Here is a 115,343-nt window from a genome sequence, read left to right on the forward strand (position 1 = left end):
GGGGCATAGCTCAGCTGGGAGAGCACCTGCTTTGCAAGCAGGGGGTCGTCGGTTCGATCCCGTCTGCCTCCACCAATCTTCAATGGGAAGCGTTTGGCTCACACGAAAGTGATGTGTGAGACGAGCATTTGCCATTGGCGATTGAGCCAGTCAGAGTGATACGTAGTAGGTATCGGCTGTCGTTCTTTAACAATCTGGAAGAAGTAAGTAATTTGGATAGCGGAAGCGTCTTGAGATGGACGTGGAAGTTATCCGGGTTGTGATTGTATCGATGTATCTCAAGATGATTCGAACTCTATGTTTGACTCAATTTGGAATACGGCACAACGCGAGAACTCAACCTGTAGCGACTGTCGACGAGACAGACTCGTTATAGGGTCAAGCGAACAAGTGCATGTGGTGGATGCCTTGGCGATCACAGGCGATGAAGGACGCGGTAGCCTGCGAAAAGCTACGGGGAGCTGGCAAACGAGCTTTGATCCGTAGATGTCCGAATGGGGAAACCCGGCCCTTTTGGGTCATCCTGGACTGAATACATAGGTCCAGTGAAGCGAACGCGGTGAACTGAAACATCTAAGTAACCGCAGGAAAAGAAATCAACCGAGATTCCCAAAGTAGTGGCGAGCGAAATGGGATGAGCCTTGCACTCTTTATTTGTATTGTTAGCCGAACGCTCTGGAAAGTGCGGCCATAGCAGGTGATAGCCCTGTAGGCGAAAACAGTATGAAAGAACTAGGTGTGCGACAAGTAGGGCGGGACACGTGAAATCCTGTCTGAAGATGGGGGGACCATCCTCCAAGGCTAAATACTCGTGATCGACCGATAGTGAACCAGTACCGTGAGGGAAAGGCGAAAAGAACCCCGGGAGGGGAGTGAAATAGATCCTGAAACCGCATGCATACAAACAGTCGGAGCCTCGTAAGGGGTGACGGCGTACCTTTTGTATAATGGGTCAGCGACTTACGTTCAGTAGCAAGCTTAACCGTATAGGGCAGGCGTAGCGAAAGCGAGTCCGAATAGGGCGTTCAGTTGCTGGGCGTAGACCCGAAACCAAGTGATCTATCCATGGCCAGGATGAAGGTGCGGTAACACGTACTGGAGGTCCGAACCCACTAACGTTGAAAAGTTAGGGGATGAGCTGTGGATAGGGGTGAAAGGCTAAACAAACTTGGAAATAGCTGGTTCTCTCCGAAAACTATTTAGGTAGTGCCTCGTGTCTCACCTTCGGGGGTAGAGCACTGTCATGGTTGGGGGGTCTATTGCAGATTACCCCGCCATAGCAAACTCCGAATACCGAAGAGTGCAATCACGGGAGACAGACATCGGGTGCTAACGTCCGGTGTCAAGAGGGAAACAACCCAGACCGCCAGCTAAGGTCCCCAAATATAGCTAAGTGGGAAACGAAGTGGGAAGGCTAAAACAGTCAGGAGGTTGGCTTAGAAGCAGCCACCCTTTAAAGAAAGCGTAATAGCTCACTGATCGAGTCGTCCTGCGCGGAAGATGTAACGGGGCTAAGCTATATACCGAAGCTGCGGATGCGTGCTTTGCACGCATGGTAGGAGAGCGTTCCGTAAGCCTGCGAAGGTGCGTTGAAAAGCGTGCTGGAGGTATCGGAAGTGCGAATGCTGACATGAGTAGCGATAAAGGGGGTGAAAGGCCCCCTCGCCGTAAGCCCAAGGTTTCCTACGCAACGTTCATCGGCGTAGGGTGAGTCGGCCCCTAAGGCGAGGCAGAAATGCGTAGCTGATGGGAAGCAGGTCAATATTCCTGCACCATTGTTAGATGCGATGGGGGGACGGATCGCGGAAGGTTGTCCGGGTGTTGGAAGTCCCGGTCGCTGCATTGGAGAAGGCGCTTAGGCAAATCCGGGCGCGTAATTCAAGGGTGTGGCGCGAGCTCCTTAGGGAGCGAAGCAATTGGAAGTGGTTCCAAGAAAAGCCTCTAAGCTTCAGTCTAACGATGACCGTACCGCAAACCGACACAGGTGGGCGAGATGAGTATTCTAAGGCGCTTGAGAGAACTCGGGAGAAGGAACTCGGCAAATTGGTACCGTAACTTCGGGATAAGGTACGCCCTTGTAGCTTGACTGGCCTGCGCCAGGAGGGTGAAGGGGTTGCAATAAACTGGTGGCTGCGACTGTTTAATAAAAACACAGCACTCTGCAAACACGAAAGTGGACGTATAGGGTGTGACGCCTGCCCGGTGCCGGAAGATTAAATGATGGGGTGCAAGCTCTTGATTGAAGTCCCGGTAAACGGCGGCCGTAACTATAACGGTCCTAAGGTAGCGAAATTCCTTGTCGGGTAAGTTCCGACCTGCACGAATGGCGTAACGATGGCCACACTGTCTCCTCCCGAGACTCAGCGAAGTTGAAGTGTTTGTGATGATGCAATCTACCCGCGGCTAGACGGAAAGACCCCATGAACCTTTACTGTAGCTTTGCATTGGACTTTGAACCGATCTGTGTAGGATAGGTGGGAGGCTATGAAACCGGAACGCTAGTTTCGGTGGAGCCGTCCTTGAAATACCACCCTGGTTTGTTTGAGGTTCTAACCTTGGCCCGTGATCCGGGTCGGGGACAGTGCATGGTAGGCAGTTTGACTGGGGCGGTCTCCTCCCAAAGCGTAACGGAGGAGTACGAAGGTACGCTAGGTACGGTCGGAAATCGTGCTGATAGTGCAATGGCATAAGCGTGCTTAACTGCGAGACCGACAAGTCGAGCAGGTGCGAAAGCAGGTCATAGTGATCCGGTGGTTCTGTATGGAAGGGCCATCGCTCAACGGATAAAAGGTACTCTGGGGATAACAGGCTGATACCGCCCAAGAGTTCATATCGACGGCGGTGTTTGGCACCTCGATGTCGGCTCATCTCATCCTGGGGCTGTAGCCGGTCCCAAGGGTATGGCTGTTCGCCATTTAAAGAGGTACGTGAGCTGGGTTTAAAACGTCGTGAGACAGTTTGGTCCCTATCTGCCGTGGGCGTTGGATATTTGAAGGGGGCTGCTCCTAGTACGAGAGGACCGGAGTGGACGAACCTCTGGTGTACCGGTTGTCACGCCAGTGGCATCGCCGGGTAGCTATGTTCGGAAGAGATAACCGCTGAAAGCATCTAAGCGGGAAACTCGCCTTAAGATGAGATATCCCTGGGGACTAGATCCCCTTGAAGGGTCGTTCGAGACCAGGACGTTGATAGGTCAGGTGTGTAAGCGCAGTAATGCGTTCAGCTAACTGATACTAATTGCCCGTAAGGCTTGATCCTATAACAAGTCTGCCTTGTAGATCGGCGCCGTGCGAAAGCACTGGCTGCAAGATCCAGAGCGACAAGTTGGATTCTCGTGTGTGATACACACAACCTAATTACTGCTTCTTCCCGATTGGTCGCGCTGCGAAGCAGCGCGACAACCCTCTTTGCCTGATGACCATAGCGAGTCGGTCCCACCCCTTCCCATCCCGAACAGGACCGTGAAACGACTCTACGCCGATGATAGTGCGGATTCCCGTGTGAAAGTAGGTAATCGTCAGGCTCCCTAAGCCAGAAACCCCCGCCCAAAAGGCGGGGGTTTTTGCATTGGCGCGGCGCAAATGCGTGCCGCGTCCCGCAGGGGGTAGCGCGCCCTTTTCGTCGCATCAACAGCAACTCACCCACGACCGTCGGTCGCCTCGGTTCTCTCGAGCGCGACACGGTGAGCCATATCGCTTCCCTCTCCCTCACCTATCTGGCGAGGGTTACATGATCTGCGATGCATGCCCGGCGACAATGCGCCAGCCGGCGCCCGATCGACGCCACAGGCGCGTATAGGCAAACGTGCCGTCGAACGCAGCGCCGTTAAAACGGCCGGCGAGCGTCGCCTTTGTCGTGGTCAGGATCATCTCGCCGATCGCGCGTGCATGCGTTTCATGGAAATCGAGTCCGTCGAGACGCAGCAGCTTCGCGCGATGCGTGGACAGATCGTGCTCCTTCGAGATGACCTGTCCGGTTGGAACGGTGAACACCAGATCGTCGTCCAGCAACGCATCGAGCGCGTCGACATCGTTGGCCAGCATCGCAGCCCGAAGCGCAGCTTCGTAGGGTTCGATGACTGTACGGATTGCATCCATATCGGGACCTCGCGTCATCTTTGAAGGTGTGTGGTTTCGCTCATCGGTTGTGACCTGTTGCGGCACGCAACGTGTTTCGAACACAGCGGCGACGGAACGGGCCTACCGCGCATTCGACAGCGATTGACGTCGAACCAGCATGATCAGGCAGATGCCGATCGACGCGATGATGTTGACGGCCGGATAGAACGCAACAGCGATACTCCACGTGCTCAGTGCCAGCAGCGCCAGCGCGTACTTGAGCACGCACAGCGCGAAATAGGCAAGGCTCTCGCTCCACGGATTGCGGATCGTCTTGCGGACGGTCGGCCCGAGACCGGCAAGCTCGATCAGCGTGACCAGGCAGATCGAGACCGTCGGATCGTCGGTCAGCATCCACAGCGGAATGGCCGAAAGGGCTGCGCACAGGAAAAACCAGTCGATGGCTGTCCAGCCGCGTTCGCCGCGAAAAATGCTGGCCACCAGCGTCAGGAAGCACGTAACGGCAATCGCCGCCGTGCACCACGCGGACGGCCCCGCACCCGCAACGAACTGGCCGGCCGCCGCGATCGCCGTGACGACCGACCACACGAGCCACGTGAACAGATGCGGGCGAACGGTGCGCCGGTAGATCGCGAGCGCGTACGGAATCGCTGCCAGCAAAGACACGGCAGTTCCGATAACGCCAAAGATCGAAGCGGCACCCTGATCGACACTCACCCTCGACGCAACCTTGTTCGTACAGGCCGACCAGTATGTGGTCGGAAGGGCCGCTGCGCAACGTCGCGTCGGGCAGCACCGCGGGCAGTCGCGCGGTGCATCGCACCGGAATGCCGATGCCGGCGATCGATGCGGTCAAACGCACACGAACGCAAACAAACGGCCCAGGGATCGTGAAGCAGCTGGAGCACCCACTGCACGACGGCCGAATGAATAGAAATGACCTTGCATCGGTACGGGAGCGGTGGTGGCTTGTCGGTCGTTTGCCGTTAGGCATCGGTCGCGGACAGCAGCTGGCGCTTCGCATCGTTATCAGCGTCGTGTGACGAGGGGCTCCGTATCCGCTATGTACGACCCGCATCATCCGCGCGCGATTCAGGGCTCCGGATTCGCCGCATGCACGTCGCGCCGGAACGCGCCGGGGCTCGTGCCCGTCCATTTGCGAAACGCGCGATGAAATGCGCTCGGCTCGGTGAAGCCGAGCTCGGCCGCGATCTCCGCGACGCTGAGCGCGCGCCCGCGCAGCAGCGACTGGGCCAGCGCGCCGCGTAACTCGTCCTTGATCGCAGCGAAGCTCTGCCCTTCGCTGCGCAAACGCCGCCGCAGTGTCGCGGGCGTCGTGCCGAGGCGGACGGCCAGCGAATCGAAGTCGGGCCACTCGGCGGCGGGCAGCGCCTTCAGGTGCGCGCGCGTCTTCGCGACCCAGCCCGTGTCATGCCGGTAGCGGACCAGCAGGTTGCCGGGCGCGCCGCGCAGGAAGGTCTTCAGCGCCTGTGCGGAGCGGATCGTCGGCAGCGCGAGATACGCGGCGTTGAATGCGAGCCGGCTGTCGGGGCGGTCGAAATGCACGGGCACGCCGAAGAACTGGTGATAGTCGCTGCGCTGGTCGGGGCTCGGGCACGCGAAATCGATGCGCTGCAGCGGGATGCGCCGGCCGGTCAGCCAGCATGCGACGCCGAGCAGGATCAGCCAGAACGTCCGGTACGCGAATGCCGGATATGGCGCGCCCGACTGCGTCAGCACGATCTGCGCCTGCCCGTCGGCCACGACGAGCTCGCCGTGCGGCTCGTCGAGCACCACGCGCAGGAACTGCAGCGCCCGCCGCAGCGCCTTGTCGAGCGTGCCGGCGTGCAGCACCGCGTGGCACAGCAGCTTGAAGCTGCCTTGCCGCATCGGGCGCGCGGCGAGCCCGAAGAATTCGTCGTCGATCGTACCGGCGATCGCGAGCCACAGGCGGCCGTACTGTTGCGGCGTGACGGGCTCGCGCACGATGGCTGGCAGGCCGGCGGCGCGCAGCACCGGCTCCGTGGCGATGCGCTGCCGGCGCAGGCACGCGAGCGCGTCGTCGACGAAATCCGGCGAAATCATCTGCGGCCCCATTTTCCTCCGTCCTCCCGACATGGCAAAAGCGATCACGATTCTAGATTCTGTTTGTCATTGATTGCAATGTGCCGGCTGTCTACTATCGATGTATCCCCGTCGCGCCGCTGGCCCGACGGCGGTCATAACGAACAGGAGACACGCATGCCTGATGGAGCAACCGCCCGGGCGGTGCCGGCCTACGCCGACGCCGTGGCCCGGTTCAGTATCGAGACCGCCGCCGCGCATCTGCACGGCGACCTGGAGCGCGGCCTGAACGCATGTGTCGAATGCTGCGACCGGCACGCATCGGCGGACGCGATCGCGCTCGACTGGATCGATGCGGGCGGGCAGCACCGCCGCTTCACGTTCGCGCAGCTGCAGGCGCTGTCGGCACGCGTGGCGAACCTGCTGGTCGCGCAGGGCGTGAAGCCAGGCGACGTGGTGGCCGGCCTGTTGCCGCGCACGCCCGAACTCGTCGCGACGATCCTCGGCACGTGGCGCGCGGGCGCCGTCTATCAGCCGCTGTTTACCGCGTTCGGCCCGAAGGCGATCGAGCACCGTCTGCGGATGAGCGATGCGCGCCTGGTCGTGACCAACGTCGCGAATCGCGCCAAGCTCGACGAGATCGCCGATTGCCCGCCGGTTGCGACGGTGCGCGCGCCGGGCGAGTCGCTGCCGGAGCGCGACATCGATTTCCGCGCGGCGCTCGACGCGCAGCCCGACACGTTCGAGCCGGTGCTGCGCAAGGGCACGGACCTGTTCATGATGATGTCGACGTCGGGCACGACGGGCTTGCCGAAGGGCGTGCCAGTGCCGCTGCGCGCGCTGCTCGCGTTCGGCACGTACATGCGCGACGCGGTCGACCTGCGCGAAGGCGACCGGTTCTGGAACATCGCCGATCCAGGCTGGGCGTACGGCCTCTATTACGCCATCACGGGCCCGCTGCTGCTGGGTCACGCGACGACGCTCTACGAGGGCGGCTTCACGGTCGACAGCACGTACGACGTGATCGAACGGCTCGGCATCACGAGCCTCGCCGGCTCGCCGACCGCATACCGGATGCTGATGGCGGCAGGTACGGAAGCGGCGGCGCGCGTGAAGGGCAAGCTGCGCGTGGTCAGCAGCGCGGGCGAGCCGCTGAATCCGGAAGTCGTGCGCTGGTTCGACGCGGCGCTCGGCGCGCCGATCTACGATCACTACGGCCAGACCGAACTCGGGATGGTCGTGAACAATCATCACGGCCTCGCGCACGTCGTGCACGCCGGCTCGGCCGGCTTCGCGATGCCCGGCTATCGCGTCGCGGTGCTCGACGAAGCGAGCCGCGAGCTCGGCCCCGGCGAGCCGGGCAACCTCGCGATCGACATCGCTCGCTCGCCGCTGCTGTGGTTCCACGGCTACTGGCAGCAGGACACGCCGGCGATCGCGGGCGGCTACTACCGGACCGGCGACAACGTCGAGCTGGAGCCGGACGGCACCGTGAGCTTCATCGGCCGCGCGGACGACGTGATCACGTCGTCCGGCTACCGGATCGGCCCGTTCGACGTGGAAAGCGCGCTGATCGAGCATCCGGCCGTCAGCGAAGCCGCCGTGATCGGCGTGCCGGATCCGGAGCGCACGGAGATCGTCAAGGCGTTCGTCGTGCTGTCGAAGGGCTTCGACGGCTCGCCGGCGCTGGCCGAGGAACTGAGCCAGCATGTGAAGCGGCGGCTGTCCGCCCACGCCTATCCTCGCGCGATCGACTTCGTCGACGCGCTGCCGAAAACCCCGAGCGGCAAGATCCAGCGCTTCGTGTTGCGCAAGATGGAAGCCGAGAAGGCCGCTCAACCCTGAATACGGATTGCTAATGAATATCAAGGATCGCGTTTTTCTGATTACGGGCGCCGGTTCGGGCCTCGGTGCCGCGGTGGCGCGCATGGTCGTCGCGCACGGCGGCAAGGCCGTGCTGCTGGATGTCAATGACGATGCCGGTGCGAGCCTCGCGCACGAACTCGGCGCGGCCGCGCGCTTCGTGAAGACCGACGTGACGAGCGAAGCCGACGGGCAGGCAGCCGTTGCGGCCGCGCGCGACGCGTTCGGCCGCATCGACGCGCTCGTCAACTGCGCGGGCGTCGCACCCGGCGAGAAGGTCGTCGGCCGCGACGGTCCGCACTCGCTGGACCGCTTCGCGCGCGCGGTGTCGATCAATCTCGTCGGCACGTTCAACATGATCCGGCTGGCTGCCGAAGCGATGTCGAAGCAGGATGCCGACGCGGAAGGCGAGCGCGGCGTGATCGTCAACACCGCGTCGGTCGCGGCGTTCGACGGGCAGATCGGGCAGGCCGCGTATGCGGCATCGAAGAGCGGCGTGGTGGGCATGACGCTGCCGATCGCGCGCGAACTCGCGCGGTTCGGCATTCGTGTCGTGACGATCGCGCCGGGCATCTTCGCGACGCCGATGATGGCCGGCATGCCGCAGGACGTGCAGGATGCGCTCGGCAAGAGCGTGCCGTTCCCGCCGCGGCTCGGCCGCCCGGAAGAATTTGCGGCGCTGGTGCGCCACATCGCCGAGAACACGATGCTGAACGGCGAAGTCATCCGTCTCGATGGCGCGTTGCGCATGGCACCGCGCTGACACTGGAGGAAGCGAATCATGACGACTCAGGATCCGATCGTAATCGTAGGTATGGCGCGCACGCCGATGGGCGGTTTTCAGGGCGACCTGGCCGCGGCCAGCGCGAGCGAGCTCGGCGCGGTGGCGATTCGCGCGGCGCTCGAGCGCGCGAACGTGCCGGCCGAGCGCATCGATGAAATCGTGTTCGGCTGCGTGCTGCCGGCCGGGCAGGGCCAGGCGCCGGCGCGGCAGGCCGCGCTGAAGGCCGGGCTGCCGCTCGCGGCGGGCGCGACCACGGTCAACAAGATGTGCGGCTCGGGGATGAAGGCCGCGATGTTCGTGCACGACCTGCTGCTTGCAGGTTCGGCGGGCGTGGCCGTCGCGGGCGGGATGGAAAGCATGACGAATGCGCCGTACCTGCTGCCGAAAGCGCGCGCGGGGATGCGGATGGGCCACGGCCAGGTGCTCGACCACATGTTCCTCGACGGGCTCGAGGACGCGTATGAAAAAGGCCGCCTGATGGGCACGTTCGCGGAGGATTGCGCGCAGGCGTATCAGTTCACGCGCGAAGCGCAGGATGCGTTTGCGATCGCGTCGCTGACGCGCGCGCAACGCGCGATCGCCGAAGGGCAATTCGTGTCGGAGATCGCACCGGTGACCGTGAAGGCCGGCAAGACCGAAGCCGTCGTGTCGATCGACGAGCAGCCGGGCAAGGCGAAGCTCGACAAGATCCCGACACTGAAGCCGGCATTCCGCGAAGGCGGCACGGTGACGGCAGCGAACGCGTCGTCGATCTCGGACGGTGCGGCCGCGTTGGTGATGATGCGCCGCTCGGAAGCGGAGAGCCTGGGCCTTACGCCGAAGGCCGTGATCGTCGGGCATTCGACTTATGCGGACAAGCCGGGCTTGTTCGCGACCGCGCCGGTCGGCGCGCTGCGCAAGCTGTCGGAGAAAACCGGCTGGAACCTGCGCGACGTCGATCTGTTCGAGATCAACGAAGCGTTCGCGGTGGTACCGATGGCCGCGATGCGCGATCTCGACCTGCCGCACGAGAAGGTCAACGTGCACGGCGGCGCGTGCGCGCTCGGGCACCCGATCGGCGCATCGGGCGCGCGCGTGATGGTAACGCTGCTGGCTGCGCTCGAAACGTATGGCCTGAAGCGCGGCGTCGCGTCGCTGTGCATCGGCGGCGGCGAGGCGACGGCGATCGCGATCGAACGCGTCGCGTAACGAGTAACGAGTAACGCGTGCGTCGTGTGCGCAGGCGATACGGCTCGCATGCCGTACCGCCTGCGTCATCGTCGGCGAAAAACGCGCGATGCGGTCGCGTGCCGACGCATTGCGGTCATTCGACCGTTTCGCCTCGCGCCTGCAGATCGGCGTGATAGGACGAGCGCACCATCGGCCCTGACGCGACCTGGCTGAACCCGAGCGCGAGCGCGCGTTGCCGCAACCGGGCAAATTCCGCCGGGGTGACGAAGCGCTTCACGGGCAGATGGTGGCGCGTCGGTTGCAGGTACTGGCCGAGTGTCAGCATATCCACGTCATGTGCGCGCAAGTCGAGCATCACCTGCTCGACTTCGTCGATCTGCTCGCCGAGACCCAGCATCAGGCCCGACTTGGTCGACACGTTCGGCAACGTGGATTTGAATGCCTTCAGCAGATCGAGCGAATGCCGATAGTCGGCGCCCGGACGCGCTTCGCGGTACAAGCGCGGCACGGTTTCCAGATTGTGGTTGAACACGTCCGGCGCAGAGGCGGTGAGCAGGTTCAATGCGACGTCGAGCCGCCCGCGGAAATCCGGCGTCAGCGCTTCTATCCTGAGTTGCGGATTGTCCCGTCGTGCCGCTCGAATACAGGCTGCGAAGTGCGCGGCGCCGCCATCGCGCAAGTCGTCGCGATCCACCGACGTGATCACGACGTACTTGAGCCGCATCGCAGCGATGGTTTCGGCTAGCCGCGCGGGCTCGTCCGGATCGAGCGGATTCGGGCGACCATGACCGACATCGCAGAACGGGCAGCGCCGCGTGCAGATGTCGCCCATGATCATGAAGGTTGCCGTCCCGTGACTGAAGCACTCGCCGAGGTTGGGACAACTGGCTTCTTCGCAAACCGTGTGGAGTTTCTGTTCGCGCAGGACCTTCTTGAGCGCCATGACCTCGGGCGAGCCGGGAAAGGCCGCACGAATCCATTCCGGCTTGCGCAACATGCCTGCGGGCTCGGTGGCGACGATCTTCACGGGGATGCGCGCCATCTTTTCGGCAGCGGAGAGCTTGGTTCCGGCGGCCATCGATGCAGGGCGGGTTGCCGTGTTTGTCATGGCTCAGCCCCGATAGTATCGTTGCGGAACGAACGGGGCCCTGGCCACTTCCATCCGGACCGGTTTGCCGCGAACGATCGCGTTCAGCGTCGTGCCGAGTGCCGCGCAACGGGTGGCGACATATCCTATGGCCACCGGGCCGCCGCAAGTCGGGCCGAACCCGCCGCTCGTGACCTTGCCGACCGTCCGGCCGTCGAGATCGGTGATCTCGGCACCTTCACGCACCGGCACCTTGTCGTTCACGACGAAGCCGACGCGCTTCCTTTGCACTCCGTCGGCGAGTTGCCGCGCGACGATGTCTGCGCCCGGGTACCCGCCGGCGCGCGCACCATCCGGGCGGCGCACTTTGGAGATGGCCCACAGCAGGCTGCCTTCGATCGGCGTGGTGCCGCTATCGATGTCGTGGCCGTAGAGGCACAGGCCGGCTTCGAGACGAAGCGAGTCGCGTGCGCCGAGGCCGATCGGCTCGACCTCGGGATCGGCGAGCAGCAGGCGCGCCAGCGCTTGCGCACGGTCGGCCGGTACCGAGATCTCGTAACCGTCCTCGCCCGTGTAGCCGGAGCGGCTGACATAACATTGCGCACCGGCCAGTTCGATACGGGTGCTTTGCATGAAGGTCAGTTCAGCCAGCGCGGGAGCGAGGCGGCCCAGCACCGATGCGGCGGCCGGCCCCTGCAGCGCCAGCAACGCCCGGTCGGTCAGTTCGGCGACGTCGCAACGATGGCCTATCCCGTTCTTCAGATGGCTGACGTCCTGCGCCTTGCAGGCGGCGTTGACGACCACGTACAACTCGTCGTGACCGAAGCGGGTGATCATCAGGTCGTCGAGAATGCCGCCTTGCTCGTTCGTGAACAGCGCGTAACGCTGCATGCCCGCCGGGAGATCGATGACGTCGATCGGTACGAGCGTTTCGAGCGCGGCAGCGGCATCCGCGCCAGACAGCCTGACCTGGCCCATGTGCGAGACGTCGAACAGGCCTGCCTTGTCGCGCGTATGCAGATGCTCTTTCAATACGCCGAGCGGATATTGCACGGGCATCTCGTAACCGGCGAACGGAACCATCTTCGCCCCGAGTTCGAGGTGCAGCGCGTGGAGTGGGGTACGGGAAAGTTGGGTGGTCATCGTCATTCCTGAACATTTGCTATGCCCCCGGGCCATCGATGTTGCCCGGGGGAGCGGCTACGCGATGGTTTCGGAGATCGCTACTTGCCGTATACCGGGAATGCACTACACAGTTCGGCGACTTGCCGCTTGACGCGCTCGACGACCGACGGGTTCTCCATGTCGGCCAGGATGTCGCAGATCCAGCCGGCTACCGCGCGGGATTCGGTTTCCCTGAAACCGCGGCTCGTGATGGCCGGTGTGCCGATGCGGATCCCGCTGGTGACGAACGGGCTCTGCGGATCGTTCGGCACCGCGTTCTTGTTCACGGTAATGTGCGCGCTGCCCAGCGCCGCATCGGCAGCCTTGCCCGTCAGCGCCTGACGAATCAGGCTCACGAGGAACAGGTGGTTGTCCGTCCCTCCGGAGATGATGTCGTAGCCGCGCTCGACGAACACGGCGGCCATCGCGCGGGCATTGGCCAGCACCTGCTGCTGATAAGCCTTGAATTCGGGCGACAGTGCTTCCTTGAACGCGACGGCCTTCGCGGCAATCACGTGCATCAGCGGGCCGCCCTGGATGCCGGGGAAAACGATCGAGTTGAGCTTTTTCTCTATCTCCGGGTTCGCGCGAGCGAGGATCAGGCCGCCGCGCGGGCCGCGCAGCGTCTTGTGGGTCGTCGTGGTCACCACGTCGGCGTGGGGCAGCGGGTTCGGATACAGGCCGGCCGCGACGAGGCCGGCCACGTGAGCCATGTCGACGAACAGGTACGCGCCCACCGCGTAGGCGATCTGGCGGAAGCGGGCCCAGTCCACCACGCGCGAGTACGCGGAGAAGCCGGCCATGATCAGCTTCGGCTTGTGCTCCCGGGCCAGTGCCTCGACCTGGTCGTAGTCGATCTCGCCGGTTTCGACGTTCAGTCCGTATTGCACGGCCCGGTAGAGCTTGCCCGAGAAGTTCACGTGCGCGCCATGCGTCAGGTGGCCGCCGTGCGCGAGGCTCATGCCGAGTATCGTGTCGTGCGGCTCGAGCAGCGCCATGTAGACGGCGGCGTTCGCCTGGCTGCCGGAGTGCGGCTGCACGTTCGCGTAGTCTGCGCCGAACAGTGCCTTCGCGCGGTCGATCGCCAGTTGCTCCGCGACGTCGACGAATTCGCAGCCGCCGAAGTACCGCTTGCCCGGATAACCTTCCGCGTACTTGTTGGTCAGCACCGAGCCCTGCGCCTGCATCACGCGCGGGCTCGTGTAGTTTTCCGAGGCGATGAGTTCGATATGGTCTTCCTGGCGAATGCGCTCGCGCTCCATCGCCGTCCACAGTTCATCGTCGTAACCTTCGATTTTCATGTCTTTGCCGAACATTCGTCTTTCTCCTGGCGCCGGAGCCGCGTGGCCGTGCGCAACACCCGGCCGGGTGTTGGCGCATGCGCGTCTCCTGCGCATCTGTATGGGTTGAGTGCGGTAGTCGCGGGCGTTGCTCGTTTTATGACTGATACGCGTCGATCGGCGGGCACGAGCACACCAGGTTGCGGTCGCCGTACACGTTGTCGACGCGCGAAACCGGCGGCCAGTACTTGGCCGAAGCCATCTTCGCGACGCCATGCGGATAGACCGCCTGCTCGCGCGAATACGCGTGACGCCAGTCGCCGACGAGTTCATCCGCCGTGTGCGGCGCGTGTTTCAGCGGATTGTCGTTCGCGTCCAGCGTGCCGGCTTCCACCGCCGCAATTTCGGCGCGGATCGCGATCATCGCGTCGATGAACCGGTCGAGTTCCGCCTTCGATTCCGACTCGGTCGGCTCGATCATCAGCGTGCCCGCCACCGGAAAGCTCATCGTCGGTGCGTGAAATCCGAAGTCGATCAGGCGTTTTGCGACGTCGTCGACGCTGATGCCGCTGCTGTCCTTCAGCGGCCGCAGGTCGATGATGCATTCGTGCGCGACGCGTCCGTTCGGGCCTGCATAGAGGATCGGATAGTGCGGCGCGAGGCGGCTGGCGATGTAGTTCGCGTTGAGGATCGCCGTCTCGGTCGCGCGCTTGAGCCCGCCGGACCCCATCAGCGTGATGTAGGTCCACGTGATCGGCAGGATGCCCGCGCTGCCGAGCGGGGCCGCGGACACCGCGCCGATGCCGGGCACGCGGCCTTCCCGGTGGCCGGGCAGGAACGGCTTCAGATGGGACTTCACGCCGATCGGGCCGACGCCCGGCCCGCCGCCGCCGTGCGGGATGCAGAAGGTCTTGTGCAGGTTCAGGTGGGACACGTCGCCGCCGAACGCGCCGGGCTGCGCGAGGCCGACCAGCGCGTTCATGTTCGCGCCGTCGATGTATACCTGGCCGCCGTGCGCGTGGACGATGTCGCATGCATCGCGCACGCGCGCCTCGAACACGCCGTGCGTCGACGGATAGGTGATCATGATCGCGGCCAGTCTGGTGCTGTACTGGACGGCCCTGGCGGCGAGGTCGTCGATGTCGACGTTGCCCGCGTCGTCGCATTTGACGACGATGACCTGCATGCCGACCATCTGCGCCGAGGCGGGGTTGGTGCCGTGCGCCGACGACGGAATCAGGCAGACGTCGCGCTGCGCTTCACCGCGGCTCGCGTGATACGCGCGGATTGCGAGCAGGCCCGCGTATTCGCCTTGCGAGCCGGCGTTCGGCTGCAGCGACACCGCGTCGTATCCGGTGATCGTGCACAGCATCGCTTCGAGTTCCTGCGCGAGCGCGCGATAGCCGTCGGCCTGTTCGGCCGGCGCGAACGGGTGCAGCTTCGCGAACGCGGGCCACGTGATCGGCATCATTTCCACGGTGGCGTTCAGCTTCATCGTGCAACTGCCGAGCGGAATCATCGTGCGGTCGAGCGCGAGATCCTGATCGGCGAGCCGGCGCAGGTAGCGCAACATCTGCGTTTCCGAATGGTGGCTGTTGAACGCAGGATGCGCGAGAAACGCGCTGCGGCGCAGCAGCGGAGCGGGCAGCGCGTCGGCGGTGGCCGCTTCCACGACCGCGAAATCGGGAACGGCCCTGCCGTTCGAGAAGATCGACCAGAGCATGACCACGTCGTCGGGCGTGGTCGTCTCGTCGAGTGCGATGCCGACCTGCCGGTCGCTGATCGCGCGCAGGTTGACGCGGTGCGCGTTCGCCGCCGCATGCACGGCATCCGTATGGCCGCCGCTGTTGACCGTGACGGTATCGAAGCAGTACTCGGTCGGCACGGCATGGCCGAGCTGACGCAGCCCCGCAGCCAGCGTCGCCGTGAGGCGGTGGACGCGGCGCGCGATCGTGGCCAGGCCAAGCGGGCCGTGGTAGGCCGCATAGAAGCCGGCGATATTGGCGAGCAGCACCTGCGCCGTGCAGATGTTGCTGGTGGCCTTCTCGCGCCGGATGTGCTGCTCGCGTGTCTGCATCGCGAGGCGCAGCGCCGGGCGGCCGTGCGAGTCGACCGATACGCCGACCAGCCGCCCCGGCATCGTGCGCTTGAACGCATCGCGTGTGGCGAAATAGCCGGCATGCGGGCCGCCGTAGCCGAGCGGCACGCCGAAGCGCTGCGTGGTGCCGATCGCGACGTCGGCGCCGAATTCGCCCGGCGGCACGAGCAGCGTCAGCGCGAGCAGGTCGGCGGCGACCACGGCCATCGCGCCGTTGGCGTGCAGGGTTTCGACGACGCTCCGGTAATCGTGGATGTCGCCGAAGGTGCCCGGGTATTGCAGAAGCGCGGCGAAACAGCCGACGCCGGCCAGATCGCGGCGCGGATCGCCGACGACGACCTCGATGCCGATCGGCTCCGCACGCGTGCGGATGATCTCGATCGTTTGCGGGTGACAGTCGCGTGCGACGAAGAACACGCGGCTGTCCGACTTCGCCAGGCGCTGGCAGAACGTCATCGCTTCGGCGGCGGCCGTGCCTTCGTCGAGCATCGACGCATTGGCGATTTCGAGGCCGGTCAGATCGGCGATCATCGTCTGGAAGTTGAGCAGCGCTTCCAGGCGGCCTTGCGAGATTTCCGGCTGGTACGGCGTGTAGGCCGTGTACCAGGCCGGATTTTCCAGCACGTTGCGCTGGATCACCGGCGGGGTGTGGGTGTCGTGGTATCCCATGCCGATGAAGGACCGGAACACCTGGTTGCGGCTCGCCAGCGCGGCCAGCCTGTTCAGGGCCTCGGCCTCGGTGCAGCTCGCGGGCAGCGCGAGCGGCGCATCGCTGCGGATCGTTGCCGGCACCACCTGCTTCATCAGTTCGTCGACGCAATCCACGCCGAGCTCGGCCAGCATCGCTGCCTGCTCGTCAGCGTCGGGGCCGATGTGGCGGCGGACGAACAGCTCGCGCTGCGCGACGGAATCGAAAGCGCTCATGGTCGTCTCCGTCATTCGCCGATATACGCGCGATACGCGGCGGCGTCCATCAACCCGGCCAGCTGGTCCGGGCGGTCGACACGCATCCTGAAGAACCAGCCGGCGCTTTCCGCCGATTCGTTTACGAGGCTCGGCGTGTCGCCAAGGGCGGCGTTCGTCGCCAGCACGGTGCCGGATACCGGCATCTTGATCTCGCCGGCGGCCTTGACCGACTCGACGGTGGCGGCCTCGTCGTGCTGCGCAAAGGCCGCGCCTTCGCCCGGCAGCGCGACATAGACCAGATCGCCCAGCTGCGACTGCGCATGATCGGTGATGCCGACCGTTGCGCTGCCATCGTCTTCCAGACGCAGCCATTCGTGGGATTCGGTGTACCTGACCTCGCTCATGTGCTCTCTTCCTGACAGGGTTGCGTTGAGTGAAACGGCAAACGCAAGCCGGAAGTGCAATGGCGGGGGGATGATCGATGTGTCGGCATCCGGACCTGACAGGGGCATTCCAGGCTGCGTGCCTGATGCCCCCTCTGTCCATTTGCCTGAGAGATTGCGCGACCCGACGGGACGCTTCTCCTTCGGCGAGGCTTGGTCGGCGACCAGAGGCCTACTCTCCAGAGCGCTAGTCGATGCGTCAGTCCTTTTGCCTGAGAGTTTCTGGGGCGATTCCCCTTCGGCGCCGCCGGGTGGCGGTCTCTCCTGACACATCCCTGTAGCTGGCGACAATCTAGTCGCACGCGTGCCGCGCTGTCAACACTCCATTCGAACCCGGCGCATGCGGCACACGGATGCCGATGCGCGGCGCGGGCATCACGACGACGATGAAATGCGTTGCGCGACAACGCTTTGCGGCGATCGCGGCGAGCCGATACTTCGGTGGAGTCCGAAATGAATATCCGATGCCGACTATCTGTCCGCTGACGGGGCGTGGCGCTTCACATGCGCCATCAGATCGTCGACGAATGCGCGCAGCACGGTCGGCTGCGCGGCGCCGCGCCGCGTAATCGACGAGAACGGCCAGGTCGACGTCAGCTGTTCCGATGCGATCTGGCGCATCTGGCCGGCGTCGACCCATTGCTTCGCGTAGTGCGTGGGCAGAAAGCCGAGATAGGCGCCCGTCAGGATCAGGATCGCTTGCGCTTCGACGTTGTCGACGGTCGCAGCGGCGCTGCCGCTTTCGAGCAGCTGCAGATCGCGCTGTTGCAGAAACGCGCGGGCGACCACCTGGCTTTGCCGGATGCGATCGATCAGCGCATCGCCGGTGGCGTCGCTCGAAAAGAGCGGGTGATAACGACTGCAGTAAAGCCCGTCGGGTTCCTCGTACAAATGCGTATAGGACAGGCCGGCGACGGTGAGCGGAAAGTGCCCGATCGCGATGTGCAACCGCCCGTCCAGCACGCGCTCCTCGAGTTCGGCCGGCGTGCCGATGTAGATGTCGAGCTGGACGTCGTGGCCGCGCGACACGAACTGGCGCAGCGCGCGCGGCAGCACGCTGTCGGTGTCGGTGACGGTGTTGTCGATGATGCCGAGATGGAGCTTGCCCGAGATGCGTTGCTTGAGCGCATGGGTGTCCATGCAGAACGCCTCGACCGCGAGCGACAGGCGCTGCGCGGATTCGTAGGTCGCGACGCCGTGTTCCGTCAGACGAAAGCCGCTGCGCCCGCGCTCGCACAACTTGACGCCCAGGCGCGTTTCGAGGCTCGTCATCTGCTCGCTGATGGTCGACTGGCTCACGTTCAGTGCCGCCTGCGCGGCGGAGAAGCCGCCGCATTTCACGATGGTCATGAAAATCCTGAGCAGCTTCAGGTCGACGTCCTGCAATTGTTTCATGTCTCGCTCCGTTCATTGCATCGGAAATGTCGATATGAACATCGGATGCTTTCTATTTTTCCGGTGAAAATTTTTGCCCATAGTGGCTGCAAAGGCAAGCGCACGGACCACCGTGCGGATGAAAACAGATCCATCGATTGGAGACGGAGACAATGCAGAGCAACAGCTATGAGCAAGGCAGGCTGAACCTGCCGTTCGTCGGTCACTGCACCTTCGCGAAAGCGCCGGTGTGCCTCGACTGGGAACACATCGACGCGGATGTCGCGATCCTCGGCGCACCGAACGACATGGGCACCCAGTGGCGTTCCGGCGCGCGTTTCGGCCCGCGCGGCATTCGCGAGGCGTCGACGCTGTTTTCGTTCGGGCACGCGGGCGCCTACGATCACGAGGACGACGCGCTGTACCTGACCGAGGATCAGGTTCGCATGGTGGACGTCGGCGATGCGGACATCGTGCATACCGACATGGTCTCGAGCAACGCCAACATCGAACTGGCCGTGCGCAAGATTCTCGCCGCCGGTGCGATGCCGGTGGTGCTCGGCGGAGATCACTCCGTGCATGCGCCGGTGATCAAGGCGTTCGAGGGCCGCGGGCCGATTCACATCGTGCATTTCGATGCGCACCTCGACTTCGTCGACGAGCGCCACGGCGTGCGATACGGCCACGGCAATCCGCTGCGCCGTGCGTCGGAGATGGATCATATCGCCGGCATGACGCAGCTCGGCATCCGCAACGTATCGTCGTCCAACCGCAGCGACTACGACGCGGCGCGTGCGGCGGGCTCCAACATCCTGTCGGTACGCGACGTCCGGCGCCTCGGCACCGAAGGCGTGCTCGAGCAGATTCCGCAGGGCTGCGCGTACTACATCACGATCGACATCGACGGATTCGATCCGTCGATCGCGCCGGGCACGGGCACCCCGAGTCACGGTGGCTTCCAGTACTACGAAGTGCTCGAGATCATCCAGGCGCTCGCGAAGCGCAGCCGCGGCAACATCATCGGCGTGGACCTGGTGGAAGTGGCGCCGGCTTACGACCCGACCGGCACGACGTCGATCCTCGCCGCGCAGTTGCTGTTGAACAGCATCGGCTTCATTTTCCACGCGCGCAGCCTCGCGAAGGGACGCTGAGCGTTCGTATCCGGAACCGGGGCCGACGTCCCGGAGCACGTCCGAAGTCATCACCGCACGGCCCGGCGAACCTCGTCGCGAGGGCCCGGCAGGCTATCAAGGAAGAGCAAAATGGATGCCGTAGTCGCGCAATATCTCGATCGCCATGGCGTTTCCCAGGCGACCCGCAGCTTTCTGGCCACGCCGATGAAGATGTTCATCGGCGGAGAATGGGTAGACGGCAGCGATGGCCAGTTCAGCAACGTGACCGAGCCCTCGACCGAAGGCGTCATCACGCAGATTCCGTTTGCGACCACGGCCGATCTCGACCGCGCCGTCGCGGCGGCGCGTCGTCAGTTCGACCACGGCGAATGGCGCCGTCTCAAGCCGCTGGAACGCGAACGCCTGCTGCACCGGCTGGCCGACCTGATCGAAACCCATGCCGACGAGCTGGCGGAGATCGAATCGATCGACATGGGGAAATCCGTCGCGCAGGCCCGTGCGATCGACATCCAGGGCACCGTCGACACGTTCCGCTATTTCGCCGGCTGGGCGTCCAAGCTGCATGGGCGCACGGTCGAGCCGTCGCTGCCCGGCAACTATCTGGCCTATACGCGCAAGGAGCCGATCGGCGTCGTGGGCGCGATCGTGCCGTGGAACTATCCGCTGCAGACGATGGCGTGGAAGCTGGCGGCTGCGCTGGCGGTCGGCTGCACGACCGTCGTCAAGCCGGCCGAACTCACGTCGCTGTCGACGCTGCGGTTTGCCGAACTGGTTCAGGAAGCGGGTATTCCGGACGGCGTGGTCAACATCGTGACCGGGCGCGGCAGCGTGATCGGCGCCGCGATGGCGAGCCACCCGGGCATCGACAAGCTGACTTTTACGGGCTCGACGCCGGTCGGCCGCACGGTCGGACAGAACGCGGTGCAGAGCATCAAGCGCGTGACGCTGGAGCTTGGCGGGAAATCGCCCGTGCTCGTGCTCGACGATGCCGATATCGGCGCCGCTGCGCAGGCCGTGGCCAACGGCGTGTTCTTCAACTCGGGGCAGGTTTGCGACGCGGGCACCCGCGCCTATATTCATCGCGACATCTACGACGATTTCCTCGCGGCGCTGGCCGACTACACGTCGACGCTGAAGATCGCGCCCGGCCTCGACCGCGACTGCTTCATCAGCCCGCTCGTGTCGGCCAGGCAGAAGGATACGGTGCTGTCGTATATCGAAGCCGGCATCCGGGAGGGCGCCGAGTGCTATTACGGCGGGCGTCCGCACGCGGGCCCCGGTCATTTCGTCGAACCGACGATCTTCGCGAATTGCCGTAACGACATGCGCATCGTCCGGGAGGAGATTTTCGGCCCGGTACTCGTGACCGCGCCGTTCGACACGCTCGACGAAGGCGTGGCGCTCGCGAACGATTCGGCGTTCGGCCTCGCTGCTGCGATCTATTCGAACGACCTGGGGCGCGTGCACAGCCTGATTCCGCAATTGCAGGCCGGCACGGTCTACGTGAACGCGCACAGCACCATCGATCCGGCGTTGCCGTTCGGCGGATTCAAGACGTCCGGATTCGGCAAGGACCTGGGACCGGAGCAGCTCGACTACCTGATGGAGACCAAGGCGGTCTGCATTACGCTACCCTGAGCCGTTGCGCGTGATGTGCCGCTGCGCCGGCATGCGTGGCAAGAACCCGCAGCCGGCCGCAGGCGGCATGATCCTGAAATGGAAACATCGGCCCGTTCGTCGGAACAGGTCTGATGAATTGATCCTGCTTTACCCTTTGCGATCATGGGGTACGACATGCAAGCAGAAACAAACGTATTGTAGGTGTCGCACGGCGACCCGAGCGCGATTGAAGCGCGTTCGATCGACTTCGTCCCGGAAAGCGAACGCACGGACAAGCTGTCCAGCCAGGGGCCGTTCTGGTTCGTCGGCAACTTCACGTTCTTCACGATGACCATCGGCTTCGTCGGGCCGAGCGTCGGACTCGATTCGTTCTGGACGACCGTTTCCGGCACGCTGGGCATCATGTTCGGCACGCTGTTCATGGCGTTCCACGGCTCGCAGGGCCCGCATCTCGGCCTGCCGCAGATGATCCAGTCGCGCGCGCAGTTCGGCTATCGCGGTGTGGTGCTCGTGCTGCTGGCGACGCTGTTCGTTTTCGCGGGCTTCAACATCGTCAACCTCGTGCTGATGATGCAGGGTCTCAAGACGCTGTTTCATTGGGACCCGATGCAGGTCGCGCTGGTCGTGACCGTGCCGGCGACGATCCTCGCCATCCTGGGCCACGACTGGATGCACCGGACGTTCAAATGGTCGCTCTATCTGTCACTGCCGCTTTACGGGCTCGTGACGCTGGCCGTGCTGACGGGATGGGTCCATGACGCGCCGGCGGCGGCAGGCGTGCCCGCCGCTCGACTGGGCTTCAACTGGACCGGCTTCATCGCCCAGTTCGCGGCGGCGGCCAGCTACAACATCGCGTACGCGCCGTACGTGTCGGACTATTCGCGCTATTTGCCGAAGAACACCCCGAGCGGCAGGCTGATTGCGGCGGTGTTCGTCGGCGCGTCGCTGTCCGGCGCGTGGATGATCGCAGTGGGCGGATGGCTCGGTGCGCACCTGCACGCGACCGACGTGCTCGTCGCGCTCCATACGGTCGGCGCCGGCGTCGCGCCGCAGTTGGGCGCCGTGGTCGTGGCCATCACCATCTTCGCGTTCCTCCCGGTGATCGCGATGAATATCTACAGCGCCAAGCTCACGGCCATCACCAGCGTGGATTCGTTCCGGAAGATCAAGCCGACCGCGAAGGTGCGGATCTTGGCGATCCTGTTCGTCGTGCTGCTGCAGTTCGGGGTGGCATTGCGCATCTACGAGTCGGGGTCCGGCCTGTCGGTGCTCAACATCTATCTGGTGGTGATGCTGTATTTCCTGGTGCCGTGGACGGCAGTCAACCTGACCGACTACTTCTTCGTGCGCAAGGGCCGTTACGCGGTGCCGCATTTCTTCCGCCCGCACGACAGCCTGTACGGGAACTGGGGCGGGCGCGGGCTGCTGTCGTACCTGATCGGATTCGTCGCGATGATCCCGTTCTTCTGCATCTTCGACGGCGATCGCGAGGTGTACGTCGGTCCGCTGGCGAAGGCGATGGGCAGTGTCGATCTGGCGTGGCTGGTGGGGTTGATCGTGTCGGCGCTCGCCTATTACATGCTCTGCCGCTCGCTCGACCTGCGGCCCGAGGAAGCGGAAATCGCGCATATCGAAGAGCTCATGCCGGAATACACGACCGGCGAGAAAAAGCGCGGCTGACGCGGCGCTCGCGGATCATTCATCGATCTGGATAATCAAGATGACTAAACACTACGATTACATCATTGTGGGCGCCGGGTCGGCGGGATGCGTGCTGGCGAACCGCCTGACCGAGGATTCGAACGTCAGCGTGCTGGTTCTGGAATACGGCGGGAGCGATCGCAGCGTCATCATCCAGATGCCGAGCGCGTTCTCGATGCCGATGAATACGAAGAAGTTCAACTGGCACTACGAGACCGCACCGGAGCCGCACCTGGACGGACGCCGCCTGCATTGCCCGCGCGGCAAGGTGCTGGGCGGATCGTCGTCGATCAACGGCCTCGTCTACATTCGCGGCCATGCGTGCGATTTCGACGAATGGGAATCGCTTGGCGCCCGCGACTGGGGATACCGCAATTGCCTGCCGTATTTCCGCAAGGCGGAGAGCTACAAGTTCGGCGGCGACGCATACCGCGGCGCGGACGGCCCGCTCAGCACCAACAACGGCAACAACATGCGGAATCCGTTGTACGGCGCGTGGGTGGAAGCGGGCGCCGATGCCGGCTACATCAAGACCGACGATTGCAACGGCTACATGCAGGAAGGGTTCGGCGCGATGCACATGACGGTCAAGAACGGCGTACGGTGGTCGACCGCCAACGCGTATCTGCGCCCGGCGATGCAACGTCCGAACCTGACGGTCGTCACGCACGCGATGACGCGTCAGATCCTGATGGAAGGCAAGCGCGCGGTCGGCGTGATCTATGAACAGGGCGGCGTCCGGCATACGGTTCGCTGTACGCGCGAGGTGCTGGTGTCGTCCGGGCCGATCGGCTCGCCGCATCTGCTGCAGCGCTCCGGCATCGGGCCGGCCGCCGCGTTGCGCAAGGCCGGGATCGAGGTCCTGCACGACCTGCCGGGCGTTGGCGAGAATCTGCAGGATCACTCGGAAATCTACATTCAGTACCAGTGCAAGGAACCGGTGTCGCTCAACGGCAAGATGGGATTGCTCGGCAAGGCGATGATCGGCCTGCGCTGGCTGCTGTTCAAGGACGGGCTGGGCGCCAGCAACCATTTCGAAGCGGGCGGTTTCATCCGGTCCGAAGCCGGCCTGCGCTGGCCGGACATCCAGTTCCACTTTCTGCCGGCAGCCATGCGTTACGACGGCGACAAGCCGTACAAGGGGCACGGCTTCATGGTGCTCACCGGGCCGAACAAGCCGAAGAGCCGTGGGCATGTGCGGGTCCGATCCGCCGATCCGTACGAGCATCCCGAGATCCGGTTCAACTATCTCGACCGGGAGGAAGACCGCGAGGGCTTCCGCCGTTGCGTGCGCCTGACCCGCGAGATCGTCGGGCAGCCGGCGATGGACCGCTTCCGAGGCGTGGAACTGGCGCCCGGCCCGGACGTGAAGACCGACGACGAAATCGATGCGTTCGTGCGCGCCAACATGGAAAGCACGATGCATCCGTGCGGTTCGTGCCGGATGGGCGAGGACGACATGGCGGTGGTGGATTCCGAATTGCGTGTACGCGGCGTTCAGGGCCTGCGCGTGATCGATTCGTCGGTGTTCCCGACCGAGCCGAACGGGAACCTGAATGCGCCGACCATCATGCTGGCCGAACGCGCCGCCGATCTCGTGCGCGGCCGCAAGACGCTCGAGCCGTCCGATGCAGCGGTCGGCTTCGTCGAGCGATGGGAGGCGCAGCAGCGCACCGGGATGCCCAAGCGCAAGGTTGCCGTGTAAGTGTGATGCAGCGTCGCGCGTCGGTCGGGCCGGCCGCGCGCGACCGGCGTGGTCGGTACGGTCGTGCCGGGCACCGGCCGCGCGCACGGGACATGCGACCCGGTCACGGCGCGTGCTTCGCGTTCGGCGACACCGCGCCGCACGCGCGTATCACGAGCTGCACGACCTGCTCGGTCTTCTCGTCGAACGCCTTTCGCGTGAACGCACGCTTGCCGCTCAGCGCGCGGATCTGCGCATCGAAATCCGCATAGTGCTGCGTGGTCGCCCAGATCAGGTACATCAGTGCATGTGCGTCGATCGGCGCGAGCAGCCCGCGCGCGATCCAGCCGTCGATCACCTTCACGCGCGTGTCGAACCACGGCTTCACGCGTTGCGACAGGATGTCCTGCATGTGCTCCGCGCCATGGATGATCTCGTTGGCCCAGACCTTCGAGCCGAGCGGGCGCCGCCGCGACAGATCCATCTTCGCGCGCACGTAGCCGCCGATCGCTTCCACCGGATCGTCGCTTGCTTCGAACGAGCCGGCCGCGCGATGCCAGTCCTCGAACAGGTCGTCGAGTACGCGGCGGTACAGTGCGAGCTTCGTCGGGAAGTAGTAATGCAGGTTCGCTTTCGGCAGGCCGGCGCGTTCCGCGATCATCGCGGTGCTCGCGCCGTCGAGCCCGCGCTCCGCGAATACGGCCTCCGCACAAGCGAGCAGATGCGCTTCGTTGGACTCGCGGATGTGCGCCTTGCGTCGCCGCAAAGGCACGGACGTTTCGTCGCTGTCGGTCGCTTCGGCTGCCGCCTCGTCATGTCTCATCGTTACCCTCGCGCGGCGGGCATGCCGCGTTGGGCTTCATTCTAGCCGCTGATTCGCGTCGAACGCACGCGCGCGGACACGATGCATCCGCGGCGATGCTGCGTTGCGATGGCACGTTTCTCGCTCTATCGAACCACGAAAGAAAGACATTGCTTTGGTCATTTTGATCGTCTAAAACCTGTCCAATCGGACAGGATTCGGCGAGCGGCGCAACGCGGTTCCGACGATTCGCCGGACGAACTTCACGCACGACCGGGGCATGCACCGCGCATGGGCGGGTTTGCCCCGAGACAGGCATTGCATGCACCGGCACAGACCGGGCTGACGACATCACCGACCCCACAGGAGCGATGCGAATGAACGCGGTATCGGAAGCAGTGAAGCAGCCGGTCTTCGACCCGTCGATCAAGGTCGACGGCAAGCGGTTATGGGACAGCCTGATGGAAGTCGCGAAGATCGGCGCGACGCCGAAAGGCGGTGTGTGCCGCCTCGCGCTGACCGATCTCGACAAGGCCGGGCGCGACCTGATCGTCGGCTGGGCGAAGGCGGCCGGCTGCACGGTGACGGTCGATACGATGGGCAACGTGTTCATGCGCCGCGCGGGCCGCGTGGCCGACGCGGCGCCGGTCGTCACGGGCTCGCACGCGGATTCGCAGCCGACGGGCGGCCGGTTCGACGGCATCTACGGCGTGCTCGGCGGCCTCGAGGTGATTCGCAGTCTCAACGATCACGGGATCGAAACCGAGCATCCGGTCGAGGTCGTGATCTGGACCAACGAGGAGGGCTCGCGCTTCGCGCCCGCGATGGTTGCGTCCGGTGTGTTCGCGGGCGTGTTCCCGCTCGAGTACGGGCTGTCGCGCAAGGACGTCGACGGCAAGACGATCGGCGAGGAGCTGGCGCGCATCGGCTACGCGGGCGACGTGCCGTGCGGCGGACGCAAGCTGCACGCGGCGTTCGAACTGCACATCGAGCAGGGGCCGATTCTCGAAGCGGAGTGCAAGACGATCGGTGTCGTGACCGATGCGCAGGGGCAGCGCTGGTACGAGATCACGTTCACCGGCCAGGAAGCGCATGCGGGGCCGACGCCGATGCCGCGCCGCCGCGATGCGCTGCTCGGTGCGTCGCGCGTGGTCGATCTCGTCAACCGGATCGGCCTCGATCACGCGCCGTCCGGCTGCGCGACGGTCGGCATGATGCAGGTCCATCCGAACTCGCGCAACGTGATTCCCGGCCGCGTGTTCTTCACCGTCGATTTCCGTCATCCGGACGACGCCGTGCTCGCGAAGATGGACGCCGCGCTGCGCGACGGCGTCGCGCGCATTGCGGCCGACATCGGGCTCGAAACGGAACTCGAGCAGATTTTCTACTACAAGCCCGTCGCGTTCGATCCGGCGTGCGTGGAGGCCGTGCGGGGCGCGGCCGATCGCTTCGGCTACTCGCACCGCGACATCGTGTCGGGCGCGGGGCACGACGCATGTTATCTGGCGCAGGTCGCACCGACGTCGATGGTGTTCGTGCCGTGCGTCGACGGCATCAGTCACAACGAGATCGAGGACGCGACGCCTGCGTGGATCGAGGCCGGCGCGAACGTGCTACTGCACGCGATGTTGTCGCGCGCATGCGAGCCGGCTTCATGACGAATCGACCGTAGCAGCCGGCAGGCTGAGCGTCGCCTGACCGCAGCATTCCTAAGCGTGACCGCCCCCGACTGTGCATCCGCAGCCGGCGGGGCGGCTTTGTCTCCACCCAGTCGAAGGAACGCGTATGACCACCAAGCCAACCGGCGACATCGCCGCGCATCGCCTGTCGTCCACGCAACTCTCGTGCGAATTCGCCGATATCGCGCCGCTGCTCGATCCGACTGCCGCGGCGGCCGCCGCGAGCCGCTGCCACTACTGCTACGACGCGCCGTGCGTGCACGCGTGCCCGACGCAGATCGACATCCCGAGCTTCATCCGCAAGATCGGCAACGGCAACCTGAAGGGTGCGGCGACCGACATCCTGTCCGCGAATCCGCTCGGCGGGATGTGTGCGCGCGTGTGCCCGACCGAAATCCTGTGCGAAGGCGCATGCGTGCGCAACCATCAGGATGCGCAGCCGGTCGCGATCGGCGCGCTGCAGCGGCACGCGACCGACTGGGCGATGGCAACCGGTGCGGTGCGTTTCACGCGCGCACCCGATACGGGCCGCCATGTCGCGGTGGTCGGCGCGGGGCCGGCCGGGCTCGCGTGCGCGCACCGGCTCGCGCTTGCCGGGCATCGCGTGACGCTGTTCGACGCGCGCCCGAAGGCCGGCGGTCTCAACGAATACGGGATCGCTGCGTACAAGACGGTCGACGATTTCGCGCAGCGTGAAGTCGAATGGCTGCTGTCGGTCGGCGGCATCACGCTGAAAACGGGTGTCGCGCTCGGACGCGACACGACGCTCGACACGCTGCGCGAGCAGCACGACGCGGTGTTTCTCGCGATGGGCCTCGGCGGCGTGCGCGCGCTCGCGATCGACGGCGAGCAACTGGCCGGCGTGATGAACGCGGTCGACTTCATCGAGCAGGTGCGGCAGGCCGATGCGCTGGAGAACGTGCCGGTCGGGCGGCGCGTGGTCGTGATCGGCGGCGGCAATACGGCCATCGATGCGGCCGTGCAGAGCCGCAAGCTCGGCGCCGAGCGCGTGACGATGGTTTACCGGCGTGGCGTGGATGCGATGAGCGCGACGTGGGCCGAACGCGAGTTCGCGCAGCAGAGCGGCGTCACGCTCGTCACGCACGCGAAGCCGGTGCGCATGGCGGGCGCGAACGGGCAGGTGACGGGCGTGGAGTTCGACGCGGCGTCGGGCGAGCGCTTCACCGTCGACGCGGACATGGTGCTGAAGGCGATCGGCCAGACGCTTGTGCCGGACGGTGTCGCGGCCGCGTTGCTGACGGCGGACGGCACGCGCATCGCGGTGGACGCGGACGGGCGCACGGCACTGCCCGACGTGTGGGCCGGCGGCGATTGCGCGGCGACGGACGGCATCGACCTCACGGTGCAGGCCGTGCAGGACGGCAAGCGCGCGGCCGCGTCGATCGACGCGGCGCTCGCGCAGCGCGACGCGAAGGCCGCATAAGCGCCCGCGCACGCGTCCACCGCGCACGCATCCACGCATCCACGATAGCGACCCCACTCTCACGGAGCCGAACATGGCCGACCTTCGCTGCACCATCGCGGGCATCACTTCGCCGAATCCCTTCTGGCTCGCGTCCGCACCGCCGACCGACAAGGCCTACAACGTCAACCGCGCGTTCGAGGCGGGCTGGGGCGGCGTCGTCTGGAAGACGCTCGGGCTCGATCCTCACGTCGTCAACGTCAGTTCGCGCTACGGCGCCGTGCAGTGGAACGGCCAGCGCATCGCGGGGCTGAACAACATCGAGCTGATCACCGACCGTCCGCTCGACGTGAACCTGAGAGAGATCGCGCAGGTCAAGCGCGACTGGCCGGACCGCGCGCTGATCGTGTCGCTGATGGTGCCGTGCAACGAGCGCGACTGGAAATGGATCCTGCCGCTCGTCGAGGATACGGGCGCCGATGCGGTCGAGCTGAACTTCGGCTGCCCGCACGGGATGAGCGAGCGCGGGATGGGCGCGGCCGTCGGGCAGGTGCCCGAATACGTCGAGATGGTCACGCGCTGGGTCAAGGAGGGCACGAAGCTGCCGTGCCTGGTGAAGCTCACGCCGAACATCAGCGACATCCGGATGGGGTCGCGCGCCGCGTACAAGGGCGGTGCGGACGGCGTGTCGCTGATCAACACGATCAACTCGATCGTCGCGGTCGATCTCGACCACATGGCGCCGATGCCGACCGTCGACGGCAAGGGCACGCACGGCGGCTATTGCGGCCCGGCGGTCAAGCCGATCGCGCTGAACATGGTCGCCGAGATCGCGCGCGATCCGGAAACGCCGAACCTGCCGATCTCGGGCATCGGCGGCATCTCGACGTGGCGCGACGCGGCCGAGTTCATGGTGCTCGGCGCCGGCAGCGTGCAGGTGTGCACCGCGGCGATGCATTACGGCTTCCGGATCGTGTCGGATCTCGCCGACGGGCTGTCGAACTGGATGGACGAAAAGGGCTACGCGACGCTCGACGACGTGCGCGGCCGCGCGGTGCCGAACGTGACCGACTGGAAATACCTGAACCTGAAATACGACATCAAGGCGCGCATCGACCAGGACCGCTGCATCCAGTGCGGGCTGTGCCATATCGCGTGCGAGGACACGTCGCATCAGGCGATCACGCGCGAGAAGGACGGCGTTCGGCACTTCGAAGTGATCGATTCGGAGTGCGTCGGGTGCAATCTTTGCATGCATGTGTGTCCGGTCGAGCAATGCATCACGATGGAGCGCGTCGACTCGGGCGAGTACGCGAACTGGACCACGCATCCGAACAATCCGGCGCGCACGGATGCGGGGGCGAGCCCGGCGGCGCCCGAGAAGCACGCGAAGGCGGCTTGACCTGCGTCCGGCGGTGCGGGAGATCCGGCGCCGCCGTTTTTCGTTTCCGTGGGCCGGCATCGCGCGATGCCGGCGCTGACGTTTACGTGGAGTGCCTTCGATGAAACCAGCAGCGACCCCCGCCGATCCCGCCAGCGCCGCGGCGCCGGGCGGCAGCCTGTACAACGACGACCTCGCGCCGACGACGCCGGCGCAGCGTACGTGGAAGTGGTATCACTTCGCGGCGCTGTGGGTCGGGATGGTGATGAACATCGCGTCGTACATGCTCGCGGCCGGGTTGATCCAGGAAGGTATGTCGCCGTGGCAGGCGGTGATGACCGTGCTGCTCGGCAACCTGATCGTGCTCGTGCCGATGCTGCTGATCGGCCATGCGGGCGCGAAGCACGGGATTCCGTACGCGGTGCTCGTGCGCGCGTCGTTCGGCACGCAGGGCGCGAAGCTGCCGGCGCTGCTGCGCGCGATCGTCGCGTGCGGCTGGTACGGCATCCAGACCTGGCTCGGCGGCAGCGCGATCTACACGCTGCTGAACATCCTGACCGGTAACGCGCTGCATGGCGCGGCGCTGCCGGTCGTCGGCATCTCGTTCGGGCAGCTCGCGTGCTTCCTCGTGTTCTGGGCGCTGCAGCTGTACTTCATCCTGCACGGCACCGATTCGATCCGCTGGCTCGAAAGCTGGTCAGCGCCGATCAAGGTCGTGATGTGCGTGGCGCTGGTGTGGTGGGCGACGTCGAAGGCGGGCGGCTTCGGTTCGATGCTGTCGGCGCCGTCGCAGTTCGCGGCGGGCGGCAAGAAGGCCGGGCTGTTCTGGGCGACCTTCTGGCCGGGCCTGACCGCGATGGTCGGCTTCTGGGCGACGCTCGCGCTGAACATTCCCGATTTCACGCGCTTCGCGCATTCGCAGCGCGACCAGATGATCGGGCAGTCGATCGGGTTGCCGCTGCCGATGGCGCTGCTGTCGGTGGTGTCGGTCGTCGTGACGTCGGCGACCGTCGTGATCTACGGCAACGCGATCTGGGACCCGATCGACCTGACGAGCCGGATGACGGGCATCGGCGTGGGCATCGCGCTCGTGATCCTCACGCTCGACACGATGTGCTGCAACCTCGCCGCGAATCTCGTCGGCCCCGCGTACGACTTCTCGAGCCTGTGGCCGAAGGCCATCTCGTACCGCGCGGGCGGGATGATCACCGCGACGATCGCGATCGTGATGATGCCGTGGAAGATCCTCGCGACGACGGACGGTTATATCTTCACCTGGCTCGTCGGCTATTCGGCGCTGCTCGGGCCTGTCGCGGGCATCCTGATGGTCGACTACTTCCTGATTCGCGGCACGCAGCTCGACACGCGCGCGCTGTTCGACGAGCGCGGCGGCTTCAGCTACGCGCACGGCTGGAACCCGGCCGCGCTGGCCGCGCTCGCGGTCGGCGTGCTGCCGAACCTGCCCGGTTTCCTGCACACGGCATTTCCGGCGTCGTTTCCGAACGTGCCGGCGTTCTTCAACACGCTTTACACGTACGCGTGGTTCGTCGGCCTCGTGCTGGCGTCGGGCGTGTACGACACCTGGATGAAGTGGCGCGCCGGACAGCGCGCGCAGATCGCGAGCGCATGACGGACGAAACCTGCCGCACACGGCACCCGACAGTCAACGAGGAGGCAACCAAATGGCAATCCTGATTCGCGGCGGCACCGTGGTCGATGCGGACCGCTCCTATCGCGCGGACGTGCTCTGCGCGGACCCGCAGGACGGCGGCACGATCCTGCAGATCGCCGAGAAGATCGACGCGCCGGCCGGCGCGAGCGTCGTCGACGCGCACGACCAGTACGTGATGCCGGGCGGCATCGATCCGCACACGCACATGGAACTGCCGTTCATGGGCACGACCGCGAGCGACGATTTCTACTCGGGCACGGCCGCCGGGCTGTCGGGCGGCACGACGAGCATCATCGACTTCGTGATCCCGAGCCCGAAGCAGCCGCTGATGGACGCGTTCCGCGAATGGCGCGGCTGGGCCGAGAAGGCGGCGGCCGACTACGGCTTCCACGTGGCGGTGACGTGGTGGGACGAGAGCGTGCACCGCGACATGGGCACGCTCGTGCGCGAGCACGGCGTGTCGAGCTTCAAGCACTTCATGGCGTACAAGAACGCGATCATGGCCGACGACGAGATCCTCGTGAACAGCTTCTCGCGTTCGCTCGAACTCGGCGCGCTGCCGACCGTGCACGCGGAGAACGGCGAGCTAGTGTTCCGGCTGCAGCAGGCGCTGCTCGCGCGCGGGATGACGGGGCCGGAGGCGCATCCGCTGTCGCGCCCGCCGGAGGTCGAAGGCGAGGCCGCTAACCGCGCGATCCGCATCGCGCAGGTGCTCGGCGTGCCCGTGTATATCGTGCACGTATCGTCGAAGGATGCGGTCGACGCGATCACGCGCGCGCGCAGCGAAGGGCTGCGCGTGTTCGGCGAAGTGCTGCCGGGCCACCTGGTGATCGACGAGGCCGTTTATCGCGACCCGGACTGGACGCGTGCGGCTGCGCACGTGATGAGCCCGCCGTTCCGCTCGGCCGAGCATCGCGAGGCGCTGTGGCGCGGGCTGCAGTCGGGGCAGCTGCATACGACGGCGACCGATCACTGCGTGTTCTGCGCATCGCAGAAGGCGATGGGCCGTGACGATTTCACGAGGATTCCGAACGGCTGCGGCGGCGTCGAGGATCGCATGTCGGTGCTGTGGCATCACGGCGTGAATCACGGCCGCATCACGCCGAACGAGTTCGTGCGGATCACGTCGACGAATGCCGCGCAGATCTTCAACCTGTATCCGCGCAAGGGTGCCGTACAGGTGGGCGCCGACGCCGACCTCGTCGTGTGGGACCCGGCCGCGACGAAGACGATCTCGGTGAAGACCCACCACCAGCAGGTCGATTTCAACGTGTTCGAGGGGATGACGGTGCAGGGCGTCGCGACGCACACGCTCACGCGCGGCGCGCTCGCCTGGGCCGACGGCGAGCTGCGCGCGGTGCGTGGCGCGGGCCGCTATCTGAAGCGGCCGCCGGCAGCCGGCTACTACGAGGCTGCGCGGATCGCGAACCGGCTGCGCGAACCGCATCCGGTCGAGCGCGCGGGCTGAACGGCGCGTGTCGCGCGGGGCGTGTCCGTTCGCACGGCACGCCCCGCACGCATTTGAGGGCGCCGACCGGGTAATATCCACCGACAATATTGCACGAGCGTTCCCGGCCGCGTGCTGGACAAATCAATAACATCGAGAGAAAGGAGCACAAGGTGGATATTCTGCGCAGTCTCCTGGGTATGTCGTTCCTGCTGCTGGTTGCCTATCTGCTGTCGAACAACCGGCGCGCGGTGAGCGGCCGGACCATGATCGCCGCGCTGTCCACGCAGCTCGCGATCGGCGCGCTGGTGCTGTTCGTGCCGTCCGGCCGCGCGGCATTGGCAGCGGCCGCGAACGGCGTCAATCGCGTGCTCGACATGGGCAATCACGGCATCGCGTTCGTGTTCGGCGGGCTGGTCGACAGCCGGATGTTCCAGTTGTTCGGCGACGGCGGGTTCGTATTCGGCCTGCGCGTGCTGCCGATGATCATCTTCGTCACCGCGCTGATCGCGGTGCTGTACTACCTCGGTGTGATGAAGTGGCTCGTCGCGATCCTCGGCGCCGGGCTGGCGAAAGTGCTCGGCGTGAGCCGTATCGAGGCGTGCTCGGCCGTCGCGACGATCTTTCTCGGGCAAAGCGAGATGCCCGCGCTCGTGAAGCCGTTCGTGCGGAACATGACGAGCGCCGAGATCTTCACGGTGATGGCGAGCGGCATGGCGTCGGTCGCGGGCTCGGTGCTGGTCGGCTACGCCGGCCTCGGCGTGAAGATGGAGTATCTGCTCGCCGCGTCGTTCATGGCGGTGCCGGGCGGGCTGCTGTTCGGCAAGCTGCTGTTTCCGACCGTCGAGCCGAGCCGTGTCGTGGTCGACGGCCTCGATTTCGACGACAAGCGGGCCGCCAACGTGATCGAGGCGGCGGCGTCCGGCGCGTCGGTCGGCCTGCGAATCGCGATCAACGTCGGCGCGATGCTGATCGCGTTCGTGGGGCTCATCGCGCTGATGAACCTCATCGTCGGCGGCGTGGCCGCGTTCGCGGGCTTTCCGCAGGTCACGCTGCTGGGCATTCTCGGCCACCTGTTCGCGCCGCTTGCGTGGATCATCGGCGTGCCGTGGCACGACGCGGCGCTGGCCGGCAACTTCATCGGCGAGAAACTGATCTTCAACGAGTTCGTCGCGTACGGCGACTTGTCGCCGTACCTGAAGGGCAGCGAGCACGTCGCGGCGGCCGGCTTGAAAGTGCTCGACCCGAAGACGCTCGCGATCGTGTCGTTCGCGCTGTGCGGCTTCGCGAACTTCTCGTCGATCGCCATTCTCGCGGGCGGCTTCAGCGCGGTCGCGCCGGAGCGTCGGTCGGAAGTCGCGCGGCACGGCTTGCGTGCGCTGACGGCCGCGACACTGTCGAACCTGATGAGCGCCGCGATTGCCGGCCTGTTCTTCTCCCTGCATTGAACCGTGCTGCGGCCACTGACCGATCGAGGAGATGCAACGATGTTTCTACCGCAGGAATTCATCCGCAAGAAGCGCGACCGGCAGCCGCTCGATCGCGGCGAGATTGCCGCGTTCGTGCGCGGCGTGACCGACGGCAGCGTGACCGAGGGCCAGGTGGCGGCATTCGCGATGGCCGTGTATTTCAACGACCTGAGCGTCGACGAGCGGGTTGCGCTGACGCTTGCGCAGCGCGACTCGGGCGATGTGCTCGACTGGCGCGCGCTCGATCTCGGCGGACCTGTGATCGACAAGCACTCGACCGGTGGCGTCGGCGATGTCGTGTCGCTGATGCTCGGGCCGATGGTGGCCGCGTGCGGCGGATACGTGCCGATGATCTCGGGGCGCGGGCTCGGCCACACCGGCGGAACGCTCGACAAGCTCAGCGCAATTCCCGGCTACGACGTGACGCCCGATACGGACGCGTTTCGCCGCACGGTGCGCGACGTCGGCGTCGCGATCATCGGGCAGACCGAGCGGCTGGCACCGGCCGACAAGCGCATCTATGCGATTCGCGACGTGACGGCGACCGTCGAGTCGGTCGCGATGATCACCGCGTCGATCCTGTCGAAGAAGCTCGCGGCAGGGCTCGACGGGCTCGTGATGGACGTCAAGGTGGGCTCCGGTGCGTTCATGCCGACCATCGAGCAATCGGCGGAACTGGCCCGCAGCATCGTCGACGTCGGCAACGGCGCCGGCATGAAGACGACCGCGATCCTCACCGACATGAACCAGTCGCTCGCACCGTGTGCGGGCAATGCGCTCGAAGTGGCGTGCGCGATCGACTACCTGACGGGCAAGTCGCGTCCGGCCCGGCTGCATGAAGTGACGATGGCACTCGCGGCACAGTTGCTCGTCACCGGCGGGCTGGCACGCGATGCCGCCCAGGCGCGCGCGATGCTGCAACAGGCGCTCGACTCGGGCGCGGCGGCGGAACGCTTCGCGAGAATGGTCGCCGCGCTCGGCGGCCCCGCGGACCTGATCGATGCGCCCGGGCGTCATCTTGCGCGGGCGGCGGTGATCGTGCCGGTTCCGGCGCGTGCGAGCGGCGTCGTGCAGCGGGTCGATTGCCGCGCGCTCGGGCTGGCGGTCGTTGCGCTGGGCGGTGGCCGCACGCGCGCGGCGGATGCGATCGACACCCGCGTCGGCCTGTCCGCGCTCGCGGAGATCGGGCAGTGCGTCGAGGCCGGCCAACCGCTCGGTTGCGTGCATGCCAGCGACGCCGCCGCGGCGGCGCGCGCTGTGGACGCGGTCCAGCGCAGCTACGTGCTGGGCGAGACGGGAGATGCGCCGCCGACCATTTACCAGCGGATCGGTTGACCGATCGTTTATACCCACACGGCGGGCGCGTGCGGGCATCGGCGGCCGCTTCACATCACTGGAGTATCGTGCGCGCCGGGATGCGGCTGCGTTGATGCTCCCGGCACACCACTGGAGGCACCATCGAGATGGAACGAGACGAATTGCTCGAACAGGCAAAGGCGGCGCGCGAACGCGCGTATGCGCCGTATTCGCGCTTCAAGGTCGGCGCGGCGCTGCAGGCGCGCGACGGGACGATCTTTCACGGCTGCAACGTCGAGAACGCGTCCTACGGACTGTGCAATTGCGCGGAGCGCACGGCGATGTTTTCGGCCATCGCCGCCGGCTATCGTCCGGGGGATTTCGCGCGGCTCGCGGTCGTCGGCGACACGGACGGCCCGATCGCGCCGTGCGGCGCGTGCCGTCAGGTGATCATCGAGATCGGCACACCGGACATCGAAGTGATCTTGGGCAACCTGAAAGGCGATATCGAGGTCACGACGGCACACGCGTTGCTGCCGGGCGCGTTCCGGTTGTAGCGGAGCGCGTCGCGGCGAACCTGCGCCGTCGTGCGGTGCGCCGCACGTATCACGCGCCGTCGCGCGCTTCTCGGATCGGAATCACGGTGCGCGCGCCGCACTGGCGCAGCAGGTCGCGCAGTTCGTTGATGACCGGAAACACCTCGTGGTTCCAGTCGGCACCCTGGCGATCATGAGCTTCCTGCTCGCGCTCGACGATCCAGCGGTCCTCGCGGAAGATGCGCTCGGTGAACCAGACGAGCAGCGGCCACGCGAGATCGAGCGCGAACGGGATGCCGGGCTTGTGGATCGACAGCAGTCCGAACGTGCGGTTCGTGCGTTGCTCGGCGTCGAGCGGCACGTAGACGATCCACAGGTCCATCACGAGCGTGCCTTCGCTCGAACGGATCCGCAGCGTCTGGTACGGGTAGCCGGTGCGCACCGTCATCACGCTCTTGTCGGACTGGTCGGCCGGCTTCTTGCTCGCGCCGAACACGAGTGCTTCGCCGACCGGCTGCTTGCCTTCCATCCGCGCGAACGTGTAGTCGACCTCGACCCAGTCGTCGCCGCGGCGCCGGCCCACCGAGCGAGCACGCATCTGCCCCATCTGCTTGCGATGCAGGAACTGATGGTTCATGTCCATCAGGTTCTCGTGCATGAACGAGTAGTGGCACTTGACCTCGCGGCCGAAGCGGCGGGTCTTGTACGCGGGGTTGTCCGCCGATTCGAGCGCCGGGAACGGCCGCGTGTCGGCGAGCGTCGCGTCGCCGGGGAAGACGAAGATCAGCCCGTGCGCCTCGCGGCACGGATACGCGCGCACGCCGTTCGGCAAGCGCTCGCGGCCGAGGTAGGGCACGTCGACGCAGCGGCCGCTGTCGCACGCGTAGGTCCAGCCGTGATAGCAGCAGCGCAGCGTTTCGCCGCTCACGACGCCCGCATGCAGCGGCACCTGGCGGTGCGCGCAACGATCTTCGAGCGCGTACACGGCGCCGGATTCGGTGCGCACGAGCACGATCGGATCGCCGGCGAAGCGCACGCCGAGCGTCTTGCCGCGCTTGAGCTCGCGTGACCACGCGAGCGGATACCAGTGATCGGGGTGAATGGGCACACGGCGCAGATCGCGCTCGAGCGCGCCGGAAGACGATTCTTCGAGGGTGCTGCTGTCAGGCAAAGGCACTGCGAGCATGCGTGACGTCTCCTGGCTGGGCAGAAAGTCCGGGCGCCGCAAGAAACGGCGGGAATCTGAAGAAGTCTACGCGAAGTTGCCCGACGTGGCGGACGCGATGCGGGTTTGCCCCGGCATGACGGCCGGGGTTTCGTTGATGCGGCGCAAACCGGGCCGCAGACGGTGCGCCGGCCCCGGCCGTGCGGCAGGCGGCAACCCGACCGCGCGGGGCCGGCTGCCGGTCACGAGCCGGCAGCGCGCCACAGCACCGCGTCCGTGCGGTACAGCGCCGGGAAGCGCTGCTTCAGCCCGGCGACCTTCGGCAGGTCGTTGAACGCGATATACGGCGCGTCGGGATGCAGTTCGAGGTAGTTCTGGTGATAGGCCTCGGCTGGATAAAACCCCTTGTATGCCTCGACGCGTGTGACGACGGGTGCCGGAAACACGTGCGCGCTGCCGAGCTGCGCGATATACGCGGTCGCGACCGCGCGTTGCTGCGCGTTGGTCGGGAAGATCGCGGACCGGTACTGCGGCCCTTCGTCGGGGCCCTGCCGGTTGAGTTCGGTCGGGTCGTGCGCGACCGAGAAGAACACCTGCAGCAGCCGGCCGTACGTGATCTGCGTCGGGTCGTAGACGATGCGGACCGATTCCGCATGCCCGGTCAACCCCGAGCCGACGAGCGCGTAGTGCGCGGTTTCGGATGCACCGCCTGCATAGCCGGCCGTGACCTGCTTCACGCCCTTCACGTGCTCGAACACGCCCTGCACGCCCCAGAAGCAGCCGCCGGCGAGCACGGCCGTCTCGTCGTGCGACGCGCCGGGCGTTTCGTCGAGCGTCGGCGCGGGCACGGTGCGCATCGGCTCGGCGGAATTGACGATGCGCTGGAAGCCGAACACGGCGGCGGCAGCGATGGCGATGGCGCCGATGCGGCGCAGCATCGCTGCGCGCCGTCGCGGCACGGAATCGCGGGTGGGTGTCGGGTTCATCGTTTGCTCCTTCGAAATGCGTTGTGGAAGACGGTGCTCGGGTGGCGGCGTTACCCGTGTGCGGCGCCCGCGTTCAACCGAATGTGAATGCGTACGCATCGACGCCGGGATCGAGAAATTCGATCGCGAACGTGCGGTCGGCGATCGCGCCGGGCTGCCGGACGAGCTGGTACAGGCGCTGCCCGGTGACGGTGCCGTAGCCCAGTGCGTCGACGTCGGCGCCGTGCGCGGCGCCGGGCGCCGCGCCGTCGAGCGTCACGCGAAAGCGCACGGGCTGGCCGTTCGCGCCCGGGCCGAGCACGAGGTGCAGGTCGCGCGCGTGGAAGCGGTAGACGATCCGGCCGGACGGTGCGGCGAGCGACGCGCGCTCGGCGCCGACCTGCCACGTGCCGGCGAGGCCCCAGTCGTTGAGACCGGGGCGAGCCGGCGCGTCGTAGCGGTGCGCCGCGTCGCGCACGACGCCGCCCGGCGACGAGAAATCTTCCGCACGCGCATAGCCGACATAGGTTTCGGGCGAGCGGACGTCCGCGGCGTCCGCTGCCGCGAGCGCGCCCTTCGCGGGCGCACCGGCCAGCCCGAGCGGCACGTTCAGCGCTTCCGGATGGCCGGCTTCGGCGAGCAGCGACTGGATCGCGCGTTCCGACTGCGCGTATTCGCCTTCGCCGAAGTGGTGATGGCGGATGCGCCCTTGCGCGTCGATGAAGTAGTGCGCGGGCCAGTATTCGTTGCCGAACGCGCGCCAGATCGAATAGCCGTTGTCGATCGCGACCGGGTAGTCGATGCCGAGGTCGTGCACGGCTTTCTTCACGTTGCCGATGTCGCGCTCGAACGCGAACTCCGGCGCGTGCACGCCGATCACGACGAGCCCGTACGGCGCGTACTTGCGCGCCCACGCGTTGGTGTACGGCAGCGTGCGCAGGCAGTTGATGCACGAATACGTCCAGAAATCGACGAGCACGACCTTGCCGCGCAGGCCGGCTGCCGTCAGCGGCGGCGAGTTCAGCCACTGCACGGCGCCGTCGAGCGACGGCAGCGTGCCTTCGATGGGCAGCGCGGACGGCTTCACGTCGGCCGCGCGCATCATCGCGCTGCCGGCCATCGCACCGCCGCCGGCCTGCGCGCCATCGGCAGTCGCGGCCATCATCGCGCCGCTGCTCGCGTCGCCTGCCGCGTTGCCCGTGGCAGCCGTGGTTGCGGGCGCACCGTTCGGGCGCCCGCCGAGCCGGTCGACGAGCTGCGTCTCGAGCCCGCCCGTCGTGACGGTCGACAGTTGTGCGAGTACGCCCGTATCGAGGCCGAGCGCGATCGCGCCGACGCCGGCCAGCAGCGCCGCGCCGATCCCGCGCCGGATCCATTCGCCGGCGCCGAGCGAGCGCTTCATCGCGGCGAATACCTTGCCGCCGATCACGAGCGCGACGGCGAGCGACGTCGCCGCGCCGGCCGCATAGGCGACGAGCAGCAGCGTCGTGCCGACACTCGCGCCGCGCAGCGCGGCGCCGGTCAGCACGAGCCCGAGGATCGGGCCCGCGCACGGCGCCCACAGCAGGCCGGTCGCGACGCCGAGCAGCAGCGACGACGCGGGGCCGGCCGGGCGGCCGTCGTGCTGCGCGAGCCCGGTGAGCCGGTTGCCGGCGGCGACGAGCGGGCGCGTCAGGTGTTCCGCGAAGCGCGGCATCAGCAGCGTCAGGCCGAACACCGCGAGCAGCACGATGGCGATCCAGCGGCCGGCCTGGTTGGCCTGCGCGACCCAGCCGCCGCCGACGGCGGCGAGCGTCGCCACGACGGCGAACGTGAGCGCCATGCCGGCCAGCAGCGGCAGGCCGGTGCGCACGAACGGCTGGTCGGCGCGCGCGAACACGAACGGCAGCACGGGCAGGATGCACGGGCTCAGGATCGTGAGCACGCCGCCGAGATAGGCAAGGACGATGAGCAGCATGGTGCGTTCTCCAGTCGGTCGGGATCGGGGCCGGATCAGGCGGCGGCCGGGTGGAAGGCGAGCGCGAGACCGTTCATGCAGTAGCGCAGGCCGGTCGGCGGCGGGCCGTCGTCGAACACGTGGCCGAGATGGCCGCCGCAGCGGCGGCAGTGCACTTCGGTGCGGACCATCCCGAACGATGCGTCGGCGTGGGTGCCGACCGCATGGTCGAGCGGTTTCCAGAAGCTCGGCCAGCCCGTATGGCTGTCGAACTTGGTGGCCGACGAGAACAGCGCGAGGTCGCAGCCGGCGCACGCGAACGTGCCGGGCCGGTGCTCGTCGTTCAGCGGGCTGCTGTACGGCCGCTCGGTGCCGGCCTCGCGCAGGATCGCGTACTGGGCGGGCGTGAGCCGGCGGTGCCATTCGGCGTCGCTGAGCGTGAGTTCGAACGGGGCGGCCATCCGCGGGGCGGCCATCCGCGGGGCGGCCGTCCGTGGGGAGGCCGGCGGCGGGGCGGCCGGCGGCGCGGCGAACGCGCGGCCGACCAGCGCGCGGCGGCCGGCGGACGACAGCGCCGCGAGCGCGGCGAGGCCGGTGGCGCCGGCGAACAGCAGATGTCTGCGGGTGGGCATGATGGGCTCCTGGAAGCAGGTCCTGAAAACATGCACCTATCGTAGGCAGCGGCCGGTGTCGAAGTCCTCACGGAAAGTTAAATGAATTGTGATTGTTTCTTGGGTGATCCTGCTAGGTCCGTTGAAATCCGTCAAAGCCCCGTCCGTCAAGGGGTTGCGGGAAGTTGGTGGTCCACCAAGTTCTGCGGAAATCCTCCACGAGCCGCAACTTCTTAGTGTTTTTTTAGTGTTCGCGATGTGGGGTAGGCTCTGCTTAGAGATGCACGGGCCGACCTGGTTGCGATATCAAAGGAGGGCGATCATGGGTGCTCTGACGGTTAAGCAAATCGAGGCCGCAAAGGCGATCGGGAAGCTGTATTTCCTCTCTGATGGGCGCGGGCTGTTCCTGCGCATCGGCCCGGATGGCTCGAAAACCTGGCTTGTTCGCGTCAGCATCAATGGCAAGCAACGGGACAAGCCGCTCGGCAAGGCGTGGGGGCGCACCATGACTGAAGGGCAGTTGTCGCTGGAGGATGCACGCGCAGCCGCGGCGACGATTCGTTCACAAGCGCGCGACGGTGTGGACTATCTCGATGCGAAGAAGCGTGAACGCCAGGCCAAGGTTGAAAAGGCGGCGACAGCGGAACTCACGTTCGGCGATTTGTTCGATACGTGGTTCGCGACCGTCAACAAGAAGCGCGGCAAGAAAGGACGCAAGGATGGCGGTAGGATGCTTCGAGGTGCGATGGAAAAACATGTGCTGCCGGCCCTCCGTACACACAGGATTACAGGCGTGTTTGCCTCGAACGTTCTGCCGCTGCTTACCACGATTTCCGACGCGGGATACAACCGGCGCGCAGTCGAGGTGTTGGGGGCCGTCCAGCAAATGATTCGATGGGGCGAGCGCAACCAGCCGTGGAAACGCTTGCTGATCGATTGTGATGTGCTCGCGCTCGCAAAAGAGGATGTCGTTGCAGGTGATTACGACCCGGTACGTGACAACGAACGCCATCGCACGCTGTCGGACGACGAAATTCGCGCGCTGGGTGAACTTATGCCGGCTGCACGGCTTCCGCGTTCCATTGAGTCAGCGGTATGGGTGATGCTTGCTTGCGGAACGCGTGTCGGTGAAACCCTTGTGACTCGATGGGCTGATCTTGATTTCAAGGCGCGGACGTGGACGATTCCAAAGGAACGCACGAAGTCAAGCACGGCGATTACGATTCATCTTTCCGATTTCGTCCTTGCGCAGTTTACGGCACAGCAGATTGTGCGCGCTGTATTGCCTGAGGGCGATGTGCGTCGCGAATACGTATTTCCGTCGCAACAGGGCAAGATTCCGCACGTCACTATCCATACAACGTGCAAGGCAATCCGTGACCGGCAACGCGGAAAGGGTGCATCGACCGAAGGTCGCACGACAGCAACGGATACGCTTATTGTCTCGGATGGTCAATGGAAATGCCATGACCTGCGTCGTACCTGCGGAACGATGATGCAGTCGCTTGGTATTGCTGAGAGCATCGTGCATCGATGTCTGAACCACGCGCGTAACGATCCGCTTGATCGAATCTATCTGCAGTTCAACTACGACGAGCAGATGCGCGACGCATGGCGGCTATGGGGCGACCGCCTGGCCGAATTGCTCGGCGAGGATACGGGAAACGTGCGCTTCCTGTTCAAGTCGTGATCCGTCGCAGCAAACGATCAGGTGCTGTTATGTTGCCGGTGACTGTCTTACCATCCAACGGTTGCACACCGGACATCGACAAGTGCATAACCGGAATGCGTTTGTACGGTAAATCGCTAACTGATATCGCAGTGTGCCTGACGGGCGGGTGACTCGGCAAGACAGGTATGAGTCGCATCCACCTCATCTTCACGGATTCGTAAGGAAGCGGTAACTTGGGGCGCTCAATGCGGTAGAGCGGATATCCGATGCATCGAACGAGGTCGACTCATGAACAAGCAGGAACTCATTGATGCTGTCGCAGCCGATACCGGTCTTAGCAAAACTGCCGCCGGCGAGGCAATTCAGGCCGTAATGGATGTGATTGCGCGTGCCGTCAGCGAAGGGGACAGCGTGCAACTCGTAGGCTTTGGCTCGTTCTCGCAAGGGCAACGTGCCGCTCGGACCGGTAGAAATCCGACGACGGGCGCAGAGATAGCAATCGCAGCTGCGAAGACGGTGAAGTTCAGTGCCGGCAAGGCGTTCAAAGATGCAGTGAACGCACCTTGAGTTGTAGCCGCGTCGGCGAGCCAGACGGGTAGAGGGGCACTCAATCGCGAGAGCTGAAGGGGAACATAGTAAGGGCTATGTTACCCTTCATTTCGGGACATAGACGACGCCCGCGTGGGCGCGGCCGCTCACACAACTAAATTTGTTACTAGTTTTCAACTAATTTTGTTACTACCGGGCATCGGTAGGGCGCGGAGCCGCCGTGGGCAGTCTTTCGGCTGGAGATGCGTGGCAAAACACTGTTGGAGTGGGGGAGGGGCTTTCTTCCGTGACGGGACCTATCCGTCATTTCGTGGGCGGGGCATATCATGAGGTATAAAAGTCATGGATATGCCGATGAAGAAGAAGAGGCAAACCGTAGCGCGTCAGGCAGCGGCCCGCGGGCCGCTGCCTGAGTTGCCCAAGGAACTGCTGGACCAGTTGGTCAAGGGGCCGATGACGCCGACCGAGGTTCAGGATCTGATGCTGGCGTTCAACAAGGCGATCATCGAACGGGCGATGGGCGCCGAGATGAATCTGCATCTGGGCTACCCGTCGGGCCAGTCCAAGCCGGCCGGACAAGCCAACGAGCGCAACGGCGCCAGCGGCAAGACGGTCATCACGGATCGCGGCCCGGTTCGTGTCGAAGTCCCTCGTGACCGTGACGGCAGCTTCGAGCCGATCCTGATTCCCAAGCACGAGCGCCGCTTCACCGGCTTCGACGAACGCATCATTGCGATGTACGCGCGTGGCATGAGCGTGCGCGAGATTCAAGGGTTTCTGGCCGAGCAATACGGCACCGAAGTGTCGCCCGACTTCATCAGCTCGGTCACCGACGAGGTGATGGCCGAAGCGCTGAGCTGGCAGAGCCGCCCACTCGAGGCGATGTATCCGGTCGTGTTCTTCGATGCGCTGCGGGTCAAGATCCGCGACGACGGGGTGGTCAGCAACAAGGCCGTCTATCTGGCCTTGGGCATCCAAGCCGATGGCCAGCGCGATGTGCTGGGCCTCTGGATCGAGCAGACCGAGGGCGCCAAGTTCTGGCTCAAGGTGTTCAATGAACTCAAGACGCGCGGCTGCCAGGACATCCTGATCGCCGTGGTCGATGGCCTGAAGGGGCTAACCGAAGCCATCAGCGCGGCCTATCCGCGGACCACCGTTCAGACCTGCATCGTGCATCTGATCCGCAATAGCCTCGAATACGCCAGCTACAAGGACCGCAAGGTACTCGCCACGGCGCTGCGCCCGATCTACGCGGCTGCCAGCGAAGAGGCAGCAAGGCAAGCGCTGCAAGACTTCGCCGACGGACCTTGGGGCGCGAAGTACCCGACGATCGTGCAGTCGTGGCAACGCGCGTGGGAGCACGTCGTGCCGTTCTACGTGTTCCCGCCGGAAATTCGGCGAGTCGTTTATACGACAAACGCCATCGAGAGCTTGAACATGCAATTGCGCAAGATCATCAAGACGCGCGGTCACTTCCCGAACGACGAGGCGGCCATCAAGCTGCTCTGGCTGGCGCTGCGCAACGTACTGGCCAAGACCGTGAGGGCCGCCTTCGACTGGAAATCAGCGATGAACCAGTTTGCTATTCTGTTCGGCGAACGGTTTACGCAGGCGCGTGGATAACCTGTTGTTCAACCGCCTCGCCCACAAAAATGCGGACAGGTTCCCGTGACGGTACAGGAGCCACTACGCATCACGGTTCAGCCCGAACTACCTGCGCCTGCGCGCGACGATAGCAACGTGCCGCCTCGGCTAGCTTGCTCGCGTCGTCCCAGAACCCTCGCGCGCCCCGCACACATGCCACGAAGAACCGATAGTCCGCCGCCGGTCGGGACGCGAGCGGCTCGGGTACAACAAGCGGCACCGACGTCGCGTGCGGCAACGCAACCTGGCAGACCCGGCGATAGTCCGTCGCACAACGTCGGAGCGTCATGATCGCTGCGGCCGGCGTGGCGGCCAGCACCTGCAACCGGGCACCATCCACGCGCGCGACAAAGCGGCCGTCGGCGGACCGATAGAGCCAGCACCAAGGCCGCCCAGCAGGCAGCCCCAATAGTCTGCGCCGCCGCAGATCGCAATCGGCTGGGGTGATCGCGTCGTTCACGTGCCATCCAGCGTCGTCGGACCAGGTCAGACACGCGCCCCGGCTTGCCGCCCACATCGTGTCTCGACGCCCTTGTCGACGGGCCGCATCGATCGCTTGGCGCGTCGCGTTGTCGACACGGTTGGTTGCCGCCCAGTTCGCCTGACTTGAGTAGACAAAGGTGAGCCCGGCGGGCGTCACGCGCGCAAGCCAAGCGCTGTCGCGCCAGGACGTGATGGATGCGGTGGCCGACCAGTCGGCCACACCGGATCGCGCAGTAGCCGTCGCGCGCGCTTGCGCGTCGCGCCAAGCGGCACCGAGGCTCACGCGCGCGGCATGGCAAGCGAGCCAGTGTCGGGCCTCGGCCTCGACATCCGCCGCGCCTCGGATTAGGCAATCGGCTGCCACCGGCTCGACGAAATTCGCTCTAACCCCCTCCGGCGGCGGCCGATCGGGCCAGCGCCGCTGTTCGATGCCGGACTCGGTCGCACGCCCCCAGAGCAACTCGACAAAGGCTTGACGCGCGTGGTGGCTACCGGCCACCTGCTCTGCAATCACCAGCGAATCGCAGGCGTCGATGAAACCAGCCACCCAACGCGCGCTGCCGGGTGCCAGATGTCGTCGGATGTGGCGGGCGAGCGCTCGGTAAACCGTGATGGCGGGCGTCGTCGGCCAATACGACGTCCGCTCATAGTTTCGCGCGACGGTTTCCTGCGACACGGGACGACGCAACGGTTCTGCGGGAACCCGAGTGCCGTACGCTACTGCCGCGGCACGGATCGAGGGAATCGTCCGGAAACACGCGGGAAACGGCACGCCGAGTGTGTCGGCAGCGGCGGCCAGCCATGCGATGCTGTCGGCCGTTGGTTGACGCAAGGCCTCCTCTAGTCGAGCGGGGCGGATCAGGCTCGACATCGCTTCCAGCCAAGCGGCAACTGGATCGAGACAGCGGGTCGCGGCCGGGGTGAGCACGGGCTGGCGGCAAGTGTCGCGGGTAAAAAAGTGCAGTCGACCGCATCGGCAACTGCCTGCCGTCCCGTAGTCGGTCAGCGAGCGCAACCTCGCAGGAAATGGCGCTCCACAGTGGCAGCGATCGACGAGTGGTACACCGTGAATCGGGCACGTATCGAGCAGCGCGATGGATAACAGCGCGGCATGGTAGCCAGCCGCCAGACAGGCCAGGCACAGTCGCGGCCGCGGCACCACGAGCGCGCAATCCAGCCAAGGTGGGAGCGCACCGAGGGACGACCACCGAAAGGCAGTCGGCGACTCGCCAAGTGCGAGCGCTAATGCCGTCTCGTCAACATGACCGCAGTTCTCGATCAACTCTACGTTAGCGGGCGGGCGAGCCAGGCACGACGGTAAGTCGCGCGGATGCAGCGCATTGAGTGCACAGGCGCGTAGCACCGTGTGCCAGAGCGACGCGTACGGCAGCACACTACCGATGTGCCACGTCAAGCGGACCTCAGGCATGGCCGGATTCTCGGCGACCTGCGCCGCGCAGTGCCGCGGTCGCAGACACTAGCGCCATCAGCGTGCGGTGGCCGCCATTCTCGACGGCGGCTTGCCAGGCCGTGGCCGATGTCTCTGAGTCAACGTTCGCGCCGCTGGCGACGCGCAGCAACACGTGCCGGCACGCGTGCGCGACGGTTTTCATCGGGAAATCGACCGGTCCCGCGTACCGCGGCGGCAAGGCGTCCTGCATCGCCAGCATCAGCGCCTCGGCCTGATCTGCCATCCGGAACCCGCCGGCCCACGGACGTGGCGCCAGGCCTGCTGTGAACGAGCAACCGGAACCGGCCGGCCATTCACTACCCTCGTCGTAGCCGCGCATTACATAGGCGAGTTCGTCTACCGTGCGCACGCCGTGAAACGGGGCGGACGCCAGCATGAAGCGCGCGGCAACATGAGCACCCCCAGCCAGTGCCATGCCAAGGGGTTCGTCGAAGAACTGCAGCGACGCGATCGAGAATACGCACAAGCGAATGCGTTGCTTTTCGAGCAGGCTATGCAGTTCGACGAGCCACAGCCATTCGCGCTGGCTCATGCCTTGCGCTTCGTCGATCACGAGCACGAGAAAGCGGCCACCGCCTTGCGCGGCAAGCTCGATCCAGCGCTCGACAAGCATGGTCTGGCGCTCGAGCGGGCTGCGCCGCGCCTGCGCCAGCCGGTGCCCGCTGGCCTCGAGCAGGTGCGCGTAAAAGCGTCCCACGGCCGTTGCGCTGCCTGAGTCCGTATGGCTCCAGACGACGAGCGGCACATAACCGCCGTAGCGCTCGGACAGCAGCCGCTGCAGCCAGTGGTCGACGGCGCTCGACTTGCCGAAGCGCGACGGCCCGAAAATAGTCGCGCCGTCGATCTGGTCGTCCAGCCAGGTGCCGATACGCTCGACCATGTCGTGAATCGCGACCGTGAACAACGAATAGTCGCGCGTGACGACCGGGTGATCGCGTGGCACATGGGCGGCTACGAGCGGTTCCGCAGGCCCGGGAAATGTCACCATTGCTGCGCTCTCCGCATCGGTGGCAAGGGCGCGGGAGGACGCGGCTCCTGCGCCACGGGTGCTGTGGCGACGGCAGCCTCCTCGGGGCGTTTGGCGAGGCTCACCATCGATTGCCCGGCGAGCCGCTCCGCGTGCTGCTGCAGGATGCGCCGCGCCTCAAGATAGGCGGGGTGTACCGGCAGTTTGCCCGCAGGCGCCGCTTCCGCGTACCGGATCAACGCCTCGACTGCGTCGCCGTGGTTCGCCAGATACAGCAGCCGGCGTTTTTCGAGCGCGCGAATTGCCTCGCGCACGTACAGCGAATGCGGCGTGCGGTGCCATGGGGGTGCAGCGCGCACCACGCCCACGAACTGCCCACGCTGGGTCGACACGGCGGCATAGCGCGCATCGTCCTCATTGTCGAGTTGCAACCAGAAAGCCTGGCCTAGCAGATCGGTACGCAGGCACAGCCACTCGGCCGAGTAGCGGGCGTTGGCGAAGTTGAAATGCGGGCGGCGGCCGGTCTTGACGCCGCCGAGCAGCGTACAGAGCTTGCGCACGCCGACTATGCGGCGGACCGCCTCCGGATCAGCCACGCGGGGCGTCCACGCGCGCTCGGCCATCAATCGTTCGAGCTGCTCGAGCGGGCTGCGGTATCCCAGTCCCGAATGCGGCGTGGCGTTGTAGTTGGCGATCAGCGTGTCGAGCAGTTCCTGCGCGTACTCGAGCTGGAACTGCGTGGCGAGTGCGGCCGCGTCGGGATCGGCGCCGCGTTTGTCGGCAGGCAAACTGCCGGTCGTGGTTGCGAGCCGGTGAAAGCCGCCGGCGGCCAGATGCCCGAAGAAAGATTCCACGAACGGACGGTCGTCCTTGCTGCGTCGGCGGCTGTAGCTCGCCGGATCTTGCGGCTTGACGAGCGTCGCGCCCACCACGTCGCGCAGCACGCCCTCGACGCGCGCGCAGATGTTGGCCAGCGCGCCGTCGACGCTGAATTCGTTCCAGCACGCGCCGGCTAGCGGAGGAAGACGATACGACGGCAAGCCAGCACCCGGCACATAGGCGTCGTCGCTGAACTGCAGGTCGCGCGGCATCCACGGTACGAGCGCGCAACGCACGGCGCGCAGCACGTCCTCGGCTGCGCACTCGCGCCGCAGACTCAGGTGGTAGCCTAGCACCGCGCGCGAGGCGACCTCGATCAGCACCACAACCCACAGGCGGTGGATCAGGCGCGGCTCGGTGCCGCCATGCGGTGACGGCACCAGTACTGTCATACGGGCGTCGAGCTTGTGCGCATCACACTCGACGCGTTCGAACGGCGCCAGCGGTGGCCGGCGCGTACCGTCGCCGGCGCGCGCCTTGCGCACCGCCTCGGCTCCGCCGGCCAATTGGCGCGCCCGAGAGGGATGCTCGGCAAGCACGCGATCAATGTAGCGGGCGAGCGTGACGTAGCCGCGTTTCTCGACATTGAACGGCCACTCGCCGCGACGCTCGAAACCGCGTGCACGCAGTTCGGCCAGAAACCAGCGGAACACCGCCATGCGCGGCCGACGCGAGGCTTCTAGGTCACTACGTTTGCCGAGTATCCGCTCACGCAGGCGGTCTTCGAGGCCACGCCCCGCAGGCGACTCGAACACCCACTGCAAGGCTCCCACGGCTCCGCCGCTCCAGGCGTTGAGCTTGAGCGGTGCAGTTCGTTCGTAGGATTTGACGCGGGTATATGGCAGGAGGCCTCGCCAGCCGTTGACGCGGCCATCCGGGTGCGTTTTGAGGCAGCGCTCGGTCAGCAGCCGGTACGTCTGGACGCGGCCCAGGCTGCAGGCCGCTTGGATTTGGCGGTCGGTCGCGCCGTTTAGGTACAGGCGGATCGCGCGCTCGCGTCGCCGATAGAGCGCGCGTCGCTCGGCGGAAAGCGCGAGCTCGTTGATCGACGGCCAAGCGGCAAGATCGACGTCGTTCAATCCCGTGCCGTCGTTCAAGGAACCGCCTGCCCGTAAGCGTGAGCGTCGTGCCATCGGTCGCCTCCGCCAGCGCGTCGACCATTACGACACAAGATTAGTTGAAATCGCGCAGTACGTTACAAATTTAGTTGACGTCGCGGACGCGATAGTTACAGATTTAGTTGAAATCGCATCCGGCTGCTTCGCCTTGTAGATCAAGGGATTGCCGGAAATGCTGCGCCGCACCGGATTGGTTACAGATTTAGTTGTGCAAGCGTCGTCGCTCACACAACTAATGTTGAGTCGAGGCCCGGCTGCCGGTGGCGGGCAGAGGGGAGGCAGGAGACGCGGCACGAACCGATGCCGTAGTCCGCGCAGGTCGGCCGGGCAGATTTGGCTGGAGAAACAGTCAGGTTGTGTGACACCGGAAGCCGGACCACGTAGTCTGCGCCAGTGATGGCGCCCGCACCGGCGCGCTGGTCGTGTGAGCGCGGGCCGGGCGGAAAACGTTCGCGATTGCTCTTGGCGAGCGTGGCTGCGACAGGTGTAAGCCGGAGTTCATTGGTAGGCTGCCCGCCGCAGGCAGTGGTGGGGCGGAGGCCAGCGATTTGCGTGTGTGCAGCGGGATGAGGTAGGGTGCAGCTTTGACTTTGTTGCCGAGGCTGTTCATGAACAAGCAGGAACTCATTGACGCGGTCGCAGCGGGCGCGGGCGTCAGCAAAACCGACGCGAGCAAAACCGTCCAGGCGGTCCTGGACGCGATCACGGACGCGGTGAGTCGCGGCGAATCGGTACAGCTGATCGGTTTCGGCGCGTTTTCGCAGGGGCAGCGCGCTGCCCGCACGGGACGTAATCCGACGACGGGCGCGGAGATTGCCATCCCGGCCGCGAATACTGTGAAGTTCACCGCCGGCAAGGCGTTCAAGGACGTGGTAAACGCACTGTGACGCAGCGTGATGTCGGGCAGGCCGCTTATGCGGGACTGCACCGTGAAATTGCTGATGTAGTCGCGTCGGCGCGCGAAGCGACGGCTCGCACGGTGAACGCCCTGATGACGGCGACCTATTGGGAGATCGGGCGACGAATCGTTGAGTTCGAGCAGGGCGGGGAGGGACGGGCCGCTTATGGCGAGGCGGTGATCCGCCGTTTGGGCGCCGATCTGTCAGAGCGATTCGGTCGCGGCTTCGGATGGCGCAATCTCGCACAGATGCGCGCCTTTTACTTGACGTGGCCTGCGGATCGGATTGTGCAGACACTGTCTGCACAATCCACGCCCGCCCGGATTGTCCCGACAGCGTCTGCAAAATCAACTAAGGCGGCGGTGAAGGCGCCGCCGGGCGTGGCGTTTGAGCTGAATGCTATCGCTCAGGCTTTTCCGTTGCCCTGGTCCGCCTATGTTCGCCTCCTCGCGGTGAAAGCGCAGGCTGCTCGCGACTTTTACGAGGCTGAAGCGTTGCGTGAGGGCTGGTCTGTGCGGCAGCTTGACCGTCAGATCAGTAGTCAGCTCTATGAGCGGCTGGTGCTGTCACGCAACAAGGCGTCCTTGCTCGGGAAGGCGGCTGTAGCGCAACCCGGCGATCTTCTATCGCCTGAGGAAGCGATCCGCGATCCGTTTGTCCTCGAATTTCTTGACATGAAGGACGAATATTCGGAGTCGGATCTCGAGGCGGCCTTGATCCAGCACTTGGCGGATTTCCTCCTCGAGCTCGGCGATGACTTTGCGTTCATAGGTCGGCAGCGGCGTCTACGGATCGATGACACCTGGTTTCGAGTCGATCTCGTGTTTTTTCACCGGCGCTTGCGATGCCTGCTCATTATCGATTTGAAGGTCGGGCGCTTCAGCTATGCGGACGCGGGGCAGATGCATCTCTACCTCAACTACGCGCGTGAACATTGGATGAAGCCCGGCGAAAACCCCCCGGTTGGCTTGATTCTGTGTGCAGAAAAAGGCGCGGCCGAGGCGCATTATGCACTCGACAACTTACCGAACAAGATACTCGCAGCGGAGTATCAGACGGTCCTCCCGGATGAGGCCACGTTCGCGCGAGAATTGGAACGTACCAGGATCGAACTGGAGCGCCGGGGCCGCAAGGCGTGACTTCCCGTCCGAGGTTCCGAGGTGCTCAAACACGCGCGGATCGGCGAATACGATGAAGCGGTCGCCCGGTTAAATTTGATGTTGCTGGCACGGCAATCAAGCTATGCGAAAACACTCAACCGTGCGCCGACGGCCACTGACGAAGGCGCAACTACTACCTCTTCCGGTTGACCAGGTCCGTTGTCTTTCTCTCAAACACCACCTCGCACTTGCACTGCTTTGCGGCGGCAGTGGTGATATTGAGTCGATCGCCACGCTGTCCAATATGCTCGCGCTCGCGCTCGCGTTCTATTTGCGTTCCGAAGGCGAAGCGGAACTTTATCGCTCCGCGGACTTCGCACTCAACCAATGCATTGCGCGGGCAGAGCCGGGTGGCAAGTGGACTTTTACAGACGCGGAACGGACTGCACTCGAAGCGTTGCTTCGTGTTCATGATAAGCAACTTGCTGCGGTGCCGGTCCATCGCTATCTTGAAGCGCTGGAGCAGGTGCAGCATGTTGGCACGCCTTCCTTTAACTTGCCGATCGAATCGGACTGATGCTGAACGTTTTCTGCCTGTCGTGGCGAATACGCCGGCGGTTGATGTGCACGGATAAATCTGCGAGTTGGCGCAGCCAATGCGTGATCCGTGTGTGGACCTCGTAGTCGACAGTTTCTACGTAGAAACTCTAGGAAGTGAGTCACGGCGTGTGTAGTTGTATCGTCAAAGTGACCTGCCCCCATCAATAGGGCCAATGGGCTTCTAGCAAAGTCCCTTTAAACCAACTCCTGGAAAGCGGCAGGAGTATCCGCGGTTGCCTGGCGTGCTCCCGTTCCGGGATCAATCGAGCGCTCTGAAACCCATTTCCGGTCTCGAACTGTGCGTGACCCGGCCTCAAGCGACGCTCGACAAAACGGAGGTACTTCAGTTCCTGCTCTGCACGGTCTGGCGTCCGACGATCGTGATGGGTGACCAGCGAAATTTACGCCCCATGGTCGATACGGAACTGGTCTTTCTTCCGTACTACATCCGTCCCCCATTGCGTAACCCCATGAACCTGACATGGGGCGGATTCTTGAACCGATCGAACCTTCCGGGCGCGCGAACGCCAGGGGGGCCGGGCGGCGTGGTCCCACATGTCCAGAAATCATTCATTAGTGTGAACCACACATTGTGCCGGACGTTTCGTGTGTCCGAGTGGCCGGTTGTTCGTCCCGACCTGACCGCGGTGATTGGTGATGCATTCGACACGTTCTGCGCCTATCTTCTGACGGGCGCTACAACCCTCGGGAATTGAGCGACTCGCGACCGCATCGTGCTCGCCTCCGCGGGGCTGGGCGTCGTTTTTTTTCGGGGAGTGTGGGGCCCATCTCGCCGTGCGGCTTGATCCCAAGATGTCAGCCCAAGAACGATGGTTGCTCGACAGCGCGTTGGCCCCAGGGTCTCGTTCCCGCCTAGGATCGCCGTTATTCGAGTGATCTCCCGAATCAACACTGCGTGAGTGATCCGGCCTGTCCGTAGCCACTTAATCAGGCCCTTAATATTGGCGGACGTCCCAGTCAATCCATATTTTTTGCAATTCCTCATAATCGTCTGAGGGTTTTCACCGTAAAATCGCGCGGGCAGTAAAAAATAATTGACTGAGAGGCGGTATGGGCGCGCGCGACATAATCGGTGTAATGGCCGGTGGATTATCTCAGCAGGACCGTCTTCTAAAACTGGACACGCCGGCAGGCCAGAATGTCCTGCTGCCGCATCGCGTGACTGGACGTTCAAGGATCGGTCGCGACTATCTCTTCCTGCTCGATTGCGTTTCCACGTCCAGCGACGTTCAACTCAAAACGCTGATTTCCCAAGCGGTGACCCTCTGGGTTCAGCAGGCCGATGGTTCCTACCGCCCGCATCACGGCTACGTGCACATGGCCCGCCGGCTGGGAGCGGACGGCGGTCTCACCAGCTATCAGCTCGGTTTTTCCTCGTGGATGCACTTTCTGAAGTTCCGTCGCGACCAACGGCATTGGCAGGACAAGACCGCGGAAGAAATCATTGCAGACGTATTCAATGAGCATCCGCAGGCGAAGGGCATGTACCGCTTTGCGCTCTCGAAGCCGTTGCCATCCCGTTCCTATTGTCGGCAGGACGAGGCCGATTGGAACTTCGTGCACCGGCTCCTGGAGTCGGAAGGTCTGTACGGGGTCTGGCAACAGGCCGCCGATGGTAAATCGCATACGCTGGTGATCACCGATCGCCTCGACACGCTCGAACCGCTGTCGCCGGCCACCGTTGAGTTCTATCGTGCGGGTATCCATAGCGAGGCCGACGCACTGACCCACTGGGCGGGGACCCGGACACTGCAATCCGTGTTGTTGTCGACGCGCACCTTCGACTACAAGAGTCCTTCGACGCCCTTCAATCCGAAGGCGACATCGGTGCCGACGATGGCGAACCAGGGCGCGTTGCCCGCGCAAGCGGAAGTCTATGAGTACACCGGTGGCTATACGTATCCGGAGCAGGATCGAGGCGACCATCTGTCGAAGATCCGGATGGAGGAGTGGGAGTCGCAGGCCAAGCGCTTTCATGGCATCGGTGGCCTGCGTGCCGTGGATGCGGGTCGGCGCTTCACGCTGACCGGACATCCGGAGCACGATCAGGACGCGGCGAGCCAGAACGAATTCGCGAGCATCGAGGTGGAGTGGACCATCGAGAACAACCTGCCGCTCTCCGGACATGAAACGAGCTTCCCCCACAGTCTGAGTCATGCGCTGGAGCAGGCACGTGCCCACGATCCTGCCCAGATGTTCGGGGTGAGTCATGCTGACGGATCGACGGGGTTTTACCGGATCGCCATCGAGGCGCAGCGCACGACCGTGCCGTACCGCAGTCCGTTCGACCATCGCAAGCCCGAGGCGAAGCTAGAATCGGCGATCGTGGCAGGTCCGAAAGGCCAAGAATGCTATACCGATGAACTGAACCGCGTGAAGGTGCTATTCATCTGGGATCGGCACAACGAGGGCGATGAGCGCGCGTCGTGCTGGGTACGGATCGCGCAGTCCGACACCGGCGAGGGCTATGGCAGCGTGCACATGCCGCGCGCAGGAGAGGAGCTCCTGATCGGCCATATCGGCAACGATATCGACCGCCCGATCGCGCTGCATCGCGTCTACAACGGCGCCACGAAACCGCAGTGGCATTCGAATGGCCTGCTATCCGGCTATCAGTCCCGGGAGTATGGCGGCGGTGGCGGCTACAACCAGCAGGTCATGGACGATTCGACCGGCCAGCCGCGGATGCGAGTGATGAGTAGCCACGGCATGAGCGGCCTGCATCTCGGTTACCAGATCGTCCAGAACGGCAATACCCGGGGCGCTTATGTGGGTAGTGGCTTCACGCTACGTACCGACAACGCCGGCGCGATTCATGCGGGCGAGGGGCTGTACTTCAGCACCCATTCCACCAGTGTCGACGGGCAGCCGCTCGATACCAGTCAGCCACGCGAGATTCTGGCGCGCGCCGATCTGCTGGTCGAGTCGCTGTCCTCCGCCAGTGCGACGGCCAGGGGTGAGGATCTGAAGCCCGGACGCGAGGCCCTCGCCGCGTTCGCGAAGGCGACCCAGCACAGCAAGGCAGGCGTTTCCAACGGCGGCAGTACGGCCGGCGGCGGGACCGGCAATGCGAACGCTTTCGCGAAGCCTGTCATGCTCGGTTCGAGCCAGGAAAGCATGGGCCTGACCACGCGCGCGTCGGCGCAGCTGGTGGCCGACGAGCACCTCAATCTGGTGAGCGGCAAGGACACCTACTGGGTGGTCGGCAAATCGCTGGTGGCGGGCGTCGCGGAAAAAATCAGTATCTTCGTCCAGCGCGCTGGCATGAAGCTGATCGCCGGAAAAGGCGCGGTCGACATCCAGGCCCTCAGCGACCAGCTGCGCCTGCTTTCCGAACTCGGTATGACGCTGAAGAGCAACAACGGCAGCATCGTGATCGACGCCAAGACCGAACTGATGCTGAAGTGCGGTGGCTCGTACATCCGGATTACCGCCGATGGCATCGAGGACGGCACCCGCGGTGCGCGTACCGTCAAGTCGGCAGCGTTCAGCCGGCAGGGACCCAGTTCGGTGGCCGAGCATATGAACAGCCTCCCGAAGCCGGCGTTCAACGACAAGTACGTACTGCGTGATCGCATCACGGGCGATCCGCTCAAGAACCATCCCTACGAGATCGTTCGTGGCGATGGCACCCGCCTGAGCGGCATCACCGACGAGCTGGGCCATACGACCGAGCAGAAGAACAACGACATCGAAACCGTGATGATCCGTGCGTTGCGACCCAGCGCCAACAAGGCGTAGGCGGTTTCACAGAACCACGATGAGGGAACATCCATGAACCAAAATCAGCCTGACCGGCCCGGTGCGCCGGGCCAAGGCCCCGGTGATGACGAGGCCGCACGGGACGTCGTCCATGCGGTAAAGCCGGCCTTCAACGACCGGTACCTGCTGCGCGATCGCGTCACCGGCAATCCGCTCACACATCATCCGTACGAGATCGTTCGTGGCGACGGCACGCGCGTGAGCGGCGTCACCGACGCGCTGGGCTACACGAGCGAGCAGGCGAGCGACGACGATGGTGAAACCGTGATGGTCCGTGCGCTGCGATCGGGCAAGCACCCGGCCTAGGCCCCTTCACGGAACCTCTTTAAGCGAGCATCCATGAGTGAAAATCAACCGGACCGCCCGGACGCACCGGGCCCGGGCTCCGGCGACGACGAGTCCGAACAGCAAGTCGTTCGCCTGGGATCGCACACCGACGAGAGCGGCGACTCGTATGCCCACGCCACCTTGACGCCGGCCGACGATACCCGCGCCAAGGAGACATTGCACGATTTGCGTCCCATCATCCCGGTGATCTTTATCCCCGGCGTCATGGGTTCGCCCGTGGTGGCCAGGGAGAGCGGCGAGGAGGTCTTCTCCGCGCCGAACCTGGACACGCTCGGTGCGAAGCTTGGCGGATTGCTGTCGGTCCTTTTTGGCTGGTTTCAAAGCGCATCGACGCGCGAGACCCGTTTCGATCCGCTCAACGTCTCGGCCACGCCGCTGGGGCCCGTCAATGTGGGCGATGGCAAGACGATCACAGAGAAGGAGGCGCGTCGGCGCGGCTGGGGCTCGGTGTATCGGACCGGCTATCAACCCGTGCTGCTGTGGCTCGAGCAACAGCTGAACAACCCCAAGCTGTGCGGCACGCTGCACGGAGCTTGGTGCGAGCCCGATCCCCAGGGCGAGACGTGGACACTGCATCCAGTGCTTGGCACGGCGCCCACACAATACGGTGCATACGGGAAAGGCGAGGCGATTACCGAGAATTCCCCGGAGTTCGAGCGTTTCATCAAGTTCCGCTATCGCGTCTACGCGATCGGCTACAACTGGCTGCAGTCGAACGACGATTCGGGGCGCGACATCGTCAGCGGTCTGGACTGTCCCGACCCGCAGACCAAGAAGAAGACGCGGCTGATGGGGATTACCGAAATCTGCAAGGAGAACGATACGGGCAAGGCCATCATCCTGACCCATTCGATGGGTGGCCTGGTGGCTCGCTTCGCCGTCGTGAACCATCACGCGGAAGACTTGATTCACGGGGTCTTTCACGGTGCGCAACCGGCCACCGGGGCGCCGCTGGCGGCCAAGCGTTACAAGACGGGCGGCGGTCCCGAAGGCGGCCTGAACGGGTTCATTAACGGCAGCCTGCTCGGGCGCGACGCGGACGAGTTCGTCGCGGTGATGGCGAATGCGCCGGGGCCGATGGAGCTGACGCCGATGCCGGACTATCACAACGGCGCGGCATGGTGGATTTTCGCTCGACCTGACGGAACAGTGCTGATGCAGTTCCCGGAGAATGGTGACGCCTACAACGAGCTGTATCTCAATGCCAACTGGTACGGTTTGTTGCCGAAGGAAGACCAACTTGATCCGGCCGGTCTGGTGAAAAAGCGGCTGGGCAAGGACGCGACCGGCGCCCATGTCCTGGTCGACCATTATCAGGCCACGTTGAAGCAGACGGTCATCCGGCAGAGCCAGTTGAAGAACCAGTACCATGGCAAGACGTATGTGGCGTATGGCAATGGGGGATTGGATACACGATCGCCCGCGTCCGGCACGGCGACCGAGGCCACCAGCAAGGACAAGCCCACCGTCGAACAGGGCGAACCGACGAAGAACCTGTTGGCTTGGGGCAATGCCATCTGGACGGGCGACGTGCCGGCCGATGTGCAGCCTGCCGAGCTCCGCGCCGCCAAGCTGCTGCACGATTCGGGCAAGGGCGAACTCCGCGTGCTGCTACAGCAACGCAACCTGAGTGTCACGTTCACGATGCAGAAGACCAACAAGGTCCCCGACGTGAGCGCCACGACGGACTGGGATCGCGTGGCGGACAAGACCGGCATCATTCGCGGCGATGGCACCGTGCCGGCGTGGTCGGCGGACGCGCAGGCGCGTGGCCTGAAGCCGGATGTGCCGGGCGATCCGGCCAAGGGCGTGCAGATGGCGTTTGTGCAAGCCGGATATGAGCACATGAAGAGTTACGCGCACCCCTGGACACGCTGGGCGCTTCTCTACAGCGTGGTGCAGATCGTGAAGGATATCGATGTGCCGGGAGGGGCGTGATGGCACGTTTCATTCGCACACTCTTTTTGCTGGCGGGTCTGTGTGCCTGCTCTCTAGCGTTTTCCGTGGAACCGACGATGAACAATCCTTTGCTGTCCAAAGCACGTCCGTGGTGCATCGGCCGACTTGTGTTCGACCGGCCCGTATCGAGCGAGATCTCGAATGAGAATTACAAGTACCGCGGGGAAAAGCTCGTCACGACCCATAATGTGCCGGTGGAGACCTACGACGCCAAGGTCGCGGCGCGGGAGAAGGAACTGCGCACGAAGCAGCGCGTGAATCCCGTCAATCTGGAGGAAAAGACGGGGCATGCGTGGCTGGAGAAGGCGTTTTCTCCAGTGCCGCACTCGCGGGTTTTCATCTTCAACAATGCGGTGGCAAAGGCGGCGACCTTACCGTTCGATACCGAAGGTTATCTGTTCGCGAACCGTACGCTCGTCCATACGACGGGCATGATCGGCGCGGATGTCCTGGAGCGGGCCGAGAGCATCTATAACGACACCTATCGCCGCATCAAGGTGCGCGATAATTGGACCGTGCCGACCGAATCGGGCTTCTGCTTTGATGGCGGCATCGTCACCGGTTCGTCGACCTACACGGAAGAGGTCAGCCAGTCGTTCGCGTTGATGCCGGGCCGGCCAGCGCTGCTGGTGATCAAGTTGCGCGACGCGGTGGATGGGGATCAGGCCCAGCCGCTGACCAGCAGCCTGTCCGCGTTGCGTGCGAAACTCGATCGCATGCCCGGCAGCTATCGTATCCTGCGGCAGGGCAAGCGGACGGTGGCTGGCATGGACGCCGAGGAAGTGCTGTTTGCGCTGAAAGACGGCGATGTCACGGTGTATCGCTTCTACCTGCTCGCGCCGGGGAATCCCGCGACGGTGGCGCAGCCGCATACCTCGGTCGAATTGCTGCTGGGCGCGCCGGCGCGTGATGACCTGCCGCCGGACCAGGCCACCTCGCCGGTCGACGAAGCGGGGGCACTGCAGACGTGGGACACGCTGGTGAACAGCCTGCGCGCGCGACCAGGTGCGGCCTGAGCGGGGTGAACGATGCGCCGCTACGATATTGTGAAAGGCGACCTGACGACGGTCGGCGGGGTCGTGCAGGGCGGCGACGCGCACGACCTGATCGGTGGCCGCGAGCAGGCGTACGAGACCGATCCGGTCTGGTGTCCCGTCTGCAAGACCATGGGACATATCCAGTGCGATGGGTCGCGCGTTTCCACGACGGGTCCCGACGGACGGCAAGCGGCACTGAGCGATGATCTGTGTGTCTGCCTGTGCACGCCGCCGCCGCGCCTGGTGCCGTCGCAGCAAACGTCCTATGTGGATGTGTAGCCCCGCGGTGGTTGGCCGACGCCGAGGGTCGGTGCGGTTCTTTTCAGAGAGGATCACGGAATGATCAGGACGTGGATGGGGATGATTTTACTGCTGGCGAGTGTCGTGGCCCTGTCGGGCTGCCAGTCGCTGTGGGATTGCATGCAGGCACTGGGCGGCGGTTGTCATTGAGGTCGCGCCGGCCCCTGTGGATCGGCGGGACGCCTAGAGATACTTTTTGAAGCTGCCGGCGGCGATATCCATGGCGAGCCCGAGTAAGGCCGCGGCCGGCAGCAACACCAGCAAGGGACTGAGACTGATCGGCAGAGCGAGATAGGTCACCCAGGGCAGCACGGCGAGCGGCATCAGGCTGGCCTTTGCCCGGTGATAGACGAACCCCGATTCGCGACCCGCACCGAAGCGCCTCACGTCACGGCGTACCAGGCCGTCGACCAGCCCGACGAACGCAGCCATGACGAACAGCGGCAGCGTCAGGCAGAGCACGCCAAGCCGAACCAGGAACACCAAAATCGTATAGGCCGCCGCGATCAGGTCGGCCTGCAGATGCACGGCGACAAAGCCCAGGTAAAAACGAAGGTCTTTCGCCTGGCGCAAGCTGTCGTGCTCGGCGCGGGCCGACGAGGCACGCATCCAGTCGAGCAATCCGCTCTTCTCGAACAGCTGTTGGTGTGCGAAGTTTCTGCTAACAGTGACCAGAGATACTGCTAATGGGAAAACTCGTGAACGCGCCGGCTGCAAAGGCCGAGAGCCACGTTCTGTTCGTGTCCACCCGCGTTGGGCTGATGCAACAATGAGGGGGTGTATGTGCAAAGATTTTGCTAATGCGCCTTCGAGAGCTTGCGATGCCAGATGTGGCTCACGAGCGGCGTAATGAGGAAAGTCGCTCATGACGAGAGCATGGCGTGCACGTAACCGATGATCAACAACTTGGGTGCGTGCGCAACAATATACCTTTCGTCAGAAGGACGGGGATGCGACTTTAATGCGTGTTTTCCAGGGTGGGGGATGCTGTCGACATTGAGCCGTGGTGCACGCCCATGTCGCGCTTCAACTCCATCGCTTGGAATTCAGCGCACGTCGATGAAATACCTCGCCAGCGACCTGCCGCTGCTCACTTCCTGAGCTTGACGTTCGCCGCCCCGCATTAGCGGAATCACTGGACACGATTAGCGCTCGAACTGACACCATTAGCAGAATCTGCGAACTTCAACAGCATACGTTCAATTTGATCAACGGCCACAAAACGGAACGAGAATTATGAAAATAATTGATAGCTTTCTGCCGCCAGCCGTACAAGCAGTCGTCATAGGCACGCTCGTCACTTATGCTCTTAGCCAGTTCGATGGCGTGCGCAAAGAAAGGCGCAGCTCGAAAAGCTTGGTGTTCATCTGTTGGTACGGCGCACGTAGACTTCCGGTTCGTTTGCCTCGCTGGATCACCTTTGTGGCGTCCGTGCTCACGAGCCGCTTTCGGAAGCCGATGGATCAGATCGTGCTGCCAGCGCCTTCGACACAAAAGGTAGTGGTTTTCATTGCGAACAATGGACGGGTTCCGCTCAGCAGCGACGACCTTTTCAAATCCACCCCGCTCAAACTAAGGCTATCCGGCGACGGTCAACTGGTCGACGTCAGAACACGCTACGAGAGCGACCAGATAGCTGGCATCAAGCTGACGGGGGAACGTAGCTTTCTGCGCCGTCCGAAAAACCACCTGGCCGAGAGGGAAATCACGTTCGCATACATGGCGCCCGGCCATGGATTAGCCCTCGAAATCGAATACAGCACGCTTGGCAAGACACCGGTCTCCTTCAGCCTCTCGGGTCCCGTGAACGGTATGAAAGGCTCGATCCAGCAACAGATCCTGTTTGAGATCGATATCGAAAACAACCAGCGTCGCCGTCGAGAACGGCGATCCGAGATCTTGAGATTATGGATAGGCATCCTGATGATGGTGGTCGCTGTGAGTGTCGGAGTGGTCGACGCTTACGCGAATGGTGGACGTTTTGCCATGACCAAAAGCTTGCCATACTGGTCTACGCTGGGCCTTTTGGCGGTCGGTGAAATCATCGCCCTTGTGGCCTGGTTTCGCGTCGAACAGGTGAGAAAGATTCCCGCCGCGCTTCGATACTGGGAAGCGCAACAACAACCGCCGGGTCTCTCCGCCATTCTTACTACTGACCGGACAACCGTCTAGCCACCACTTCCTCCACGGACTTTCACGACGCGGCTCATCGCCTCAAAGGGACGTGAGCCGCGCAGTACACTGCGAGCGTAGAGCAAAACAAAGATGTCAATTCGAGGTGCGCGTAGCACGGGGCTCTCGGCGCCCGAGTTGACGATTTTATCGACAATCTCACCGAAATAAAGTCGTCACTTCGTCTATGTCCGAAGCAAAGTCGTCAATTCGCGTCGAACACTCCCTCGCACAACCGTAGAGGCATGATTTATAGCGGTCCGCGTCAGCCCGCCACGAGGGCGAGCGGCAGGCGGGGCGGTCAGGCGGCCCGATCGCCCTTAGGCGGGCGGCCACGGCGAAAGCACGCTGTCCCAGTACTCGAACGTCAGTTTGCCGTCGACTTCGTCACCGACGTAATCCAACGTATAAGGGGCGGCCAGACTCAGCACGCCTTGGTCGGTTCCGTTGTCGTCGATCGCCCAGGCCAAGTGCTTCTCCAGTGTAACAATCGATACCAGCGTGCCCTGGCCGAGCGCGGTCTTGGTAAACGAGAAGCGCGCATGATTGAGGGTATTGTCATCCGGCGGCATACGGCCTTCATATGGGACCAATTTCGTCGGATCGTCCAGACTTTGCATGATCCAATTGCCCTCCACATCGCTAAAGACCCCCATCATCGGACTCAGCGAAAACATGCAAAACGCGTCCGGTGTGTCTTTGCATGCGACGTAACAATCTCGGCCGTGGAAGCTCGTAACCAGCGAGATCCACTTTTTGTTGTACGCCGACCTGAACGCAATGCCCTGCAGAGACGATCCCATGGTTGCCACTCCTCGTAGTGTTCAGTGATCGGTAGCATAGTCCACCGCCAACATGGACTATTTTTCGAACGCAGCGCGGTCAAGCCCGATCCTTGGCTGCCGAACGTTCAATATAGGCGATTCGGCGTGAATTCATATGACAAAAGTCGTTTGCTGTGTGGGCATACGGCGGCATGCCGTTCATAAACGTTGGGGGCATTGGGGGTGATACGCACCAAAACCCGGCCGGACGCTCATACAACTGAAGTTATGTCGATCCGGCGCCCACCATGAAGCAACCCTGCCGCACCCGCGACCTCGTGTGCGAAAGCCCACGTATCGATTTGTCGTCGATCTCGACGCTGCAAAGATCAGAAGAGGGGCCTTCCGGATTTCCTTGTACCGGGCGCGCCTCGGCCGAGTCTGGTTTGCTTGTCGTAAAAAAAGATCACCAATAGTGACCTTTTTTATTTAAATTCAAACCACCCTCCCTTGGCAGAAGTTTTCAAAAGGTGTATTTTGTTCACTATGAGTGAACAAAATCATCGAAAATTAAACCTGCTGCTAGCTGAGCTAGGTGATACGAGCTTGGTGTCGAGCCGCTGGCTGCGGGTTCACGGCTACTCCAATAGCCTCGTCGCGCGCTACGTGAGCAGCGGTTGGCTGGTGTCGCCGGCGCGCGGCGTCTACATGCGCAAGAGTGGGCGTCTGCAGTGGGAGGGCGTGGTTCGCAGTCTGCAGGTCGGTGAGGGCATGCCGCTACACGTCGGAGGTCGCTTTGCACTCAGCCTGCAAGGGCACGAGCACTATCTACGTCTGGGCGATGCCGGCACAATCACCCTGTATGGGGCGGAGCGGCCACCCGCTTGGCTTGGCAAACTGCCTCTGACGCAGCGTTTCGAGTATCTGGGGAAGGGGCCGTTCGATTGGCCGCCCATGCCGTTCGAGGTGGAGGCGTCCGCGGCAATGCTTTCCGAGCAGGGTCTGGCGTGGCATCATGCCGCTCCCGGTGCCGATGCCTTGGTTTGTTCCATGCCGGAACGGGCCATGCTGGAGCTGTGCGATGACGTCTCAGACGCTGCCTTGATCTATGAGGTGGATGCGCTGATGCAGGCTATGACCACGTTACGGCCGCAGCGCGTCGGCGTGTTACTGCGCCATTGCCGAAGCATCAAAGCCAAACGGCTGTTCCTGGCATTGGCCGAGCGCCATCGGCATGCGTGGCTGCCGCATGTGCCGCGGGATGGTATCGATCTGGGTCGGGGAAAGCGCGCGCTGGTGCCTGGCGGCCGCTTGCATCCGGTCTACCAGATCACCTTGCCGGGAGACCTCGATGAACACCTGGCTTGATCACTGGGATCGGCGCTACACCGACCGCGTACGGCTGCTGGTCGAGATTCTGCCGGCGCTGGCGCGAGAGCCGCACTTCGCGCTCAAAGGTGGTACGGCGATCAACCTGTTCGAGCACGACCTGCCCCGGTTGTCGGTGGACATTGATCTGGCCTGGTTGCCGGTGCATGACTATGCCGAGGACGCAAGGCTAATCGCTGAAGCGCTTGGGCGGCTGGCTGATGTTCTGCGCGCCCGGCCTCTGCTACTGCAGGTGCAATTGTCGGCAGGCGAGGGCGCAGGCGTTACGCGGCTGGTAGCCAGTCGCGGTCGTGCGCGCGTGCAGATCGAGACGACGCCAGTGATGCGCGGCACGGTGCATCCCGCGCGGAACATGATGGTGCGCCCGAGGGTCGAGGAGGCATTTGGCTTTGCTTCGGTGCAGGTGCTGCACTTCGCCGACCTTTATGCCGGCAAGCTGGCTGCGGCATTGTCGAGACAGCATCCGCGCGACCTTTTCGATGTTGGCTTGTTGCTGGAAGACGAGCGGGCGGATCAGGCGCTCTGGCGGACCTTTCTCGTCTACCTAACCTGCAGCCCAAAGCCTGCGTGGGAAATGCTGGCGCCCCGCGTGCCTGCGGATTTCGCCGCGACCTTCGAAGCGCACTTCAGGGGGATGACGGCAGAGCCTGTCGAAGCCCAGGTCCTGCTGGACATCCATGAGCGCCTGCTGGCGCGTGTGGCCGGGTGGCTGGATGAGCCATCGTGCGCATTTCTGCGATCAGTGGAGGGTGAACGGCCGGACTTCGATCTGATCGGACTTCCGCACGCGGCTGGGTTGCCAGCCGTGCGACGCAAACTGCTCAACCTGGCCCAGCGCAGCGACGCCAAGCGTGCGGCGGATCGGGGTCTGTTGGAAGAAACGCTGACGCGGATCGTCGGCGCTAGATCGTCGCGTTGAGACCAAAACGACACGACCACTTAAACCATGTGAATCAGGCTCATCATGGGTGTTGATGATGAAACAGGCGCCGCGTCGATAGAAATCGATAAAGTTCGGGCATCCGAGTCCGGCCATGCCTTTCATGAAGCGTGGGCCGCTCACGATGAGGCCAAACTCTGCCAGCAGGCCAGTCACGGCGAATTCGAATGGCATATTCACGTGCGCGACGGCATGCGCGTGCCCGGCATCATTTTCGGCGACCGTCGGCTGATCCAGGGCATGGACGACAAAGTGCTCGAACAGATCCGCAACGTTGCACGCTTGCCCGGCATCGTAGGCGCGTCGTGGGGTAATCGTCCTTTTCGTGCATGTATGGACCCGACGCCTCCCTTCGGGGGACACTATCGACCTCAACCTGATACGTGGAGTTCATCATGGAAATCGACATCCTCGGCATCGATCTCGCGAAACAGGTCTTCCAGCTCCATGGTGCCGACCGGCACGGCCGGCCGGTACATCGAGCAAAGGTCTCGCGCGGCTCGCTACTTGAGACAGTGCGGGCTCTGCAGCCGGGGATGGTCGTCATGGAAGCGTGCAGTACCGCACACCATTGGGCACGGCGGTTTCAGTCGCTCGATATTGAGGTCCGGCTAATCAGCCCGCAATATGTCACACCGTTCGTCAAGACGAACAAGAACGACCGCAACGATGCCGAAGCGATCGTCGAGGCCGCGAGCCGGCCCGCGATGCGATTCGTTACTGTCAAATCGGTCGAGCAGCAAGACATTCAGGCTGCCCATCGTATGCGCGCGATCCTGCTGCGCCACCGCACTGCGATGATCAACCAGATGCGCGGCCTGCTCGGCGAGCGAGGACTGACGATTTCGCGCTCGCCTGAGGCGTTCAAGCGCGCGATTCCTGAACTGCTGAGCAAGAGCGCCGACGAGCTGACGTCGTTTTGCCAGACGTTGTTGACCGAACTGTTGCAGCACCTGCATGCGATTGAAGGTATGCGGTCTTTTAACGACGCCCATCAGAGGTTGGGAGTGGCAGGCATGCTCCATGGCATGAGGGCGGCATAGTCGTCGGCGGTTGCGGCGAGCGGCAACCTGGTGAACAGCCAGACCAGATAGCGATACGGCTCGACGCCGTTCGCCCTGCACGTCTCGACGAGGGAGTACAGGTTGGCGCTGGCCTGCGCGCCAGCGACAGTATCGGAGAACAGCCAGCCCTTGCGGCCGACGACGAACGGCCGGATCGCGTTCTCGCACAGGTTGTTCGAGATCGGCCAGTTGCCGTTACCGACGTATCGGACCAGCTTGGGCCACTGTCCGCTCATGTACTGCAATGCCTTGCCGAGCAGACTCGACGGCACGACGCCCGGCAGATGCTCGACCAGCATGCGCTCGATGATGGCGAGCACGCGGGCGCTGTACCGAGCGCGCAGTCGTTGCCGACGTTCAGACTTCCACTTCGCGCTGCGCGCCTCGGCCGCGAACAGCTTGCCGATCAGCACGACGAAGCGCGTGGCCAGCAGATCCGGCGAGCGTGCCGCCTTCGGCACCGACTCCTCGGCCTTGATGAAGCCGCGGCGCACGTGTGCCCAGCATCCGAGATGCACGAGCTGGTGATCGTGGGCGATTCCGTTGTAGAGCTCGTACCCGTCAGTCATCAGCACGGTGCCAGGCTGCACGCCAGCATAGAGCTTCTGCGCATGCTGGGCGCCGCGCCCCGGCGAGTACGAGAACATCCGTACTGGTGGCCCCGAGCCGTTGACCTGCGCCCACAGGTAACTCTTCGCCTGCGGCCTGCGTCCTGGCTCCTTCAGCACTTGGAACGTTGTCTCGTCGCCGTAGATCAGGTCCGATTCGAGCAGCGCGTCGCGCATCAGGTTGATCACCGGCTGCGTGGCCAGTCCCACCCGCACCACGCTGGCGGCCAGCGTGTTGGACGAGATGTCGCCGCCGAAGCGACGCAGCAGCGTGGCTTGGCGATACAGCGGCATACCGTACTGGTACTTGCCAGTGATGATCCACGCCAGCGCGGATTCCGTGAGCAACCCGCGCGGGATGATACGCGCTGGCGCCGGCGTGACCTTGATGCCGAGATCACAGCACGGGCACGCGTACTTGACGCGCTGGTGCTGAACGACGCGGACCTGCTCGGGAATCACGTCAAGCTGTTCGCTCGTCTCGACGCCGATCTCCACGAGGGCATAGCCGTCGTGCGCGCAGAATCGTTCAGACTCGGGTAGTTCGTGCCGCACGACCTCGCGCGGCAAGTTCGGATCGAGTGGTTTGCGTCCGCGCTTGCCTCGCGTGTGGGCGGCGACAGACGTGCCGGGCGCGTCCTCGCGCGCGGGCGCATCGGTAGTGGTGGCCAATGCTTCAGCTTCGTTGAACAGGCCGAGTTGGTCGGCATGGCGCGCCTCGCTAGAGGCACCGAACAGTTCGTGCTTGTAGGCCCGCAGCTTCTCTTCGGCCAGATCGCGCTGGGCCGTCACGAGTCGAAGCTCACCGCGCAGCGCATCGCGTTCGGCGCTCGTGGCAATCAGCGCTTCGTACTCCTCCGCGCTCAACATGACGGGGCTATTCGGCATGGCCGATTAGACCATGCCACCTGCGTAGTGTTCAGCTCATCCGCGCGTAATATCGCTGGGGATGCTTCTGGATCACGGTCAGGTCGATTCCGTCGAGCAGCCAGTGCAACTGCTCGGCGTTGAGCGTGATCGTGTCGCTTCCGTTCGGCCAGATGAAGCGATCGGCTTCGAGTCGCTTGAGCAGCAACCAGAAGCCGTTGCCGCCCCAGCCGAGAATCTTGATGCGATCGCGACGGCGATTGCCGAAGACGAACAGCGCTGAGGTCATTGGGTTCAGGCGCATCGCCTGTTCGACCAGGATCGACAGCCCGTTGATGCCCATGCGGAAGTCGACCGGATCGCGATGCAGGTAGACCTTCAGCCCTTCGTCGAACCGGAACACGGCAGCCTCCCGAGCATCTGGATCACCGTGGCCAGTTCATCGACGCTCGCCTCGCCAAGATCAAATTCGACACCATTCGACAGGCGCACATGTAACGAGAGCGCCATCAACGACGTGTCCGGTGGCAGTACAGGGGAAACGGCAGGCACTGTCGATGGCGCGGTGACGACAGGGACAAATGCCTGCGCTTCACTCACCGGAACACGACGCGCTGGGCCTGGGATGTCGATCGATACGCCGTCTATCACCAGCGGGTCCGGTCTCATTGGTGTTTGCAGCGTATGCTGCTGATGACGCGAGATCCAGCGACGCAACTGGTTCGGATTAACGTCATGGTCCATGGCCGCCCGGGCGATCGATACCCCCGGCCTCAGGCAAAACTCGACCAGCTCCCGCACGGCATCTTCATCAAATTCCCGCCGGCCATCCCGTCTGCGGCCAACCACCAGTCTGCTTCGAAGGTCCTGTTTCTCTGTCATCACGGTCTGAGTGCATGTGTCCACGCGGACACTTAGCATCTGACCTTCTGCCTACCATTGGTAGGGCGTCGTTTATTGACGGCTTACGATTGAAGAGCGCATTCACTTGATTGAAACATCGATTCAGTCCTTCATGAAGCAGTCCACGTTGTGCAAGAAGATCGCGCAAGTCCCCGGCATTGGCCCGATCACCGCCACCGCCGTAGTAGCCGCTGTCGGCGACGCCAAGCAATTCAGGAACGGCCGGCATCTGGCCGCCTGGCTCGGACTGGTGCCACGTCAGTACTCTTCGGGAGGCAAGTCTCGGCTACACGGTATCAGTCGGCGCGGTGACACATACTTGCGGACCTTGCTCATCCACGGCGCACGGGCGGTGTTGCGGTATGCCGTGGCGAAAACCGATCCACAAAGCCGCTGGCTGCAACAATTGATTGCCCGCCGCGGACACAACTGCGCGGCTGTCGCACTGGCCAACAAGAATGCGCGCGTCATCCAGGTGCTGCTCAGCAGCGACACAATCTATACGACTCGTAGCGCGGCGGCATAACCCCAAACCGCTTGCAGGGAGGGAATACCCACGCAGGTTTGCGAAGCTTCTCAAAGCGATGACGAAATTGGTTGAACCAGCATCCTGAAGCCTGTTTTTCGTGCCGGCGACCTCTGCAGGTGCGCCGCGATTTTGCTAAGGACAGGGTGCGCGGATCTCATCGAGGCTGCGGGCATGCTTCGGCAATGACCCATCAGGCGAGCCGGATACATGCATGCAGACCGTTTCGACATCACGAACAAGAGGCTTGCAAAAGGCGTCGGGTCCATACATGCACGATTAGGACGATTACCCCTCTACGGAGGCGTCGGATCGGGCCTGTACGGCATGCTCATCTTCGCGCTGCTGGCGGTGTTCGTCGCCGGTCTGATGATCGGGCGGACGCCCGAATACATCGGCAAAAAGATCGAATCCTATGAGATGAAGATGGTGTCGATCGCGGTGCTGCTGACGCCGTTGCTTGTGCTGGTCGGCGCGTCAGTCGGCGTATTGTCCGCTGCCGGCGTGGCGGGTATCGCCAACCCCGGGCCGCATGGTTTCTCCGAGATCCTGTACGCCTACAGCTCGGCGGCCAACAACAACGGCAGCGCGTTCGCAGGCCTGTCCGTCAATACGCCTTTCTATAACGTGACGCTCGCCGTCGTGATGTGGTTTGGCCGCCTTGGCACGATCGTTCCAGTCCTGGCGATCGCAGGTTCACTTGCGGACAAGAAGCGCATTGCGGTCACCGCCGGCACGCTCCCGACGCACGGACCCTTGTTCGTGGTCTTGCTGCTCGGCACGGTGATACTCGTCGGCGCGCTCACCTATGTGCCCGCTTTGGCGCTTGGGCCTGTCGTCGAGCATCTGATGATGGTCGCTGGGCACTGAAGTCTCGGATGACGAGGTACGTATGCCTATCGATACCCAACAACCGACGCATCAGAAAGACAACCTCGGCCATGCCCGGCTCGCGGCGCGGTCGATGTTCGATCTGGCCATCGTTCGGCCCGCGCTGGTGGATTCATTTCGCAAGCTGGCACCACGCACGCAGCTGCGCAATCCGGTGATGTTCTCCGTGTATGTCGGCAGCATCCTGACAACAATTTTGTGGATTGCCGCGCTGCGAGGCGAGGCCGAGGCGCCGGCAGGCTTCATCCTCGCGGTCGCGCTGTGGCTGTGGTTCACGGTGCTGTTCGCGAACTTCGCCGAGGCGCTTGCGGAAGGTCGCTCGAAAGCTCAGGCGGCATCGCTGCGCGCCGCACGTCACGACGTGATGGCGAAGAAACTCGAGGGACCTCACCCGAAATCGCCAGTCCGCATCATGGCGGCGAGCGATCTTCGCCGGGGGGACGTCGTCCTGGTCGAGACCGGAGACACGATCCCCGCCGACGGAGAGGTGATTGAAGGCGTCGCGTCGGTCGACGAGTCGGCAATCACAGGTGAATCGGCACCGGTAATTCGTGAGTCGGGCGGTGACTTTTCGTCGGTGACGGGCGGCACGCGTGTGTTGTCCGACTGGATCGTCGTGGAGGTCACGGCGAACCCGGGCGAGGCGTTTCTCGACCGAATGATCGCGATGGTCGAAGGCGCGAAGCGCCAGAAGACACCGAACGAGATCGCGCTGACGATCCTGCTCGTCGCGCTGACGATCGTCCTGTTGCTGGCGACTGCCACACTGCTGCCGTTCTCGATCTTTTCCGTTGCAGCGGTCAAGGCCGGGCACGCGGTCACCATTACCGCGCTCGTCGCGCTGCTTGTGTGCCTGATCCCGACCACGATTGGTGGCCTGCTGTCCGCGATCGGCGTAGCCGGAATGAGCCGAATGATGCAGGCGAACGTGATCGCGACGTCAGGCCGCGCAGTTGAAGCGGCGGGCGACGTCGACGTGCTGCTGCTCGACAAGACCGGCACGATCACGCTTGGCAATCGCCAAGCGTCCGCCTTCTTTCCGGTGATGAACGCGACTGAAGAGGCGCTTGCTGATGCGGCGCAACTGGCGTCGCTCTCCGACGAGACGCCGGAAGGCCGCAGCATCGTCATTCTGGCGAAGCAGCGATTCAATATTCGCCAACGCGACATGACGGCACTGCATCCGATTTTCCTTGCTTTCAGTGCGCAAACGCGCATGAGCGGGGTCGATCTGCCGGACCGGGAAATCCGCAAGGGTGCGGCCGATGCGATCAAGCACTACGTTGAGGCGCGCGGCGGTCGTTTTCCTGCCGATATCGACCAGATCGTCACGGATATTGCGCGGCGCGGCAGCACGCCGCTCGTGGTCGCGGAGCTGCACGATGGTCGCGCGCGTGCGCTCGGGGCGATTGAACTGAAGGACATCGTGAAAGGCGGCATCAAGGAGCGCTTCGCCGAGCTGCGCAAGATGGGCATCAAGACCATCATGGTGACCGGCGACAACCGCCTGACCGCGGCGGCAATCGCTGCGGAGGCGGGGGTGGATGATTTTCTGGCGGAAGCGACGCCGGAAGCGAAACTGACCACGATCCGCGCACATCAGGCCGAAGGGCGGCTCGTCGCGATGACCGGCGACGGCACCAATGACGCGCCGGCGCTCGCGCAGGCCGACGTCGCCGTCGCCATGAACACGGGCACGCAGGCGGCGAAGGAGGCCGGCAACATGGTCGACCTCGATTCGAATCCGACCAAGCTGATCGAGGTCGTCGAGATCGGCAAGCAGATGCTGATGACGCGCGGCTCGCTGACGACGTTCTCGATCGCGAACGACGTCGCGAAGTACTTCGCGATCATTCCCGCGGCGTTTGCGACGACCTACCCGCAACTGCGCGTGCTGGACGTGATGCGGCTGACGTCACCGTCATCCGCCATTTTGTCGGCGGTGATTTTCAATGCGTTGATTATCGTGGCGCTGATTCCGCTTGCGCTCAAAGGGGTGAAGTATCGTCCGCTCGGCGCGGCGTCGCTGCTGCGTCGAAACCTGTTGATCTACGGGTTGGGCGGCATCGCGCTGCCGTTCCCGTTCATCAAGCTGATCGACATGATCCTGACCGCGTTCGGATGGGCTTGAAGGATTGAAGAGGCATACATCATGAAAACAGTCATTCGACCGGTACTCGTGTTGTTCGTGCTGTTGACTGTGGTGACGGGCGGCATTTATCCGCTTGTGGTGACCGCGATCGGGCAGGCGGTGTTTCCGTGGCAGGCGAACGGCAGTCTGTTTACGAAGAACGGAAAGACTATCGGTTCTGCGCACATCGGTCAGCAATTCGACGCGGCGCACTACTTTTGGGGGCGCCTCTCTGCGACCACGCCTAATCCTTATAACGCGTCTGGTTCGACAGGTTCGAATCTCGGGCCGACCAATCCGGCGCTCGCCGACGAGATCAAAGGTCGCATCGATGCCCTCAAGGCGGCGGGAACTGACGTCTCGAAGCCGATTCCCGTCGACCTCGTGACGTCGTCGGGCAGCGGCCTTGACCCGGACATCACGCCGGCCGCCGCGGCTTATCAGGCGGAACGGGTTGCGAAAGCGCGCGGCCTGCCCGTCGGCGAGGTCAACCGGCTGATCGCCGAAAACACATCAGGGCGCCAGCTTGCGGTGTTGGGGGAGCCGCGAGTCAATGTGCTGAAGTTGAATCTCGCCCTTGACGAGTTGAAGCCCATGCGTTGACACGGCGATATGCCTCGGACATGAACGAACCACATCTAACTGGCGTCGTGATCGACAATGACGCCGGTATCCGGCACTTTGTTTGTGCGGCGCTCGAAGCGGACGGAATGGCTGTAGTCCCGACGGGCATAGGTGCAAGCGGGCTTGCCGATATCGAGCGGCGACACCCGGATTTCGTGATTGTCGATATCGACGTACCCGATATGGGCGGTCTGGATCTGATACGAGAAATTCGCCGAAGGTCGAACGCCTTGCTGGTCATTTTGTCATCACGAAATCGGGAGACGGACAAAGTCGCCGCACTCAATACCGGTGCGGACGACTACTTGACCAAACCGCTTGGCGTCCCCGAACTCGTTGCGCGAATTCACGCCCACCTTCGGCGGCAGGCGATGGGCTCGCTTCCGTCGAATGGAATCGTTTGCTTCGGTGGTGTGGAGGTCGACCTTGGTAAGCGCATGGTCGTACGTGAAGGTATGCCGGTTCACTTGAGCCGAACAGAATATCGTCTCCTCGCCCTGTTGGCCCAGTTTCCAGGACAGGTGCTTACACACGAACAGTTGCTCGCGGAGATCTGGGGGCCATCACGCGCAATGAATCACCATTATCTACGCGTGTACGTCGCGCATCTTCGGCAAAAGCTTGAGCGCGACCCGGCTCATCCCAAGCATCGTGACGGACACGGGGGGCTATCGTCTCGACGTACCAGTGTGTTAGCGACTACTTGCCCGCTGCACATGGCCAGCGCGGCATGGGTCTGGCCGGCACCGGTGACGGCATTGCATTTACCTTCAACGGTCAGCAACACGATCGAGCGCAGCGCGGCGGGCTCGACCCGCTGGCCGCGAACGTGCCACGTTCGGGTTGCCAGGCATGCTCGCTGGAAGACGATGTCGACCGTATCGAGGAAGTACTCGGCCGACATGTCGAGGAGCGTCAGGTATTCGCGCAGCGCCCGGCGGGCGGTTGCGAGTGCGTCGGCGTCGCCGCTCGATACCGCTCGTCGATAGCCATCGACCAGCGCCATGTAGCGTTGTGGGTAGGTGACCGCGATCTCGGCACGCTGCAGATAGGCCGGAAATACCTGACGCCCGCATCCGGCGAAGCCGTGCGGCACCGTATCGATCAGTGTGGCGCGACACCAGTCGAGCGAATGCGAGCGAGCCGCGGTCCCGAGCGCACTCGGATTGATGCGGGCATCGAGGGGGCCACCGATCAACGTCAGGCTCGCCGGCAGTGCGGCATCGCGTTGCGCGCGCAGCGCGATGGCGCCAAGCGACGGAAACGTTGCCTGACAGACCGCGACTACGTGCACCGGACGCGCGTCCGCAAGCAGGGTATCGATGAAGCGGTCGAGCATCGACACGTATTCGTCGAGGCCGAATCGACCCGCGTCGGGCGGTACGTCGCGCGCATCGATCCAGTCGGTGATGCAGACGTCACCATCGGCCAGCAGCGTCTCGACCGTTTCCCGCATCATCACGGCCGCATGGCCGGCCAGCGGCGCGCACAGCAGAATCATGCGCGGTGCGCCGGCGCGAGCAAAGCGGCGCAGCGAGCAGAATGGGGTGTGCGCGACGATCGTCTCGCCGACGTCGACACGTCGGCCGTCCAGGGCGATCGAATTGATCGCGAACCGCGGCGGACCGGGCTGCGGGTCGAGCACGGGCTCGACCAGATCGGCGTAACACGCCGTCGCCACACCGGGCCAGAGACCGCGCGCGAACCGCGCGGCCGCGTCCCACGTACGCCACCATCGCCGTTGCTGTTCAATCAGGTCATACCACATCGCGCATGGACGAGAAGCCGCCGGGGATTCGGACAAGCCTACTGTCGCCGGATCGTGTGGCGACGGGTTGACCTGCATCAGCGTCGCCCCGATCGCCGGTGCATAAGCTCGTCTACGGATCCCGGACGGATGCACGGAGCGGAACATGGACACGTCTCAACGCATGCTCGTCGTCTTCTACTCGCGCAGTGAAACGACGGCGGCGGTTGCGCGCCGGCTTGCGGCCGAGCTTGGCGCGGAGTGCGAACGGCTGCGGGAAGCTGACGATCGGCGGCGGACGGGGGCCGTCGGCTTCCTGCGTTCGCTCGCGGACGTGATCCGCGATCGTGCCGCGGACCTTCGGCCGACAGCCTGTTCGCCGTCGGCATACGATGTGGTCGTGATAGGCACGCCGGTCTGGGCTGGCCGTGCATCGACGCCGGTTTCGACCTGGCTCGCTCGGCACGGGAGCGAACTGCGCGCGACCGCATTCTTCTGCACGATGGGCCTGCGCGGCGACCTCACGGCATTCGGGCAGCTGCAGGCGGTGGCGCGGCAAAGGCCGATCGCGACGTGCGCGATTTCCGGACGCGATATTGGTCGCGGCCTGGCCGCTCGGAAGCTCGCCCGTTTTGCGCGTTCGATCGCCCGCCGGCTTGCCGCCCGTGAACGGCACATGAGCGCGGAGCGGGCAACGTGACGGCGCAGTCTGGGGGCAAGCGAGACTACGATCATGTGCTGGTCGGCGGCGGCATTGCCAGCGTGTCCGCGGCGCATGCGTTGCGGCGCGAAGATCCGTCCGCTCGCATCGCGATCCTGTGCGGCGAACACGTGCTGCCGTATCAGAGACAGCCGCTGACGAAGGAATTTCTCGCAGGAAGCCTCGCTCCGGCGGCAATCTCGATACACCCGGCGGGGTTCTACGAGATGCGCAGGATCGATCTGCTTCTGGGGGCGAGGGGCGCGTCGGTAGACTGCGGCGCGCATGTCGTCAGGCTGGCGGATGGCTCCGCGGTACAGTACGGCAAGCTGCTGATCGCGACCGGTGCGTCTCCGCGCAGTCTGGCGGTGCCGGGGGCAACGCTGGCGGGCATCAGTCATCTTCACGACCTCGACGACGCGCTCGTGCTTCGCGACAACGTCGCCCAGAAACGACGCCTGCTTGTCGTGGGCGGCGGCTTCACGGGTATCGAGGCGGCGGCCACGCTGCGCGAGCGCGGTCTGGAGGTCACGCTCGTCGAACGCTGCGAGCGGCTGTTGCCACAGCTGAATTCCGTTCGGCTATCCGATCATTTTGCCGGGTTGTGTGCGACGCACGGCGTTGACGTTCGAACCGGAACGACGGTGGAGCGCTTCATCGGAAAGCAATCGATCGAGGCGGCCGTGCTCACCGACGGCCGCGTTATCGAATGCGACCTCGTCGTGATCGCCATGGGCGTCGAGCCGAACTGCGGGTTTCTCGCGGGCAGTGGCATTGCGACAGTGGATGGCGTGCTTGTCGACGAATGCCTGCAATCGTCGGATCCGGACGTCCATGCGGCCGGCGACGTCGCGCGGTTTCGCGATCCGGTATTCGGTGTGCAGAGGCGTATCGAGCACTGGGACAACGCGGTGCGTCAGGGGCGCCTGGCCGCCAGGAACATGCGCGGTGCGCGCTTGCCCTATCGGGATGTATCGATTTTCTACGGAAATGTATTCGATGTACCGTACAACTTCCTCGGCAACGCTGCCGATGCGACCGAAATCGTCGAACAGGGCCGATTCCCGCATGCTCCTTACTCGTTGCTCTATCTGAGACATCATGTCCTGCGTGCGATGTTCTCGATCGGTGTGCGCGCGGATGAAATGACCGCCGCCGAGGAGACAATCCGCCATCGGGTCAATCTCGGCGCGCAAGTCGAGGCTGCGACGCACGACGTATTGCGGCTGTGCGAACTGCCCGCGCAAACGGTCCTGATCCTGCAGGGTGGCGGTGCGCTCGGCGCATTCGAAAGCGGCGCGATCGCCGCGCTCGAGGCGAGGGGCGTCCGTCCGGATGTGATCGCGGCCGTGTCGATCGGCGCGTTCAACGGCGCGATCGCCGCGAGCCATCCGGGGCATGCGGCCGAAGCACTCGACGCATTCTGGCGCGAACTGTCGATCAGGAGTCCAGTGGGCGTGCCATCGTCCGCCTATGCGGGACATGCGTTGCTCGCGTGGCATATCGCGCTATTCGGCGTTCCGAATTTCCTTCGGCCGCACTGGTGGCCTGACGGGATTCCGCCGTCCGGCTTTGCTCCGTGGTGGACGAGCTGCTACGACACGCAACCAATGCTCGCGCTACTGCGCCGCCATGTCGATTTCGCTGCCCTGGCGGGCAGCGCGACGCGCCTGCTGCTTGGAGCCGTGGACGTGGAAAGCGGGGAACGGCGCATCTTCGACAGCTATGTCGATCGCATCACGCCCGAGCACCCGCTCGCCAGCGGCAGCCTGCCGCCCGCGATGCCGTGGACGCGCATCGATGGCCGCGCTTACTGGGACGGCGGCATCATTAGCAACTCGCCGCTCGATCTCGTGATCGAACGGTGCGGGCGGATAGCAGGGCGCGTATTTGTTGTCGATCTATTTTCAGGGTCGCGCCCGTTGCCGTCGAACCTGATCGAGGTCATGCTGCGGCGCGATGAGATCGTCTATGCCGATCGGGTTCGTAACGACCTGCGGTTCGAGGAAAACGAGAACGACTTTCGCGATCTCGTCGAACGTATAACCAGCCAGCTTGATCCCGAAACGGCGGCACGCATGCGACAACTCCCGGAATACATCCGGCTGATGGGGAGTCGTGCGCCCGTACGGGTCTTCAGGATCGCGCTGGATGGCCCCGCCGGAGCCAGGGACACTTTCGCGCGCGACTTCGATTTTTCCGATACATCGATTTCAGCGCTGTTCGAACTCGGCCGCAGCGCGGCGCTCGCAGTGCTCGCGTCGAACGCGACGGAACCGCTCGGGGGCGCAGCCGGCCGGCCTAGTCGAGCGAGGCCACCAACGCCTTGAACGCTTTCCACTCTACGGCGGGGAAGACTTCGACGCTCGCATGGCCCAGTGTGCGCATGCCGGCGGAAATTCTGAAGGCGGTGTCCAGATCGGGGGCGGTGAAAATGTCGAGATAATCATAGCGGCCCATCAATGCGAAATTGTGCAGCCATTCGATCTGACCGCACGTCTTCTGCAATCGGTGGACGGCGTGATGCTCGAGCTCGGCCAGTTTCTCCGGCGTCTTGACTGCGTCCGGCGACACGCGTGTAAGCATGACAAAGGTAGGCATGACGAATCCCCAGGGTGTCGCCCCGTGACGGAGCTAGGAATGGACGGTCGATCACACGATCGGCGATGTGCGAGCCGGTCGCCGGGCGGACGACGATGACGGTCCCAAGCCTTGCCCGAACCATGGAATCTCGGCACGGAGCGACGCGACATACCGAGCCCAGCCTCCCGGGTTGTCGGAGAACAGCCGTGCGCATACGGGCTCCGCGAGGGCATCGCGATCGAGCGGTTCGTCGAGCAACAGCTGCGGCCACAGGCAGTATGCGTGGAGGACGGCGCGCGCGAATTCACGCACGGTCATGTGCGCGAACACATGATTCAGCAGTGGAATGTCCGTGAGCATCGGCTGTGCGGCCAGCAGCGAATCGAGCGTCATGTCATCCGGCTCGTATTCGAGCACGCAACTGAGCGTTCGAAGAATGCTGCCCAGATGCACGAGCAAGGCGCGGCGAGCTTCGGTTTCGTTTGGCATGAGTGGCGTCCGGAATGGCGGAACGAATTGCTCCGCGTGTTCCCTTGAAATCTATGGGCGATGTCGCGCGCGAACGTTGATGGAGGTCAACCGCAGCAGTCAGGACCGTTCGGCATATCAGCCACCGTGGCCTCAGCAGCGCGCGTGCCTGCCTGTCATTCTGTCAACGGGGCAGCGTGCCCTCTCCGGCCCGCGACCGGCACGCCGCTGCCAGTATCGCGACGGCCTCGTCGTCATCCACCTGCGAAAACGATCGATAGAACGCGCCGACCGAGAAGGCTTCGTCGGACTGCTCGATGCACACCACCTCGTCGGCATAGGGGCGGACTTCATCGAGGCCTCGCGCGCAGGCCACCGGTACCGCGCAAACGAGCAGTCGCGGGCGCCCCATGCGCGCCGCGTGTAGCGCGGCGATCATGGTCGCGCCGGTCGCGATGCCGTCGTCGACCACGATCGTGATTCGGTTTTCCCGGATGACGGGCGGACGGAATCGCGCATAGTGCATCCTGCGTGCCGCAAGCACGGCAAGTTGCTCCTGCTGTTCCGCTTCCAGATAGCGTGACGGAATCGCCATACGCACGGCATCGCGCGACAAATAGCACCAGCCGGATTCGTCGATCGCGCCAATCGCGAGTTCCGGTTGCCACGGCGCGCGCAACTTTCGCACCAGCACGACGTCGAGATCGCCATGCAGGCGCGTTGCGAGGATGCTTCCCAGTATCAATGCGCCGCGTGGTATCGCAAGGACCAGCGGGTGTTCGCCACGGTAGGCCTGAAGCACGGACGCAAGCTGATTGGCCGCGTCCCGGCGGTCGTCGAAGATCATTTCACCTCCTGTTGGCACGGGGGCGTGCGTTGCTGCGCGCTGACGCGGAATCCGGTTGTCGAAGTCGGAGCACGGGCGGCCCTGCGGTCGCCCCGATCGCCGTCGAACCACACGTAGCGATCACAGCCGTTCGAGCCGAGCGAGGATCTCATCGGTCCGCCGCAGCAGCGTCCTGTTCCGCTCGGCCGTCTGCCTGACGGTATTCAGTCTTGCGCGCCAGTACGCGGGGTCGGTGATGGATGTCTGCTTGTGGAAGTAGGACCGGGTCTGCTCCAGCAGACGAATGGATCCTTCGATATGTGAAAGCTCGCGTTCGACGTCGCAGTACCAGTTCATGCAGGGTCTCCGTTGCATTGACATGACCCATGTTGGATTCCCGATATCGGTCTCGTCTTGATTTCACTCAATGCATCGAATTCATCCGATATTTCGGTGAATGAAAAATGATTCGGAGTACTGGATCGAGCGATTTCACGCCGCACGGTGAGACGAGAAGTTCGACGCGAAGACCGGGCAAGCAATCCGGCCCGGTCTCGCAAGGCGTGCGCATCGGTGGTTCGACGGCATTGCATCAGACGAATCGGGGAACGTTTCGATCGCTCGCGTCTGCCGGATGACCTGCATCAAGAACGCTTGGCCGGCAGGAGCGAATATTCATCTTCTTGCATGTCGACTTCGACCGACATGTTCCGTGCCTTCTGCGTCTTCACGTTCATGATACGGACACCATCATGCCCGCCTTGTTTACGAACACGTCGAATCGCCAGATCATTTCCCGTTCCGAAGCATCGGCACTGAGCGTGTCGGCTGCCATGCCTCACCAGCATCACCCGATCGACGGCGACGGCGACCGGCTGCTGAGTCCCCACGAAATCGCGATCCTGATGGTGCTCGCCAGCGAGCCGCGGCGCCAGCAGGGCGATCTCGCCGACCTGCGCTGCCTCGTCGATCGCGGTCTCGTTCGACTGGATGCAGCGTCGCTTGCCGAGGCGCCCGCCCGCCTGTCGGCCGACGGGCGCCAGATGGTGTTGCGACTCGCCAGACGCGATCGCGCCAGGCAAGGGCGCAACGTCGACGTCATGACGGCGTTTCGCGCGATCGCGGCGGAGACATCGGCCGCGATCGCGCACCACGCCGCGCACTGACCTGTATCAATTCCACGCGGTGCAGCGGGAATTACCGTTGTTTTCATCGATTGCGGACAGGAGTCGATGGCCATGAAAACCGACAGCGAGCTGAAGAAGGACGTCGAGCAGGAGCTCGAGTGGGATCCGTCGATCGATGCGGTGCGCATTGGCGTGGAAGTGCACGAACGCATCGTGACGCTGACCGGACACGTTTCCAGCTATCTGGAGAAGGTCGCCGTGCGCAAGGCCGTCGAGCGTATCGAAGGCGTGCGTGGCATCGTGCTGGAACTCGGGGTGCGGACGGACGACGGCAAGCGCCGCTCGGACGAGGACATCGCCGTCGCCGCACGCTCGCTCCTGCAGTGGGATGCCGGGCTCGGCGAGCAGGCCGTGCACGTGACCGTCGAGAACGGGTGCGTGACGCTGTCGGGCGAGGTGATGTGGAGCTACCAGATGCAGGAGGCGGAGCGGGCCGTCGAGCGGCTGCGTGGCGTCACCCGGATCATTAACGAGATCCATGTCCGGCCGCATCCGACGCAATCCGACATCGCGGGCAAGATCCAGGCGGCCTTGATTCGGCATGCAACGGAAGAGGCCGCACACGTCGGCATTACCGTCCAGGATGGTTGCGTGACGTTGACCGGCCAGGTGGGCTCGCTGAGCGAACGGCGGCTTGTCTTCGATGCCGCATGGTCGGCGCCCGGCGTGCGCGACGTGGTCGATCAACTTACCGTTGCATGATGGTTCGGGCGGCGGCGGACATCGATCGATGGTCCGCCTCGCCCCGGCCGGGAGAACGAACATGAATGCCGCGATGCTCTGTACCCGCGATGTTGCCACGTGTTCGGCACAAGCAACCGTCGTCGAGGCGGCGGAAATGATGCGCGACGCGCACGCCGGCGATCTGATCGTCGTGCGCGAACAGGAGGGGCAATGCGTGCCGGTCGGTGTGGTGACCGATCGCGACATCGTGCTGACGGTGGTCAGCCCCGATGCGCAGGCCGGCTCGCTGTTCGTCGGTGACATCATGTCGGCGCCCGTCGCGACCGCGAACGTCAACGACGACATCTGGCTGCTCGCGAAGCGGATGCGCCAGCACGGCGTCCGTCGATTGCCGGTCGTCGGCGGCGACGGCGAACTGGTCGGCATTGTGTCGCTCGACGATCTGCTGCGTGCCGCTGCGGCGCTGCTCGACGAGTTGCGGCTCGTGGCGGCCCGCCAGCCGTATTTCGAGGAGAAGCAGCGTGGCTGATCCGGTCGATTCCAGCTTCCGTCGCGCCGAGTATGGCGCAGCGACGATCTCAATGCCGGTGCGACGCGCCCTCCGGACGCGCGCGGACCCATGATACGCGGCCGGCAAACCGGCCCGCGCAACCGGATACGCCGGTGGCTCGGCGCAATCGGTCTCTGCCTACTGCTGTCGAGCGCGACGACGTGGCTCGGGGCGATCCACGATCATCCGGTGAGCATCGGTGTCCTGGCCGGCATGACCGCGCCGGAATGCGGGCGCGTGAGCGCTCGGCCGGCCGGCTCGCTGCTGACAGCACCGATTCCGGAACACGACGTCTGCCTGCCTCTGTTCGTTTATCGCGCGTCGTATCCGGACGCCGCGAGCGACGTCGCGTCGTACCGCACATGGATCCTGCAGCAACGGGTCGGTGAGTTCTGGCAATTGTTCGGCTACGTGCTTCTGCTGTGGGCCGCGATCCTGGGCCTCGTCGTCGGCCCGATATGGATCTTCCGGCGGCGGGCCGGATATCACCATCGCGCCTCGCGGCGTGGCGCAACCGATGATGGAAGCGGCATGCGCTCGCACGGCAAGCAAGGGGGTAATCATGACGATTTCCGGTGAATTGAACGAGACGGACTGGACCGTGGCGATCGAAACGGTTGGCGTTGCGACCGGCGGCTACCGCTGCCGTGTCCACGTGATGATCCGCTCGCCCGACTGCAAGTGCGAGCATGTCTTTCCGCATCACCGGGTATTCGCGACCGAGCGCGAGGCAGCGCTGGAGGGGCTGCGCAGCGGTATGACATGGATCGAAATGAAGAAATCGGACACCTTCACGTACTGACGGACGGCGTTGCTCACGGTCATCTGCGCTGCATGCGAACCGGCGAGCACGGCGACACGGACCCTGCGCGCGCGTCATGACCCGGGCCCTGCGAATGCCGCGTCGCCGGCATCCAGCCGGGCCGCCAGCATGCGTTGATCCCGGTCAAAGCCGCGCGGCACGGCCTCAATACGATGGATCGCATCTCCGCGAAGAAAGACGACCATGAACAGGCTCAGATGCGCATGCCGCGTTCTCGCGCTGTGCGCGTCAGCGTGCTGCGTGCCGACGCAGCCGGCACATGCGCAGCATGCGCGGCATGTACCCCGCCAGGATTTCCACAGCAGGGATTTCCACGGGCGGGACTTTCGCCATTTTGCGCCGAGGGAGCGTACGCGGTGGCAGCGCGGTCGATGGGTCCAGGACTGGCACGGCGGGCGTTACGCGTGGTGGTGGATCGTCGACGGTTACTGGTACATCTATCCTGAACCGATGTATCCGTATCCGACCTACATTCCGCCTGCGATCGTCGTTCAGCGGCCGCCACCGACCCCGGCTCGGCTACCGCCGGCACGTGCGTGGTACTACTGCAACGACCCGCGCGGATACTATCCGTATGTCGCGTCGTGCAATGGCGTGTGGACCGCGGTTCCGTCGACCCCGGGCCCCGCGCCGCAATGACGGAAGCGACGCTTGTTAGCATCGCAGCGACCGGGTCCCGGCTGCACGATTGCGCGCGAGCGACGCGGGAGGGCGCATGATGAACGGATCCTGGCCGGACGCTGACGTCGACGACGTGCTGCTGACGGATTGGTATGAACTGACGATGATGCAGGCCGCGTTCGATGCCGGAATGAACGACATGGCCAGCTTCGAGTTCTTCGTACGGGCGCTTCCCGAGCATCGGGCATTCCTGATGGCGGCGGGATTGGCGCCCGTGCTCGACTATCTGGAGGGCCTGCGCTTTCCGGCTGCCGCCGTTGAACGACTGGCCGCGACCGGGAGCTTGCGAGACGATTTCCTCGCGTCGCTCGCCGGCTTCCACTTTACGGGTACGGTCGACGCGATGCCGGAAGGCACGGTGTTCTTCGCCGAGGAACCGATCCTGCGGATCACGGCGCCGTTTCGCGAGGCGCAGTTCGTCGAAAGCCGCGTGATGAACCTGCTCCATTACGCAACGCTGGTTGCAAGCAAGGCCGCACGCGTCACGCTCGTCGCGCATGGCAGGTTGTTGGTCGACTTCGGCATGCGGCGCGCGCATGGCGCGGAGGCGGCGATGCTGTCCGCGCGGGCCAGCTACCTGGCAGGATTCAACGGCACGGCGACCCTGCTCGCAGGGCTGCGCTACGACATTCCCGTGTACGGCACGATGGCGCATTCATACGTCCAGGCGCACGACGACGAAGCGCTCGCGTTCGAGCATTTCGCACGATCGCAGCCGGATAACGCGTTGCTGCTGATCGATACGTACGATACGGAGCACGCGGCGCACAAGGTCGTCGAACTGGCGCGGCAGCTTGCGCCCGACAACGTGCGCATCAGGGGCGTCCGGATCGACAGCGGCGATCTGGCGGCGCACGCGCGCAACGTGCGCGCGATTCTCGACCATGGCGGTCTGACGGACGCGACGATCTTCGCGAGCGGCAATCTCGACGAAATCCGGCTGCGGGAGCTCGTCCACCAGCACGCGCCGATCGACGGTTTCGGAATCGGCACGCAGATGAGTACGTCGGCGGACGCACCGTGCCTCGACTGCGCGTACAAGCTCGTCGAGTATGCGGGCCGTGCGCGCTGCAAACACTCGGAAGGCAAGGCCACGCTGCCCGGCCGCAAGCAGGTGTTCCGGGAATACGGCCCGGACGGGCGAATCGCCGCCGACTGCCTCGGACTCGACGGCGAGCATATCGACGGAACCCCGCTGTTGCGTCCCGTCATGATGGGAGGGGCGAGACTCGCGGCCCCCACGCTCGGCGACAGCCGCATTCACGCAATGCGCGAACTGTCCACGCTGCCCGATCCGATGCATGCGCTGGCGCCCGTCATGCCGCTGCAGCCGGCGATTTCTCCGGCGCTGGCGGCACTCGTCGCGCAGGAGCATGCCAGGTCGGACACGCACGCGGGGCAGCAAGCGGCATGAACGATGCCCATATCCCGGCCGGCCGCGCGATCACGTTGCGCGACAAGGTGGCCGCATTGCGCGAGCCAGCAGCCTGGCCAGACGGCACGAGATCGGTCGAGGCCGTGGAGACGCACATGTCATGGGTATTCCTGACGGACCGGTACGCGTGGAAGCTCAAGAAGCCCGTGCGCGCGCCGCAACTCGATTTTCGAACGCTGGCCGCGCGCCATCGCTTCTGTTGCGAGGAGGTGCGATTGAACCGTCGGCTTGCGGCCGACGTCTATCTCGATGTGGTGCCGCTCGTCGTCGACGCCCGCGGTTGCCTGCATGCGGACGGACCCGGCGAAATCGTCGACTGGCTGGTCCGGATGCGGCGCCTGCCGGCAGCACGCATGCTCGACCGCGTGTTGTCGCGCGGCATGGCTACGGCAGGCGATGCGTGTCGCATCGCGGCTCGCCTGAGTGCGTTCTACCATACCCTGGCACCCGCGCGAATCGACGGTGCGGCGTATCGAGAAGCGCTGCGTTGCACGATCGACACCAATGAACGCGCGTTGTGCAAGCCGCTCGCGGGCCAGTCAGCCGATACCGTGCGGACGCTCTGTGCGCGGCAGCGCTCGTTGCTCGTGTGTGAAGCCGCGCGCTTCGACCTGCGTGCGAGACAGGGGCATGTCGTCGAAGGGCACGGCGATCTGCGTCCCGAACACGTCTGCATCGACGATCCGGTTGCGATCATCGATTGCCTCGAATTCTGCAGACGACTGAGAGTCCAGGATGCGGCCGACGAGGTCGGTTTTCTCGCGCTCGAATGCGAGCGTCTCGGCGCATCGGGTTTCGCGGACGCGCTCGTCAATGCCTATCACTCGGCGAGTGGCGACGATGTCGACGACGGATGCGTGCATTTCTACCAGAGCTGCCGGGCCATGACGCGCGCGCGGCTTGCCGTGTGGCACCTGCGCGAGCCCGCATTCAGGGCGACGCCGGTCTGGCGCGAGCGCGCGAGCACGTACATCGTGCTCGCCCGGCGGCACGCCGACGACTGCGAGCGCACGTGGGTGGCAAGCCACGTCAGCGCCGCAGCAGGTCCGTGAGCGAGCCGCCGCGATGGATACGCGCAATCGCCTCGGCAAACAGTGGCGCGCTGTCGAGTATCGCGAGCTTGTCCCTGAGTGGCCCGGCCGGCACGGGCTAGGGCGGCACCGTGTCGGTCACGGCGATGCCGGCGAGCGCGTCGCCGCCGAGCAGATTGGCCGCGTCATCAAAGAACATCCCATGCGTCGCGACCGCGTAGACGGATTGCGCGCCGAGCGTGCGGCAATCCTCGGCCGTGCGGGCCAATGTTGTCCCGGTGCCGATCAGGTCGTCGACGATGACCGCGCAACGGCCGGCGACCTCGCCCACGATCGGCTTGGGTGTCACGATGCCGCCGCTGCGCAGCTTGCCGGCGAACGCCGCGTCGACCGGGCGCCCGAGGCGCGCTTCCAGCCGGGCACGGAAATCCTCGGCTCGCCGCACGCCCCCAGCGTCAGGCGATACGACCACGACCGGCCGTTCGCCAGCTTGCGCGGCGAACCAATCGACCAGCATGCCGTTCGCCTCGAGATGCTCCGTCGGGCAGCGAAACGCGTTCTGGAACGCCGCGATGTTGTGGATGTCGATCGTGACGACACGATCGACGCCCACCGCTTCGAGCAACGTGGCGACATAGCGCGTGGAGACCGGATCGCGCGGCTGAGACCGGCGGTCCTTGCGCGAGTAGCACAGGTACGGCGTCACCGCACAGATGCGTGCCGCCGACGCATCCTTCAACGCGCCGATGAACAGCAGCAACCGGCACAGCTTGTCGTTGACGGAACTGCCTGGCTCGCCGTGCAGCGACTGCACGACGTAGACATCGTGTCCGCGCACGCTGACAAGCGCGCGCGTCTTGTGTTCGCCGTCCTCGAACGGACGTTCCTCGTGCGCGGCGAGCGTGACGCCGAGACGGGCCGCGATTCGTTCGCCGAAGGCGCGACACGAGGCGAAGGCAAACAGGCTGAAAGGGAGTCGTTCCATGGCATGGCCACCTCGATTCATGCAGTTGTCGGGTGAGCTTCCCCTGAAATTTCGCCTTCCAAGAGGTCGCGTATAAACTCGACGGAAAGGAAGGAAGTCAGGCATGTTCAAGGTACCGAAACAAGTGTACACGGCGGAGTTCAAGCTGGCCGCCGTACGGCGGGTCAAGGATGGCCAGGGAGTAGCCGTGGTGGCCCGTGAGCTGGGCATTTCTGAGCAAACGCTTCGCAACTGGGTGAAGGCCGAGGCATCGGGCAAGCTCAGCGGCGCCGAAGCAAGGCCGGTCACGCCGGAGCAGATGGAACTGTCTCGTCTGCGAGCGGAAAACAAGCGCCTGCAGATGGAGCTTGAGATCGCAAAAAAAGCGGCAGCATACTTCGCGAAGGACCTGCTGTGAGGTATGCCTGGATCGACCGGCAGGTCGGGCAATATCCACTGTCGTCGCTGTGCTGTGTGCTGTCGGTCAGCGTGAACGGCTATCGGGCATGGAAGCGCGGCGGTACGCTGGGGCGAACGCGACTGACGGACACGCAATTGCTGACGCTGATCCGCACGGTGCACGCTGAGGTCAAGGGAGCATACGGCTCGCCGCGCATGACCGAGGAAATCCGTGAGCGCGGCTTTCCGGCCAGCAAGGAGCGCGTGGAACGGCTGATGCGTGAGAACGGTATCCGGGCCCGGCACAAGCGCCGCTACCGGGTGACGACCGATTCGAAGCACAAGCTGCCGGTTGCGCCGAATCTGTTGAATCGTGAGTTCACGCCCGCCGAGCCGAATCAGGTGTTCAGATCGGACATCACGTACATCTGGACCGACGAGGGCTGGCTGTACTTGGCCGTGGTGCTCGACCTGTTCAACCGAGAAGTGGTGGGCTGGTCGATCAAGCCGCGCATGACCGCGGATCTCGTGACGGACGCGCTGACAATGGCTTGGTTTCGCCGTCGACCTGCGCCGGGCGCACTGTGCCACTCGGATCAGGGCAGCCAATACGCGAGTCACGAGTTTCAGCGCAAGCTGATCGCATACGGCATGCGCTGCTCGATGAGCCGCAAGGGAAATTGTTGGGAAAACGCCCCGACGGAAAGCTTCTTCAACAGCTTGAAGAACGAACGGGTTCACGCTACGCGCTACCGGACGCATCAGGACGCGAAGGCCGATCTGTTCGAATACATCGAAGTGTTTTACAACCGCAGTCGTCGTCATTCGTCGCTCGGCTTTGTTTCCCCGGAGCGGTTCCTTCGGGATTGGATCAAAGCTCAGCAGACCAAGGATGTGGCCGCATAACTCGGAACCGTTGGAAGGCGAAAAACCGAGGGAAGCTCAACATCGACTACCACGTCGAAGTCGATCACCACTATTACAGCGTCCCGCACAGCCTCGTGCGTCAGGAAGTCTATGCCCGCGTGACGCGCCACGGCGTCGAGATCCTGCACCGCGGCAAGCGCGTTGCCGCTCACGCCCGCAGCCGACTCCGGAACAAGCATACGACGTTGCCCGAGCACATGCCGGCGGCGCACCGTGCCCACATGGAATGGACGCCAGGCCGGTTGTTGAACTGGGGTGCCTCGGTCGGTCCCGGCGCCGAGGCGATCGTCAAACATCTGTTGACCAACCGGCCCCATCCCGAGATGGGGTACCGCGCCTGTCTCGGACTCCTGTCGCTCTCACGCAAGTACGGCAAGGAACGGCTGGAAGCCGCCTGTCAGCGGGCGCTCGTGATCGGATCACCGACCCGTCGCTCCGTGCTGTCGATCCTCGAATCCGGCCTGGACCGACAGCCGATGCTCCCGATTCCGTCCACCGAATGGCATTCGCCCGATCACGAGAACGTGCGCGGGCCCGAGTATTACCACTGACCCAAGGAGGTCGCGATGTTGATGCAGCAAGCCTAGATTGTCGACGCCGGCTTACCTGTGATACAAGGTAGCCGCACGCCGGGCGCAGGCCGGAGGCGTCATCTGCAACTAGACATTCGTGGAACTTTCAGAACATGGCAACAGGTACCGTCAAGTGGTTTAACGATACGAAGGGTTTTGGGTTCATCACGCCGGACGACGGCGGCGATGACCTGTTCGCGCACTTCTCCGAGGTTCAGGGAAGCGGCTTCAAGTCGCTTCAAGAGGGCCAGAAGGTCAGTTTTGACGTCAAGCAGGGTCCCAAAGGGAAACAGGCGGCAAACATCAAGCCGCTGTAAGTTTTCCGCTACGCGACCGCGGGCTGTCAGGGCAGCGATCAGGCCCATGCATGATCGCTGCGCGTTTGGGGCGAGGCGTCGAAAGGGCGGGCGCACTGCCGCCTTGGGTCAATGCTCGAGAAAGGGTCTCAACTTGTCCGCGCGGCTTGGATGCATCAGCTTGCGCATCGCCTTGCTCTCGATCTGACGGATCCGCTCGCGGGTCACGTCGAACTGTTTGCCGACTTCTTCGAGCGTGTGATCAGAAGTCGTGTCGAGCCCGAATCGCATCCGCAAGACCTTGGCCTCGCGCGGCGACAGCCCGTCGAGTGCCTCATCGATCGCCACGCGCATGTTCGCATGAGTCGCGGCCTCGACCGGTGAGCTCGCGGAGGCATCCTCGATCATGTCGCCGAGCGTCGCGTCGGCATCGTCGCCCACCGGGGTTTCGAGCGACACAGGTTGCTTGGCGATCTTGAGGATGCTGCGCACTTTCTCCTCGGACATCTCCATGCGCTCGGCGAGGACGGCGGGATGCGCTTCCTGCCCGGTCTGTTGCAGGTATTCACGCGAAATCCGGTTTAGCTTGTTGATCGTCTCGATCATGTGGACCGGCACGCGAATGGTGCGTGCCTGATCGGCAAGCGCACGCGTGACTGCCTGCCGGACCCACCAGGTCGCGTAAGTCGAGAACTTCCAACCGCGCCGGTATTCGAACTTGTCCACTGCCTTCATCAGGCCGATGTTGCCTTCCTGGATCAGATCCAGGAACTGCATGCCGCGGTTCACATATTTCTTGGCAATCGAGATGACGAGACGAAGGTTCGCTTCGATCATCTCCCGCTTGGCCTGCCGCATTTTCAACTCTGCGGTACTCATCTGGCGGTTGATCTGCTTGAGCTGCTGGAGTGGCAGTGAGACCTTGGCCTCGATGTCGATGAGCTTCTGCTGCCCGGCCTGGATGGCCGGCAGATGCCGCTCGAGTGCCGCGCCACACTGTCGCGAAGTCGCCGCCGTGCGGCTGGTCCATTCAAGGTCGGTCTCGTGGCCCGGAAACGACTCGACGAACGCCTCGCGTGACATGCCACAGCGGTCGACGGCGATTGCCAGGATGCTGCGCTCGATTGCACGAACCTCGGTCACCTGTTCATGCACGCCGGCACATAGGCGGTCGATAGTTTTGGCGGTGAAGCGGATCGGCACGAGTTCGCGCTGGATCTCCGCGCACACTTGCGCAACTGCTGCGGAACGCGCTTTGCCGTTAATGGGCGCATCCGGCAACTGCTCGAACAGGGCACGCACCCGCGCGAAAATCGCAAGGCTGTCGTTTGTGAGATTTTCGAGGCGGGCCGCGTTCGCTTTCTCGGAATCCCCAGCGTCCGCGTCAACGTCGTCGCCGTCCGTGTCATCGTCGGAGGCGTCTTCTTCCGCCTCGACGTCATCGGACTCCAGGGTCACTTCGCCTTCTTCCGCAGCGTCGCTAATACCAGCGACCAGTTCGTCGATACGCAGTTCGCCGGCAGCGATGCGGTCCGCATCGGCAAGAATGGTCGACACAACCGACGGGCACGCCGCGATTGCCTGAATCATGTCCTGCAGGCCGCCTTCGATACGCTTTGCGATCTCGATTTCGCCCGCGCGGGTTAGCAACTCGGTGGCACCCATTTCACGCATGTACATCCGTACCGGATCGGTCGTGCGGCCGAATTCGGAATCGACGGTCGACAGTGCGGCTTCCGCTTCCTCGTCCGCCTGATCATCGGATGCCGCAGCAGGCGCGGCGTCGCTCAGCAGGAGTGCCTCCGCGTCCGGCGCCTGCTCGTAGACGGCCACCCCCATTTCGCTGAACGTGCTGACGATCGATTCCATCGCAGCCGTTTGCGTAAAGTTGTCGGGCAGGTGGTCGTTGATGTCCGCGTGGGTCAGATAGCCGCGCTCGCGGCCAAGGGCGATCATCGCGCGCATCTGCCGCTGGCGCTCCTCGTCCTGGCGCGCCATCGATGCCACGTCCAGCGGTGTTGCGACGCCCGACGTCTTTTCCGTTGGGCTGCGGCGGCTGGTCTTTGACGTGACCGCGATCACTCGGGATGCTGAACCGTTGCGAACTGGGTTTGCCAATACATTCTCCTCGACAAGTTGGCCGACGATCGTCGCGGACGTGACAGGCTGGTCAAGCTTGTTGGGTGCGAACGAGATCGTGGGATGGCGCACGGACAGTCGAGGCTGGAATGCCTCTTGCGGATTCTGGTGCGCGCAGAAAGGGGAACCAAAAATTATACCGGGTGTCGTTGTGCATCGCAACATTCGGTCAGTTCGCGACCGTCCTCGCCCACGGTCCGCTCCGTCGGCTTCCCCTTGTCGTATTTAAACCGGAAATCGTAGAGCAAATTAATTCTGTCTACATGAACGCCCCCCTTTGCGCCAGGATTTCGAGGTTTTGACGAACAGGATGGGCTGCAGCTCTATATTCGGCCTTGTTGCAGCCTTGTTCGCTGCGGGCCCCTATGAAATCCGCTGACTCACGCCTCATTCACTCCACGAGCTTGTCAGGCTCAGACAGAATTTCAGGCGTGGCGTCGCTACTGTCTGATAGCGCTCCGCGGTGCCTTTACCGGGGGGCTTACGAAGCGCTTGGCCGCCGCCGTGTCTCGCCGCTTCTGCAATAGGATGTCGAGCCCGGCGCCATACTCGTCGACCGCGCGCCACAGCAACCAAGACTCGTCGCCCAGCGTCACGACTATATCGTCCAGGTGCCAGGTGTGGTCCGGCGCGCGTCGCTCGGCCGTGAGGCGATGGGCGAAGCCGGCGCCGATTTTGTCGCGCCAGCGGTGAATCGTTTCGTGGCTCACTACAACGCCACGCTCGAACAGGAGCTCCTGGACTTCGCGCAGGCTGAGTTGAAAGCGGAAATACCAGCGCGCGGCGCAGTTGATGATCGCCGCCGGGAAACGGTGTCCGCGGTAGAGTGACTTGCCGTTCGTCATTCCGCCATCCTACGCGATCATCCCTAGCAACGTGACAGTGCCGTACCAACCCTGTCGGCGAATCCCTACACGACGGACCGCAAAAATATGACGTGAAGATCAGCGTCCGGCGATTTGAATCGCGCCGGCTGTCGCCGATACTTTCATCACAACAAACGTTTTACATTTTTCGTCCGACGTGATCGAACCTCGTTCCGAGGCGGGTAGCGAGACCCACACAGCGGACGCCTTCGTGCCCGGTTCCGTGAACGAACATTGCATGAGGCTTAAGTGGCTGGATGCTCTCTTGTCGAACCAGCAACTTTATTTCCGGCGTCACACACGCGAACGGAGGCCATCATGAGCCGCGCGGCACAAGACCTGATCGAACTGCAACGCCTTGCCCGGAACGGCGCAGGCGCATTAACCGAGCATCTTCTGCGGGAAGTGGCGAAGAGCCTGATTGCAGCGGGCGTCTCCGACGCGCGCGGAGGATGTTGAACGCGACGCGATACGGTAATCCCCCCGTTTTCCACGGGGGCGGCTTTTTGGGAGGATTACGGGGTATTCGTACGAATACCCCCAGTACGCCTCGCCGACGAGGATGACCGGCAGCGGCGCGATCTTGCGCGTCTGTAGCAGCGTCAGCACCTCGAACAGCTCGTCGAACAGCTCGTCGAACTGCTGTAGCCGCCGGGGAAAAAGACGGCTGCCTTCGCGCGCTCGAGCAGTTGCAGCATGCGGATGGCGAAGTAGTGAAACCGGAAGCAGAGATCGGGTGTGATGTACGGATTCGGCGCCTGTTCCAGCGGCAGCTCGATATTGAAGCCGGCGCTGGATGCGCCTCGCTCGTACGCGCCGCAGTTGGCGGCTTCCAGAATGCCGGGGCCGCCACCCGTCACGATCGCGGGCGGTGCGGCGCGCGTGCAGCGGTCGGCACGCGCGACGATACGACTGAATTCGCGCGCGACGGGTAATACATGCTGTCCTCGGCGAGCCGGCTGGCGATCGCGAACGTGCGCGATCTGCCCGAGTGGTGCGGGCGCTCAGCGAGCAGGCGATTCGCTTCGCCCAGCCGCGCATTCGCGACGGTAGGTGCAACGATGCGCGTGCTGCCGTAGATCACGACTGCATGGCCGATTCGTTCGATCTGCCGGCGCTCTCCTGCTTTCCAGTAGTTGAGTTGCAGCCGGATGCCTCGCATGCTCGCGCGCTGCGGCAGCGCCGCATCTGTCATCGGCGGGCGTGCAGCTCGAACGCTGGGCGACGCGCCGCGAGCGACGCGGGATGCGGAGGATACCGTTGTTGCCGGCGATAGCATCCGGCCGCGTGGCCGGCCGTTTGCTGCGCGCGTTCGCGATCGTTGCGCCGGGTGCAGTACGGTGGCGCGTGCTGTCTTGCGCAATGCCTGCGGGCGCACGTCGGGTCATGGTCGGCATGAATGGACGGGACGCGCGCCGCTCACTAGCTCAACACCCATTGCACGAACTGATGCGCGTCGTCGGCAGACAGCGGCCCGCCGCGATCGATCGCCGGCGGCATCGGCGTGCCGCCCCAGTGCAGGCGGTCTGCCGACGCGCAGCTTGCGGTCCAGTTCCGCGCCGGCATTCGGATCGCCTTGGTAGCGCTGCGCAATCTCGTGGAATGACGGCCCGAGGAACGTCATGTCGGGCATATGGCAGAACATGCAGTGTTGCACGTCGACGAGTTCGGTCGGCTCGGGCACGGCCGTCTGCGCGGCGGCCATGCCGGCCGTCACGGCCATCGCGCAGAAGACGGCGCAACGCATGACACTCATGTTCGTTTTCTCGTCGAGATCACATGAAGGAAATCACTTCGTCGAGCGGGCGACGCGGCGAATGCGGCATATGCGGGCCGCGCCCAACACGCAGCAGCAATTGCGGCTCACCGCGCAGCCCGAGCATGTGGCACAGGTGGGCGCGCAGCCCGGCCGTCTCGATCGGCTGGTTCAGGTACGACGCGGTATAACCCGCGCGCGTCGCGACGAGCAGGATCCGCTCCAGCGCCTGGCCGGCGGCGAGCCACGCTTCGCGATCGTCACGCACGGTCGCGATGCACACGATCAACGGCGACGCGCCGACGAGCTGGTGATGCAGCGCGGCGAGGCCGTTGCCGAGATCGAAAGTTCGCACCGCCATCGTCACGACGGGTGCGGCGAAGTCCAGCAACGTCGGCACGCCGGCTGCGAATGCGGGCATGCCGTCGACGTGCCGGCGCGGATCGATCCAGCTCGCCAGCTCGCGCCGGAAGCGCGGGTCCGCGAACTGTTGACGATCGGCCTCGGCGACCAGTTCGGCGATGCGCGCGCGGCGTGCGATCGAGTCGACGCACGCGACCTCGGCGCCTTCCGCGACACCGGCCGCGATCAACTCGTGCTGGATGTCTTCGGGCACAGGGCTCGATTCGAACGGCGCGCGTGTCGTGACGCGGTCCGGAATCGCGTCGAACAGTGCGCCGAGGGACGCATCGGAATAGCCGTCGTCGCACACGCGCACGAGCGCAAGGAGATCGGGGTCGACTTCGGAAGGAAACGTGCTGATCGTGTACGCGAGCCCTGCATGATTGAGCGCGACACGCAGATTGAGCAATGCCGCTCCGCAGCTGATGATCAGCTCGCGATCGAACGGATCGACCACGGGCAACGCGCGAACGCGGTCCGCGCAGACCGAAATCGTGGTGCCGTTGACCAGGAAGCGCCACGGCTGGGAATTGTGGCTGGACGGCGCCAGCACCGCATAGCCCAGCAGCGACCGCAGTCGATCGTCGAGGCGGGGGCTTGCAGCAACGGGGGTAACGGATATCATTCGGCAATCTCCAGGGAGCCGGCCAGCGGCGGTACGCCATTTCATCCTGTCAGCAACCGTCCGGCGCCCGTTGACCCACATCAAGCGCCCGTTACCGTGCGCTGCGCGCGCGATGCGCGACGAGCAGCCCTGGAAGCGAAGCGCGCGAATGCGAGCGCGCAGCGAGGCGAACTTGCTTGCGATGATGTTTGACTGGGCGGACGTGCCCTACCAGAACGCCGCGAAGCCGCCGTATAGCGATTCGCGCGCGCAGTTGCTGCGGGTTGCGGTCGAAGCGCCGAGCCTGCTACCGCCCGAGGCCGGGCGGCACGGCCACCCGTGGAGCGTCCAGCAGATCAACCACGGCGCGGCGCCACGGCTGCGCAGCGAGGATTTCATCGACGCGATGACGCTGATCGTTCCGGCCGGGATAACGCTCGCCGCGTTCGTCGAAACGATCGAGGCCGCCGGCGGGACCGTCTACGGCTCGCTCGGCTGGGCCGAACTGCCGCCGTGGCAGCGGCCCGACGTCGTCGCCCAGACGGGCTGAATTGGGCCGAATGCCGGGCGCGACGCGCTCGTCAGCCGGCTTCGCCCCAGCCACCGCCCAGCGCGACGTAGAACGCGACCGTGTCCTGCAGACGCTGTGCGACCGTCTGCAGCCACGCAATCCGCGCCTGATGATATTGCACGTCGGCGACCAGCAGCTGGACGTAGCCGGCGATCCCCGCGTCGTAGCCGGCCTGCGTGAGCTTCAGCGCATCGCGGGCCGCGGCCATCGCGCGCGCCTGCGCATCGAGCGCTGTCGCGTCGTTCGCGAGCGCGCGCAACGTATCGGCCACCTGCGAGAACGCCGACAGGACGACCTGCCGATAGGTCGCATCGGCTTCGGCGTACGCATCCTGCGCGGCACGCCGCTGGTTCAGCAGCGTGCCGCCATGAAACAGCGGCGCGGTGAGTCCGGTGCCGACACTCCATGCGCGGCCAGCCGGCGCGAACAGCTTGCCGGCGACGATGCTGTCGAACCTGCCCGACGCGGACAGCGTGAGGTTCGGGTAGAGCGCGGCCGTCGCGACGCCGACCTGCGCGCTGGCCACGTGCAGCTGGGCTTCCGCCTGCAGGATGTCGGGACGGCGGCGCACCAGCGACGACGGCGCCGTATCGGGCAGGCTGGCGGGCAGTTCGATCCCGTCGAGCGATAGGTCCGGCGTCTGCCAGTCGACCGGGTAGCGGCCTGCCAGCAGCGCAAGCAGGTCGTCGGCCTGCGCGCGCTTCTGGTCGAGCGCGGGTAGCGTCGCTTCGAGCGACGCTCGCTGCGATTCCAGCGTCAGCACCGCGACGTAGGCCGCCGCGCCGGCCGTCACCTGTGCGCGCGTCAGGCGCATCTGCTCGTCGAGCAGCGCGATCATTTCGCGTGTGACCGCGGCTTCGTCACGATAGGCGGCGCGCGCGACCATCGTATTGACGACGTTGGCGGTCAGCATCAGGTACGCGCCGGCCAGCGCCTGGCGCTGCGAATCGACGCCGGCCGCGAGCGCCTCGATCTGGCGCCGTTCGCCGCCCCACAGGTCGAGCGTATAGCTGACCGTCGCCGACAGCGTGAACAGGTTGAAGACCGACGCCGGCACCGTCTGGCCAGTGCGCAGCGGCGTGGCGCGCTCACGCGACGCGCCGGCCTGCGTGTCCACCTGCGGGAAAAAGACACCCTGGCCAGCCCGCAGCGCGTGCTCGCTGCGCCGCAGCGTCGCTTCCGCGAGATCGAGCGTCGGGCTGCCGGTCAGCGCTTCGTCGACGGTCAGGTCGATCGCGCGGCTACCGAAGCGCGTCCACCAGTCGCGCGGGAGAGCCGCGTCCGCCGACAATGCCTGCGTGCGGCCGCCGCCGGTCCACGGGCCGGTTATCGCGCCCGGCCCGTCAGGCGGCACGAAGCGCGCGACGCGCGGCGCGGGCGGCGGGACAAAGTTCGGCCCGACCGTGCATCCCGCGAACAGCACGGCGACGATCACCGCACCGGTTCGGCGGCGTGGCGCATGCGCCAGACGGGGCGAGTTATTTGGCTGCGACGTAGACATCGACGATCTGCCCGGGAAACAGCCGCACATTCCTGTTCGGCACGATACGGAAAATGACTGGCAGCACGCGCACGTCGACGCGCTCAGTGCGCTGGTCCGACAATTCGATCTTCGGCGTGACGTACGGCTGCACGCGCACGAACTGGAGATCGGCCTCAACCGACGTGCCGCGCACGAACATGTGCGCCTTCAACGCATGCAAGTCGGGTAGCTGATGGATCAGGATTTCGTCGATGTAGCAGCGCACCTGCAGCCGGTCGACTGGCGTGCCGAGCACCGCAACCGGCGTGCTGCCCCGCGTATAGGTGTCAAAGAGCCCCTGCGAGGTCAGGTACGACCCGACGGCCGCGTTCATTGCCAGGACCGTGCCGTCCGCAGGCGCGCGCAGCGTGTATCGGGCGAGCAGGGCGGCCGCCGCATCCGCCGCGCGTCGCAGCGCGACGGCCTGCGCTTCCTGGTTGAGCACGTCGTAGCGCCACGCGCCGGCTTTCGTCAGACGATACTGCCGCGTCACGACATCCAGGTTGGCCGCCGCGACGCGCACCGCGTTCGCGGCGGTGTCGAGCGCGTCGCGGCTGACGGCTTTCGGATCGATGTCGTACGCGTGCCGCTGCTTGTCGTACTGGTCCTGTGCGAGCTTCAGGCTCGCCTGCGCGGCCGCCGTCTGCGCACTGGCCACGTCGAGCACCTCGCGGCGCGGCTGAGCCTTCAGCTCGTCGAGCAGCGCGGTGGCCGCATCGGCCTGTGCCGCGAGCTGGGCGGCGGTCGCGCGCTGCACCGAATCGTCGATCGTCAGCAGCGCGTCGCCGGCCTTGACCGGATCGCCGTCGTGTACGAGGATGCGTGTCACCGCACCCGACACGTCCGGATAGACGTTCACGTTCGCGCCGGCCGGCTGTTCGCTCTCGACGATGCCGTTCGCATAGACGCCGCGCGCGTACGGATTGGCGGCCGGCTTGAACACCGGCGGCTGCGGCGGCTCCTGGCGGCTGTACACCCACGCGGCAACGAGGCTTGCCAGGAAGCCGAGGAGTGCCGCCGCGAACACGAGCCTGTGCTTCATCGCGCACCTCCGCGCACGATGCCGCTCAGCTTGCCGTCTTCCATCCTCAGGATGCGATCCGCATACTCGAAGATCCGCGCATCGTGCGTGACGATCACGATGCAGCGCGTGTCGCTCAGCACCTGGTGCTTGACGAAGTCGATGATCATGCGGCCCGTGTCGCCGTCGAGCGACGCGGTCGGTTCGTCGAGGATCAGCAGGTCGGGCTGGCTGACGATCGCGCGCGCGATCGCGACGCGCTGCTGTTCGCCGCCGGACAGCTTGACGGGCGGCAGTTGCGCGCGATTCGCGAGTCCGACGACGTCCAAGTACGTATGCGCTTCCTTGATGGCGTCATCCCACGGCCGGCGCTTCAGGATCAGCGGGATCGCGACGTTCTCCGCCGTCGTGAGCCTCGGAAACAGGTGATAGTCCTGGAACACGAAGCCGATCCGGTTCAGCCGGAAATCGGCGATCGCATTGTTCGGCTGCGCCCACAGGTCGACGCCGTCGATCGACACCAAGCCGTCGTCCGGTCGCAGGATGCCGGAGATCACGCTGAGCAGCGTCGCCTTCGCCGAACCACTTGCTGACGCCGCGTGCGTCGATCGCGACGTGCTTCATCGTCAGCCCCGGAAGATGTCGAACGGCTCGATGCGCAGCACGCGCCGCACGCCGAGATAGCTGGAGATCGCCGCGATCACGACCACCATCCCGAACGCGAGCGCCAGGTTGCCGAACGTAATGAGCGCCGCGTAGTCGGGGATCCGCAATTTGGCGATCGTGATCATCAGCACGCACAGCCCGACGCCGATGCCGTAGCCGGTCAGCGCTGTGAACGTCGCCTGGAACAGGATCATCGCGACCAGCTCGCGGCTCTTCGCGCCGATCGCCTTCAGCGCGCCGAACTTGTCCAGGTTCTCGAGGATGAACGCATAGAACGTCTGCCCTGAAATCGACAGGCCGATGATGAAGCTGATGATCGTCATCAGCATGATGTTGGTGCCGAGTCCCGTCTCGTACTTGTAGAAGCGCGCGATCTGCGCGATGAATTCGTCGCGCGTGTACGCGCGATAGCCGAGCGACGTCACCACGGCCTTGATGTGTGCAATTTCCGCATCCGACTTCGGCTCGACGAGGATGTACGAAGTCGTGAAGCGCGGCGACGGAATGTAGCGGATCGCGCGTGCGTACGTGGTGTAAAGCGTCGGCGTGCCGAACAGGCCGCTCGCAGCGACCTTCGCGATGCCGACGATCACGCCGCGATGATCGTTCAGCTCGAAATCGGTGCCGACGGACGGATTCTCGAGCTTCGGAAACTCGGGATCCTGGATCGCGATGAAGCCGTTTTCCGCGTAGATGTCCTCGATGCGGCCCTGCAGCATCGTCGGGCGGCCGAGCAGGCTGGCGTCGTCGAGGCCGACGACCGTCACGGCCTGGTAGGTGCCGGAGCGCAGCTTGACCAGCGCGCCGCCGGAATAGAGCGGTACCGCATACTTGACGCCGTCGATGCTGCGCACGGCGTCGAGCACGTAGCCGGGCATGCCGATGCTGTTCGCGATCGTCTTCACGGCCGGGTCCATCACCCAGACCTTCGCGCCGATATTGATGACCGACGCCGACGACTTGTTCAGGATGCCGGCGAACAGCGACGTCATCTCGATCATCAGCAGCACCGAGAACGTGATGCCGACGGTCAGCGCGGTGAATTTCGCGCTGTCGTTGACGAGCAGCTTGAACGCGAGGCGGAGGATGCCGTTCATGATGGTGAATCCGGCGCGTCCGGGCCGTGCCGCTAGCGCCCGGCCGACCCGGGATTCATCTGCGCGACGAACGCGACGACGCCCGAGACCAGCGTGACGATCGCGTACGGGACCACCCGTGCGTCGATCAGCATCGCGTGCACGACGCCCAGCAGCGACGCGAGAGCGATGAACACGCATAGCGTCGCAAGAACGCTTCGATAGTGCTGTCGACTCATGAGGTTCTCCCGGGAAGCGGCCGTCGGCGGCATGGCTTTACCGCAACAGCCGCCGCCGCTGCTTGCGCAAGATATGGCGCCATGATCGCGTGCCGCGCTCCGTCCCGGTTGATCTGTATCAACGGACAAATCCTGATGCCACGGGCGAGCCGATCAAGTCATCTCGGCAGGGGTAAAGTGAGCGGGAGGCGCGGCAGCGCGCATGGAATGCCTCGTCGAATACGGGATGGCGCCGCCTTCAAGGCGTCGCTGCGTCGGATTCACTTATATCCGACGATTGCCGGGCCTCCCCTTGAGCTGCGTCACCCGGGCGGGAATGCGTGTCGATCGGCCCCTCGGTTGACGCGGCTACCGGACCGCGCGTTGCATGTCACGGGCGGTCGCCCGGCCCGGGATTGAGCAGCACGACGAACGCGAGGATGCTGGAGATCAGCGTGACGATCGAGTACCTGAAAACCGCCTCGTCGAACAGCATCCCGTGAACGATACCGGCCAGCGACGCAATCGCGATGAACACGCTGAGCGTCGCGAGAAAGATGCGGTATTGCTTGCGGATCATGACGGTCTCCCGGGAAGCGGTGGGCGTCGACGGTCGTATGGATGCGAAACGGCCCGGTTGCCGTGGCCTGCACGACGTCTGGCGTACTCATGATCGCGTCGCGCTTCGTCGCACGGTTGATCTGCGTCAACGGACAAAATCGGCCTTCGGATGCCCGGTAGCCTCCGCCGCAAGCCGGTCGTTGATTGATCCTCGTCAAGCCGCCGGCGCGGCCGTGCGCGATGCTGAATGTGGTGCAGCACGCATCCGGTCGCACGCTTCGCGGCCGGCACGAGCCGACGGGAGACCGACATGAAGTCCGATGCAGTACTCAAGCAGGATGTCGAGCAGGCGCTGTTCTGGAATCCGGCGATCGATGCAAGCCGGATCGACGTCGAGGTCCACGACCGGATCGTGACGTTGCGCGGCACGGTCAACAGCTGGGCCCAGAAGCTCGAGGCCCAGAAAACGGCGCTGCATGTCGCCGATGCGCGCGCTGGCGCTCGAAGTGAACGTCACCCCGCCCGAGAATGCCTGCGCGGACCAGGAACTGGCGATCGCGATCACGTTCGCGCTCGGCTGGCAGGAGGCGTTGCGCGATCACAAGATCAGCGTCGAGGTCGATCACGGCTGCGTGACACTCGACGGCGAAGTCGATCATGCGTTCCAGAGCCGTGCGGCGGAAGCGATGGTGAGCCGGATGATCGGCGTCGTCGGCGTGGCGAACCGCATCCGGGTGCGCGCCGATCATACCGTGCCGGACGTCGGCGCCCGGATCGCCGACGCGCTTGCGCGTCGCGCGCAGCGCGAATCCGCCGGCATCTCGATCGACGCAACCGACGGCATCGTCACGCTGACGGGTACGGTCGCGTCGCTGGCGGAACGGCGCGCCGCGTGCGGCGCGGCGGGATCGGTCCGGGGCGTCCGGGAGGTCGTCGACCGGCTGACCGTTGCCTGACCGTTTTGCCTGTGTTGTCCATTACCAGGAGAAGCAGCCATGAACCGTTCGAATACCGGCTCCGGCCGAAACCATCTGCGCCGCGACAAGCGCATGCAGCCGCATACGAAGGACAGTTACCGTGATCCGAAGCGGCCGAAAGGCGACCGGATCTGCGAAGGCTGCGGCGCCGTCTGCGACGCGGGCCGCTGGACCTGGTACGCGACCCCGCTCGACCGGCGCCAGCTCGAATGCCCGGCCTGCAAGCGCATACGGGAGAACGTGCCGGCGGGCGAACTGATGTTGCACGGCGCGTACCTGCACGCGCATCGGTCCACGATTCTCGAGCTGCTCCAGCGTCAGGCCGAGATGGAGACGAGCGAGCACGCGCTCGAGCGCATCATGGAGATCGAGCAATCCGCCGATGCGCTCATCGTCAGGACGACGGGCGTGCACATGATCCGGCGCCTGGCGGAAGCGTTGCTGCATGCGCATCACGGCGATCTCGCGCTCAACTATCGCGACAGCGAGGACGTGCTGCGCGCGCAATGGAAGCGCGACGATGCGTGAGCGGGTGGACGTCCGCCGGCCAGGTTCGATCCCATGAAAAAATCATTCGACTATTCCGGGTTGCTGATTCCGATCGCGTTCGCCGTGCTGGTCGCGGTTCAACTGCTGGCGCGCCAGCCGGCGGCGACGTCGATTTCCTACAGCGATTTTCACCACCTGATGGACGCACAGCTCGTCGACGATCTCGAGATCGGCCAGTCGTCGATCTCGGGCACGCTGCGCATGCCGGAAGCTGGCGCCGCGCTACCCGCGTCCGACGCGGCCGAGGTGAAGGAGGCCGGACCGCCGTGGCGCTTCACGACGAACCGGGTGAGCGACGACCATCTGGTCACCGCGCTGACGGCCGCCGGCATTCGCTATCACGGCGCGACGGATACGGGCTGGATCGGGACGCTGGCAGCATGGATCTTCCCGTTGATCGGCTTCGTCGTGATCTGGAATTTCATGATGCGCAGGCCGGGCGGAATGCGGGACCTGAGCGGCATGGGAAAAAGCCAGGCCCGCGTGTATGCGCAGCAGGAAACCGGCATCACGTTCGACGACATCGCGGGCATCGACGAGGCGAAGGCCGAATTGCAGCAGATCGTCGCGTTCCTGCGCAGCCCCGAGCGCTACCAGCGGCTTGGCGGCAAGATTCCGAAGGGCGTGCTCGTCGTCGGCGCGCCCGGTACCGGCAAGACGCTGCTTGCCCGCGCGGTCGCCGGCGAGGCGGCGGTGCCGTTCTTCTCGATCAGCGGGTCGGCGTTCGTCGAGATGTTCGTCGGCGTCGGTGCGGCCCGCGTGCGCGACCTGTTCGAGCAGGCGCAGCAGAAAGCGCCGTGCATCGTGTTCATCGACGAGCTCGATGCGCTCGGCAAAGCACGCGGTGTCGGCCTGATGTCCGGCAACGACGAGCGCGAGCAGACGCTCAACCAGTTGCTCGTCGAGATGGACGGTTTCCAGGCCAATTCGGGCGTCATCATCATGGCCGCGACCAACCGGCCGGAGATTCTGGATCCCGCGCTGCTGCGCCCCGGACGGTTCGACCGGCACATCGCGATCGACCGGCCGGACCTGACCGGCCGCAAGCAGATCCTGGCCGTGCACTCGAAGCGCGTGAAGCTGGCTGCGGAAGTCGACCTGGCCGAACTGGCGGCGCGCACGCCGGGCTTCGTCGGCGCCGATCTCGCGAATGTCGTCAACGAAGCCGCGCTGCATGCGGCCGAACTCGGCAAGCCCGCGATCGGGATGGCCGATTTCGACGAGGCGATCGATCGCGCGATGACGGGCATGGAGCGCAAGAGCCGGGTGATGAACGAACAGGAGAAGCGGACCATCGCGTACCACGAATCGGGGCATGCGCTCGTCGCGCAAAGCCGCGCGCACTGCGACCCGGTGAAGAAGGTGTCGATCATCCCGCGCGGCATCGCGGCGCTCGGCTATACGCAGCAAGTGCCAACCGAGGATCGCTACGTGCTGCGCAGGAGCGAGCTGCTCGACCGGCTCGACGTGTTGCTCGGCGGGCGGGTGGCCGAGGAAATCGCGTTCGGCGACGTGTCGACCGGCGCGCAGAACGATCTCGAACGCGCGACCGCGCTGGCGCGTCACATGGTGATGCAGTACGGGATGAGCGAGAAGATCGGCCTCGCGACCCTCGACGATGGCGCACGCCAGGGCGGGGCGCCGGGCGTGTGGACACCGGGCGACGGCCACTGCAGCGAGCACACGGCGCAACTGATCGACGAAGAGGTGCGCATGCTGCTCGCGGATGCGCATGCGCGGGTCACGGCAACGCTTGGCGAACACCGCGATGCACTCGAACGGATCGCGCGCAGCTTGCTGCAGCACGAATCGATCGATCACGACATGCTGGTGGCGCTCATCACGCCGCCGGACGATGCCGGCGAGACGCCCCGTCAGGCCGAAGCCGACACGGAAGCGACCACGAGCGCTTCCGCCTGAAGGAACGACCGCCGCCCGCCGCCCGCCATCGCGTCGGACGCTTGCCGCCGGCCATCGCATCGTTCAACAACCGATGCAGACAGGGCCGTCGCGCCGCGCGCGCCGCGTCATCGGCGACGACCGACGCGAGCCGCGGATCGGGCCGGAAGACCGTGATGCCCTTGAGCCCGTCGCGCCACGCCTGGAAGAACAGCGCGTCGACCTCCGCGAGCGAACACTGGCCGGACATCGTCACGGTCTTCGAGATGCCGGCGTCGACGCACGGCTGCAGCGCCGCGAGCATCGCGACGTGATCGGCCGGCGCGATATCCGCCGCCGTGACGAAATAGCCCGGCAGCTTCACGTTGTCGCCATGCAGTTCGCGAAACAGCCGGTACGCGTGATTTTCCGCACGAAACGGCCGGACCAGCCCGTCCGCGGTGCGGACCATGCGGCGTTGCGTCCAGCCGACGGCCGGCTCGATCCCGTTCGAACAGTTGTCGCAGAACGCGAGGCTCACGCTGCCGGCCGGCGCGAACGACAGCAGATGGCTGTTGCGCAGCCCGTGCCGCGCGATCGCGTGATGCACCTTCAGCGGCAACAGCATGCGATGCGCGGGGCCGGTCAGATAGGCGGCCGGGTCGTAGGCCGGAAACACGCCGCGCTCGGCGGCGAGCGCGGCCGATGCGGCAAACGCATGCTCGCGCATCGTCAGCGCGATTCCCCGTGCAAGCGCGCGTGCTTCGACGCTGTCGTAGCGCAGCCGCAGCATCGTCAGCGCGTCGCCCAGCCCGGTCACGCCGACCCCGATGCGCCGCGTCCGCCGCGCCTCGTGCTCGTGCGCGGCGAGCGGCCACGCGGTCAGGTCGAGCACGTTGTCGAGCAGGCGGACCTGGATGCGCACCGCGTCGGCGAGTGTCGCGAGGTCGAAGCGCGGCGTGCCGTCGACACCGAACGGGTAAAGAACGAACCGCGACAGGTCGATCGGCCCGAGCACGCAGCTGCCGTAGGGCGGCAGCGGCTGCTCGCCGCACGGGTTCGTCGCGTCGATCCGTTCGTGCTCGCGCAGCGGATTCGCGGCGCGGATCGTGTCGAGGAACAGCAGCCCGGGTTCGGCGCTGTCGCGCGCGGCGTTGACGATCTCATGCCAGAGCGCGCGGGCCGGAACCGTCGCGTAAAGGTAACGTCCGTCCGGCCGCTGAAGCGGTGTGCCGGATGCGCAGCCTGGCGGCGCGTGATGGACGAGCGCCCACGGCAGGTCATGCCGGACCGCCTCCATGAACGCGTCCGTGACGCCGACCGACAGGTTGAACGTCGGCCAGCGCGCGTCCGCGCTTGGCCGCGACGAATTCGGCGAGATCCGGATGATCGCAGCGCAGCACACCCATTTGCGCGCCCCGGCGCGGGCCGGCGAACGGCAGCGCCCGGCACATCGCATCGAAGCGCTCGATCGCCGCGCATGCGCCGCGCCCGGCTGACCGGCGCCGTTCGTACGCGCCGGCGGGCGGCACCGGCGAGAAGTCGTAGCCGATTCCGCCGCCCATCAATAGCGTGACCCGTGCGTCGTCGAGCGCACGCGCGAGCGCGGTGTCGACGGCCTGCACGGGGGTGTCGGCAGGAATCGCGAGCGGATGGACGAAGCAGTTGACCATTGTCCCGCCGCTGTCCACGCCGGCATTCGCGAGGATGCGGCCCGCACCGATCGCGCCGCGCTGCAGGTTCACGAAGAACGCGCGCTCCACCTGCGCACGACGCTCGGCCGGCTCGGCGAGCGACAGCGCACGGGCGACGCGATGGAAGACGGCCGTGCGAGACGTTTCGCCGGGCCGCGCATAGCGTTCGGCGAACACGGTGGTGCAAAGCGGCTGCTCGTCCATGGCGGGGCTCGGCGACGATGAGTGATTCACTGTAAGAGCCTGCCCGAACGTGTCGTTGATCGAGCGCAACCGGGCGCTTTCGCGGCACCGCTTGATGGCGGTCAACGCCGTGACCAGCGTCGAACGTAAGGTGGAGCCACGGCCGGCACGCAGCGGTTGCCGCGCATCACCGCGCCGGCGTCCGTCGCACCCGCCATCGACCGCGAACCAACGCCATGACCGATATCGTTACCGTCACCTTGAATCCGGCCGTCGATGTCGCGACGTTCGTCGAACACATCGTCGATACGCACAAGCTGCGCTGCGCACGGCCGCGGCGCGACCCCGGCGGCGGCGGGATCAACGTCGCCCGAACCGTTCACCGGCTCGGCGGCGACTGCGTCGCGCTGTACCTGGCCGGCGGGCCGACCGGCGACGTATTGACGCTGCTGCTCGAAGCCGAGCGCCTGCCGGCGGTGCGCATCCGGATCGCCGGCGAGACGCGCGAGAACGTCTGCGTGACCGAGACCGCGACCGGCCGCGAATACCGCTTCCTGATGCCGGGGCCGCTGGTCACGGAGGCCGAGTGGCGCGACTGCGCGGCCCGCATCGACGCCTTGCAACCGGCGCCGCGCTATCTCGTGCTGAGCGGCAGCCTGCCGCCCGGCGCGCCCGACGACCTGTATGCAACCCTCGCACGGACGGCCCGGGCAAGGGGCAGCCGGGTGGTCGTCGATGCGGCGGGCAGGGCGCTGCAAGCGGCGCTCGAGGCCGGCGTTCATCTCGTGAAGCCCAGCCTCGGCGAACTGAGCGCGCTGGCCGGCGAACCGCTCGACGACACGTCGGCATGCGACAAGGCGCGCGAACTCGTGGCACGGGGGCAAGCCGACATCGTCGCGTTGACGCTCGGTGCGCGCGGCGCATGGGTCGTCACGCGCGACCGCGCGCTGCGCCTGCCCGGCAGGCTGGCAGCGGTATGCAGCACGGTCGGCGCGGGCGACAGCTTCGTCGGCGGCATGGTCTGGGCACTGGCGCGCGGCGTGCCGTTCGACGAAGCATGCCGCTATGCGCTGGCGGCCTCGGCCGCGTCGGTCGAGCATCCGGGGACGGCGCTGTGCACGCGCGACGATGTCGAGCGGATTCATGCCGAACTGGTTGCGCACGCAAGCTGACGACCAACCGGCTCGACGCGTGCACGATCGCGTCGATGCGCGATCGATCGTTGATCTGGCTCAGCGGCATCCGCGTCGCGATCGCGAAAAATGGGGCAGCCATTCCTCGAGGTCCGCCATGGCCGCTCGCCTGATCGCCCGCCTGCTCCTGCTGTCGTGCGTGTCGCCGGTTTCGTCCGCCGACGTCGCGACCGTCGATGCGCCACCGCGGCGTGTGCTGATCCTGGTCTACCACCGGTTCGCCGCCGCGCGCCTCGATTCGATGACGGTGCGTATCGAAACGTTCCGCCACCAGCTGCAGGCAATCGAGGCGAACGGCTACCGCGTCGTGCCGCTCGCCGACGTCGTGCGCTGGCATGACGGGCAGGCCGATGCCGTGCCGGCGCGAGCGGTCGCGATCACCGTCGACGACGGTCATCGCGCCGTCTACGAGGTGCTGCGCCCGTTGCTGGCTGCCCATCCGATGCCGGTCACGCTGTTCATCTATCCGTCTGCCATCTCCAACGCCAGCTATGCGATGACGTGGGACCAACTGCGCGCGCTCGGGCGGGCCGGCGGGTTCGACATCGAGTCCCATACGTACTGGCATCCGAATTTCCGCACCGAGCGCGCCCGGCTCACGCCGGACGACTACCGGCGCTTCGTGTCGTTCCAGTTGAGCCGGTCCCGCGACCGGCTCGAATCCGAAACCGGCCAGCCGGTCCGGCTGCTGGCCTGGCCGTTCGGCGTCCATGATGCGCAGACCGACCAGCTGGCCGCTCGCGAAGGCTACGGCGCGGCGTTCACGCTCGACGCGCGCCCCGTTCGTGTCACCGATCCGGCGATGGCGCTGCCGCGCTATCTGATGACGGACGCGTGCGACACACGATGCATGAACGGTTTGCTGAAAACCACCGGAGGAAGCCGTGATTGAACGCCTGATCGTCTGCCTGCTCGTGTCGCTCGCCGGCTTCGCTGCCCGGGCGGCGCCCGTCACGATCACCGTCGTCGATGCCACGAACGGGCACCCGCTGGCCGGCGCGATCGGCCACGCGTCGGGCGCGAACCGGACCGCGGATCGCGACGGCGCGTTTTCACTGGAGATCGACGCGGCGGGTGCGCGCGTGAGCGTGCGTGCGCCGGGCTACGCGCGAACCGAAGTCACGCTGGCGCCCGCCGAGGGCGCGCATACGATCCGGATGACGCCGGTGCGTCCGAAAGCCGTGTATCTGTCCGCTTACGGCGTCGCGGACCGCACGCTGCGCGAGGCGGCGCTGTCCCTCCAGGACAAGACGGCGATCAACGCGCTCGTCATCGACGTGAAGGGCGACAGCGGCGTGACGCCCTATCGCAGCCTGGCGCGTGAAATCTCCGGTGCCGCGAACCATGTCGCCGGTGCCATCGTTCGTCCGCCCGATCTGCCGGACCTGCTGCGGACGTTCCACGCGCGCGGCCTCTACCTGATTGGCCGCATCGTCGTGTTCAAGGACGATCCGCTGGCCCGCGCCCACCCCGAATGGGCCGTGCGCGATGCGGCCGGCGAGATCTGGCAGGACCGCGAGCATCAGCGCTGGATCGACCCGACGTCGCGTGCGGCCTGGCAACACAATTACGACGTGGCCGAAGAGGCCGCCCGCATGGGTGTCGACGAAATCCAGTTCGACTACCTGCGTTTTCCCGACGCCAACGGCCTGCGGTTCGCCGAGCCCAATACCGAGGCCAACCGGGTCGCGGCGATCACGGGATTCCTGACCGGCGCGCGCGAACGACTGCGGCCGTACAACCTCTACGTGTCGGCCGACATCTTCGGGTACGTCTGCTGGAACGCCGACGACACCGCGATCGGGCAGCGGCTCGACGCACTCGGACCGGTCGTCGACTATGTGTCGCCGATGCTGTATCCGTCCGGCTTCACGTGGGGCCTGCCCGGCTGCCGCAAGCCGACCGAGCATCCCGGCGAGATCGTTTCGCGGTCGCTGACCGAGGCGAAGCGCCGGACCGGGCTGGACGGTGTCCGGTTCCGGCCGTGGCTCCAAGCGTTTCGCGACTATGCGTTCGATCGCCGGCCGTTCGATGTCGACGAGATCCGCGCACAGGTCGACGCGGCCGATGCGGCGGGCACGGACGGCTGGATGCTGTGGAACCCGCGCAATCACTACGATCCTGCCGCATTGCCGAGCCGATCGGCACCTCCGGAGCGGGGCGACACGCGATCCTGTACGAGCCGAGCGGACCATGCCATGGAATGACGAACGTTATCCGCCGTCGATGCGGAATCTGCAGCCGCCGGTTCGCGGCAAGGCGATCGAGATTGCCAACGCGCTGCTGCGGCAGGGGCGTACCGAGGGCAGCGCGATCCGCATTGCGATCGCGCAGGCGAAACGTTGGGGGCATGCGCATGCCGTCGTTCGCGGGCGCGGGTGAGGATGAAGGTGATGATCGACAAGCGGCGACACTGCCCTAGGCCACATACCGGATCGGGCATTCGCGCTCGGCCGTCGCAGGATGCAACCGTGCAGCCAGTACACACGCGATCAGTATGACAACGACCGCGACGCCGTGCGCCGGATTGCGCAGACACGACGCGACCTGCTCGCTCCGCCCGACACCGAACAGACACCACAGGCAGAAGTGCTCGCAGTTGTTTGTGAGAAGTCGGTAGCGGCATTCGCCCAGACGCGATGCCGCGCGCCGTGCCGCTTCCGTTCCGTCGTACAGCGTGCGCGCGTGCCGGATGACCGCGAGCTCGAAACCGGCACGGAAGCTGTCGAGGGTGACGACCTCGACCGGACCGCCGCTCAGGTGGCGTGACCATCCCGCGTAGTGAATCACGTTGCCGTCGCCGACGTAGATCCCGTGATGCAGATAGCCGTGGCGATGGGTCACGAGGTGGGCACCGACCGGCGGTTCGCCATCCGGCATGGCGTCGTCGGCGGGCGTTGCGGTCGGATGAATCATCGCCAGCTCCTCGATCCTGCGGCGGCGGAGCGGAAGAACTGCGCGCCGGCCGCGAAACACGTTGCGTCCTGTCACGTCTCCAGTATTGGCAGTGGCGCCGCGCGGAACAATCAGCGTGGCCTGAGCTTGCTGTCCGACATCGGGCCGCGGTGTCGGACATTTCCGACAGGCCATGCAATATCGGCTGACAGCCGTCGCGGTCAACTGCGCCGGCCGGATGCTGTGTCCCTAGGTTTCAAGCTTGCCGTGCGACACGGAAAATCGGGGCGCGATGACTGTCTCGCGGGCGATCCGCGCGGCTTCGTTCGGCTTCGACAGGAGCGCGCTTGACTTGAGTCAACGGGAGATTGGCGTTTCGCGCGACGCTGACATCGTCGTCGATACGCATGCGCGACGGCACCGCACGCAACACGTTCCGCGAACGGACGGTATGCGTTGCCGCCATGCGTGCTCAATCGGGAGAGTGAAGATGTGGACCGGAACCGTGAAGATGCTGCTGCTGGCAGCCTGCTTGCTGAACGCCGGTGCGAACGCGCTGGCTCAAACGTCGACCGAGCCGATCGTGCGCAACGGTGTCGCGTATATCACCGGCGGAATCGGCCAGGACGAGGTCACCGCGTTTCGCGACGTCGCCCCTCGATACAACCTGCGGCTCACGTTCGCATCGAAGACCGGTCAGTATCTTTCCGATGTCGACGTCACGCTGTCGTCCGGCAAGTCGACGGTTCTCGACGTACACACAAGCGGGCCGTTCCTGTTCGCCCGCGTGCCGCCGGGACGATACACCGTGTCCGCGCACGACAGGGCCGTTCACGAAGTCCGGCACGTCGTCGTCCCGGCACGCGGCGCCGTCGATGTGCGCTTTAACTGGCACGACCCTGAACGGCAAGGGACGATGCGCTTGTGTACGGGGTGCCCTGACCCGCGGCGGCAACCGACCCCCTAGCCGCGTGTTCGATCAGGCCGGCGAGGCGGCGATGCGCGACGTTCACGCCACCGGCGCAGCGGACATCCGCGCGCAGCTCGACACCGCCGATGCTGCCGGCACGAAGGAATGGATGCCGTGGAACACGCTCGATCGCTACGATCCCGCTGTGCCGCCGCGCTGACCGGCGCGCTGCTGTTCGCGCTTGCGTCAGCCGGTGCGCACGCGGAACCCGGTACGGCCGCAGCGCAGCAGGCCGCCGCGATCGATGAGGCGATAGCGGCCGAGATCGCCGACGGCCATCTTGCCGGCGCGGTGGTCGTGACGGGCGACGCGGACGGCGTGCGGGTGCGCGTGGCGCGCGGCCTGCGCGTGACGGGTGAGCACGTCGAGGCGATGACGGCCGATACCGTCTTCGATCTCGCGTCGCTGACCAAGCCGGTGGCGACGGCGGTCGCGATCATGCAGTTCGCGGAGCGCGGCATGCTGAGCCTCGACGCGCCGGTCGCGCGCTACTGGCCCGCGTTCGGCGCGCACGGCAAGGCCGGCATCACGATCCGCCAGTTGCTCGCGCATGTGTCGGCGCTGCCGGCCGGCGTGTCGTCGCCCCACGCGCTGCGCCGCCGCGCCACCGTGCTGGCCGACATCGTTGCGATGACACCCGGTGCGCCGGCCGGCACACGGGTGCGCTACAGCGACGTCAACTACGTCGCACTTGGCGAGATCGTCGGGCGCGTGGCGCACCGGCCGCTCGACGCGTGGTGCGCCGCGCACGTGTTTGCGCCGCTCGGGATGGCCAGCACCGCGTTCCGGCCGCCAGCGCCGCTGCTCGCACGCGTGGCGCCCACCGTCGTTCGCGACGGCCGTCTGCTCCGGGGGAGCGTGCACGATCCCGTCGCGGCCGCGATGGGCGGTGTGGCCGGCAATGCGGGCCTGTTCGCGAGTGCGGACGATCTGGCGCGCTTCGCACGCATGCTGCTGAACGGCGGCGCGCTCGGCCCGGCGCGCGTGCTGGCGCGCCGCAGCGTCGCCGAGCTCGAAACACCGGCCACGCTCGATGCGGAAGGCGACCTGCACACGCCCGGCTGGGCGGTCGGGCCGCCGCTCGTCGCGAACCGCTACCGGTTGCCGCCAGTCGGCGCGCTGCAGCACCTCGGCTACACGGGCACGGCGCTGTGGATCGATCCCGTGACGCGCCGCTTCGCGATCGTGCTGACGAGCCGGTTGTATCCCGACGAAACCGGCACGGCGATGCCATTGCGCGCGCTCGTGCTCGGCATCGTATCGAGCGAGGCCGCGCCGGTGACGTCGTCGCAGATCGCGACGCGTGTGCCCGCGATGGCGGCGGCCGTTGCACAGGCCGTCCGGTTGCCGGTATCGCACGGGCCGGTACTGGCCGGCATCGACGTGCTCGCGGCGAGCGGCTTCGCGGCCGTGGCAGGCAAGCGCATCGCGCTCGTCACGAACCGCAGCGGCTTCGACCGGTTCGGACGGCGCACGGTCGACCTGCTCGCGCAAGCGCCGGACGCGCGGCTCGTCGCGCTGTTCGCGCCCGAGCACGGGCTCGGCACCGACGTCGACGAAACGTTCGGCAACACGATCGACGCCGCGACCGGTTTGGTCGTTCACAGCCTCTACGGCGAGCGCCGCCGGATCGCGCCCGCGCTGCTCGCCGATGTCGACGTGCTGGTGATCGACCTGCAGGACGCCGGCGTACGCTTCTTCACGTATCTGGCCACACTCGGTTACGCGCTCGAGGCCGGCGCCGCCACGCATCGCCCGGTGCTCGTGCTCGACCGCCCGGACCCGCTGGGCGGCGACGCGTTTGGCGGCCCCGTGGCCGATGCAGGGCCGGCGACGTTTACCGGCTATTACCCGTTGCCGCTGCAGCCCGGGATGACGCTCGGCGAACTGGCACGGCTGTTCAACGACCGCCTGCATATCGGTGCGGCGCTGATCGTGGTGCCGATGGCGAATTACGTGCGGACGATGCACTTCGACGACACCGGACTCGGCCGGGTACCGCCATCGCCGAACCTGCGCGATGGCGCCGCGCTGTCGCTCTACCCGGAGACGGGGCTCATCGAGGGGGCGGCCGTCAGTGTCGGGCGCGGCACCGCGACACCGTTCGGCGTGGTCGGCGCGCCGTGGATCGACGGGCGCATCCTCGTGGACGATCTCCGCGCGATGCGGCTGGATGCGACGTTCTCGCCGGTTCGCTTTGTCCCGGCGGAGGGGCCGTATCGCGGCAGGGTGTGCGACGGGGTGCGCATCGAACGGCCGCCCGGCGCGGCGCGACCGGGCGAGATCGGGCTGGCACTCGCACTGGCGCTGCACCGGCGTTATCCGGTGCAGTTCCGGATCGATGCGATACGGGCATCGGTCGGCTCGCGCGAGGTGGCGGACATGCTGGAGGCGGGGCGGCCGCTCGACGACATCGAGCGGGTGGTTGAGGCTCACGATACGGCGTTCGCGCAAGAGCGAGCCGCGTTTCTGCTGTACTGAACGAAGGGAAAGCAGGCGGTGGACGTGACGCCGATTTGAGATCTGCCGCGCCTTCGCCGACACGGCTCGACCCATCAGGCTCGATGATTTGACGGGCGATCACATCCCGGAATGGGTGCCACAGGTCGAAATCGGACTCCCGATGGAGCGTCTTTGCGACACCGTGGCAGGCATCGGTCGGTGCGCGCGCTAGTCGTGCGCACCGGATTGCGTGGCGGGACTGACCGGACGTTCATCGTGTCGCTTGCCGCGGCCTCGCTGCTTCCGTGCCGTGTCTTCGAGCATTCTCGTGACATTGCCGAATGCATTGCGCAGCGCGACGTAGACGTCCTCGTCACGTTCCTTGCTGGATACCAGTTGATGCCCGGGAATCGTGACTTCGATCCGGATATGGAACGGTTTCCCCTGCTGATTGCGCTGCTCGTCCAGCACGACATTGACCCGGCAATGCGCGATGTCCTGCCGGAATCGATCGAGCTTGGATACATGCCGGGCTGTTGCCGTCTCCAGCGCGTCCGAGCGCGGCATGCCCTGAAAGGTCAGTTCGTAAGGTGGCTTCATTGCTTGATCCGTCGATAGTCGGCGAATACCCGTCGGGGCCCCGTCGTGCTGGCGTCCATACGATTCCGATTCAGAACGCGGTGACCTGCAGGGCGACATCGAACGCGATGACCAGTGTCGAGCACAGAACGCCGAGCGCCATGTTCGAGAGCCGATGTTCGACGTCCGGATGCTTGCCTACCCATGCCGTCATGAAGAACAACCCGTCGAGAATCACTTGCATTGCAAACACGAACAGCATCAGCGTGAATTCGTAGCCGGCCTGCGGCAGTTGCGAGAAATTCCAGCCATGCCGGCTCACCCAATAGGCGATCCGGTAAACCTCATAGCCGGCCAGCAGCAGGGGAAACACGTAGGAAACGAAATAAGTCGGCAAGGTCGCATGCCGAAACTCGGGAAGGAAATGATGTCCGGTCTGCATGGTTGCCTCCCAGCCTGAACGCGTGCATCGGGACGATGTCGTCCACCTTTCCAGCCTAGGCCTCTGGAGCGCTTGCTGCTTGACACGCATCAACGGCGGCTTTTTCAGCGTGAGCCGGCGCGTCGAAACGCGACGATTCCATCGAGAGAATGTCCGGGCAATGGCGTAACCCGGACGACAAGTTTGACGAACATCAACGGACGGTGTGCGGCACCCCCTCATTGTGTATGCAGGCCTGATGCGGATACGACCGGCACCGGTCGATCGATCGGCATTTCAGGATCGTTCTGTTTCGAGGACACGACGATGAGCACGGCAAGCATGGCGAAGCCATCCGCCAACAGGTGGGCAGCCGTTGACGCAACCCTTCGGATGGTGGCGCGCGGACAGGATTTGCGCAATGAATGGCATGCACTGCAGCAGCGCAGGATCGATCGGGATCGCGACACGACGCGTCGGCTGCAGGCCGCGCTCGGGGACGCACATGACTGGCATGCATTCGGCGACGCCTGGCAGCAGTCATTGAGTGCGTATGCGCAGGCGAGTTCAATCATCTGGCTGGACACCGCGGCGTGGGCGGTACGCGCACAGCGCGAGTGCATGAATGCGGCGATCGACTGGCTGCGGGATTGCCAGACAGCCGGGCTGCAGGACTGGGGGCGAATGGCAGGCACGCCGCCCGACGGGAGATCGACATGAAGTCCGACGCGACGCTCGGACGCGATGTCGAACAGGAGCTGTCCCGCGATCCGGCCGGTGCAGCGATCGCCATCGAGGCGGCCGACGGTGTCGTCACGCTGACCGGCACGGTCGATTCGATGGCAGAAAGACGCGCCGCGTGTGGCGCGGCGTGGTCAGTCAAAGGTGTCCGGGAGGTTGTCGACCGTCTGACGGTTTCCTGACCGGGCGGAGATCAGGCAAGTCGTCCGGGATCCACCGGCACGCGCACGGATCAGCCGAGTTCGTCGCCCCAGTTTCCCGAGCCCGCGGTGCCCGGTGACGACGCAGCGCGCGGGCGATGCGCGATCATGCAATCGGTCGTGAGCAGCAGTGACGCGACCGAGATCGCGTTCTGCAGCGCCGAGCGTGCCACCTTGACCGGGTCGACGATTCCGGCAGCAATCATGTCCCCATACGTCGCCGTCGCCGCGTCATAGCCGAACGGTCCGGTCGCGGCATCGACCGCGTGTACGACGGCCTGTGCGTCCGCTCCGGCATTCTCGGCGATCTGGCGCAGCGGGGACGCCAGCGCGTCGTGCACGATCCGCGCGCCGGTGCGCTGCGCGTCTGTCAGGTTTTCGTCATTGCCTTCGAGCGCGCGCCGTGCGCGCAGCAGTGCGACGCCACCGCCCGGCACAATGCCTTCCTCCATCGCGGCGCGCGTCGCGTGCAACGCATCCTCGAAGCGATTCTTGCGCTCGCGCAGCGCGGTTTCCGTCGCGGCGCCGACGCGAATCACCGCGACGCCGCCTGCGAGTTTCGTCAACCGGCGCGTCAGCGCGTCGCGCTCGTATCCGGCCGGTGTCGCGGCGACGCGCGTACGCAGCGCCTGGATGCGGTCGTCGATGTGCTTGCGTTCGCCTCGCCCGGCGATGACGGTCGTCGTCTCGCGCGTGATCTCGACGCGCCGCGCGGCACCGAGATCGTCCAGCGTCGTGCGCTCCAGTGTCCGTCCGGCCTGAGCGGAAATGACCGTTGCGCCGGTCAGCGCGGCCAGGTCGGCGAGCTGCTCGGCGCGCGCCTCGC

The 115,343-nt window shown here is 64.9% G+C and carries 95 protein-coding genes, 1 tRNA gene, 2 rRNA genes, 12 pseudogenes and 1 riboswitch (2 of these 111 only partly in view); of the genes and pseudogenes, 65 read left to right on the forward strand and 45 right to left on the reverse strand.

The annotated features are described in order from the left end of the window. From DM992_RS35290 to rrf, 3 genes are all read left to right on the forward strand, one after another. Positions 1–75 (forward strand) — tRNA-Ala (locus DM992_RS35290) (it extends 1 nt beyond the left edge of the window). A 301-nt stretch (positions 76–376) separates the two neighbouring features. After that, positions 377–3,258: ribosomal RNA gene (locus tag DM992_RS35300) — 23S ribosomal RNA — on the forward strand. Between the two features lie 152 nt (positions 3,259–3,410). Then, positions 3,411–3,523, forward strand: a 5S ribosomal RNA gene (gene rrf, locus DM992_RS35305). A gap of 202 nt (positions 3,524–3,725) precedes the next feature. Here the strand turns inward: rrf and DM992_RS35310 are convergent. The 3 genes from DM992_RS35310 to DM992_RS35320 form a co-directional block, all read right to left on the reverse strand. Then, positions 3,726–4,097, reverse strand: coding sequence for a nuclear transport factor 2 family protein (locus tag DM992_RS35310; protein WP_111020882.1), 372 nt, complete (start codon positions 4,095–4,097; stop codon positions 3,726–3,728). Positions 4,098–4,199: 102 nt separating this feature from the next. Further along, positions 4,200–4,796 (reverse strand): hypothetical protein, encoded by a 597-nt coding sequence (locus tag DM992_RS35315; RefSeq protein ID WP_111020883.1) that lies wholly within the window; start codon positions 4,794–4,796, stop codon positions 4,200–4,202. A 375-nt stretch (positions 4,797–5,171) separates the two neighbouring features. Further along, complete coding sequence (locus DM992_RS35320; RefSeq protein WP_111020884.1) at positions 5,172–6,176, reverse strand: AraC family transcriptional regulator; 1,005 nt, start codon at positions 6,174–6,176, stop codon at positions 5,172–5,174. Between the two features lie 144 nt (positions 6,177–6,320). Here DM992_RS35320 and DM992_RS35330 point away from each other — a divergent pair, with 144 nt between their 5' ends. The 3 genes from DM992_RS35330 to DM992_RS35340 are packed head-to-tail and all read left to right on the forward strand — an operon-like array spanning position 6,321 to position 9,978. Continuing rightward, on the forward strand, positions 6,321–7,988 hold the full coding sequence (locus DM992_RS35330) for an acyl-CoA synthetase (protein ID WP_111020885.1): 1,668 nt from the start codon (positions 6,321–6,323) through the stop codon (positions 7,986–7,988). Positions 7,989–8,001: 13 nt separating this feature from the next. Next, entirely contained in the window at positions 8,002–8,769 is a 768-nt protein-coding gene (locus DM992_RS35335) for a 3-hydroxyacyl-CoA dehydrogenase (protein WP_111020886.1), read from the forward strand. A gap of 18 nt (positions 8,770–8,787) precedes the next feature. After that, the gene (locus DM992_RS35340) at positions 8,788–9,978 is read left to right on the forward strand and encodes an acetyl-CoA C-acetyltransferase (RefSeq protein ID WP_111020887.1); all 1,191 of its coding nucleotides are present in this window, start codon (positions 8,788–8,790) and stop codon (positions 9,976–9,978) included. Between the two features lie 115 nt (positions 9,979–10,093). On the opposite strand, the gene lipA is transcribed toward DM992_RS35340, so the two are convergent. From lipA to DM992_RS35370, 6 genes are all read right to left on the reverse strand, one after another. After that, complete coding sequence (lipA, locus tag DM992_RS35345; protein WP_111020888.1) at positions 10,094–11,068, reverse strand: lipoyl synthase; 975 nt, start codon at positions 11,066–11,068, stop codon at positions 10,094–10,096. A gap of 3 nt (positions 11,069–11,071) precedes the next feature. Further along, positions 11,072–12,196, reverse strand: coding sequence for a glycine cleavage system aminomethyltransferase GcvT (gcvT, locus tag DM992_RS35350; RefSeq protein WP_204356208.1), 1,125 nt, complete (start codon positions 12,194–12,196; stop codon positions 11,072–11,074). A gap of 74 nt (positions 12,197–12,270) precedes the next feature. After that, positions 12,271–13,527 (reverse strand): serine hydroxymethyltransferase, encoded by a 1,257-nt coding sequence (gene glyA, locus DM992_RS35355; RefSeq protein ID WP_111020889.1) that lies wholly within the window; start codon positions 13,525–13,527, stop codon positions 12,271–12,273. 121 nt (positions 13,528–13,648) lie between these two features. Then, entirely contained in the window at positions 13,649–16,528 is a 2,880-nt protein-coding gene (gene gcvP, locus DM992_RS35360; protein ID WP_204356209.1) for an aminomethyl-transferring glycine dehydrogenase, read from the reverse strand. Continuing rightward, a complete protein-coding gene (gcvH, locus tag DM992_RS35365) occupies positions 16,525–16,899 on the reverse strand; it encodes a glycine cleavage system protein GcvH (RefSeq protein WP_111020890.1) in 375 nt (124 codons plus the stop codon). The genes gcvP and gcvH overlap by 4 nt, the downstream gene beginning before the upstream one ends. A 229-nt stretch (positions 16,900–17,128) precedes the next feature. Further along, positions 17,129–17,215: riboswitch (glycine riboswitch) on the reverse strand. Positions 17,216–17,409: 194 nt separating this feature from the next. After that, positions 17,410–18,333, reverse strand: a complete 924-nt coding sequence (locus DM992_RS35370) for a LysR family transcriptional regulator (protein WP_111020891.1) — start codon at positions 18,331–18,333, stop codon at positions 17,410–17,412. 152 nt (positions 18,334–18,485) lie between these two features. Between DM992_RS35370 and speB the strand changes: the two genes are divergently transcribed. From speB to betA, 4 genes are all read left to right on the forward strand, one after another. After that, positions 18,486–19,463 (forward strand): agmatinase, encoded by a 978-nt coding sequence (gene speB, locus DM992_RS35375; RefSeq protein WP_111020892.1) that lies wholly within the window; start codon positions 18,486–18,488, stop codon positions 19,461–19,463. A 111-nt stretch (positions 19,464–19,574) separates the two neighbouring features. Continuing rightward, positions 19,575–21,083, forward strand: a complete 1,509-nt coding sequence (locus tag DM992_RS35380; RefSeq protein ID WP_111020893.1) for an aldehyde dehydrogenase family protein — start codon at positions 19,575–19,577, stop codon at positions 21,081–21,083. A 183-nt stretch (positions 21,084–21,266) separates the two neighbouring features. Then, positions 21,267–22,745, forward strand: a complete 1,479-nt coding sequence (locus DM992_RS35385; RefSeq protein WP_111020894.1) for a cytosine permease — start codon at positions 21,267–21,269, stop codon at positions 22,743–22,745. 40 nt (positions 22,746–22,785) lie between these two features. After that, a complete protein-coding gene (gene betA, locus DM992_RS35390; RefSeq protein WP_111020895.1) occupies positions 22,786–24,471 on the forward strand; it encodes a choline dehydrogenase in 1,686 nt (561 codons plus the stop codon). Positions 24,472–24,574: 103 nt separating this feature from the next. Here betA and DM992_RS35395 read toward each other — a convergent pair whose 3' ends face one another. Next, positions 24,575–25,273, reverse strand: coding sequence for a TetR/AcrR family transcriptional regulator (locus DM992_RS35395; protein ID WP_111020896.1), 699 nt, complete (start codon positions 25,271–25,273; stop codon positions 24,575–24,577). Between the two features lie 356 nt (positions 25,274–25,629). On the opposite strand from DM992_RS35395, the gene DM992_RS35400 reads away from it, so the two are divergent. From DM992_RS35400 to DM992_RS35435, 8 genes are all read left to right on the forward strand, one after another. After that, positions 25,630–26,910 carry a Zn-dependent hydrolase gene (locus DM992_RS35400; protein WP_111020897.1) on the forward strand — a complete coding sequence of 427 codons (1,281 nt, stop codon included), beginning with the start codon at positions 25,630–25,632 and terminating at the stop codon, positions 26,908–26,910. Positions 26,911–27,037: 127 nt separating this feature from the next. Continuing rightward, entirely contained in the window at positions 27,038–28,375 is a 1,338-nt protein-coding gene (locus tag DM992_RS35405; RefSeq protein WP_111020898.1) for an NAD(P)-dependent oxidoreductase, read from the forward strand. A 73-nt stretch (positions 28,376–28,448) separates the two neighbouring features. Further along, positions 28,449–29,756, forward strand: a complete 1,308-nt coding sequence (gene preA, locus DM992_RS35410; RefSeq protein WP_111020899.1) for an NAD-dependent dihydropyrimidine dehydrogenase subunit PreA — start codon at positions 28,449–28,451, stop codon at positions 29,754–29,756. Between the two features lie 100 nt (positions 29,757–29,856). Beyond that, complete coding sequence (locus tag DM992_RS35415) at positions 29,857–31,365, forward strand: NCS1 family nucleobase:cation symporter-1 (RefSeq protein WP_111020900.1); 1,509 nt, start codon at positions 29,857–29,859, stop codon at positions 31,363–31,365. A 52-nt stretch (positions 31,366–31,417) separates the two neighbouring features. Next, positions 31,418–32,875, forward strand: a complete 1,458-nt coding sequence (gene hydA / locus DM992_RS35420; RefSeq protein ID WP_111020901.1) for a dihydropyrimidinase — start codon at positions 31,418–31,420, stop codon at positions 32,873–32,875. A gap of 152 nt (positions 32,876–33,027) precedes the next feature. Then, on the forward strand, positions 33,028–34,302 hold the full coding sequence (locus DM992_RS35425) for a NupC/NupG family nucleoside CNT transporter (protein WP_111020902.1): 1,275 nt from the start codon (positions 33,028–33,030) through the stop codon (positions 34,300–34,302). 39 nt (positions 34,303–34,341) lie between these two features. Beyond that, positions 34,342–35,658: a thymidine phosphorylase gene (gene deoA / locus DM992_RS35430; RefSeq protein ID WP_111020903.1), complete on the forward strand. Its 1,317-nt coding sequence runs from the start codon at positions 34,342–34,344 to the stop codon at positions 35,656–35,658. A gap of 128 nt (positions 35,659–35,786) precedes the next feature. Beyond that, positions 35,787–36,176 (forward strand): cytidine deaminase, encoded by a 390-nt coding sequence (locus DM992_RS35435; protein WP_111020904.1) that lies wholly within the window; start codon positions 35,787–35,789, stop codon positions 36,174–36,176. Between the two features lie 49 nt (positions 36,177–36,225). Here the strand turns inward: DM992_RS35435 and DM992_RS35440 are convergent, their stop codons facing one another. From DM992_RS35440 to msrB, 4 genes are all read right to left on the reverse strand, one after another. Further along, positions 36,226–37,341 carry an aromatic ring-hydroxylating dioxygenase subunit alpha gene (locus DM992_RS35440; protein ID WP_111020905.1) on the reverse strand — a complete coding sequence of 372 codons (1,116 nt, stop codon included), beginning with the start codon at positions 37,339–37,341 and terminating at the stop codon, positions 36,226–36,228. A gap of 221 nt (positions 37,342–37,562) precedes the next feature. Then, the gene (msrA, locus tag DM992_RS35445) at positions 37,563–38,306 is read right to left on the reverse strand and encodes a peptide-methionine (S)-S-oxide reductase MsrA (protein WP_111020906.1); all 744 of its coding nucleotides are present in this window, start codon (positions 38,304–38,306) and stop codon (positions 37,563–37,565) included. Between the two features lie 73 nt (positions 38,307–38,379). Next, a complete protein-coding gene (locus DM992_RS35450) occupies positions 38,380–40,242 on the reverse strand; it encodes a cytochrome c biogenesis protein DipZ (protein WP_111020907.1) in 1,863 nt (620 codons plus the stop codon). Between the two features lie 35 nt (positions 40,243–40,277). Next, positions 40,278–40,853: a peptide-methionine (R)-S-oxide reductase MsrB gene (msrB, locus tag DM992_RS35455; protein WP_111020908.1), complete on the reverse strand. Its 576-nt coding sequence runs from the start codon at positions 40,851–40,853 to the stop codon at positions 40,278–40,280. 301 nt (positions 40,854–41,154) lie between these two features. Between msrB and DM992_RS35460 the strand changes: the two genes are divergently transcribed. From DM992_RS35460 to DM992_RS35470, 3 genes are all read left to right on the forward strand, one after another. Beyond that, complete coding sequence (locus DM992_RS35460) at positions 41,155–42,522, forward strand: site-specific integrase (RefSeq protein WP_059553020.1); 1,368 nt, start codon at positions 41,155–41,157, stop codon at positions 42,520–42,522. A 270-nt stretch (positions 42,523–42,792) separates the two neighbouring features. Beyond that, a complete protein-coding gene (locus DM992_RS35465) occupies positions 42,793–43,071 on the forward strand; it encodes an HU family DNA-binding protein (RefSeq protein WP_111020909.1) in 279 nt (92 codons plus the stop codon). A 336-nt stretch (positions 43,072–43,407) separates the two neighbouring features. Continuing rightward, on the forward strand, positions 43,408–44,676 hold the full coding sequence (locus DM992_RS35470) for an IS256-like element ISBcen18 family transposase (RefSeq protein ID WP_081938342.1): 1,269 nt from the start codon (positions 43,408–43,410) through the stop codon (positions 44,674–44,676). Between the two features lie 70 nt (positions 44,677–44,746). Here the strand turns inward: DM992_RS35470 and DM992_RS42475 are convergent, their stop codons facing one another. The 3 genes from DM992_RS42475 to DM992_RS43120 all read right to left on the reverse strand — a co-directional run bounded on the left by DM992_RS42475 (position 44,747) and on the right by DM992_RS43120 (position 49,594). Further along, positions 44,747–46,051, reverse strand: coding sequence for a hypothetical protein (locus DM992_RS42475; RefSeq protein WP_204356210.1), 1,305 nt, complete (start codon positions 46,049–46,051; stop codon positions 44,747–44,749). A 550-nt stretch (positions 46,052–46,601) separates the two neighbouring features. Next, positions 46,602–47,639: an ATP-binding protein gene (locus DM992_RS35480; protein WP_111020910.1), complete on the reverse strand. Its 1,038-nt coding sequence runs from the start codon at positions 47,637–47,639 to the stop codon at positions 46,602–46,604. Further along, positions 47,633–49,594: a hypothetical protein gene (locus tag DM992_RS43120; protein WP_239511527.1), complete on the reverse strand. Its 1,962-nt coding sequence runs from the start codon at positions 49,592–49,594 to the stop codon at positions 47,633–47,635. The genes DM992_RS35480 and DM992_RS43120 overlap by 7 nt, the downstream gene beginning before the upstream one ends. Positions 49,595–50,223: 629 nt before the next feature. Here DM992_RS43120 and DM992_RS35490 point away from each other — a divergent pair. The 9 genes from DM992_RS35490 (at position 50,224) to DM992_RS35525 (ending at position 59,620) form a co-directional block, all read left to right on the forward strand. Then, a complete protein-coding gene (locus DM992_RS35490; RefSeq protein WP_059571965.1) occupies positions 50,224–50,502 on the forward strand; it encodes an HU family DNA-binding protein in 279 nt (92 codons plus the stop codon). Then, positions 50,499–51,653 carry a PDDEXK nuclease domain-containing protein gene (locus tag DM992_RS35495; protein WP_111020911.1) on the forward strand — a complete coding sequence of 385 codons (1,155 nt, stop codon included), beginning with the start codon at positions 50,499–50,501 and terminating at the stop codon, positions 51,651–51,653. The genes DM992_RS35490 and DM992_RS35495 overlap by 4 nt, the downstream gene beginning before the upstream one ends. 103 nt (positions 51,654–51,756) lie before the next feature. After that, entirely contained in the window at positions 51,757–52,191 is a 435-nt protein-coding gene (locus DM992_RS35500; RefSeq protein WP_111020912.1) for a hypothetical protein, read from the forward strand. Positions 52,192–52,447: 256 nt separating this feature from the next. Next, positions 52,448–52,930 carry a hypothetical protein gene (locus DM992_RS42040; RefSeq protein ID WP_162631813.1) on the forward strand — a complete coding sequence of 161 codons (483 nt, stop codon included), beginning with the start codon at positions 52,448–52,450 and terminating at the stop codon, positions 52,928–52,930. Between the two features lie 355 nt (positions 52,931–53,285). Continuing rightward, a complete protein-coding gene (locus DM992_RS35505) occupies positions 53,286–55,976 on the forward strand; it encodes a type VI secretion system Vgr family protein (RefSeq protein WP_111020913.1) in 2,691 nt (896 codons plus the stop codon). Positions 55,977–56,009: 33 nt separating this feature from the next. After that, positions 56,010–56,303 (forward strand): hypothetical protein, encoded by a 294-nt coding sequence (locus tag DM992_RS35510; RefSeq protein WP_111020914.1) that lies wholly within the window; start codon positions 56,010–56,012, stop codon positions 56,301–56,303. 33 nt (positions 56,304–56,336) lie between these two features. Continuing rightward, on the forward strand, positions 56,337–58,283 hold the full coding sequence (locus DM992_RS35515; protein WP_111020915.1) for an alpha/beta hydrolase: 1,947 nt from the start codon (positions 56,337–56,339) through the stop codon (positions 58,281–58,283). Between the two features lie 77 nt (positions 58,284–58,360). After that, positions 58,361–59,320, forward strand: coding sequence for a T6SS immunity protein Tli4 family protein (locus DM992_RS35520; protein WP_193727107.1), 960 nt, complete (start codon positions 58,361–58,363; stop codon positions 59,318–59,320). A 12-nt stretch (positions 59,321–59,332) separates the two neighbouring features. Next, positions 59,333–59,620 carry a PAAR domain-containing protein gene (locus tag DM992_RS35525; RefSeq protein ID WP_059506574.1) on the forward strand — a complete coding sequence of 96 codons (288 nt, stop codon included), beginning with the start codon at positions 59,333–59,335 and terminating at the stop codon, positions 59,618–59,620. A 204-nt stretch (positions 59,621–59,824) separates the two neighbouring features. Here DM992_RS35525 and DM992_RS35530 read toward each other — a convergent pair whose 3' ends face one another. Then, positions 59,825–60,508 (reverse strand): TIGR03747 family integrating conjugative element membrane protein, encoded by a 684-nt coding sequence (locus DM992_RS35530; protein WP_111020916.1) that lies wholly within the window; start codon positions 60,506–60,508, stop codon positions 59,825–59,827. 369 nt (positions 60,509–60,877) lie between these two features. Here DM992_RS35530 and DM992_RS35535 point away from each other — a divergent pair, with 369 nt between their 5' ends. Continuing rightward, the gene (locus DM992_RS35535; protein ID WP_111020917.1) at positions 60,878–61,813 is read left to right on the forward strand and encodes a hypothetical protein; all 936 of its coding nucleotides are present in this window, start codon (positions 60,878–60,880) and stop codon (positions 61,811–61,813) included. Positions 61,814–62,133: 320 nt separating this feature from the next. Here the strand turns inward: DM992_RS35535 and DM992_RS35540 are convergent, their stop codons facing one another. Continuing rightward, positions 62,134–62,616 (reverse strand): hypothetical protein, encoded by a 483-nt coding sequence (locus DM992_RS35540; protein ID WP_111020918.1) that lies wholly within the window; start codon positions 62,614–62,616, stop codon positions 62,134–62,136. A 507-nt stretch (positions 62,617–63,123) separates the two neighbouring features. Here DM992_RS35540 and DM992_RS35545 point away from each other — a divergent pair. From DM992_RS35545 to DM992_RS35555, 3 genes and pseudogenes are all read left to right on the forward strand, one after another. Beyond that, the gene (locus tag DM992_RS35545; RefSeq protein ID WP_111020919.1) at positions 63,124–63,945 is read left to right on the forward strand and encodes a type IV toxin-antitoxin system AbiEi family antitoxin domain-containing protein; all 822 of its coding nucleotides are present in this window, start codon (positions 63,124–63,126) and stop codon (positions 63,943–63,945) included. After that, positions 63,929–64,885 carry a nucleotidyl transferase AbiEii/AbiGii toxin family protein gene (locus DM992_RS35550; protein WP_111020920.1) on the forward strand — a complete coding sequence of 319 codons (957 nt, stop codon included), beginning with the start codon at positions 63,929–63,931 and terminating at the stop codon, positions 64,883–64,885. The genes DM992_RS35545 and DM992_RS35550 overlap by 17 nt, the downstream gene beginning before the upstream one ends. A gap of 416 nt (positions 64,886–65,301) precedes the next feature. Further along, a pseudogene (locus DM992_RS35555) lies at positions 65,302–65,874 on the forward strand (IS110 family transposase); the annotation flags it as partial. Positions 65,875–65,900: 26 nt separating this feature from the next. Here DM992_RS35555 and DM992_RS35560 read toward each other — a convergent pair. The 3 genes from DM992_RS35560 to DM992_RS35570 are packed head-to-tail and all read right to left on the reverse strand — an operon-like array spanning position 65,901 to position 68,366. Beyond that, a complete protein-coding gene (locus tag DM992_RS35560; RefSeq protein WP_111020921.1) occupies positions 65,901–67,466 on the reverse strand; it encodes an IS66 family transposase in 1,566 nt (521 codons plus the stop codon). Between the two features lie 31 nt (positions 67,467–67,497). Next, positions 67,498–67,848 carry an IS66 family insertion sequence element accessory protein TnpB gene (gene tnpB, locus DM992_RS35565; protein ID WP_017335001.1) on the reverse strand — a complete coding sequence of 117 codons (351 nt, stop codon included), beginning with the start codon at positions 67,846–67,848 and terminating at the stop codon, positions 67,498–67,500. After that, the gene (locus tag DM992_RS35570) at positions 67,824–68,366 is read right to left on the reverse strand and encodes a transposase (RefSeq protein WP_111020922.1); all 543 of its coding nucleotides are present in this window, start codon (positions 68,364–68,366) and stop codon (positions 67,824–67,826) included. The genes tnpB and DM992_RS35570 overlap by 25 nt, the downstream gene beginning before the upstream one ends. A 49-nt stretch (positions 68,367–68,415) precedes the next feature. Between DM992_RS35570 and DM992_RS35575 the strand changes: the two are divergent. The 5 genes and pseudogenes from DM992_RS35575 to DM992_RS35595 all read left to right on the forward strand — a co-directional run. Beyond that, positions 68,416–68,874, forward strand: a pseudogene (locus tag DM992_RS35575) (IS110 family transposase); the annotation flags it as partial. A gap of 294 nt (positions 68,875–69,168) precedes the next feature. Next, a pseudogene (locus DM992_RS35580) lies at positions 69,169–69,744 on the forward strand (potassium-transporting ATPase subunit KdpA); the annotation flags it as partial. 94 nt (positions 69,745–69,838) lie between these two features. Then, positions 69,839–71,896: a potassium-transporting ATPase subunit KdpB gene (gene kdpB / locus DM992_RS35585; RefSeq protein WP_111021610.1), complete on the forward strand. Its 2,058-nt coding sequence runs from the start codon at positions 69,839–69,841 to the stop codon at positions 71,894–71,896. Positions 71,897–71,917: 21 nt separating this feature from the next. Beyond that, positions 71,918–72,499 carry a potassium-transporting ATPase subunit KdpC gene (kdpC, locus tag DM992_RS35590; protein ID WP_111020923.1) on the forward strand — a complete coding sequence of 194 codons (582 nt, stop codon included), beginning with the start codon at positions 71,918–71,920 and terminating at the stop codon, positions 72,497–72,499. 20 nt (positions 72,500–72,519) lie between these two features. Next, a pseudogene (locus DM992_RS35595) lies at positions 72,520–73,170 on the forward strand (response regulator); the annotation flags it as partial. On the opposite strand, the gene DM992_RS35600 reads toward DM992_RS35595, so the two are convergent. After that, positions 73,158–74,288 (reverse strand): polyhydroxyalkanoate depolymerase, encoded by a 1,131-nt coding sequence (locus tag DM992_RS35600; RefSeq protein WP_239511534.1) that lies wholly within the window; start codon positions 74,286–74,288, stop codon positions 73,158–73,160. The pseudogene DM992_RS35595 and the gene DM992_RS35600 sit on opposite strands and share 13 nt — an antisense overlap. A gap of 163 nt (positions 74,289–74,451) precedes the next feature. Between DM992_RS35600 and DM992_RS35605 the strand changes: the two genes are divergently transcribed. Next, positions 74,452–74,967, forward strand: a complete 516-nt coding sequence (locus DM992_RS35605) for a flavodoxin domain-containing protein (RefSeq protein ID WP_239511528.1) — start codon at positions 74,452–74,454, stop codon at positions 74,965–74,967. Then, positions 74,964–77,297, forward strand: a complete 2,334-nt coding sequence (locus DM992_RS35610; protein WP_111020925.1) for an FAD-dependent oxidoreductase — start codon at positions 74,964–74,966, stop codon at positions 77,295–77,297. The genes DM992_RS35605 and DM992_RS35610 overlap by 4 nt, the downstream gene beginning before the upstream one ends. On the opposite strand, the gene DM992_RS35615 is transcribed toward DM992_RS35610, so the two are convergent. The 4 genes from DM992_RS35615 to DM992_RS35630 form a co-directional block, all read right to left on the reverse strand. Continuing rightward, positions 77,269–77,568: a GYD domain-containing protein gene (locus tag DM992_RS35615; RefSeq protein WP_111020926.1), complete on the reverse strand. Its 300-nt coding sequence runs from the start codon at positions 77,566–77,568 to the stop codon at positions 77,269–77,271. The two genes, DM992_RS35610 and DM992_RS35615, sit on opposite strands and share 29 nt — an antisense overlap. 51 nt (positions 77,569–77,619) lie before the next feature. Further along, positions 77,620–78,039, reverse strand: coding sequence for a hypothetical protein (locus DM992_RS35620; RefSeq protein ID WP_111020927.1), 420 nt, complete (start codon positions 78,037–78,039; stop codon positions 77,620–77,622). Between the two features lie 163 nt (positions 78,040–78,202). Next, the gene (locus tag DM992_RS35625) at positions 78,203–78,865 is read right to left on the reverse strand and encodes a phosphoribosyltransferase family protein (protein ID WP_111020928.1); all 663 of its coding nucleotides are present in this window, start codon (positions 78,863–78,865) and stop codon (positions 78,203–78,205) included. A 120-nt stretch (positions 78,866–78,985) separates the two neighbouring features. Continuing rightward, positions 78,986–79,201, reverse strand: coding sequence for a hypothetical protein (locus tag DM992_RS35630; RefSeq protein ID WP_111020929.1), 216 nt, complete (start codon positions 79,199–79,201; stop codon positions 78,986–78,988). A 395-nt stretch (positions 79,202–79,596) separates the two neighbouring features. Here DM992_RS35630 and DM992_RS35635 point away from each other — a divergent pair, with 395 nt between their 5' ends. The 7 genes from DM992_RS35635 (at position 79,597) to DM992_RS35670 (ending at position 85,256) form a co-directional block, all read left to right on the forward strand. Further along, entirely contained in the window at positions 79,597–80,010 is a 414-nt protein-coding gene (locus DM992_RS35635) for a hypothetical protein (protein ID WP_111020930.1), read from the forward strand. A gap of 72 nt (positions 80,011–80,082) precedes the next feature. Then, positions 80,083–80,733, forward strand: a complete 651-nt coding sequence (locus DM992_RS35640) for a BON domain-containing protein (RefSeq protein WP_111020931.1) — start codon at positions 80,083–80,085, stop codon at positions 80,731–80,733. A 61-nt stretch (positions 80,734–80,794) separates the two neighbouring features. Beyond that, positions 80,795–81,244 carry a CBS domain-containing protein gene (locus DM992_RS35645; protein ID WP_111020932.1) on the forward strand — a complete coding sequence of 150 codons (450 nt, stop codon included), beginning with the start codon at positions 80,795–80,797 and terminating at the stop codon, positions 81,242–81,244. 210 nt (positions 81,245–81,454) lie between these two features. Further along, the gene (locus DM992_RS35650; RefSeq protein ID WP_343212487.1) at positions 81,455–81,844 is read left to right on the forward strand and encodes a hypothetical protein; all 390 of its coding nucleotides are present in this window, start codon (positions 81,455–81,457) and stop codon (positions 81,842–81,844) included. Then, positions 81,828–82,067, forward strand: a complete 240-nt coding sequence (locus tag DM992_RS35655; RefSeq protein WP_111020933.1) for a hypothetical protein — start codon at positions 81,828–81,830, stop codon at positions 82,065–82,067. The genes DM992_RS35650 and DM992_RS35655 overlap by 17 nt, the downstream gene beginning before the upstream one ends. Positions 82,068–82,806: 739 nt before the next feature. Next, positions 82,807–84,183: a nicotinate phosphoribosyltransferase gene (locus DM992_RS35665; protein ID WP_111021611.1), complete on the forward strand. Its 1,377-nt coding sequence runs from the start codon at positions 82,807–82,809 to the stop codon at positions 84,181–84,183. After that, positions 84,180–85,256, forward strand: coding sequence for a hypothetical protein (locus tag DM992_RS35670; RefSeq protein ID WP_111020935.1), 1,077 nt, complete (start codon positions 84,180–84,182; stop codon positions 85,254–85,256). The genes DM992_RS35665 and DM992_RS35670 overlap by 4 nt, the downstream gene beginning before the upstream one ends. On the opposite strand, the pseudogene DM992_RS35675 reads toward DM992_RS35670, so the two are convergent. Next, positions 85,234–86,220: pseudogene (locus tag DM992_RS35675) on the reverse strand (ribose-phosphate pyrophosphokinase). The gene DM992_RS35670 and the pseudogene DM992_RS35675 overlap by 23 nt on opposite strands. A gap of 103 nt (positions 86,221–86,323) precedes the next feature. Here DM992_RS35675 and DM992_RS35680 point away from each other — a divergent pair. The 3 genes and pseudogenes from DM992_RS35680 (at position 86,324) to DM992_RS35690 (ending at position 88,414) form a co-directional block, all read left to right on the forward strand. Next, positions 86,324–87,504 (forward strand): IS3 family transposase gene (locus DM992_RS35680; protein ID WP_111020936.1). Its coding sequence is split into 2 segments (ribosomal slippage): positions 86,324–86,576 and positions 86,576–87,504, totalling 1,182 coding nucleotides; the frame shifts between segments, so codons are not numbered across the junction. 32 nt (positions 87,505–87,536) lie between these two features. Beyond that, positions 87,537–88,076 (forward strand): annotated as a pseudogene (locus DM992_RS35685) (IS21 family transposase); the annotation flags it as partial. A gap of 134 nt (positions 88,077–88,210) precedes the next feature. After that, positions 88,211–88,414 carry a cold-shock protein gene (locus DM992_RS35690; RefSeq protein ID WP_059610410.1) on the forward strand — a complete coding sequence of 68 codons (204 nt, stop codon included), beginning with the start codon at positions 88,211–88,213 and terminating at the stop codon, positions 88,412–88,414. Between the two features lie 108 nt (positions 88,415–88,522). On the opposite strand, the gene rpoD is transcribed toward DM992_RS35690, so the two are convergent. Both rpoD and DM992_RS35700 read right to left on the reverse strand, forming a co-directional pair. Then, positions 88,523–90,391 carry an RNA polymerase sigma factor RpoD gene (rpoD, locus tag DM992_RS35695; RefSeq protein ID WP_239511535.1) on the reverse strand — a complete coding sequence of 623 codons (1,869 nt, stop codon included), beginning with the start codon at positions 90,389–90,391 and terminating at the stop codon, positions 88,523–88,525. 626 nt (positions 90,392–91,017) lie between these two features. Continuing rightward, a pseudogene (locus tag DM992_RS35700) lies at positions 91,018–91,377 on the reverse strand (DDE-type integrase/transposase/recombinase); the annotation flags it as partial. A 339-nt stretch (positions 91,378–91,716) separates the two neighbouring features. Here DM992_RS35700 and DM992_RS42480 point away from each other — a divergent pair. Further along, positions 91,717–91,857 (forward strand): hypothetical protein, encoded by a 141-nt coding sequence (locus tag DM992_RS42480; RefSeq protein WP_111020937.1) that lies wholly within the window; start codon positions 91,717–91,719, stop codon positions 91,855–91,857. 81 nt (positions 91,858–91,938) lie between these two features. Here DM992_RS42480 and DM992_RS43125 read toward each other — a convergent pair. The 3 genes and pseudogenes from DM992_RS43125 to DM992_RS35720 form a co-directional block, all read right to left on the reverse strand. Further along, positions 91,939–92,786 (reverse strand): annotated as a pseudogene (locus DM992_RS43125) (LOG family protein); the annotation flags it as partial. Positions 92,787–92,820: 34 nt separating this feature from the next. Beyond that, a pseudogene (locus DM992_RS35715) lies at positions 92,821–93,154 on the reverse strand (cytochrome C). 19 nt (positions 93,155–93,173) lie between these two features. Further along, entirely contained in the window at positions 93,174–94,181 is a 1,008-nt protein-coding gene (locus DM992_RS35720) for a nitroreductase family protein (RefSeq protein WP_111020938.1), read from the reverse strand. A gap of 181 nt (positions 94,182–94,362) precedes the next feature. On the opposite strand from DM992_RS35720, the gene DM992_RS35725 reads away from it, so the two are divergent. Beyond that, positions 94,363–94,710, forward strand: coding sequence for a hypothetical protein (locus DM992_RS35725; protein ID WP_239511530.1), 348 nt, complete (start codon positions 94,363–94,365; stop codon positions 94,708–94,710). 31 nt (positions 94,711–94,741) lie between these two features. Here DM992_RS35725 and DM992_RS35730 read toward each other — a convergent pair whose 3' ends face one another. From DM992_RS35730 to DM992_RS43130, 7 genes and pseudogenes are all read right to left on the reverse strand, one after another. Beyond that, positions 94,742–96,232, reverse strand: a complete 1,491-nt coding sequence (locus tag DM992_RS35730) for an efflux transporter outer membrane subunit (protein WP_105393385.1) — start codon at positions 96,230–96,232, stop codon at positions 94,742–94,744. Beyond that, a complete protein-coding gene (locus tag DM992_RS35735; RefSeq protein WP_105393384.1) occupies positions 96,210–97,295 on the reverse strand; it encodes a biotin/lipoyl-binding protein in 1,086 nt (361 codons plus the stop codon). Before DM992_RS35735 ends, DM992_RS35730 begins: the two co-directional genes overlap by 23 nt. Beyond that, positions 97,292–97,904: pseudogene (locus DM992_RS35740) on the reverse strand (ATP-binding cassette domain-containing protein). The gene DM992_RS35735 and the pseudogene DM992_RS35740 overlap by 4 nt, the downstream one beginning before the upstream one ends. Further along, entirely contained in the window at positions 97,901–99,037 is a 1,137-nt protein-coding gene (locus tag DM992_RS35745) for an ABC transporter permease (RefSeq protein ID WP_111020939.1), read from the reverse strand. The pseudogene DM992_RS35740 and the gene DM992_RS35745 overlap by 4 nt, the downstream one beginning before the upstream one ends. A 32-nt stretch (positions 99,038–99,069) precedes the next feature. Next, positions 99,070–99,255, reverse strand: a complete 186-nt coding sequence (locus DM992_RS35750) for a DUF2964 family protein (RefSeq protein WP_105393381.1) — start codon at positions 99,253–99,255, stop codon at positions 99,070–99,072. 370 nt (positions 99,256–99,625) lie between these two features. Then, positions 99,626–99,814 (reverse strand): DUF2964 family protein, encoded by a 189-nt coding sequence (locus DM992_RS35755; RefSeq protein WP_105393380.1) that lies wholly within the window; start codon positions 99,812–99,814, stop codon positions 99,626–99,628. A 195-nt stretch (positions 99,815–100,009) separates the two neighbouring features. Further along, positions 100,010–100,273 carry a hypothetical protein gene (locus tag DM992_RS43130; protein ID WP_239511550.1) on the reverse strand — a complete coding sequence of 88 codons (264 nt, stop codon included), beginning with the start codon at positions 100,271–100,273 and terminating at the stop codon, positions 100,010–100,012. Here DM992_RS43130 and DM992_RS35760 point away from each other — a divergent pair. From DM992_RS35760 to ftsH, 3 genes and pseudogenes are all read left to right on the forward strand, one after another. Continuing rightward, positions 100,166–100,751 (forward strand): annotated as a pseudogene (locus DM992_RS35760) (BON domain-containing protein). The gene DM992_RS43130 and the pseudogene DM992_RS35760 overlap by 108 nt on opposite strands. 39 nt (positions 100,752–100,790) lie before the next feature. After that, a complete protein-coding gene (locus DM992_RS35765) occupies positions 100,791–101,300 on the forward strand; it encodes a BCAM0308 family protein (protein ID WP_105393379.1) in 510 nt (169 codons plus the stop codon). 33 nt (positions 101,301–101,333) lie between these two features. Beyond that, complete coding sequence (gene ftsH / locus DM992_RS35770) at positions 101,334–103,241, forward strand: ATP-dependent zinc metalloprotease FtsH (RefSeq protein ID WP_105393378.1); 1,908 nt, start codon at positions 101,334–101,336, stop codon at positions 103,239–103,241. A gap of 63 nt (positions 103,242–103,304) precedes the next feature. Here the strand turns inward: ftsH and DM992_RS35775 are convergent. After that, positions 103,305–105,097: pseudogene (locus tag DM992_RS35775) on the reverse strand (adenosylcobalamin-dependent ribonucleoside-diphosphate reductase). 215 nt (positions 105,098–105,312) lie between these two features. Between DM992_RS35775 and DM992_RS35780 the strand changes: the two are divergent. From DM992_RS35780 to DM992_RS35795, 4 genes are all read left to right on the forward strand, one after another. After that, positions 105,313–106,248, forward strand: a complete 936-nt coding sequence (locus DM992_RS35780; RefSeq protein WP_105393377.1) for a 1-phosphofructokinase family hexose kinase — start codon at positions 105,313–105,315, stop codon at positions 106,246–106,248. 118 nt (positions 106,249–106,366) lie between these two features. Further along, positions 106,367–107,161: a polysaccharide deacetylase family protein gene (locus tag DM992_RS35785; RefSeq protein ID WP_111020940.1), complete on the forward strand. Its 795-nt coding sequence runs from the start codon at positions 106,367–106,369 to the stop codon at positions 107,159–107,161. After that, positions 107,154–108,476, forward strand: coding sequence for a putative glycoside hydrolase (locus tag DM992_RS35790; protein ID WP_239511531.1), 1,323 nt, complete (start codon positions 107,154–107,156; stop codon positions 108,474–108,476). The genes DM992_RS35785 and DM992_RS35790 overlap by 8 nt, the downstream gene beginning before the upstream one ends. After that, positions 108,463–108,651 carry a hypothetical protein gene (locus tag DM992_RS35795; RefSeq protein WP_111020941.1) on the forward strand — a complete coding sequence of 63 codons (189 nt, stop codon included), beginning with the start codon at positions 108,463–108,465 and terminating at the stop codon, positions 108,649–108,651. Before DM992_RS35790 ends, DM992_RS35795 begins: the two co-directional genes overlap by 14 nt. A 36-nt stretch (positions 108,652–108,687) precedes the next feature. On the opposite strand, the gene DM992_RS35800 is transcribed toward DM992_RS35795, so the two are convergent. Then, positions 108,688–109,185, reverse strand: coding sequence for a lecithin retinol acyltransferase family protein (locus DM992_RS35800; protein WP_111020942.1), 498 nt, complete (start codon positions 109,183–109,185; stop codon positions 108,688–108,690). 469 nt (positions 109,186–109,654) lie between these two features. Between DM992_RS35800 and DM992_RS35810 the strand changes: the two genes are divergently transcribed. From DM992_RS35810 to DM992_RS35815, 3 genes are read left to right on the forward strand one after another with little or no spacing between them, the layout of a single operon-like run. Further along, on the forward strand, positions 109,655–110,131 hold the full coding sequence (locus DM992_RS35810; protein WP_111020944.1) for a carboxypeptidase regulatory-like domain-containing protein: 477 nt from the start codon (positions 109,655–109,657) through the stop codon (positions 110,129–110,131). A gap of 31 nt (positions 110,132–110,162) precedes the next feature. After that, positions 110,163–110,294 (forward strand): putative glycoside hydrolase, encoded by a 132-nt coding sequence (locus tag DM992_RS43135; RefSeq protein ID WP_239511532.1) that lies wholly within the window; start codon positions 110,163–110,165, stop codon positions 110,292–110,294. Beyond that, positions 110,249–112,615, forward strand: coding sequence for an exo-beta-N-acetylmuramidase NamZ domain-containing protein (locus DM992_RS35815; protein WP_111020945.1), 2,367 nt, complete (start codon positions 110,249–110,251; stop codon positions 112,613–112,615). The genes DM992_RS43135 and DM992_RS35815 overlap by 46 nt, the downstream gene beginning before the upstream one ends. A 189-nt stretch (positions 112,616–112,804) precedes the next feature. Here the strand turns inward: DM992_RS35815 and DM992_RS35820 are convergent, their stop codons facing one another. Continuing rightward, the gene (locus tag DM992_RS35820; protein WP_111020946.1) at positions 112,805–113,176 is read right to left on the reverse strand and encodes an HPF/RaiA family ribosome-associated protein; all 372 of its coding nucleotides are present in this window, start codon (positions 113,174–113,176) and stop codon (positions 112,805–112,807) included. A 70-nt stretch (positions 113,177–113,246) separates the two neighbouring features. Next, on the reverse strand, positions 113,247–113,597 hold the full coding sequence (locus DM992_RS35825; protein WP_111020947.1) for a hypothetical protein: 351 nt from the start codon (positions 113,595–113,597) through the stop codon (positions 113,247–113,249). Positions 113,598–113,780: 183 nt separating this feature from the next. On the opposite strand from DM992_RS35825, the gene DM992_RS42045 reads away from it, so the two are divergent. Continuing rightward, entirely contained in the window at positions 113,781–114,296 is a 516-nt protein-coding gene (locus tag DM992_RS42045) for a hypothetical protein (protein WP_162631814.1), read from the forward strand. Continuing rightward, positions 114,293–114,499, forward strand: coding sequence for a BON domain-containing protein (locus DM992_RS35835; protein ID WP_111020949.1), 207 nt, complete (start codon positions 114,293–114,295; stop codon positions 114,497–114,499). Before DM992_RS42045 ends, DM992_RS35835 begins: the two co-directional genes overlap by 4 nt. 50 nt (positions 114,500–114,549) lie before the next feature. On the opposite strand, the gene groL is transcribed toward DM992_RS35835, so the two are convergent. After that, positions 114,550–115,343: the 3' portion of a chaperonin GroEL gene (gene groL, locus DM992_RS35840; protein ID WP_111020950.1), read on the reverse strand. The gene runs 841 nt beyond the window's last position; the window shows 794 of its 1,635 coding nt (coding positions 842–1,635); its start codon lies off the right edge, out of view — the gene reads right to left on this strand; its stop codon occupies positions 114,550–114,552.

The organism is Burkholderia sp. JP2-270 (assembly GCF_003233675.1).
Classification (GTDB): domain Bacteria; phylum Pseudomonadota; class Gammaproteobacteria; order Burkholderiales; family Burkholderiaceae; genus Burkholderia; species Burkholderia pyrrocinia_C.

Coding starts and splice junctions, on each gene's coding strand:
- DM992_RS42480 (WP_111020937.1), top strand. CDS start 91,717: ATGAGCCGCGCGGCACAAGACCTGATCGAACTGCAACGCCTTGCCCGG.
- DM992_RS35785 (WP_111020940.1), top strand. CDS start 106,367: ATGGCCGCTCGCCTGATCGCCCGCCTGCTCCTGCTGTCGTGCGTGTCG.
- DM992_RS35405 (WP_111020898.1), top strand. CDS start 27,038: ATGACCACCAAGCCAACCGGCGACATCGCCGCGCATCGCCTGTCGTCC.
- DM992_RS35320 (WP_111020884.1), bottom strand. CDS start 6,176: ATGGGGCCGCAGATGATTTCGCCGGATTTCGTCGACGACGCGCTCGCG.
- DM992_RS35780 (WP_105393377.1), top strand. CDS start 105,313: ATGACCGATATCGTTACCGTCACCTTGAATCCGGCCGTCGATGTCGCG.
- DM992_RS35730 (WP_105393385.1), bottom strand. CDS start 96,232: ATGTCTACGTCGCAGCCAAATAACTCGCCCCGTCTGGCGCATGCGCCA.
- DM992_RS35640 (WP_111020931.1), top strand. CDS start 80,083: ATGAAAACCGACAGCGAGCTGAAGAAGGACGTCGAGCAGGAGCTCGAG.
- DM992_RS35415 (WP_111020900.1), top strand. CDS start 29,857: ATGAAACCAGCAGCGACCCCCGCCGATCCCGCCAGCGCCGCGGCGCCG.
- DM992_RS35435 (WP_111020904.1), top strand. CDS start 35,787: ATGGAACGAGACGAATTGCTCGAACAGGCAAAGGCGGCGCGCGAACGC.
- DM992_RS43130 (WP_239511550.1), bottom strand. CDS start 100,273: ATGCAGCGCCGTTTTCTGGGCCTCGAGCTTCTGGGCCCAGCTGTTGAC.
- DM992_RS35540 (WP_111020918.1), bottom strand. CDS start 62,616: ATGGGATCGTCTCTGCAGGGCATTGCGTTCAGGTCGGCGTACAACAAA.
- DM992_RS35745 (WP_111020939.1), bottom strand. CDS start 99,037: ATGAACGGCATCCTCCGCCTCGCGTTCAAGCTGCTCGTCAACGACAGC.
- DM992_RS35310 (WP_111020882.1), bottom strand. CDS start 4,097: ATGGATGCAATCCGTACAGTCATCGAACCCTACGAAGCTGCGCTTCGG.
- DM992_RS35600 (WP_239511534.1), bottom strand. CDS start 74,288: ATGTGGTATGACCTGATTGAACAGCAACGGCGATGGTGGCGTACGTGG.
- DM992_RS35500 (WP_111020912.1), top strand. CDS start 51,757: ATGCGAAAACACTCAACCGTGCGCCGACGGCCACTGACGAAGGCGCAA.
- DM992_RS35490 (WP_059571965.1), top strand. CDS start 50,224: ATGAACAAGCAGGAACTCATTGACGCGGTCGCAGCGGGCGCGGGCGTC.
- gcvT (WP_204356208.1), bottom strand. CDS start 12,196: ATGACGATGACCACCCAACTTTCCCGTACCCCACTCCACGCGCTGCAC.
- DM992_RS35520 (WP_193727107.1), top strand. CDS start 58,361: ATGAACAATCCTTTGCTGTCCAAAGCACGTCCGTGGTGCATCGGCCGA.
- preA (WP_111020899.1), top strand. CDS start 28,449: ATGGCCGACCTTCGCTGCACCATCGCGGGCATCACTTCGCCGAATCCC.
- kdpC (WP_111020923.1), top strand. CDS start 71,918: ATGAAAACAGTCATTCGACCGGTACTCGTGTTGTTCGTGCTGTTGACT.
- DM992_RS42475 (WP_204356210.1), bottom strand. CDS start 46,051: ATGTCGAGCCTGATCCGCCCCGCTCGACTAGAGGAGGCCTTGCGTCAA.
- DM992_RS35550 (WP_111020920.1), top strand. CDS start 63,929: ATGAACACCTGGCTTGATCACTGGGATCGGCGCTACACCGACCGCGTA.
- lipA (WP_111020888.1), bottom strand. CDS start 11,068: ATGACAAACACGGCAACCCGCCCTGCATCGATGGCCGCCGGAACCAAG.
- DM992_RS35810 (WP_111020944.1), top strand. CDS start 109,655: ATGTGGACCGGAACCGTGAAGATGCTGCTGCTGGCAGCCTGCTTGCTG.
- DM992_RS35330 (WP_111020885.1), top strand. CDS start 6,321: ATGCCTGATGGAGCAACCGCCCGGGCGGTGCCGGCCTACGCCGACGCC.
- DM992_RS43135 (WP_239511532.1), top strand. CDS start 110,163: ATGCGCGACGTTCACGCCACCGGCGCAGCGGACATCCGCGCGCAGCTC.
- ftsH (WP_105393378.1), top strand. CDS start 101,334: ATGAAAAAATCATTCGACTATTCCGGGTTGCTGATTCCGATCGCGTTC.
- DM992_RS35340 (WP_111020887.1), top strand. CDS start 8,788: ATGACGACTCAGGATCCGATCGTAATCGTAGGTATGGCGCGCACGCCG.
- gcvP (WP_204356209.1), bottom strand. CDS start 16,528: ATGACGGAGACGACCATGAGCGCTTTCGATTCCGTCGCGCAGCGCGAG.
- DM992_RS35625 (WP_111020928.1), bottom strand. CDS start 78,865: ATGATCTTCGACGACCGCCGGGACGCGGCCAATCAGCTTGCGTCCGTG.
- deoA (WP_111020903.1), top strand. CDS start 34,342: ATGTTTCTACCGCAGGAATTCATCCGCAAGAAGCGCGACCGGCAGCCG.
- DM992_RS35665 (WP_111021611.1), top strand. CDS start 82,807: ATGAACGGATCCTGGCCGGACGCTGACGTCGACGACGTGCTGCTGACG.
- DM992_RS35615 (WP_111020926.1), bottom strand. CDS start 77,568: ATGCCTACCTTTGTCATGCTTACACGCGTGTCGCCGGACGCAGTCAAG.
- DM992_RS35720 (WP_111020938.1), bottom strand. CDS start 94,181: ATGATATCCGTTACCCCCGTTGCTGCAAGCCCCCGCCTCGACGATCGA.
- DM992_RS35570 (WP_111020922.1), bottom strand. CDS start 68,366: ATGCTAAGTGTCCGCGTGGACACATGCACTCAGACCGTGATGACAGAG.
- DM992_RS35505 (WP_111020913.1), top strand. CDS start 53,286: ATGGGCGCGCGCGACATAATCGGTGTAATGGCCGGTGGATTATCTCAG.
- DM992_RS35670 (WP_111020935.1), top strand. CDS start 84,180: ATGAACGATGCCCATATCCCGGCCGGCCGCGCGATCACGTTGCGCGAC.
- DM992_RS35655 (WP_111020933.1), top strand. CDS start 81,828: ATGACGATTTCCGGTGAATTGAACGAGACGGACTGGACCGTGGCGATC.
- DM992_RS35545 (WP_111020919.1), top strand. CDS start 63,124: ATGAGTGAACAAAATCATCGAAAATTAAACCTGCTGCTAGCTGAGCTA.
- DM992_RS35735 (WP_105393384.1), bottom strand. CDS start 97,295: ATGAAGCACAGGCTCGTGTTCGCGGCGGCACTCCTCGGCTTCCTGGCA.
- DM992_RS35450 (WP_111020907.1), bottom strand. CDS start 40,242: ATGCTGCTCATCGTCCTTGCCTATCTCGGCGGCGTGCTCACGATCCTG.
- DM992_RS35765 (WP_105393379.1), top strand. CDS start 100,791: ATGAACCGTTCGAATACCGGCTCCGGCCGAAACCATCTGCGCCGCGAC.
- DM992_RS35645 (WP_111020932.1), top strand. CDS start 80,795: ATGAATGCCGCGATGCTCTGTACCCGCGATGTTGCCACGTGTTCGGCA.
- DM992_RS35515 (WP_111020915.1), top strand. CDS start 56,337: ATGAGTGAAAATCAACCGGACCGCCCGGACGCACCGGGCCCGGGCTCC.
- DM992_RS35335 (WP_111020886.1), top strand. CDS start 8,002: ATGAATATCAAGGATCGCGTTTTTCTGATTACGGGCGCCGGTTCGGGC.
- DM992_RS35440 (WP_111020905.1), bottom strand. CDS start 37,341: ATGCTCGCAGTGCCTTTGCCTGACAGCAGCACCCTCGAAGAATCGTCT.
- DM992_RS35605 (WP_239511528.1), top strand. CDS start 74,452: ATGCTCGTCGTCTTCTACTCGCGCAGTGAAACGACGGCGGCGGTTGCG.
- DM992_RS35510 (WP_111020914.1), top strand. CDS start 56,010: ATGAACCAAAATCAGCCTGACCGGCCCGGTGCGCCGGGCCAAGGCCCC.
- kdpB (WP_111021610.1), top strand. CDS start 69,839: ATGTTCGATCTGGCCATCGTTCGGCCCGCGCTGGTGGATTCATTTCGC.
- DM992_RS35750 (WP_105393381.1), bottom strand. CDS start 99,255: ATGAGTCGACAGCACTATCGAAGCGTTCTTGCGACGCTATGCGTGTTC.
- gcvH (WP_111020890.1), bottom strand. CDS start 16,899: ATGAGCGAGGTCAGGTACACCGAATCCCACGAATGGCTGCGTCTGGAA.
- DM992_RS35465 (WP_111020909.1), top strand. CDS start 42,793: ATGAACAAGCAGGAACTCATTGATGCTGTCGCAGCCGATACCGGTCTT.
- DM992_RS35725 (WP_239511530.1), top strand. CDS start 94,363: ATGATGTTTGACTGGGCGGACGTGCCCTACCAGAACGCCGCGAAGCCG.
- DM992_RS35460 (WP_059553020.1), top strand. CDS start 41,155: ATGGGTGCTCTGACGGTTAAGCAAATCGAGGCCGCAAAGGCGATCGGG.
- DM992_RS35395 (WP_111020896.1), bottom strand. CDS start 25,273: ATGAGACATGACGAGGCGGCAGCCGAAGCGACCGACAGCGACGAAACG.
- DM992_RS35525 (WP_059506574.1), top strand. CDS start 59,333: ATGCGCCGCTACGATATTGTGAAAGGCGACCTGACGACGGTCGGCGGG.
- DM992_RS35825 (WP_111020947.1), bottom strand. CDS start 113,597: ATGCAGACCGGACATCATTTCCTTCCCGAGTTTCGGCATGCGACCTTG.
- DM992_RS35800 (WP_111020942.1), bottom strand. CDS start 109,185: ATGATTCATCCGACCGCAACGCCCGCCGACGACGCCATGCCGGATGGC.
- DM992_RS35630 (WP_111020929.1), bottom strand. CDS start 79,201: ATGAACTGGTACTGCGACGTCGAACGCGAGCTTTCACATATCGAAGGA.
- msrA (WP_111020906.1), bottom strand. CDS start 38,306: ATGAACCCGACACCCACCCGCGATTCCGTGCCGCGACGGCGCGCAGCG.
- DM992_RS35755 (WP_105393380.1), bottom strand. CDS start 99,814: ATGATCCGCAAGCAATACCGCATCTTTCTCGCGACGCTCAGCGTGTTC.
- glyA (WP_111020889.1), bottom strand. CDS start 13,527: ATGTTCGGCAAAGACATGAAAATCGAAGGTTACGACGATGAACTGTGG.
- DM992_RS35480 (WP_111020910.1), bottom strand. CDS start 47,639: ATGGTGACATTTCCCGGGCCTGCGGAACCGCTCGTAGCCGCCCATGTG.
- msrB (WP_111020908.1), bottom strand. CDS start 40,853: ATGCCCACCCGCAGACATCTGCTGTTCGCCGGCGCCACCGGCCTCGCC.
- DM992_RS35380 (WP_111020893.1), top strand. CDS start 19,575: ATGGATGCCGTAGTCGCGCAATATCTCGATCGCCATGGCGTTTCCCAG.
- DM992_RS35560 (WP_111020921.1), bottom strand. CDS start 67,466: ATGCCGAATAGCCCCGTCATGTTGAGCGCGGAGGAGTACGAAGCGCTG.
- speB (WP_111020892.1), top strand. CDS start 18,486: ATGCAGAGCAACAGCTATGAGCAAGGCAGGCTGAACCTGCCGTTCGTC.
- betA (WP_111020895.1), top strand. CDS start 22,786: ATGACTAAACACTACGATTACATCATTGTGGGCGCCGGGTCGGCGGGA.
- hydA (WP_111020901.1), top strand. CDS start 31,418: ATGGCAATCCTGATTCGCGGCGGCACCGTGGTCGATGCGGACCGCTCC.
- DM992_RS35370 (WP_111020891.1), bottom strand. CDS start 18,333: ATGAAACAATTGCAGGACGTCGACCTGAAGCTGCTCAGGATTTTCATG.
- DM992_RS35620 (WP_111020927.1), bottom strand. CDS start 78,039: ATGCCAAACGAAACCGAAGCTCGCCGCGCCTTGCTCGTGCATCTGGGC.
- DM992_RS35820 (WP_111020946.1), bottom strand. CDS start 113,176: ATGAAGCCACCTTACGAACTGACCTTTCAGGGCATGCCGCGCTCGGAC.
- DM992_RS35470 (WP_081938342.1), top strand. CDS start 43,408: ATGAAGAAGAAGAGGCAAACCGTAGCGCGTCAGGCAGCGGCCCGCGGG.
- DM992_RS35535 (WP_111020917.1), top strand. CDS start 60,878: ATGAAAATAATTGATAGCTTTCTGCCGCCAGCCGTACAAGCAGTCGTC.
- rpoD (WP_239511535.1), bottom strand. CDS start 90,391: ATGGCGCGCCAGGACGAGGAGCGCCAGCGGCAGATGCGCGCGATGATC.
- DM992_RS35635 (WP_111020930.1), top strand. CDS start 79,597: ATGCCCGCCTTGTTTACGAACACGTCGAATCGCCAGATCATTTCCCGT.
- DM992_RS35835 (WP_111020949.1), top strand. CDS start 114,293: ATGAAGTCCGACGCGACGCTCGGACGCGATGTCGAACAGGAGCTGTCC.
- DM992_RS35530 (WP_111020916.1), bottom strand. CDS start 60,508: ATGAGCGACTTTCCTCATTACGCCGCTCGTGAGCCACATCTGGCATCG.
- DM992_RS35690 (WP_059610410.1), top strand. CDS start 88,211: ATGGCAACAGGTACCGTCAAGTGGTTTAACGATACGAAGGGTTTTGGG.
- DM992_RS35400 (WP_111020897.1), top strand. CDS start 25,630: ATGAACGCGGTATCGGAAGCAGTGAAGCAGCCGGTCTTCGACCCGTCG.
- DM992_RS35795 (WP_111020941.1), top strand. CDS start 108,463: ATGCCATGGAATGACGAACGTTATCCGCCGTCGATGCGGAATCTGCAG.